At 69.6% G+C, this 115,343-nt stretch carries 97 protein-coding genes (2 of these 97 only partly in view); 57 read left to right on the top strand and 40 right to left on the bottom strand.

Annotated elements, in window-relative coordinates; all coding sequences use genetic code 11:
• Window positions 1-1,548 carry the 3' portion of a helix-turn-helix transcriptional regulator gene (locus AW272_RS30080; RefSeq protein ID WP_066372318.1) on the top strand. The gene continues 909 nt to the left of window position 1, outside the view, so 1,548 of the gene's 2,457 nt are visible here — the last part of the coding sequence; its start codon lies off the left edge, out of view; the stop codon is at window positions 1,546-1,548.
• Here the strand turns inward: AW272_RS30080 and AW272_RS30075 are convergent.
• Both AW272_RS30075 and AW272_RS30070 read right to left on the bottom strand, forming a co-directional pair.
• On the bottom strand, window positions 1,530-2,327 hold the full coding sequence (locus AW272_RS30075) for an ABC transporter ATP-binding protein (protein ID WP_066372313.1): 798 nt from the start codon (window positions 2,325-2,327) through the stop codon (window positions 1,530-1,532). The genes AW272_RS30080 and AW272_RS30075 overlap by 19 nt on opposite strands.
• 22 nt (window positions 2,328-2,349) lie before the next feature.
• Complete coding sequence (locus AW272_RS30070; protein ID WP_157518880.1) at window positions 2,350-4,359, bottom strand: beta-galactosidase; 2,010 nt, start codon at window positions 4,357-4,359, stop codon at window positions 2,350-2,352.
• 215 nt (window positions 4,360-4,574) lie between these two features.
• Between AW272_RS30070 and AW272_RS30065 the strand changes: the two genes are divergently transcribed.
• Complete coding sequence (locus tag AW272_RS30065) at window positions 4,575-5,711, top strand: ROK family protein (protein ID WP_245657789.1); 1,137 nt, start codon at window positions 4,575-4,577, stop codon at window positions 5,709-5,711.
• Window positions 5,712-5,801: 90 nt separating this feature from the next.
• A complete protein-coding gene (locus AW272_RS30060; RefSeq protein WP_066372305.1) occupies window positions 5,802-6,023 on the top strand; it encodes a hypothetical protein in 222 nt (73 codons plus the stop codon).
• Window positions 6,024-6,118: 95 nt separating this feature from the next.
• On the opposite strand, the gene AW272_RS45750 is transcribed toward AW272_RS30060, so the two are convergent.
• The 3 genes from AW272_RS45750 to AW272_RS30050 all read right to left on the bottom strand — a co-directional run bounded on the left by AW272_RS45750 (window position 6,119) and on the right by AW272_RS30050 (window position 9,281).
• Complete coding sequence (locus AW272_RS45750; protein ID WP_275527331.1) at window positions 6,119-6,253, bottom strand: hypothetical protein; 135 nt, start codon at window positions 6,251-6,253, stop codon at window positions 6,119-6,121.
• A gap of 192 nt (window positions 6,254-6,445) precedes the next feature.
• On the bottom strand, window positions 6,446-8,407 hold the full coding sequence (gene recQ, locus AW272_RS30055) for a DNA helicase RecQ (protein WP_275527330.1): 1,962 nt from the start codon (window positions 8,405-8,407) through the stop codon (window positions 6,446-6,448).
• A gap of 163 nt (window positions 8,408-8,570) precedes the next feature.
• Window positions 8,571-9,281 (bottom strand): MerR family transcriptional regulator, encoded by a 711-nt coding sequence (locus AW272_RS30050; RefSeq protein ID WP_066372304.1) that lies wholly within the window; start codon window positions 9,279-9,281, stop codon window positions 8,571-8,573.
• Between the two features lie 49 nt (window positions 9,282-9,330).
• On the opposite strand from AW272_RS30050, the gene AW272_RS30045 reads away from it, so the two are divergent.
• From AW272_RS30045 to AW272_RS30015, 7 genes are all read left to right on the top strand, one after another.
• Window positions 9,331-10,278 (top strand): zinc-dependent alcohol dehydrogenase, encoded by a 948-nt coding sequence (locus AW272_RS30045; protein ID WP_066372298.1) that lies wholly within the window; start codon window positions 9,331-9,333, stop codon window positions 10,276-10,278.
• A gap of 287 nt (window positions 10,279-10,565) precedes the next feature.
• Window positions 10,566-12,026 (top strand): sugar ABC transporter ATP-binding protein, encoded by a 1,461-nt coding sequence (locus AW272_RS30040; RefSeq protein WP_245657787.1) that lies wholly within the window; start codon window positions 10,566-10,568, stop codon window positions 12,024-12,026.
• Window positions 12,023-12,976 (top strand): ABC transporter permease, encoded by a 954-nt coding sequence (locus AW272_RS30035; protein WP_066372295.1) that lies wholly within the window; start codon window positions 12,023-12,025, stop codon window positions 12,974-12,976. Before AW272_RS30040 ends, AW272_RS30035 begins: the two co-directional genes overlap by 4 nt.
• Complete coding sequence (locus tag AW272_RS30030; protein ID WP_066372292.1) at window positions 12,973-13,896, top strand: ABC transporter permease; 924 nt, start codon at window positions 12,973-12,975, stop codon at window positions 13,894-13,896. The genes AW272_RS30035 and AW272_RS30030 overlap by 4 nt, the downstream gene beginning before the upstream one ends.
• Window positions 13,897-13,908: 12 nt before the next feature.
• Complete coding sequence (locus tag AW272_RS30025) at window positions 13,909-15,123, top strand: substrate-binding domain-containing protein (protein WP_066372290.1); 1,215 nt, start codon at window positions 13,909-13,911, stop codon at window positions 15,121-15,123.
• Complete coding sequence (locus AW272_RS30020; RefSeq protein ID WP_066372288.1) at window positions 15,124-15,957, top strand: sugar phosphate isomerase/epimerase family protein; 834 nt, start codon at window positions 15,124-15,126, stop codon at window positions 15,955-15,957.
• 70 nt (window positions 15,958-16,027) lie between these two features.
• Entirely contained in the window at window positions 16,028-19,489 is a 3,462-nt protein-coding gene (locus AW272_RS30015) for a ThuA domain-containing protein (protein WP_218011128.1), read from the top strand.
• A gap of 50 nt (window positions 19,490-19,539) precedes the next feature.
• Here AW272_RS30015 and rhaS read toward each other — a convergent pair whose 3' ends face one another.
• From rhaS to AW272_RS29995, 4 genes are all read right to left on the bottom strand, one after another.
• Entirely contained in the window at window positions 19,540-20,607 is a 1,068-nt protein-coding gene (rhaS, locus tag AW272_RS30010) for a rhamnose ABC transporter substrate-binding protein (RefSeq protein WP_066372283.1), read from the bottom strand.
• Window positions 20,604-21,545 (bottom strand): ABC transporter permease, encoded by a 942-nt coding sequence (locus tag AW272_RS30005; protein WP_066372281.1) that lies wholly within the window; start codon window positions 21,543-21,545, stop codon window positions 20,604-20,606. The genes rhaS and AW272_RS30005 overlap by 4 nt, the downstream gene beginning before the upstream one ends.
• Window positions 21,535-22,575 carry an ABC transporter permease gene (locus AW272_RS30000; protein WP_066372270.1) on the bottom strand — a complete coding sequence of 347 codons (1,041 nt, stop codon included), beginning with the start codon at window positions 22,573-22,575 and terminating at the stop codon, window positions 21,535-21,537. Before AW272_RS30000 ends, AW272_RS30005 begins: the two co-directional genes overlap by 11 nt.
• Window positions 22,576-22,657: 82 nt before the next feature.
• The gene (locus AW272_RS29995; RefSeq protein ID WP_066372268.1) at window positions 22,658-24,127 is read right to left on the bottom strand and encodes a sugar ABC transporter ATP-binding protein; all 1,470 of its coding nucleotides are present in this window, start codon (window positions 24,125-24,127) and stop codon (window positions 22,658-22,660) included.
• A gap of 148 nt (window positions 24,128-24,275) precedes the next feature.
• Here AW272_RS29995 and AW272_RS29990 point away from each other — a divergent pair, with 148 nt between their 5' ends.
• Window positions 24,276-25,262, top strand: coding sequence for a LacI family DNA-binding transcriptional regulator (locus AW272_RS29990; RefSeq protein ID WP_066372266.1), 987 nt, complete (start codon window positions 24,276-24,278; stop codon window positions 25,260-25,262).
• On the opposite strand, the gene AW272_RS29985 is transcribed toward AW272_RS29990, so the two are convergent.
• Window positions 25,243-25,542, bottom strand: a complete 300-nt coding sequence (locus AW272_RS29985; RefSeq protein ID WP_218011127.1) for a gamma-glutamylcyclotransferase family protein — start codon at window positions 25,540-25,542, stop codon at window positions 25,243-25,245. The genes AW272_RS29990 and AW272_RS29985 overlap by 20 nt on opposite strands.
• A complete protein-coding gene (locus AW272_RS29980; protein WP_245657786.1) occupies window positions 25,539-26,444 on the bottom strand; it encodes a zinc-binding dehydrogenase in 906 nt (301 codons plus the stop codon). The genes AW272_RS29985 and AW272_RS29980 overlap by 4 nt, the downstream gene beginning before the upstream one ends.
• A 53-nt stretch (window positions 26,445-26,497) precedes the next feature.
• Here AW272_RS29980 and AW272_RS29975 point away from each other — a divergent pair, with 53 nt between their 5' ends.
• The gene (locus AW272_RS29975) at window positions 26,498-26,878 is read left to right on the top strand and encodes a MerR family transcriptional regulator (RefSeq protein WP_066372258.1); all 381 of its coding nucleotides are present in this window, start codon (window positions 26,498-26,500) and stop codon (window positions 26,876-26,878) included.
• A gap of 2 nt (window positions 26,879-26,880) precedes the next feature.
• Here the strand turns inward: AW272_RS29975 and AW272_RS29970 are convergent, their stop codons facing one another.
• The gene (locus AW272_RS29970) at window positions 26,881-27,123 is read right to left on the bottom strand and encodes a type B 50S ribosomal protein L31 (RefSeq protein ID WP_066372255.1); all 243 of its coding nucleotides are present in this window, start codon (window positions 27,121-27,123) and stop codon (window positions 26,881-26,883) included.
• A 3-nt stretch (window positions 27,124-27,126) separates the two neighbouring features.
• The gene (rpmG, locus tag AW272_RS29965) at window positions 27,127-27,291 is read right to left on the bottom strand and encodes a 50S ribosomal protein L33 (RefSeq protein WP_066372595.1); all 165 of its coding nucleotides are present in this window, start codon (window positions 27,289-27,291) and stop codon (window positions 27,127-27,129) included.
• Window positions 27,292-27,774: 483 nt separating this feature from the next.
• On the opposite strand from rpmG, the gene AW272_RS29960 reads away from it, so the two are divergent.
• The 10 genes from AW272_RS29960 to AW272_RS29915 all read left to right on the top strand — a co-directional run bounded on the left by AW272_RS29960 (window position 27,775) and on the right by AW272_RS29915 (window position 46,697).
• Window positions 27,775-28,527 (top strand): hypothetical protein, encoded by a 753-nt coding sequence (locus AW272_RS29960; RefSeq protein ID WP_218011126.1) that lies wholly within the window; start codon window positions 27,775-27,777, stop codon window positions 28,525-28,527.
• Between the two features lie 110 nt (window positions 28,528-28,637).
• A complete protein-coding gene (locus tag AW272_RS29955) occupies window positions 28,638-31,346 on the top strand; it encodes a discoidin domain-containing protein (protein WP_157518877.1) in 2,709 nt (902 codons plus the stop codon).
• 207 nt (window positions 31,347-31,553) lie between these two features.
• Window positions 31,554-32,357, top strand: coding sequence for an IclR family transcriptional regulator (locus tag AW272_RS29950; RefSeq protein WP_066372247.1), 804 nt, complete (start codon window positions 31,554-31,556; stop codon window positions 32,355-32,357).
• A gap of 3 nt (window positions 32,358-32,360) precedes the next feature.
• The gene (locus AW272_RS29945) at window positions 32,361-33,749 is read left to right on the top strand and encodes an aldehyde dehydrogenase family protein (RefSeq protein ID WP_066372244.1); all 1,389 of its coding nucleotides are present in this window, start codon (window positions 32,361-32,363) and stop codon (window positions 33,747-33,749) included.
• Window positions 33,746-35,215, top strand: coding sequence for a sugar ABC transporter ATP-binding protein (locus tag AW272_RS29940; protein WP_066372242.1), 1,470 nt, complete (start codon window positions 33,746-33,748; stop codon window positions 35,213-35,215). The genes AW272_RS29945 and AW272_RS29940 overlap by 4 nt, the downstream gene beginning before the upstream one ends.
• On the top strand, window positions 35,212-36,159 hold the full coding sequence (locus AW272_RS29935; RefSeq protein WP_218011125.1) for an ABC transporter permease: 948 nt from the start codon (window positions 35,212-35,214) through the stop codon (window positions 36,157-36,159). The genes AW272_RS29940 and AW272_RS29935 overlap by 4 nt, the downstream gene beginning before the upstream one ends.
• 20 nt (window positions 36,160-36,179) lie before the next feature.
• Entirely contained in the window at window positions 36,180-37,154 is a 975-nt protein-coding gene (locus AW272_RS29930) for a substrate-binding domain-containing protein (RefSeq protein ID WP_083958810.1), read from the top strand.
• Between the two features lie 66 nt (window positions 37,155-37,220).
• Window positions 37,221-39,038, top strand: a complete 1,818-nt coding sequence (locus AW272_RS29925; protein WP_218011124.1) for a discoidin domain-containing protein — start codon at window positions 37,221-37,223, stop codon at window positions 39,036-39,038.
• Window positions 39,039-39,314: 276 nt separating this feature from the next.
• Complete coding sequence (locus AW272_RS29920) at window positions 39,315-46,049, top strand: DNRLRE domain-containing protein (protein WP_157518876.1); 6,735 nt, start codon at window positions 39,315-39,317, stop codon at window positions 46,047-46,049.
• Window positions 46,050-46,115: 66 nt separating this feature from the next.
• Window positions 46,116-46,697 (top strand): hypothetical protein, encoded by a 582-nt coding sequence (locus AW272_RS29915; protein ID WP_066372239.1) that lies wholly within the window; start codon window positions 46,116-46,118, stop codon window positions 46,695-46,697.
• A gap of 34 nt (window positions 46,698-46,731) precedes the next feature.
• Here AW272_RS29915 and AW272_RS29910 read toward each other — a convergent pair whose 3' ends face one another.
• Entirely contained in the window at window positions 46,732-47,886 is a 1,155-nt protein-coding gene (locus tag AW272_RS29910; protein ID WP_066372237.1) for a pectate lyase, read from the bottom strand.
• Window positions 47,887-48,003: 117 nt separating this feature from the next.
• Entirely contained in the window at window positions 48,004-48,192 is a 189-nt protein-coding gene (locus tag AW272_RS29905) for a hypothetical protein (RefSeq protein WP_066372233.1), read from the bottom strand.
• Window positions 48,193-48,246: 54 nt separating this feature from the next.
• Between AW272_RS29905 and AW272_RS29900 the strand changes: the two genes are divergently transcribed.
• Both AW272_RS29900 and AW272_RS29895 read left to right on the top strand, forming a co-directional pair.
• Window positions 48,247-48,633: a VOC family protein gene (locus tag AW272_RS29900; RefSeq protein ID WP_066372232.1), complete on the top strand. Its 387-nt coding sequence runs from the start codon at window positions 48,247-48,249 to the stop codon at window positions 48,631-48,633.
• Window positions 48,634-48,668: 35 nt separating this feature from the next.
• Window positions 48,669-49,097 carry an RNA polymerase sigma factor gene (locus AW272_RS29895; protein WP_066372230.1) on the top strand — a complete coding sequence of 143 codons (429 nt, stop codon included), beginning with the start codon at window positions 48,669-48,671 and terminating at the stop codon, window positions 49,095-49,097.
• Between the two features lie 234 nt (window positions 49,098-49,331).
• Here the strand turns inward: AW272_RS29895 and AW272_RS29890 are convergent, their stop codons facing one another.
• The gene (locus AW272_RS29890) at window positions 49,332-49,535 is read right to left on the bottom strand and encodes a cold-shock protein (protein ID WP_061295430.1); all 204 of its coding nucleotides are present in this window, start codon (window positions 49,533-49,535) and stop codon (window positions 49,332-49,334) included.
• A gap of 410 nt (window positions 49,536-49,945) precedes the next feature.
• Between AW272_RS29890 and AW272_RS29885 the strand changes: the two genes are divergently transcribed.
• Both AW272_RS29885 and AW272_RS29880 read left to right on the top strand, forming a co-directional pair.
• On the top strand, window positions 49,946-51,658 hold the full coding sequence (locus AW272_RS29885) for an NAD-dependent malic enzyme (protein WP_218011123.1): 1,713 nt from the start codon (window positions 49,946-49,948) through the stop codon (window positions 51,656-51,658).
• Window positions 51,655-53,085, top strand: coding sequence for a class II fumarate hydratase (locus AW272_RS29880; RefSeq protein ID WP_066372228.1), 1,431 nt, complete (start codon window positions 51,655-51,657; stop codon window positions 53,083-53,085). Before AW272_RS29885 ends, AW272_RS29880 begins: the two co-directional genes overlap by 4 nt.
• Here AW272_RS29880 and AW272_RS29875 read toward each other — a convergent pair.
• From AW272_RS29875 to AW272_RS29845, 7 genes are all read right to left on the bottom strand, one after another.
• Complete coding sequence (locus AW272_RS29875) at window positions 53,069-54,220, bottom strand: ROK family transcriptional regulator (protein WP_066372226.1); 1,152 nt, start codon at window positions 54,218-54,220, stop codon at window positions 53,069-53,071. The two genes, AW272_RS29880 and AW272_RS29875, sit on opposite strands and share 17 nt — an antisense overlap.
• A 1-nt stretch (window position 54,221) precedes the next feature.
• Window positions 54,222-55,283, bottom strand: a complete 1,062-nt coding sequence (locus AW272_RS29870) for an ABC transporter permease (protein WP_083958806.1) — start codon at window positions 55,281-55,283, stop codon at window positions 54,222-54,224.
• Window positions 55,280-56,779, bottom strand: coding sequence for a sugar ABC transporter ATP-binding protein (locus AW272_RS29865; protein WP_066372223.1), 1,500 nt, complete (start codon window positions 56,777-56,779; stop codon window positions 55,280-55,282). The genes AW272_RS29870 and AW272_RS29865 overlap by 4 nt, the downstream gene beginning before the upstream one ends.
• A complete protein-coding gene (locus AW272_RS29860; protein WP_066372222.1) occupies window positions 56,780-57,841 on the bottom strand; it encodes a sugar ABC transporter substrate-binding protein in 1,062 nt (353 codons plus the stop codon).
• Complete coding sequence (locus tag AW272_RS29855) at window positions 57,838-59,199, bottom strand: L-fuconate dehydratase (protein WP_174551869.1); 1,362 nt, start codon at window positions 59,197-59,199, stop codon at window positions 57,838-57,840. Before AW272_RS29855 ends, AW272_RS29860 begins: the two co-directional genes overlap by 4 nt.
• Window positions 59,200-59,540: 341 nt before the next feature.
• A complete protein-coding gene (locus tag AW272_RS29850) occupies window positions 59,541-62,786 on the bottom strand; it encodes a discoidin domain-containing protein (RefSeq protein WP_066372219.1) in 3,246 nt (1,081 codons plus the stop codon).
• Window positions 62,787-62,913: 127 nt separating this feature from the next.
• Entirely contained in the window at window positions 62,914-66,057 is a 3,144-nt protein-coding gene (locus AW272_RS29845) for a fascin domain-containing protein (RefSeq protein WP_066372216.1), read from the bottom strand.
• Between the two features lie 486 nt (window positions 66,058-66,543).
• Between AW272_RS29845 and AW272_RS29840 the strand changes: the two genes are divergently transcribed.
• Window positions 66,544-68,670 carry a ThuA domain-containing protein gene (locus tag AW272_RS29840; RefSeq protein ID WP_083958802.1) on the top strand — a complete coding sequence of 709 codons (2,127 nt, stop codon included), beginning with the start codon at window positions 66,544-66,546 and terminating at the stop codon, window positions 68,668-68,670.
• 162 nt (window positions 68,671-68,832) lie between these two features.
• Here the strand turns inward: AW272_RS29840 and AW272_RS29835 are convergent, their stop codons facing one another.
• The 3 genes from AW272_RS29835 to AW272_RS29825 all read right to left on the bottom strand — a co-directional run bounded on the left by AW272_RS29835 (window position 68,833) and on the right by AW272_RS29825 (window position 72,208).
• On the bottom strand, window positions 68,833-70,203 hold the full coding sequence (locus AW272_RS29835) for a chitinase (RefSeq protein WP_066372212.1): 1,371 nt from the start codon (window positions 70,201-70,203) through the stop codon (window positions 68,833-68,835).
• Window positions 70,204-70,386: 183 nt separating this feature from the next.
• Complete coding sequence (locus tag AW272_RS29830; RefSeq protein ID WP_157518875.1) at window positions 70,387-71,415, bottom strand: hypothetical protein; 1,029 nt, start codon at window positions 71,413-71,415, stop codon at window positions 70,387-70,389.
• Window positions 71,390-72,208: a hypothetical protein gene (locus tag AW272_RS29825; RefSeq protein WP_066372207.1), complete on the bottom strand. Its 819-nt coding sequence runs from the start codon at window positions 72,206-72,208 to the stop codon at window positions 71,390-71,392. Before AW272_RS29825 ends, AW272_RS29830 begins: the two co-directional genes overlap by 26 nt.
• A gap of 232 nt (window positions 72,209-72,440) precedes the next feature.
• Here AW272_RS29825 and AW272_RS29820 point away from each other — a divergent pair, with 232 nt between their 5' ends.
• The 3 genes from AW272_RS29820 to AW272_RS29810 all read left to right on the top strand — a co-directional run bounded on the left by AW272_RS29820 (window position 72,441) and on the right by AW272_RS29810 (window position 76,295).
• Window positions 72,441-73,895: an MFS transporter gene (locus tag AW272_RS29820; protein WP_066372206.1), complete on the top strand. Its 1,455-nt coding sequence runs from the start codon at window positions 72,441-72,443 to the stop codon at window positions 73,893-73,895.
• A gap of 73 nt (window positions 73,896-73,968) precedes the next feature.
• Complete coding sequence (locus tag AW272_RS29815) at window positions 73,969-74,286, top strand: nuclear transport factor 2 family protein (RefSeq protein ID WP_066372204.1); 318 nt, start codon at window positions 73,969-73,971, stop codon at window positions 74,284-74,286.
• A gap of 122 nt (window positions 74,287-74,408) precedes the next feature.
• Window positions 74,409-76,295, top strand: a complete 1,887-nt coding sequence (locus AW272_RS29810) for a hypothetical protein (protein ID WP_066372200.1) — start codon at window positions 74,409-74,411, stop codon at window positions 76,293-76,295.
• A 136-nt stretch (window positions 76,296-76,431) separates the two neighbouring features.
• On the opposite strand, the gene AW272_RS29805 is transcribed toward AW272_RS29810, so the two are convergent.
• Window positions 76,432-76,968, bottom strand: a complete 537-nt coding sequence (locus AW272_RS29805; RefSeq protein ID WP_066372198.1) for an NUDIX hydrolase family protein — start codon at window positions 76,966-76,968, stop codon at window positions 76,432-76,434.
• Window positions 76,965-77,168: a helix-hairpin-helix domain-containing protein gene (locus AW272_RS29800; RefSeq protein ID WP_066372196.1), complete on the bottom strand. Its 204-nt coding sequence runs from the start codon at window positions 77,166-77,168 to the stop codon at window positions 76,965-76,967. The genes AW272_RS29805 and AW272_RS29800 overlap by 4 nt, the downstream gene beginning before the upstream one ends.
• 8 nt (window positions 77,169-77,176) lie before the next feature.
• Here AW272_RS29800 and AW272_RS29795 point away from each other — a divergent pair, with 8 nt between their 5' ends.
• The gene (locus AW272_RS29795; protein WP_066372193.1) at window positions 77,177-77,614 is read left to right on the top strand and encodes a protein-tyrosine phosphatase family protein; all 438 of its coding nucleotides are present in this window, start codon (window positions 77,177-77,179) and stop codon (window positions 77,612-77,614) included.
• Here the strand turns inward: AW272_RS29795 and AW272_RS45745 are convergent, their stop codons facing one another.
• The 4 genes from AW272_RS45745 to AW272_RS29775 all read right to left on the bottom strand — a co-directional run bounded on the left by AW272_RS45745 (window position 77,615) and on the right by AW272_RS29775 (window position 80,473).
• Window positions 77,615-78,211 carry a GNAT family N-acetyltransferase gene (locus AW272_RS45745; protein WP_066372191.1) on the bottom strand — a complete coding sequence of 199 codons (597 nt, stop codon included), beginning with the start codon at window positions 78,209-78,211 and terminating at the stop codon, window positions 77,615-77,617.
• A gap of 28 nt (window positions 78,212-78,239) precedes the next feature.
• Window positions 78,240-78,962, bottom strand: coding sequence for a methyltransferase domain-containing protein (locus tag AW272_RS29785; protein ID WP_066372190.1), 723 nt, complete (start codon window positions 78,960-78,962; stop codon window positions 78,240-78,242).
• Between the two features lie 142 nt (window positions 78,963-79,104).
• On the bottom strand, window positions 79,105-79,443 hold the full coding sequence (locus AW272_RS29780) for a DUF5713 family protein (RefSeq protein WP_066372188.1): 339 nt from the start codon (window positions 79,441-79,443) through the stop codon (window positions 79,105-79,107).
• A 127-nt stretch (window positions 79,444-79,570) separates the two neighbouring features.
• Entirely contained in the window at window positions 79,571-80,473 is a 903-nt protein-coding gene (locus tag AW272_RS29775) for a DNA-3-methyladenine glycosylase family protein (protein ID WP_066372185.1), read from the bottom strand.
• Window positions 80,474-80,637: 164 nt separating this feature from the next.
• Here AW272_RS29775 and AW272_RS29770 point away from each other — a divergent pair, with 164 nt between their 5' ends.
• The 4 genes from AW272_RS29770 (at window position 80,638) to AW272_RS29755 (ending at window position 83,942) form a co-directional block, all read left to right on the top strand.
• Window positions 80,638-81,003 (top strand): PH domain-containing protein, encoded by a 366-nt coding sequence (locus tag AW272_RS29770; protein WP_066372182.1) that lies wholly within the window; start codon window positions 80,638-80,640, stop codon window positions 81,001-81,003.
• A gap of 35 nt (window positions 81,004-81,038) precedes the next feature.
• On the top strand, window positions 81,039-81,482 hold the full coding sequence (cynS, locus tag AW272_RS29765; RefSeq protein ID WP_066372180.1) for a cyanase: 444 nt from the start codon (window positions 81,039-81,041) through the stop codon (window positions 81,480-81,482).
• Between the two features lie 81 nt (window positions 81,483-81,563).
• Window positions 81,564-83,594, top strand: a complete 2,031-nt coding sequence (locus tag AW272_RS29760) for a hypothetical protein (protein WP_066372179.1) — start codon at window positions 81,564-81,566, stop codon at window positions 83,592-83,594.
• A gap of 18 nt (window positions 83,595-83,612) precedes the next feature.
• Window positions 83,613-83,942: a hypothetical protein gene (locus AW272_RS29755; RefSeq protein ID WP_066372175.1), complete on the top strand. Its 330-nt coding sequence runs from the start codon at window positions 83,613-83,615 to the stop codon at window positions 83,940-83,942.
• Here AW272_RS29755 and AW272_RS29750 read toward each other — a convergent pair.
• Window positions 83,929-84,423 (bottom strand): carboxymuconolactone decarboxylase family protein, encoded by a 495-nt coding sequence (locus tag AW272_RS29750; RefSeq protein WP_066372170.1) that lies wholly within the window; start codon window positions 84,421-84,423, stop codon window positions 83,929-83,931. The two genes, AW272_RS29755 and AW272_RS29750, sit on opposite strands and share 14 nt — an antisense overlap.
• Before the next feature lie 118 nt (window positions 84,424-84,541).
• Between AW272_RS29750 and sigJ the strand changes: the two genes are divergently transcribed.
• Genes sigJ through AW272_RS29735 form a run of 3 tightly spaced genes read left to right on the top strand, consistent with a single transcriptional unit; the run spans window position 84,542 to window position 86,379 of the window.
• Entirely contained in the window at window positions 84,542-85,402 is an 861-nt protein-coding gene (sigJ, locus tag AW272_RS29745; protein ID WP_245657784.1) for an RNA polymerase sigma factor SigJ, read from the top strand.
• Window positions 85,403-85,412: 10 nt separating this feature from the next.
• On the top strand, window positions 85,413-85,769 hold the full coding sequence (locus tag AW272_RS29740) for a hypothetical protein (protein WP_066372168.1): 357 nt from the start codon (window positions 85,413-85,415) through the stop codon (window positions 85,767-85,769).
• A 43-nt stretch (window positions 85,770-85,812) separates the two neighbouring features.
• Complete coding sequence (locus AW272_RS29735) at window positions 85,813-86,379, top strand: hypothetical protein (RefSeq protein ID WP_066372166.1); 567 nt, start codon at window positions 85,813-85,815, stop codon at window positions 86,377-86,379.
• 42 nt (window positions 86,380-86,421) lie between these two features.
• Here the strand turns inward: AW272_RS29735 and AW272_RS29730 are convergent, their stop codons facing one another.
• Window positions 86,422-87,459 (bottom strand): inosamine-phosphate amidinotransferase 1, encoded by a 1,038-nt coding sequence (locus AW272_RS29730; protein ID WP_066372163.1) that lies wholly within the window; start codon window positions 87,457-87,459, stop codon window positions 86,422-86,424.
• Between the two features lie 286 nt (window positions 87,460-87,745).
• Here AW272_RS29730 and AW272_RS29725 point away from each other — a divergent pair, with 286 nt between their 5' ends.
• Complete coding sequence (locus AW272_RS29725) at window positions 87,746-88,405, top strand: response regulator (RefSeq protein WP_066372162.1); 660 nt, start codon at window positions 87,746-87,748, stop codon at window positions 88,403-88,405.
• On the opposite strand, the gene AW272_RS44560 is transcribed toward AW272_RS29725, so the two are convergent.
• The 4 genes from AW272_RS44560 to AW272_RS29700 are packed head-to-tail and all read right to left on the bottom strand — an operon-like array spanning window position 88,367 to window position 96,090.
• Entirely contained in the window at window positions 88,367-90,490 is a 2,124-nt protein-coding gene (locus AW272_RS44560) for an acyl-CoA dehydrogenase family protein (protein WP_218011122.1), read from the bottom strand. The genes AW272_RS29725 and AW272_RS44560 overlap by 39 nt on opposite strands.
• A gap of 1 nt (window position 90,491) precedes the next feature.
• Complete coding sequence (locus AW272_RS29710) at window positions 90,492-94,184, bottom strand: non-ribosomal peptide synthetase (RefSeq protein ID WP_066372160.1); 3,693 nt, start codon at window positions 94,182-94,184, stop codon at window positions 90,492-90,494.
• Window positions 94,181-95,239 carry a M20/M25/M40 family metallo-hydrolase gene (locus tag AW272_RS29705; RefSeq protein ID WP_066372158.1) on the bottom strand — a complete coding sequence of 353 codons (1,059 nt, stop codon included), beginning with the start codon at window positions 95,237-95,239 and terminating at the stop codon, window positions 94,181-94,183. Before AW272_RS29705 ends, AW272_RS29710 begins: the two co-directional genes overlap by 4 nt.
• The gene (locus AW272_RS29700; protein ID WP_066372155.1) at window positions 95,236-96,090 is read right to left on the bottom strand and encodes a RimK family alpha-L-glutamate ligase; all 855 of its coding nucleotides are present in this window, start codon (window positions 96,088-96,090) and stop codon (window positions 95,236-95,238) included. The genes AW272_RS29705 and AW272_RS29700 overlap by 4 nt, the downstream gene beginning before the upstream one ends.
• A 157-nt stretch (window positions 96,091-96,247) precedes the next feature.
• On the opposite strand from AW272_RS29700, the gene AW272_RS29695 reads away from it, so the two are divergent.
• The 14 genes from AW272_RS29695 (at window position 96,248) to AW272_RS29630 (ending at window position 109,129) form a co-directional block, all read left to right on the top strand.
• Window positions 96,248-96,982, top strand: a complete 735-nt coding sequence (locus tag AW272_RS29695) for a sulfotransferase-like domain-containing protein (RefSeq protein WP_066372152.1) — start codon at window positions 96,248-96,250, stop codon at window positions 96,980-96,982.
• Between the two features lie 73 nt (window positions 96,983-97,055).
• On the top strand, window positions 97,056-97,622 hold the full coding sequence (locus AW272_RS29690) for a beta-sandwich domain-containing protein (protein WP_218011121.1): 567 nt from the start codon (window positions 97,056-97,058) through the stop codon (window positions 97,620-97,622).
• A complete protein-coding gene (locus AW272_RS29685; protein ID WP_083958800.1) occupies window positions 97,619-98,614 on the top strand; it encodes a BtrH N-terminal domain-containing protein in 996 nt (331 codons plus the stop codon). The genes AW272_RS29690 and AW272_RS29685 overlap by 4 nt, the downstream gene beginning before the upstream one ends.
• The gene (locus tag AW272_RS29680) at window positions 98,611-99,900 is read left to right on the top strand and encodes a DegT/DnrJ/EryC1/StrS family aminotransferase (RefSeq protein ID WP_066372146.1); all 1,290 of its coding nucleotides are present in this window, start codon (window positions 98,611-98,613) and stop codon (window positions 99,898-99,900) included. The genes AW272_RS29685 and AW272_RS29680 overlap by 4 nt, the downstream gene beginning before the upstream one ends.
• Window positions 99,897-100,718, top strand: coding sequence for a transketolase (locus AW272_RS29675; RefSeq protein ID WP_066372144.1), 822 nt, complete (start codon window positions 99,897-99,899; stop codon window positions 100,716-100,718). Before AW272_RS29680 ends, AW272_RS29675 begins: the two co-directional genes overlap by 4 nt.
• Window positions 100,715-101,659, top strand: a complete 945-nt coding sequence (locus AW272_RS29670) for a transketolase family protein (RefSeq protein WP_066372143.1) — start codon at window positions 100,715-100,717, stop codon at window positions 101,657-101,659. Before AW272_RS29675 ends, AW272_RS29670 begins: the two co-directional genes overlap by 4 nt.
• Window positions 101,656-101,841, top strand: a complete 186-nt coding sequence (lysW, locus tag AW272_RS29665) for a lysine biosynthesis protein LysW (RefSeq protein WP_083958798.1) — start codon at window positions 101,656-101,658, stop codon at window positions 101,839-101,841. The genes AW272_RS29670 and lysW overlap by 4 nt, the downstream gene beginning before the upstream one ends.
• 2 nt (window positions 101,842-101,843) lie before the next feature.
• Complete coding sequence (argC, locus tag AW272_RS29660) at window positions 101,844-102,869, top strand: N-acetyl-gamma-glutamyl-phosphate reductase (RefSeq protein WP_066372576.1); 1,026 nt, start codon at window positions 101,844-101,846, stop codon at window positions 102,867-102,869.
• A gap of 23 nt (window positions 102,870-102,892) precedes the next feature.
• On the top strand, window positions 102,893-103,711 hold the full coding sequence (locus tag AW272_RS29655; RefSeq protein ID WP_218011120.1) for a [LysW]-aminoadipate kinase: 819 nt from the start codon (window positions 102,893-102,895) through the stop codon (window positions 103,709-103,711).
• Window positions 103,708-104,964, top strand: a complete 1,257-nt coding sequence (locus AW272_RS29650; protein WP_157518874.1) for an MFS transporter — start codon at window positions 103,708-103,710, stop codon at window positions 104,962-104,964. Before AW272_RS29655 ends, AW272_RS29650 begins: the two co-directional genes overlap by 4 nt.
• Complete coding sequence (locus AW272_RS29645; RefSeq protein WP_066372142.1) at window positions 104,961-105,974, top strand: GNAT family N-acetyltransferase; 1,014 nt, start codon at window positions 104,961-104,963, stop codon at window positions 105,972-105,974. The genes AW272_RS29650 and AW272_RS29645 overlap by 4 nt, the downstream gene beginning before the upstream one ends.
• A complete protein-coding gene (gene rocD / locus AW272_RS29640) occupies window positions 105,965-107,167 on the top strand; it encodes an ornithine--oxo-acid transaminase (RefSeq protein ID WP_066372141.1) in 1,203 nt (400 codons plus the stop codon). Before AW272_RS29645 ends, rocD begins: the two co-directional genes overlap by 10 nt.
• The gene (locus AW272_RS29635; protein ID WP_066372138.1) at window positions 107,160-108,389 is read left to right on the top strand and encodes an ATP-grasp domain-containing protein; all 1,230 of its coding nucleotides are present in this window, start codon (window positions 107,160-107,162) and stop codon (window positions 108,387-108,389) included. Before rocD ends, AW272_RS29635 begins: the two co-directional genes overlap by 8 nt.
• The gene (locus tag AW272_RS29630) at window positions 108,386-109,129 is read left to right on the top strand and encodes an SDR family NAD(P)-dependent oxidoreductase (protein ID WP_066372135.1); all 744 of its coding nucleotides are present in this window, start codon (window positions 108,386-108,388) and stop codon (window positions 109,127-109,129) included. The genes AW272_RS29635 and AW272_RS29630 overlap by 4 nt, the downstream gene beginning before the upstream one ends.
• On the opposite strand, the gene AW272_RS29625 is transcribed toward AW272_RS29630, so the two are convergent.
• Together AW272_RS29625 and AW272_RS29620 are read right to left on the bottom strand one after the other, a co-directional pair.
• Window positions 109,119-110,039 carry a ribokinase gene (locus tag AW272_RS29625; protein ID WP_066372133.1) on the bottom strand — a complete coding sequence of 307 codons (921 nt, stop codon included), beginning with the start codon at window positions 110,037-110,039 and terminating at the stop codon, window positions 109,119-109,121. The two genes, AW272_RS29630 and AW272_RS29625, sit on opposite strands and share 11 nt — an antisense overlap.
• Entirely contained in the window at window positions 110,036-111,076 is a 1,041-nt protein-coding gene (locus tag AW272_RS29620; RefSeq protein WP_157518873.1) for a LacI family DNA-binding transcriptional regulator, read from the bottom strand. The genes AW272_RS29625 and AW272_RS29620 overlap by 4 nt, the downstream gene beginning before the upstream one ends.
• A gap of 491 nt (window positions 111,077-111,567) precedes the next feature.
• On the opposite strand from AW272_RS29620, the gene AW272_RS29615 reads away from it, so the two are divergent.
• The 4 genes in view from AW272_RS29615 to AW272_RS29600 are tightly spaced (at most 20 nt apart) and all read left to right on the top strand, a layout consistent with a single transcriptional unit that may run on beyond the window.
• Complete coding sequence (locus AW272_RS29615; protein WP_066372130.1) at window positions 111,568-112,626, top strand: ABC transporter substrate-binding protein; 1,059 nt, start codon at window positions 111,568-111,570, stop codon at window positions 112,624-112,626.
• Between the two features lie 20 nt (window positions 112,627-112,646).
• Window positions 112,647-113,219, top strand: a complete 573-nt coding sequence (locus AW272_RS29610; RefSeq protein WP_066372128.1) for an AAA family ATPase — start codon at window positions 112,647-112,649, stop codon at window positions 113,217-113,219.
• A complete protein-coding gene (locus AW272_RS29605; protein ID WP_066372124.1) occupies window positions 113,216-113,992 on the top strand; it encodes an ABC transporter ATP-binding protein in 777 nt (258 codons plus the stop codon). Before AW272_RS29610 ends, AW272_RS29605 begins: the two co-directional genes overlap by 4 nt.
• Window positions 113,989-115,343, top strand: the 5' portion of a protein-coding gene (locus tag AW272_RS29600; RefSeq protein WP_066372122.1) for an ABC transporter permease. The gene runs 229 nt beyond the window's last position; the window shows 1,355 of its 1,584 coding nt (coding positions 1-1,355); its start codon is at window positions 113,989-113,991; its stop codon lies beyond the right edge, outside the window. The genes AW272_RS29605 and AW272_RS29600 overlap by 4 nt, the downstream gene beginning before the upstream one ends.

Genomic DNA, 115,343 nt, shown 5'->3' with positions numbered 1-115,343 from the left:
CTGCGGCCGTTCGAGCGGGCGCGGTGGCACCTGGACGCGGCCGGGATCTGCCCGGATCCCGCCGCCCGGCTGCGGCACCGGGTCAGCGCGGTCTCCCGGGCCGACGACACCCTGGCCGGGGAGGTGGCCGCCTTCGCACGGGAGCAGGCGGCGGCCGGGAGCTGGGCGGTGGCGGCCGACCACTTCGAGCGGGCGGCCCGGCTGGCCGTCTCCCCACGTGACCGCGGGGTGTCGCAGGCGGAGGCGGTGCACGCGCTGCTCCTCGCCGGGCAGACCTGCCGGGCCGCCGAACTGGCCCAGGAGCCCAACGCCCACCAGGGCGCGCGGGCGTTCGCGGCCGGGATCGTCGAGGAGGCCTGCGGGGACGGGCCACGGGCGCGGGAACTGCTCGAACTCGCCTGGCGGCATCGCGACCCGTCTTTCGCAGGGCCCGTCGCGACCGCGCTGGCGCGACTCGCTTTGTCCAATGGACGTCTCACCGAAGGACATCTGTGGGCCTTCCGGGCATCGGGGGCCGGGGCCGGCTTTGTCCAAACGATGGCGGAGTTCGCGGTCGGACGTCTGGACAAAGTTCTGGACAATCGACTGCCGGATCCGGCGGTGGCCTCATCGGAGGAGCTCGACCTGCTGACCGGCCGGGCCGCCGTGCGGTTGTGGACGGGCGACGCCGCCGGGGCCCTCGCCGACCTGCGGGGCGTGTCCGGGGAGGTGGCCGAGGCGCTGCGGTGTCTGGCCGAGGTGCGCGCGGGAGCCTGGGACGACGCGCTCTCCCGGCCACGAGGGACCTGGACGGCACCGTTCACGGTCTCGGCCCAGGCGATGGTCCACGCCGCACGAGGTGATCTCGGCGTGGCACGGGCGCTGCTCACGGAATGGGGCCCGGTGAGCGGTCTGGCGCGGGCGTTCCTCGCGTCGGCGGCGGCTTTCGCCGATCTGGTCGAAGGAAAGCCGGAGAACCTGAGCGGAATCCGAAATCCCGAAATATCGCTCGCCGCCGGATTGGCCACCTGCGGTTATGCCGGGTCGATTCCCCTGGGGATCTTGCCGATCTCCGCTCTCGGGGCCGAGCCCGGCGACCAGGACCACAGACGACTCAACCCAGCTACGGGAGCGGATGCGCGAGGGAAAGTCGCGGCGGCTACCGCGCCGTTCGAGAAGGCTCTCCTTACCCCGGATCCGTTCGAGCGGGCGCGGGCGGAATTCGCCTTCGGAGCTTTTCTGCGCAGGTCGGGGCGGCGCACGGATGCGGCGGCTCATCTCAAGGCCGCCTGCGAGGGGTTCCGGGCGCTGGGGGCCGCGCCGTTCCTGGAACGGTCCATGCAGGAGCTGGCGGCGTGCGGGCGGTCGAGTGACGCGCTGACGGCCCAGGAGAGCACCGTCGCCGGGCTGGTGGTGGCGGGGCTGACCAACAAGGAGATCGCCCGGCGGCTGATGCTCAGCGTGAAGACGGTCGAATATCACCTGTCGAACGTGTTCGCCAAGCTCGGGGTGTCCTCCCGGACCGCTCTGGTCGCGCTGCTGGTCCGGGGTCAGCCTCTGCGGGCGTAGTAGCGGCCGTCGTGGCGGTCGATCCGCAGAGGGCGGCCGAAGCACTCCGACAGGTGCTCGCCCGTCAGCGTCTCGTCGACCGGGCCGCCGATCAGCACCCGCGCGTCGCGCATGAGCAGCGCGTGGGTGGTGGTCGCGGGGACCTCCTCCAGGTGGTGGGTGACCAGCACGGTCGTCAGGCCGGGGCGGGCGGCCAGGTCTTCCAGCGCCTCGATCAGGTCCTCGCGGGCGGGCAGGTCGAGGCCGGCGAACGGCTCGTCGAGGAGCAGGATCTCCGGGTCGGCCATGAGAGCGCGGGCCACCCGGACGCGGGCCCGCTCGCCCTGGGAGCAGACGGCGAACGGGCGGTCGGCCAGGTCCTTGCAGCCCAGGTCGGCCAGGAGCGATTCGGCCTTGGCGCGTTCGGCCGGGCCGTACTGCTCCCAGAGGGGGGCGCTGGTGCCCGAGTGGCCGGTGAGAACCACGGTCCGGGCGGTCGCGCCCTCCTCCTCCATCAGCGCCTCGTCGACGAGGCGCTGGCTGGCCGCCACCAGGCCGATGCGGCGGCGCAGCTCGCGCAGGTCGACCTTGCCCAGCTGCTCGCCGAGCACGTGGGCGGTGCCGGAGGTGGGATGGCGGACGGTCGCGGCGACCGAGAGCATCGTGGTCTTCCCGGCGCCGTTGGGGCCGAGCACCACCCAGTGCTCGCCCTTCCGGACCGTGAGGTCCACGTCGGAGACCAGCGCGCGGCCGACCGCACGGACGCTCATCCCGTGGAGTTCAAGCGCGGAATCGTTCATCCGCACAGCATGTCAGGGTGTTTTACGACACCCGGAACTGGCCTCCCACGCGGTCGAGGTCGGCGGGGTGGTCGGCGATGTGGATGCGGTCGCCGTGCTTCACCCCGGCGGGGACCATCGAGTCGAGGTAGGTGTTGATGCCCTTGACCAGGAAGTCGTCGAGGTCGCCGTCGACGAGCCGGAGCAGCGCCGCGCCGCCCTTGGCGGTGATCAGCTCGATCGGGCGGCCGTCGAGTTCGACGCAGACGGCGCCCTCGTGGTCGCTCTGCGTCAAGACGGTCAGGTAGGCGACGTCGCGGTCGGGGTGGACGCGCAGGTAGGCGTCGGCGTGGCCGTTGGTCACCCGGATCCGCGAGCTGACGGGGGCGGGCGTCGAGGGCAGGGCGTCGGCGAGGACCGTACAGGGACGGAGGTGTTCGTCCAGGGTCGGCGCCGGGCCGTCGACGACGACCGAGCCACCGGCGGCGAGGTGCGCGGCCAGCAGCGCCTGCACGTGGCGGTGCATGAACGGGCCGCCCGGCACGGTCACGGCGCCGTGGGCCGCGAGGCTCTCGACGGTGGCGCTCTGGAGTTCGACCAGCGCGTAGTCGAGCCCGTCGGCGCGGCAGCGCTCGTGGTAGGCCCGCAGGGATCGGCCGAGCTGCGGGGCGTCGGAGTCCGCGGGAGAGAAAGCAGCAATTCCGGCATACGGCAGATAGAGGCCGTAGGCGCCGGCGCGCTCGGGGCGGGACTCCAGGAACTCGGCGCCGTGCAGCGTCAGGAAGTCGGACATCGACTTCAGCGTGTGGGCCTTCGGGGTGGCCTCGCCGTTCTCGTCGATGGGGGCGCAGTCGGGGTAGGGCGACTCGTGCAGGTTGTCGAGTTCGTCGGTCCAGCCGGCGGTGTTGACGCCGGTGTAGACGTTGAACCCGGTCGCGCCCGCCGCCAGCGCCAGCAGCGTCTGGTGGTAGGAGGTCGCGCCGTCGGCGTAAGCGGGGTCGTAGAGCTTGGAGAAGCCCCAGTTCTCCTCCAGGTTCGGCCCCGGCGCGCGCTTGGCCGCCGTCACGTAGCGGGCGTGGGAGTCGCGGTTGGCCGAGACGACGCCCATCCAGTTGGTGAAGCCGTAGTTGATGCCGTCCCAGGTCTCCGGGCGCACCCGGGCCAGCCAGTCGTCGAAGGAGTGGTGGTGCTCGGCGGGCGGGTTGAGGTTGACCACGACCGGGACCTGCGCGTCGACGGCGGCGCTCCAGCGGTGGTAGACCTCGGTCAGGTATTCGCCGTGGAAGCGTCCCCAGTCGGCGTAGGTCTGCAGCTCCTCCGATCGCGCAGGCCCGGTCCACTCCCTCGGGGGCTCGATGTCGGACCAGTCATCGGTCGCGGTGCCGTGGACGCGGTCGTACTCCTCGAGGGTGCCGTACCACTCCTTCAGCCGCTCGCGGTAGAAGGCCAGCGCCGAGGCGCTGTAGTCGTAGGCGCTCAGCGGCAGCGCGCCGTTGGTGTAGATGCCCTCGTTGGCGATCTGCATCAGGATGATCGGCCCGTTCGGCCAGGTCGCCGGGTCGATGACCTGCTTGCCGGTGGCGTTGAGCCACTGGGTGACCCAGTTGTCGAACAGCGGCCCCAGCGGCGCGGGCAGCGGTTCGCCGAGCCAGTTCGAGGTCGCGCCGGTCGAGTCGAGCACCGCCTCGATCGCCGAGTTGTTCCTCGGGCACACCCAGTCGGGCAGACCGCCGTAGTTGGTCTCGGCGTGGATGAACGGCCCTGGTTTGGCGACCACGAGCAGATCGAGTTCGTGGCAGAGCGCCAGGAATCCCACGACGTCCCGGTTGCCCTGGCTCTCCCCCGCGAAATCGGGCGGCCCGTCCGGGGTCGGCTGGTGGTGCCGCCACGGGAGATAGCACGTGATCACGCGGATGCCCAGGTCGTCCCGGATCGCGATGAGCCGGTCGCGCCACACGGAGGGGTCGTCCCGGTAGTACGGATAGTCGGCCGTTACGAGCACCTGCGGCTCGCCGTCGATGACGGTCACCCCGTCGCGGACCTCGATGGCCACGCTCACTCCTTCGCTGGTACACCCTATTGCTCTAATACATAGTCTATATCTTGAAAAAAGTCACCCACGGATCGTTGGTAACGCTCCGACCACGGAGGATGACTTATTTTTGGCTCTGATCTAACATGGGCGCAGACGTGGGGGAAGGAAGATCATTGGTGAGGCCCGAGCGACGTACCGTCCGTGATCTCCGAAGGGGGAACCGGGCGGTTCTGTTGCGTGCTCTCTATTTCGCGGGCCCGACGAGCCGCCACGAGCTGACCGCCCTGACGGGGCTCAGCGCGGCGACCGTCAGCAACGTGACCGGCGACCTGCTCGCCGACGACATCATCGTCGAGGCCGGGCTGGTCGACAGCGACGGCGGACGGCCCCGGGTGCTCCTGCGGGTCAACCCGACCTACGGCTTCGCGATCGGCGTCGACGTCGGTGAGACGCACGTCCGGGTCGAGCTGTTCGACCTCGACATGAACGAACTGGCCAAGAGTGAGTTCGCGCTGCGCCCCGGCGCGCACGAGGTCGACGTCGTGGTCCGCCACATCCTGACCGGCATCGAGGCCGTCGTGGCCGACAGCGGCGTGCCGCCGTCGAAGGTGCTCGGCATCGGCGTGGGCGTGCCCGGCATCGTCGAGCGCGGCCCCGAGGCGATGATCCACGCGCAGACGTTCGGCTGGGACTCGGTCCCGCTCGGCACCCTCCTGCGCGCCGGAACCCCGTTCCCGCTGCACGTCGACAACGGCGCCAAGACGATGGGCCAGGCCGAGATGTGGTTCGGCGCCGGTCGCGGCTCGCGCCATGCCGTGATCGCGCTGATCGGGTCGGGCGTCGGGGCCAGCATCATCGCCGACGGCACCACCTACCGGGGCGCCAACAGCTCCGCTGGCGAGTGGGGCCACACGAAGATCGCCATCGGCGGCCGCGGCTGCCGGTGCGGTGGGCGCGGGTGCCTGGAGGCCTACATCGGCGCCGAGGCCGTGCTGGAACGTGCCGGAATCGACTTCAACACCTCGACCGAGCAGGCGGCCTTCGCCGACCTGGTGGCCTCCGGGTCTCCGGTGATCGACGAGACGGTCGAATACCTCGGGGCCGGCCTGGCGAACCTGATCAACCTGTTCAACCCCGAGCGGATCGTCGTCGGCGGCTGGGCCGGCCTGCTGCTCGGCCAGCACCTGCTGACCACGATCAAGCAGAAGGCCGCCGAGAACTGCCTCACCCAGCCGTTCTCGACCGCCTCGATCGTGCTCGGCAGGCTCGGTCCAGACGCCGTCGCCCTGGGCGCGGCCACCCTGGTAGTCGACGAATTCCTCCTCAGCACCACCTCGGCGTCAGTGTCGCGGGAGCCCGCCGTAAGCTAGTTCGGCGCGCTGACCTTACGGATTTCCGTCACGTGAGGGCACGCATACCGCAGAATGGCGTCAAACCCCCCACTGGCCGAGGAGATCACTTTGGGCACTTCACGCGACATCCTGGACCTCGCCCTCAGCGCCCGCGAACTGGCCGACAACCAGGCCGTAGGCACCCTGGAGCACGCAGCCGCCACCTCCGTGGCGATCACCTGCGCGACCACCCGAGACGAGGACCAGGCCCGATCGGTGCTGGAGGGGGTATCCCCGGAGGAAGTCCGGGCCGCGGCCCTGGAACTCTTCGAGAGGCTCGCCCAGCAGTAATCGGATCCAGGACCGGCCTGTGGGGGTGCCGGGTTCTGATCTTGTACGAGGTGGCACAGGCCAGGTCGTGACATGTCAGGCGATGTCGCGACCGGCTAGGGCCAGACCAGCAGCGACGTGCTCTGGTTGAGGCGTGACTGTGCCGCCTGAAGATCGGACATTCCGGCGCCGGCACCGACGTGGAAGCCCAGCCCGCGCAGGTTACCGGCCCGGAATGCGGCGTTCCGCATGCTGGGCTTCCGTGGTCTGCCGGTAGGAGAACCCGCTGACATCAGCCGGGTCTGACTACCCGCATGAGCAAGCATCGAGGTCAGCCCGCTGACCGCGCGAGTGGTCGAGGCCTGAGCTCAGCCGCCCAACCCGTTGGCTCGGGCGCAAGAGTTTGGCTGCCCGGGTAGGTGCCGGGCAGCGCTTCCCCTGGTCTATTCGGCGGGTTCTGCCTGTTGGTCTGCCAGGACCTCCAGGATCGACTCGCCGTATTTGGCCAGTTTGTTCTCGCCCACGCCGCTGATCGTGGCGAGGGCCGCGAGGTCGGCGGGCAGGCGGGTGGCGATCTCCTTCAACGTCGCGTCGTGGAAGACCACGTAGGCGGGGACGCCCTGTTCCTTCGCGGTGGCGCCGCGCCAGGCGCGGAGGCGTTCGAACAGGGGCTTGGCCTCGGAGGGCAGGTCGGCCGCGGCCTGGGGGGCCGATTTGGCCACGGACACCTTGGTCTTGCGCTCCGGGTCCTTGCGCATGCTGATCGTGCGCTGTCCCTTGAGGACGTCGGCGCTGGCGTCGGTGAGGATCAGGGTGGGGTAGTCGCCGGCCTCCACGTCGAGGATGCCCAGGGCCAGGAGCTGGCGGATGACCGCGCGCCATTCGGGCTCGCGCAGATCGGTGCCGACGCCGTAGACGCTCAGCGTGTGGTGGCCGTATTGGCGGATCTTGTCGTTGTCGCGGCCGAGCAGGATGTCGGTGATGTGGCCGGCGCCGAACTTCTGGCGGCGTTCGCGGTGCAGGCGCAGGATCGTCGACAGGACCTTCTGGGCGGCGACCGTGCCGTCCCAGGACTCGGGCGGGGTCAGGCAGGTGTCGCAGTTGCCGCAGGGCTCGGCCTTCTGGCCGAAGTAGTCGAGCAGGCCGACGCGGCGGCAGTTGACCGACTCGCACAGGGAGAGCATCGCGTCGAGGTGGCTGGAGAGCCTGCGGCGGTGGGCGTCGTCGCCTTCCGAGGTGTCGATCATGCGGCGCTGCTGGACGACGTCTTGCAGCCCGTAGGCCATCCACGCCGTCGACGGCGACCCGTCGCGGCCCGCGCGGCCGGTCTCCTGGTAGTAGCCCTCGATCGACTTCGGCAGGTCGAGGTGGGCGACGAACCGGACGTCGGGCTTGTCGATGCCCATGCCGAACGCGATCGTCGCCACCATCACCAGGCCCTCCTCCCGCAGGAACCGTGCCTGGTGGGCGGCCCGCATCCGGGAGTCGAGGCCGGCGTGGTAGGGCAGGGCGGGGATGCCGTTCTGGCTGAGGAAGGTCGCGACCTGCTCCACCGAGTTGCGCGACAGGCAGTAGACGATGCCGGCGTCACCCTTGTGCTCGTTGCGCAGCAGGTCGAGGAGCTGCTTCTTCGGCTCGTTCTTCGGGACGACCCGATATTGGATGTTGGGCCGGTCGAAGCTGGCGACGAAGTGGCGGGCGTCGTCGAGCTTGAGCCGGGTGGCGATCTCGGCGTGGGTGGCCGGCGTCGCCGTCGCGGTCAGCGCCACGCGCGGCACGTCGGGCCAGCGCTCGTGGAGGGCCGACAGCGCCAGGTAGTCGGGGCGGAAGTCGTGGCCCCACTGGGAGACGCAGTGGGCCTCGTCGATCGCGAACAGCGAGATCTTGGCCTTGTCGAGGAGCTTCATCGTCTGGTCTGACCGCAGCCGCTCGGGCGCGAGGTAGAGCAGGTCGAGCTCACCGGCGACGAACAGGGCCTCGATGGCCTGCCGCTCCCCCATGTCCTGGGTCGAGTTCAGGAACCCGGCCCGCACGCCCAGGGCGGTCAGGGCGTCGACCTGGTCCTGCATCAGCGCGATCAGCGGGGAGATCACCACGCCGACGCCGGGCCGCACGAGGGCGGGAATCTGGTAGCAGAGCGACTTCCCGCCGCCGGTCGGCATCAGGACGAGGGCGTCACCGCCCCCGACGACGTGATCGATGATCTCCTGCTGGCCGTCGCGGAAGGTGGCGTAGCCGAACACACGGTTCAGCACGTCATGAGGGTCGGTGAACCGGGTCTCATCGGCCCACGGGGCCATTTCGAGGCGCGGTTCTTCTTCGTCGTCCCAGTCGGGGGCCCCGGCGTCGGCCGGGGTGTCGGGCCAGGCGTCGGGCCAGGGGACGAGCTCGTCGGGGGAAGCCACCCGCACACCCTAACGACGCTGACCGACAGCCGACCCCCACCTCGCCTTGTCAGGGGAAACACGTCACCGTATCGCCACCTCCGCGAGCCCTGAGCAGGCCACGGCGCGGCATCTGGTGGGAACCGGATTGACGTGCGAGAACCAAGGTCGCCGGGGAGAACGGTCAGGCGTGTTGGGAGCGGACCTCGTTGACGTAGACCATCAGGGCTCGCATCTCGTCTGCGCCCCACGGGAGGCGGGCGCTGATCTCCTCGCTGTTCTCGGCCCACATCTGCCGGGCCGCCGTCTCGGTGCCGGCTCCCCCGGTGTGGAATCCGGCCGCCAGGGCGTCCCATCTCGCCACGAGGTCACGGGCTTCCCGGGAGTCGGGGGCTGCGCCAGTTCGTACACAACCCAGGAGGGACTCGACCAGGGTCAGCCACTCGCCCTTGGCCGTTTCGATGGCCTCAGGGCCGAGTTCCTCCCGGCGGGCGGCGAGGGAGTCCTGCTGTTCGGGGGTGAAGTAGGCGTCGAGCATGGCCATCATCTCCAGGGCTTTCAGGTAGTCGGCCGGGTCGTCGTGGTCGAGGAGCCGGGTCAGCTGGGTTCTCAGGGCGTCTATTTCGGTCGCGCGCCGGGACAGGGACGCCAGATGGGCGCGCAGGAGCGTGGGCATGGAGGCGGGGGCCTCCAGGGCCGTGGCGATTTCGTCCAGAGACAGGCCGAACGTCCGCAACGCCCGGATTCGATAGAGTCGCCGCAGATCGTCCGGACCGTAGCGGCGGTGGCCGTTTTGGGTTCTTTCGGATGGTCGAAGGAGACCTATTTGGTCGTAGTGACGGAGCGCGCGTACGGTCGTTCTGGTCGCCTGCGCGAGTTGGCCGATCGTCCACATGCGGCAACCGTACGACCTGCCGTTACGTCCGATTCAAGGGGAGATTCCCATGTTGGTGGCACGACTCCATGGGGCGGCGGATCTGCGGATCCACGAGGAGTCCGATCCGGTACCGCAGGCCGGGGAGACCCTCGTCAAGGTGACCTCTGTGGGCGTGTGCGGGTCGGATCTGCACTGGTTCGGCGAGGGCGGCATCGGTGACGCCCAGCTGACGCAGCCGCTCGTCGTCGGCCACGAGTTCGCCGGGGTGACGCCCGACGGGCGGCGGGTGGCGGTCGATCCGGCCGTGCCGTGCGAGGAGTGCCCGTCGTGTCTGCGTGGCTATCGGAACCTGTGTCCCCACGTGCGGTTCGCGGGGCACGGGGCGACCGACGGCGGGCTCAGGGAGTATCTGGCCTGGCCCAGTGCCTATCTCCACCCCTTGCCCGACTCGGTGTCCGATCTCGAAGGGGCGCTGCTGGAGCCGCTGGGGGTGGCCATTCACGCCTACGACCTGGGGCATCTCCCCCTCGGCGGGACCGCGGGCGTGGTCGGGTGCGGGCCCATCGGGCTGATGCTGATCCAGTTGCTGCAGATCGCGGGGGCGTCCATGGTCGCGGCGGTGGAGCCGCTGCCGCACCGGGCCGCCAAGGCGCGTGAGCTGGGGGCCTCCACCGATCCTCACGGTGATCTCGACGTGGTGTTCGAGGTGGCCGGGACCGACCAGGCCGTCGACACGGCCTTCGAGATGGCGCGGCCGGGTGGGCGGGTCGTGCTGGCGGGCATCCCCGACGAAGACCGCACCTCCTTCCGCGCCTCGACCGCGCGGCGCAAGGGCCTGACGATCGCGATGGCGCGGCGGATGAACGACGTCTACCCCCGGGCGATCAAGCTGGTGGCACAGGGGAAGGTCGATCTGGTCTCGCTGGTGTCGGGGCGGTTCGCGCTGCAGGACGCGGCCAAGGCGTTCACCGAGGCGCAGTCGCGGGCCGGTCTCAAAATCGTTATCGAGCCCTAAATGATGGTTTCGGACACACTAAAAGTCGGACATCTCAGAACTTGAATTAACGGGTAACACTCCTGGCGCGTTCCATGTCAGGCGATCGCGCACGTCGGTTCTGGAAGCTGACACGCAAAAGTTTGCCCATTCGGCGCATCGGATGTCGGCCAGCCTCCAAAGACCTGCCATTTAGGTTTCGATCTTGCGTTCTTTTGCTTGACCCTCGGCAAAAGTTACCGTTAACATCCGGCAACATGGAGGACACACCCCAGAAATCGCCCGCGCCCGAGCAGGTCATATTACGTATGACCAGTATCGGCAAAAGCTTCCTGGGAGTCCGCGTCCTGCGCGGCATCGACCTGTCGGCGACCGCCGGAGAGGTGCACGCCGTCGTCGGCGAGAACGGTGCCGGCAAGTCGACCCTGATGAAGATCCTGGCCGGGGTGCACCAGCCTGACGAGGGCACCGTCGAGATCGGCGGTGAGACGCGGTCGTTCGCGCATCCCGTCGAGGCGCAGCGGGCCGGGGTCGCGATCATCTATCAGGAGTTCAACCTCCTGCCCGAGCGCACCGTGGCCGACAACGTCTTCCTCGGCCGGGAGCCCACGCGGCGGGGGCTGCTCGATCGGGCCGCGATGGACGCGGCGACCTCGCGGCTGCTCGACGAACTCGACGAGCACTCGTTCGGGCCGCGCGACATGGTCAAGGACCTGTCGGTGGCCCAGCAGCAGGTCGTCGAGATCGTCAAGGCGCTCAGCGTGGACGCCCGGATCGTCGTCATGGACGAACCGACCGCCGCCCTGGCCGAGCACGAAGTCGAGCTGCTCTACCGGCTGATCCGGCGGCTCCAGGGGCGCGGGATCGCGGTCCTCTACATCTCCCACCGGCTCCGGGAAGTGTTCGACCTGGCCGACCGGGTGACCGTCCTGAAGGACGGCGCGCACGTCGCGACCGTGCGGACCAGTGACGTGACCACGGCGGCCCTGGTCAAAATGATGGTGGGACGGGAGCTGGACGCCTATTTCCCGCCCAGAGCCGATGAGGCGGTCATCGGGGAACCCCTGCTGACCCTCCGGGACGCCGGTAACGGCAAGCTCGACGGGATCGACCTCGACCTGCGCGCCGGCGAGATCGTCGGGATCGCCGGGCTCCAGGGGTCGGGACGGTCGTCGCTCGCCAAGGCCATCTTCGGGGCCGAGCCCTTCACCCGCGGCGAGATCACGCCGACCAGGCCCGCGAACGTCCGGGAGGGCGTGGCCGCCGGGATCGGCCTGGTCACCGAAGACCGGAAGGCCGAAGGACTGGTGCTCAACCAGTCGGTGCGCGACAACGCCCTCCTGGTGACCCGCGCGATCGGGCGCGGCGGGCGGAGCCATCGCTCCACCGCCGCGGTCGCCGCGTTGCTGGAGAAGGTCCGGCTGAGGCCGCCCCGTCAGGAGACCGAGGTGAAATACCTGTCCGGCGGCAACCAGCAGAAGGTCGTCCTGGCCAAGTGGCTGACCCTGGCCCCGAAGGTGCTGCTGTTCGACGAGCCCACGCGCGGGGTCGACGTGGGGGCCAAGGCCGCCATTCACGACCTGATGCGGGAGCTCGCCGACACGGGGACGGCCATCCTGATGATCTCCTCCGAGTTACCCGAGCTCATCGGCATGAGCGACCGCATCGTCGTGCTGCGCGACGGCCGGGTGGCCGGTCACCTGCCCGCCGGGGCCACCGAGGAGGCCGTCATGGCGCTGGCCGCCGGAGCCGCCGGGGCCGCCGCGTGATCGCCCTGGTCGCCAACCCCACCCGCGCGGTGTACGCCGCCCTCATCGCCACCCTCGCCATCGGCTGGGCCCTCGTCGCCTTCGACGGCGGCGCGTTCACCCTCAACGACATCGTCGGCATCCAGCAGCGTTCGGCCGCCCTCGGCATCGTCGCGGTCGGCCAGACCCTGGCGATCCTGGCCGGGTCGCTGGACCTGTCGGTGGCGTACCTGATCAGTCTGGTCTCGCTGGTCGCGGCCGAGACGATGGCCGGGCAGTCGTCCAACATCCTGACCGCCGTGGTCGTGGCGCTCGGGGTGAGCGCGCTGGTCGGGCTGGTCAACGGGGTCGTCATCACCAAACTGAAGGTGCACGCCTTCATCGCCACCCTCGGGGTCGCGCTGGTGATCCGGGGCGTGCTCGACCACCTCTACGACGGGCCCGCCGGGCGGGTGCCGGTGGACTTCCAGCAACTCGGGTACGCCCGCATCGGCCCGATCCCGGTCGCGGCGATCCTGTGGGCGGCGGTCGCGGTGGCCGTCTGGTTCCTGCTCCGGCGCACCCGGCTCGGCAACCGGATCTACGCCGTCGGCGGCGACGTCGAGGTGGCCCGGCTGTCCGGGGTGCGGACCGACCGGGTGGTGATCGCGGCCCACGTGCTGTGCTCGCTCTGCGCGGGGGTGGCCGGGCTGCTGCTCGCGAGCCGTCTCGGCGCCGGCGCCCCCACGGTCGGCACCGACGGCGGCTACGACCTGGAGTCGATCGCGGCCGTGGTCCTCGGCGGCACCGCGCTGGCCGGTGGCCGGGGCGGGGTGGCCGGGACGGTCGGCGGGGTGCTGCTGCTGGCGGTCCTCGACAGCATCTTCAACCAGCTCGAGGTCAACTCGTTCTTCAAGGACGTCGTGCGCGGCGTCGTCATCGTGGTCGCGGTCGCGGTCTACGCCCGCCGGACCGGCAGGAGGGCGTCGTGAAGCGGGCCATCCCGATCTTCCTCGTGCTGGCCGGGCTGCTGGTGGCCATCGCGGTCGCCAACCCGTACTTCCTCGAACCGGCCGGGTTCCTGGGGTTCCTGAAGCGGGTCGCGCCGCTGGCCATCCTGGCCGCCGGGCAGTACTTCGTGATCGTCTCCGGCGAGTTCGACCTGTCGGTGGGGTCGCTGGTGACCGTCGAGGTGGTGGTCGCGGCCCGGCTGATCGACGGCGACGAGGCGATGACCTGGCCGGTGCTCGCCCTGCTCATCGTGATCGGCCTGCTGGTGGGGCTGGTCAACGGGCTGGTCACCACGAAGCTGCGGGTACCGTCGTTCATCACCACGCTCGGCGCGATGCTCATCCTGTCGGGCGCGGTCTTCCTGTGGACGGGCGGCGCCCCGCGCGGCGCGCTCTCGCAGGGGTTCCGGGTCTTCGGCCGCGAGGGCGTGTGGGCGGTGCTGATCCTGCTCGTCGCCGTGACGGCGGCCGTGCTGCTGATGCGGGCCGACTTCGGCCGCACCCTCATCGCCGCCGGGGACAACGAGAGGGCCGCGCGGCTCAGCGGGGTCCGGGTCGACCGGGTGCGGGTGTTCGCGTTCATGCTCTCCGGGCTGTCCGCGGCGGTCGCCGGGATCCTGCTCGGCGGGTTCGCCGGGGTGTCGGCGCAGGTCGGCCAGAGTCTCGAGTTCCAGGCCATCACCGCCGTCGTCCTCGGCGGCGTCGTGCTCGGCGGCGGGCGCGGCCACGTCGTCGCCGCCATCGCGGGGGCGTTCACCCTCGAAGCCTTGTTCACCCTCCTCAACCTGCACGGCATCTCCGGTGCGCTGGAGTACGCCGTGCAGGGCGTGATCATCATCGCCGCCGTGGCGGCCGGGGGTCTGCGGCTCCCGGCACTGCGGTTATCTCCCTCGAAAGTGTAAGGAGTGACGTCCATGCGTCGATTACTGGTGGCGTTGGCCGCCTCGGCTCTGCTCGCCGCCGGGTGTGCCAGTGACCTGCCGCCCACCGGGGCGAGCGCCCCACCGGACTCGGGGACGAGCGCCGCGCCCGCCGAGACCTCGGCGCCGGCCTCGGCCGGGACGGGTGAGCAGTCGGAGTTCTTCGTCCAGGCCGACTACGACGCCCAGCTCGCGATGCGGACGCAGACGGCCGAAGGGCCCGCCGACAAGCCGTGGGAGCAGGCCATCGCGCCCCAGATGGTCGACACCGCGAAGTACAAGAAGGACGGCCCGTACCACCTCTGCTTCTCCAACGCCGCGGTCAACAACCCGTGGCGGCAGGTCGGCTGGACGACCATGCAGGAGGAGGTGGCGCTGCACAAGGAGATCAAGGAGTTCACCGCTCTCGACGCCGAGGGCAAGGACGACAAGCAGATCTCCGACATCGCCGAGCTCCAGGCCAAGGGCTGCGACGCGCTGATCATCTCCCCCAACACGACCGCGACGCTGACCCCGGCCGTCTCGGGCGCCTGCCCGGCGGTGCCGGTCATCGTCTTCGACCGCGGCGTCGAGACCGACTGCCCGGTCACCTTCATCAAGCCCATCGGCGGGTACGCCTTCGGCGCCGACGGCGCGGAGTTCCTCATCGAGAAGGTGCCGGCCGGCGGCAAGGTCCTGGCGCTGCGCATCCTGCCGGGCGTCGACGTGCTGGAGAACCGGTGGGCCGCGGCCAAGGTCGCCTTCGACAAGTCCCAGCTCGAGGTGGTCGGCGTGGAGTTCACCGACGGCGACGCCGCCAAGACCAAGAGCATCGTGTCCGACTACATCGCCAGGCACGGCAAGATCGACGGCGTCTGGATGGACGCGGGCGCGACCGCCGTCGCCGCGATCGAGGCGTTCGAGGACGCCGGGGCGCCCGTCCCCGCCTTCGTCGGCGAGGACCAGCAGGACTTCCTGCAGAAGTGGAAGGACGGCAATCTGACCGCCGTCGCGCCCACCTACCCCACCTACCAGTGGCGGACCCCGATCATCGCGGCCCTGAAGATCCTCAAGGGTGAGGAGGTTCCCAAGCAGTGGAACCTGCCCCAGCCGAAGATCACCCAGGAGTCCCTCGGCACCTACCTCCAGCCCGACATGCCGCTGCTGCACTACGCGCTGTGCGGCTGCGAGTCCATGCCCGGCTTCCCCGGGAAGTGGGGCGGGAAGTAGATGTTCCCCATCGGCGTCAACACCTGGGTCTGGGTGTCGCCGCTGACCGACGGCGACCTGGCGGCGCTCGCGCCCCGGGTCGCCGGCTGGGGGTTCGACGTGATCGAACTCCCCGTCGAGCACCCGGGCGACTGGGATCCGGGGCGGGCCGCCGACGTGCTGGACGAGCACGGCCTGAAGGCGTCGGTGGCGCTGGTGATGCCGCCGGGCCGCGAGCTCGTGGACGCCTCCGCCGACGTGGTCAGGTCGACCCAGGACTACCTGCGGCACGTCGTCGACGTCGCCGTCCGGGTCGGGGCCCCCGCCATCGGCGGGCCCGCCTACGCGTCGGTCGGCCGGACCTGGTTGCTCTCCGCCCGGGAGCGCCGGGCCGCCTATGCCGAGCTCAGGGAGAACCTCGCGCCCGTCGTCGACTACGCCGCAGAACGTGGCGTGCGGGTCGGGGTCGAGGCGCTCAATCGGTACGAGACGAGCCTGGTCAACACCATCGAGCAGGCTCTCGAGGCCATCCCGGAGAACTGCGGGATCATGCTCGACTCGTACCACATGAACATCGAAGAGAAGAGTCCCGCCGAGGCCGTGCGCCTCGCCGGTGAGAGGGTCGCGCACATCCAGGTGTGCGGGACGGACAGGGGGACGCCCGGAGACGACCACTTCGACTGGAAGGCCTTCATCGACGCGGTGACCGAGATCGGGTACACGGGACCACTCGTGATCGAGTCGTTCACCGCCGACAACCGCACCATCGCCACGGCCGCCTCCATCTGGCGGCCACTGGCCCGGAGCCAGGACGCCCTGGCAACCGACGGGCTCGCTTTCCTCCGGGCTCTCTGAACCATCCCGCACCCTCCCAGGGAGCGCCATGCGCAGGTACCTCATCGCACTCTTAACCCCGCTTCTACTGTTGTTAGCGCTACCAGCTCCGGCCGAGGCGGCGCCCAACTTCCGGGCGCTGCTGTTCACCGAGACGGCGGGCTACGTGCACGACTCGATCTCGGCCGGCGTCACGATGGTCAACAACATGGCGGCCGCCAACAACTTCGAGGTCGTCCAGAGCAACAACTCCAGCTCGTTCACCACCTCCAACCTGGCCACCTTCGACGTGATCATCATGCTGCAGAACTCCGGCATGGTCTGGGACAACGACTCCCAGCGCCAGGCCCTGCAGAGCTACGTCGAGGGCGGTGGCGGCGTCGTCGCCATCCACAACGCCACCGACATGGGGATCGAGTCGACGTTCCCCTACTGGGACAACCTGATCCAGGCCGGCGCCCACATGCCGGCCCACTCCAACATCGTCCAGGGCACCGCCAAGGTGGCCGACGACGTTCACCCCTCCACGTCCGGGTTACCTGACCGCTGGACGCGGACGGAAGAGTGGTACAACTTCGACCGCAGCATCCGGGGCGACGCCCACGTCCTGGTGACGGCCGACGAGACGACCTACTCCCCCGGCGGCAACGCCATGGGGCACGACCACCCGATCTCGTGGTGCCGTGAGGTCGGCACGGCCAAGGTCTGGGCGACGGCGATGGGCCACACCGCGTCGACGTACAGCGAGGCCTACTTCCAGCAGCACGTGCTGGGCGGCATCCGGTGGGCCGGCGGCGAACTGGCCGGCGGCTGCGGCGGCACCGTCTGGAACCGGTTCCAGAAGGTGACCCTCGACTCGGCTCCCAACCAGCCGATGCAGCTCGACATCGCACCCGACAAGACGGTGTTCTACGCCAGCCGGGCCGGTCAGCTCAAGACGATCAACCCGTCGAACGGCCAGATCGCGACCGCGCACACCCTCAGCGTCTACACCGGCGGTGAGGACGGCCTGGTCGGCCTGGCGCTCGACCCGGCGTTCGCCTCGAACAGATACATCTATCTCTACTACTCACCGACAGGCAGCAGTTCGATCGTGCGGGTGTCGCGGTTCACCTACACCGCGGCCAACGCACCGAACGCGCTGAGCAACGAGCAGATCCTGCTCACCATCCCCGCCGAGCGCATCGACGAGCCGGGTCACACCGGCGGTTACCTGACGTTCGGCCCGAACGGCAACCTGTACATCGGCGTCGGCGACGACGTGAACCCGAACGCCTCGTCCGGCTACGCGCCGATCGACGAGCGCTCGGGCCGCGCCCACTTCGACGCCCAGCGTACGGCGGCCAACACCAACGACCTGCGCGGCAAGATCCTGCGCATCCACCCCGAGTCCAACGGGACGTACACGATCCCGAGCGGCAACATGTTCACGCAGGGCACCGCGAACACCCGGCCCGAGATCTACGCCATGGGCTTCCGGAACCCGTTCCGGTTCGCGGTGAACAAGGAGAACGGCTGGATCTCGATGGCCGACTACGGCCCCGACGCAGGTTCGGCCAACTCCAGCCGCGGCCCGGCCGGAATCGTCGAGTACAACCTGATCAAGTCGCCGGGCTTCTACGGCTGGCCCTACTGCACCGGGAACAACACCCCGTACAACGACTTCAACTTCTCGACCAACACGTCGGGGTCGTTGTTCAACTGTTCCTCGCCGACCAACACCTCACCCAACAACACCGGCCTGCAGACGCTCCCGGCCGCACGTGCGGCGAACGTCTGGTACTCCTACAGCGGCAACACCGCGTGGCCCGAAATGGGCAACAGCGGCGGCGCGGCCCCGATGGGCGGCCCGTTCTACCACTTCGACCCGAACAACACCTCGGACACGAAGTTCCCGCAGTACTTCGACGACACCCCGTTCTTCTACGAGTGGAGCCGGAACTTCATCGCCGAGATGCGTCTCGACAACTCCGGCAACCTGCTGAAGGTCAACCGGTTCCTGTCGTCGATGCAGTTCCGGTCGCCGATGGACATGAAGTTCGGGCCCGACGGCTCGCTCTACATGATCGACTGGGGCAGCGGCTTCGGCGGCTCCAACACCGACGACGGCGTCTACCGCATCGACTACATCAACGGCTCCCGGGCACCGATCGCCAGGGCGTCGGGAACGCCGACCTCCGGCCAGGCGCCGCTGACGGTGCAGTTCTCCTCGTCGGGCTCGGCCGACCCCGACGGTGACGCGATCACCTACGCGTGGGACTTCACCGACAACGGCTCGGTCGACTCGACCTCCGCCAACCCGAGTTTCACCTACTCCTCCAACGGCAACTACACCGCGCGGCTCACCGTGCGGGACGCGGGCGGCAAGACCGGCTCTGCCACCGTGCCGGTCGTCGTGGGCAACACGGCGCCGACACTCCAGTTCTCCGCGCCACCCAACGGCGGCGCGTTCAGTTTCGGCGACACGATCTCGTACACGATCACCGGCAGCGACCCCGAGGACGGGGCGATCGACTGTTCGCGTGTGCAGGTCATCGTGGCCCTCGGGCATGACACGCACAGCCACGACACCGACCAGCGCACCGGCTGTTCGGCGACCATCACGACCGGGCAGTCGGGGCACGATCCGACCCAGAACGTGTTCTACGTGATCTCGGCGACGTACACCGACAGCGGCGGCCTCACCAAGGGCGCCGAGCTGATCCTCCAGCCCAAGCAGAAGCAGGCCGAGCACTTCGCGAACTCCTCCGGGGTACGGGTGGTCGCTCAGTCCGCGGCGGAGAACGGCAACCGGGTCGGCGACATCTCCAACAACGACTGGATCTCGTTCGCGCCGATGGCGACCCAGGGGGTGACCGGTATCTCCTACCGGGTCTCCTCGATCTCCTCGGGCGGCTCGATCGAACTGCGGGCGGGCTCGGCGACCGGGACCCTGCTCGCGACCACGTCGGTGCCGTCGACGGGAGGCTGGGACACCTACGTCTCGACGTCCGTCAGCAGCGTGACCGGGGTGAGCGGCAGCCAGACGTTCTACCTGGTCTTCAAGCACTCCACGACGAACCAGTTCGACCTCGACTCCTTCACCTTGCAAGGTCAGGGGGTCGGCGGAACGCCGTCGACCACCGGGCCCGTGGCGGGCGGGATCTACCAGATCGTCAACGTGGGGTCGAACAAGGCCTTGGACGTCGAAGGCGCCTCGACCGCCGACGGCGCGCGCATCGTCCAGTGGTCGGCCGGAAGCGGGACGAACCAGCGCTTCCGGTTCGTGGACGCGGGCAACGGGGCCTTCCGGCTCCAGGCGACCCACTCCAACAAGTGCGCCGATGTGTCGGGCCAGTCGACCTCGGCGGGCGGTGTCGTCGTGCAGTGGGCCTGCCACACGGGTACGAACCAGTCGTATCTGTTCACGGCGCAGGGATCGAACTGGCGGATCCAGGCGGGGCACAGCAGCCTGTGCCTGGAAATGCCCAACTCGGCTGACCTGACCCAGCTGCGGCAGCAGACCTGCTCGAGCGCGAGCAGTCAGCAGTGGCGGCTGACCCGGATCAGCTAACCGGATCGCCGGCCCTCCGGGGTGCCACCCGGGGGGCCGGTACCGCTTTCTCAGAAGTCGAAGTCGTCGATGTTGCCGGCGTTGAACACGGTCGGCTTGCCCAGCAGGACCTCGCCGCCCGCGCCCACCGTGTATTCGCCCAGTTTCCCCGCCTTGAACTTCTCCCCTGCCGCGCCGGTGATCTGGCCGGATGCCAGCGCGGCGGCGGCCCAACCGGCGAGGTAGCCCAGATCGCCGGGGTTCCAGAGTTCAAAGCCCTCGATGGTGCCGTCCTTGACGAAGGCGCGGAGCTGGTTGGGGGTGCCGAGACCGGTCAGTTTGACCTTGCCCTTGAAGTCGGAGTCGGACAGGTAGCGCGCGGCGGCGGCGATGCCGACGGTGGTGGGCGAGATGATGCCGGCCAGGTCGGGGTAGCTGCGCAGCAGGCCCTGAGTCTCGGTGAACGACTTCTGGTCGTCGTCGTTGCCGTAGGCGACCTTCACCAGTTCCATGTCCTTGTACTCGGGCTTGGTGAGCTCGTCTTTCATGAACTCGATCCAGGTGTTCTGGTTGGTCGCGTTCGGGGTGGCCGACAGGACCGCGATCTTGCCCTTGTGGCCGATCTGCTCGGCGAGGAGCTGGACCTGGGTGCGTCCGAGGTCTTCGGCGCTCGCCTGGTTGACGAACACGTTCCGTCCGTCGGGGGCGGTGTCGGAGTCGTACGAGACGACCTTGATGCCCGCCGCCATGGCCTGCTTGAGCGCCGGGACGACCGCGTTGGGGTCGTTGGCGGAGATGACGATGGCGTCCTGCCGTTGCTGGATCAGCGTGTTGATGTAGGAGACCTGCGACGACGCGCTCGCCTCCGACGGGCCGACCTCCTTGCCCTCCCCGCCGAACTCCTTGGCGGCCGCGACGCCGTCACGGTCGGCGATCGTGAAGTAGGGGTTGTTGACCTGCTTGGGCAGGAAGGCGATCTTCAGCCCCGGCTTGATCGGGGCGTTCGGATCGGCGGCTGCGGGGGCCGAGGACGCCGGCGGTGCGGCGCTCTGCTGCGCCGCCACATCGGACCTGGTCGTGCCGCCGCAGGCCGTGGCCAGCAGCGCGAGCCCCGCGAGAAGGACGATCGGACGCTTCATGGGACCGGTTTCCTTTCCAGACGGACTTTCAGGTTCGGTGCGAGCACCGAGGCGACGAGCAGCAGGCCCGTCACGAAGTTGAGGACCTCGTTGGCGACGTCGGCGAGGATGAGCGCGTTGCGGACGACGGCCAGGAGCAGCACGGCCGCGATGACGCCCGGGAGGGTGCCGCGACCGCCGAAGATCGACACCCCGCCCAGCAGGACGGCGGCCACCACGGCCAGCTCCAGCCCGATGCCGTTGTCGGCGCGGGCGCTGGCGTACCGGAAGGTGAAGACGAGCGAGGCCAGGCCGGCCATCGCGCCCGAGGCGACGAACAGCCAGAACTTGATCCGCTTGACCCGGATCCCGGCGAAGTAGGCGGCCTCCTCGTTGGAGCCGAGCGCGACGATCGCCCGCCCGAGCCCGGTCCGGTGCAGGACGATCCCCGCGCCGATCGCGAGCACCGCCACCAGCAGGGTCGCCAGTGGGATCGGCCCGATGGCCTGGGTCGCCAGGCTCGTGTACGCCGGAGGCAGGTCGGCCACCGCCTGGTCGCCGAGGATGACGTAGGCCAGGCCCCGGTAGAGCGCGAAGGTGCCGATGGTGACCGCCAGCGACGGCAGCCCGAGCCGGGTCACCAGCACCCCGTTGAGCGCGCCGGCCAGCGCTCCGGTGAGGAGACAGATCGGCATGATCGCCTCGATCGGGAGGCCGGCGTTCCAGAGCGAGCCCAGCACCGCGCAGCACAGGCCCAGCGTCGAGGCGACCGAGAGGTCGATCTCCGCCGCGACGATGACCAGGGTCATGGTCAGGGCCATGAGGGCGATCTCGGTGACGTCCAGGAAAAGGAAACCGACGTTGGAGCCGTTGGCGAACCCGTCGACCCCGAAGGTCGCGGCGAGCGTGACGGCGGCGAGGAGGGCGACGACGAGGGTCTCCCAGCGGTTAGCGCGCATCGCGGTACCTCCGCTTCCGCAGCGCCTTGGCGACCCGTATCGCGAGCAGGCGGTCCAGGATGATGGCGGCGAGGATCAGCGCGCCGTTGATGGCGGTCTGGGCGAGGGCGTCCACTCTCAGGACGGCCAGGGCGCTCGTGATGCCGGAGAGCAGCAGCGCCCCCAGGGCCGCGCCGTAGACGGTCCCGGAACCGCCGAAGATGGCGACGCCGCCGACGACGACCGCCGCGATGACGTCGAGTTCCTTGCCGGTCGCGACCGTGGCGTCGACGGTGCCGAACCTGGCCGCCCACATGACGCCCGCCAGCCCCGCGAGCGCGCCGCTGACCACGAAGGCCGTCAGGACCCGCTTTCTCACGCCGATGCCTGCCAGAACCGCCGCGTCGGGGCTGGAGCCGATGGCGTAGAGCTCGCGGCCCTGCGGGAGGTTGCGCATCACCCAGCCGACCGCGAGCAGGACCGTGAGCGCGACGAGCGCGGGCAACGGGACGCCGAGCACGTCGGCGGAGCCGAGACGGAGGAAGCCCTGCGGCATGTCGGCGGCGTTGACCTGGCGGCCACCGGCCCAGGCGTAGTCGACGCCTCTGAAGGCGTAGAGCGTCCCGAGGGTCGCGACCAGGGCGGGGACCCTGGCTACGCCGACCAGTAGGCCGTTGATCGCGCCGCATGCCGCGCCGAGGACGACGCATCCCGCGATGACGACGGGGATGGGGATCTGGGGATGGTCGGCCAGGATCAGCGCGCCCCCGAACGCGCTGATCCCGACGACGGAACTGACGGAGAGGTCGACGTTGCGGGTGACGACGACGAGCGTCTGACCGACGGCGAGTGTGGCGATGATCGCGGAGTTGAGCAGGATGTCGCGGATGCTGGCCGGGGAGAGGAACGCGGGATTGACGGCCCCGGTGATCCCGAACAGCGCCAGCAACGCCACGACGATCCCGAGCTCCCTGACCCGGGCGACGCGATCGACGAAGGCCCTGGCTCCGGCGTTGGGGCGCGCGTGGGTTCTTTCTGTGGACGTCGTCATCGCGGCCCCCGGAGGAGTCCGGAAATATCCGGCCGCAGGCCGGATCGCTGCGCCACGCGTTCCTGGGCTGCGATTCGTGGAGTCACGCGGCCCTCCCCGTCGCGGCGGCCAGCACGCGTTCCTCCGTCGCCTCCGCACGGGGAATGTCGGCCACCAACCGCCCCTCGTGCATGACGAGCACCCGGTCGGCCATGCCCAGCACTTCGGGAAGCTCCGAGGAGATCATCAGGACCGCGAGCCCCTGGCCCGCCAGTTCCGACAGCAGCCGGTGGACCTCCGCCTTGGTCCCGACGTCGATCCCTCGCGTGGGTTCGTCCACGATCAGCACGCGGGGTTCGCGGGCCAGCCACTTGGCCAGCACGACCTTCTGCTGGTTCCCGCCCGACAGCACCGTCACGGCGTCGGTGAGATGCGCGTACTTGACCTGGAGGCGGATCGCCCAGTCGGTCGCGCGGGCGCGTTCGGCCCCCCGCGACACCAGCCCCCACCGCAACCCCGTCAACCCGATGTTCCGCTCGATCGACAGGTCCATGACCAGCCCCTGCTGCCGCCGGTCCTCCGGTACGAGGGCGACCCCGGCCGCCATGGCCGCGGTCGGGCTGCCCGCGCGTAAGGGACGCCCGGCGACGTGGACACGGCCCGCGTCCCAGCGGTCGATGCCGAACACCGCCCGCGCGACCTCGCTGCGCCCCGCGCCGACCAGCCCGGCCAGGGCGACGATCTCGCCGGATCTCACCTCGAAGGAGACGTCGGTGAAAACCCCTTCCCGCGTCAGCCTTTCCACGCGAAGGGCGACCTCGCCGGGCGAGGTGTCGGTTTTGGGGAACAGCGTCGCGAGGTCTCGCCCGACCATGCGCCGGACCAGGTCATCGGGGGTGATGTCGGCGATGACGTCCGTCGCGACCCACGCCCCGTCCCGCAGGGTCGTCACCCGCTGGCACAGCGAGAACATCTCGTCGAGGCGGTGCGACACGAACAGGACCGCGCATCCCTGTTCGCGGAGGGAGCCGGCCACCCCGAACAGCCGCTCGACCTCGTTGCCCGACAGCGCGGCGGTCGGTTCGTCCATGACGAGGACCCGGGCGTCCCGCGACAGGGCCTTGGCGATCTCGACGAGTTGCTGGTCGGCGATCGACAGGCCGCGCGTGGGCTGGTCGGGGTCGAGCGGCACGCCCAGCCGGGAGAAGAGTTCCACGGCGCGGGTCCGCATCGCCCGGCGGTCGAGGCGTCCGAACGAACGGCGGGGCTGGCGGCCCATGAAGATGTTCTCAGTGACCGACAGATCGGGGAAGAGGGTCGGTTCCTGGTAGATGACCGCCACTCCGGCCGCCTGGGCGTCGGCGGGGCCGTGGAACTCGATCGGGCGGTCGTCGAGCAGCAGCGTCCCCCGGTCCGGGCGGTGCACCCCGGAGAGGATCTTGACCAGGGTCGACTTGCCCGCCCCGTTCTCCCCCGCCAGGGCGTGCGCCTCGCCGGGGACCAGGTCCAGGGACACCTCGCGCAGGGCGCGGACGGCGCCGAAGGACTTGCTCACCTCCCGCAACGCGAGCATTCGACCTCCAGTCAGAAAAACGTTTCAATTTTTGACCGGACAGTAGATGAGGGTTACCAACCCGTCAATAGCCGATTTCCATGGCATTTCATGCTCTACAGCACCTCACCGTTGCCGCTTTCTCTCTATTACGTTTTAATCAACGTCCATGAGCGACGTGGGCATCGTGGATGTCGCCGCGCGAGCCGGAGTGTCACCGGGCACTGTGTCCAACGTGCTCAACCGGCCCGAGAAGGTGTCACCGGCGACCCGCGAGAGGGTCGAGGCGGCGATCCGTGAGCTGGGGTTCGTGCGCCACGGTTCGGCGTCCACGCTCCGGGCGGGCCACAGCAGGACCATCGGCCTGTCGGTGATCGACATCGGCAACCCGTTCTTCACCGACGTCACAGCCGGCGTCGAGGAGGTCGCCAGCGATCTCGGCTACGCCGTCATCCTCAGCAACTCCGCCGGATCCCGGGCCAAGGAGGAGCGCAATCTGCTGGTCCTGGCCGAACAGCGGGTGCGCGGGGTGCTGATCACTCCGTCCGACGAAGACCCGGCGCGGCTCGACCGGCTCCGCGACCGCGGCATCAGCGTCGTCCTGGTCGACCACCCGCCGCATCGATCCGACCAGTGCTCGGTCGCGGTCAACGACATCGGCGGCGGCACCGCGGCGGTGCGTCACCTGATGGAGTCGGGGGCGACATCGATCGTGTACGTCACCGGCCCCCTCACCATCCGCCAGTGCCTCGACCGCCGGGCGGGCGCCGAACGCGCCTTCGGCGGACCGCTGCGGGTGATCGAGATGCCCGCGATGACCCCCCGCGCCGGCCAGCAGGCCGCCGAGAAACTGATCGCAGAAGGCGGCCTGCCCGACGCCGTGTTCTGCGCCAACGACCTACTGGCCCTCGGCCTGATGCGCGGCCTCGCCCACGCGGGCATCCGGGTGCCGCAGGACGTCGCCCTGATCGGCTACGACGACATCGACTTCGCGGCGGCCTCGGCGGTGGCGCTGACCTCGGTCCGCCAGCCCACCCACCAGCTCGGCCGGGTGGCGACCGAACTCCTGCTCGACGAGTGCGACAACCCCGCCACCCACGCCCACCAGCAGGTCATGTTCCAGCCCGAGCTGGTGATCAGGGAGTCGACTCGTTAGACAGGTGGACCCAGGCGTCGATGCCCGACTTGAGGGCGAGCATGCGGCGGCTGTACTCCACGCCCTCGTAGGCGTCGGCCTGGGCGAGCTCGTCGGCGGTGACCTGGTAGACCGTGCCGAGCACTTCCATCCCTGGCGACCGCTGGACGTAGGGGAACGTCTCGACCGTGGTGAGGCGATGGTTGGGCAGCGCGTCGGGGCGACCTCGCAGACGGCGGCCGAACTGGGCGAGCTGGACCCGTTCGAGCTGGAGAGTGCCGTACGCGAAGAGAAAGATCACCCGCCAAGTGTGCCAGCGAGCAGTGTCTTGCCCCAGACCACCCGCGCCTCCATGGCGGCGTGCGCGGCGGCGGCCTCTCCGAGCGGGAACGTCTGCCCGATGAGCGGACGGAGCGTGCCCTCTTCGGCCAGCCGGAGGGCGTGGGTGAGGTGGCGCAGGCGGTCGGCGTCCGAGAGCTGGGCGGCCTCGATGCCGGTGACCGTGACATCCGGCCGGTCGACCGTGGTGAACCCCCCACCGGCCGCGCCGTGCGCGGAGAACCTGCCGCCCGCTTTCACCGCCCCGACGGCCGACGCTCCGAGCGCACCGCCGATGTTGTCGAGCACGACGTCCACCTGAGGCCAGTCGGCCTGGTCGGAATCGATCAGCAGGTCGGCCCCGAGCTCCCCCAGCCGGGCGAGCTTGACCGCACGGGCGACCGCGATCACCGTGGCCCCACGGGCCCGCGCGAGCTGGACCTCCAGCACCCCGAGCCCGCCACTGGCCCCGACGACGAGCACCGTGTCCGACGCCCCGATCTTCGTCGCCTCGAACAGGGCCAAGGCGGTCGTCGCGTCGTGGAGCAGCGCGGCCGCCGTCCGCAGCGGAACCCCGTCGGGCACCTCGACCGCGGAGACGAGCACCGCTTTGTCGGCATAACCGCCGTAGCCGTTCGTGTACCCGGCCACCCTCCGGCCGTTCTGATCCCTGCCCGCCACTCCCCCACCGGGGATGTACGGCGGCCGGATCGGCCAGTAGTCCTGCCCCAGACCCGACCGCACCACCGTCTCCAGCAGCAGGGTGTCGACGGCCTCGACGTCGACCAGGATCTCGCCCTCCCCCGGGACCGGGTCGGGGATCTCCACCAGTTCCAGCACGTCAGGGCCGCCGAAGCGGGTGACCATCGCCGCGTTTGTCGTCATGGCTGGCAGACTAGAAGTTCAACATTTGTTGAAGTCAACACCGGGAGGCCGGCATGCCGCTGACGGTCGGAGACCTGGCCCGCGCGAGCGGGGTCGCTCCTTCAGCCGTACGTTTCTACGAGGCCCACGGCCTCCTGTCCGCCGAACGGACCTCGGGAAACCAGCGACGGTTCCACGACGCCGACGTCTGCCGGACCAAAGTCATCCGCGTCGCCCAGCGGGTCGGCCTGTCGGTCGCGGAGATCAAACAGGTCCTCGACGAACTACCGCCCGACCCGGCACCCGAAGACTGGCAGCGCCTGGCCGAGAGCCTCGTGGCGGAGGCACACCGGCGGATCCAGCATCTTCAGCAGGTCCTGGGCGAGATCACCGGCGGCGGCAAACTCTGCGAACTGAAAGAGCCGGCCACATCCGTGGCCGGCTCTCGTTCGTGAGGTCACTTACCGTAACGCTGGCGGAAACGCTCCACGCGTCCGGCGGTGTCCATCACGCGGCTCTTGCCCGTGTAGAACGGGTGGCTGGCGGAGCTGACGTCGACGTCGACGACCGGGTAGGTGCGGCCGTCCTCCCACTCGACGGTCTTGTTCGACCGCACCGTCGACCTGGTCAGGATCGCGAACCCGGCGCTCGGGTCGCGGAAGACCACCGGACGGTACTCAGGGTGAATGCCCTTCTTCATGCGCTATCGCTCCTCTCGGAAGGTCACGTGCCTTCGGACGACGTGGTCGTACTTGCGCAATTCCATCCGGTCGGGGTCGTTGCGCCGGTTCTTCCTGGTCACGTACGTCACACCGGTGCCGGCGCTCGACCGGAGCCGGACCAGCGGACGGAGGTCACTTCGCTTCACGGGGTCGAAAACCGTTTTCAAAGCCAAGGTATTCCCGTCACAGCTCCGCCAGTCGTTCGCGAGGCCCTCACCGTCGAGATCAGCCTGTCGAACCCCCGGTGACCCTCCGCCGCGAAGCAGGATGATGTCCGGTTTCCAGAGGGCCGCGACTCTCAGCCGATGCTCATCGCGCGGGCCCCGACGGCGATCCGTTCCCTCTTTCCGTACGGCTTCCGCCGCCGGTGCACACGATTCCGAGATAAGCCGCCTCCGGGTGAGCCGGGGAGAGGAGGATCGCAATCCCGCCGATAAAGACGCCCGGCCCACCTGCGAGAACGCAAGTCCAGAAGAACAGCCGCCGACGCAGGAGCAACGCCTGACGGTCCATTCTTCCGGCGAGCTCGGAACTCATTCGGGGCCCCTTTTTCGGCCGCTTGACCGCCATTTTGACCATCGCGTCACGGGGAAGGCTCCCGGCCGATACGCTCCCCTGCCATGACGAACATGGCCAGATCGGCCCTTATCGTACTGATCGCCATGCTGGCCACCGCCTGCAGTTCCGAAGCGCCCGCGACGGAGGCGGGCGGGCAGGGAAACTCCTCCCCCGACCCCGTTCGGGCCCTGGCCTCCTTACTGAGCGAAGGCCGTGGGGTCACCGTCGCCGAACATCAGGAGACCCAGGTCGAGGGTGACGAGCTCAACCAGGGCGAGCGCAAGGGCACGATCCTGCTCAGCCCCTCGGGCGTCGAAGGCTTCGACGTCACGATGAAGACCGACCTCATGGACTCCGCGTCCCGGTCCGTCGCGCTCGGCCCGCACACCTACCAGTCGGGCGGCCCGGTCGGCGAGATGCTGCCGAAGGGCAAGAAGTGGATGCAGTGGCCCAGTGAGCCGGGGAAGCGCAGCCCTTTCTTCTCTCCCGTCCTCATCCTCGAACCGTCCACGCTGAAGGCGCTGCTCGCCACCCAGGAGGACCAGAAGGCCGACATGCGGACGGGGAAGATCACCCTCGCGGCGCTGGCGGCGGCCTCTCCCGCGTTCGCGGCGGATGAGTCGGCCCGGCCGGGGACGCTGGTCGTGGCGTGGCAGATGTGGGTCGACCCGAAGGGGCTGCCCATCAGGCTGGTCACCGAGTACGCCGATCCCAAGGCGCCGCTGGGGGCGACGACCTGGCGGAGCGACATCGCGTTCAGCGCCTGGGGCGAGCCGGTCACCCTTGAGGCGCCTCCGGCCAAGCTGGTCACCACCGATTCCTGACGTGATCAATTTGTGACTTTCGCCGCTCTGTGAAACCTCCCGGCAACAATCTACGGTTCCGGATAACGTTATCCGACGCCTCGCCGGGCCACCACGGAAAGGCAATCCCCATGATCAGAACGCGTGGCTTAGCCATAGTCACCGCGCTCGCAGTGCTCGCCGCCCTGTCCACGGCGACATCAGCGCAGGCCGCCACCCCCACCGCCGACCAGCAGTGGACCGCCGTTCAGTCCCTGGTCGGAGCGGTGAAGGGCCGCTGGACCAACCAGGCCTACACCGGGTCGGTCACCGACACCATGCCGGACACCGCGATCATCGGAAACGGTGACATCGGCGTCACCTCGGGCGGGGGTGAGGGGTTCAAGACGTTCCGGATCGCCAAGGGTGACTTCTGGACCGCCAGCCCCAACCGGTCGCTCGTCGCCCTCGGGTCGGTCTCGATCAACCCCGTCAGCAACAGCGGTTCGCCGAACCTGGCGATCGGGTCGACCGCGACCGCGTCCAGCTCGCATTCGTCCTTCCCGCCCAGCCGGGCCGTCAACGGCGGCTGGGGCTCCGGCTATGAGGGCTGGGTCTCCAACGTGGGCAAGCCGCAGACCATCACGGTCGATCTGGGGTCGTCCAAGACCTTCAGCCGGTATCTCCTCCGCCACGACGCCGCCGCGCGTCCCGCCGAGACGGCCAACACCACCAAGAACTGGACCCTGGAGACCAGCGACAACAACTCCACCTGGACGACCCGCGACACCGTCACCAACAACACCGCCGCTACGACCGACCGGACGATCACCGGTGTCACCGCGCGCTACGTGCGGCTGAGCATCAGCGAACCGACCCAGGGCACCACCTCGGACAGCGTCAACAACCCGAGGGCGCGCATCGGGCAGTTCGAGCTCTACAACGGCACGACCGGCAACCCCACCGGCCAGTTCACCGAGGAGCAGAACATCCTCAAGGGGGACATCGACACCACAATGAGCCTCGGCGGCGCCCCCGTCAGCATGCGGACCTGGACCGGCGCGAACGACAACCTCGTCGTCACCCGCATCCAGGCGAACGCGGCCACCCGCATCCGGGTCTCCAACACGACCCAGATCCAGAACGGCCGGTCCGGGTTCACCAGCACGTCGGGGACCTCGGGCAACACCGTCTGGGCCGCACGCCAGACCGCCTCCGGTCAGTGGACCTCGCGGGCCGCCCTCGCCACCCGCGTGATCGGCGGGACCCAGAGCGTCGCGAACAACCAGATCACCGTCGACATCCCCTCAGGCGGCGTGATCAACGTCGTCACGGCCGTCGCCGGCGGCGGGACCAGCGGGAACGACCCGGCCCCGGCCGCGCGGAGCCTGGCCGACGCGCAGACGAGCGGCTCGATCGACTCGCAGTACAACGCGCACGTCGAATGGTGGAAGCAGTACTGGCTCAAGTCCTACGTCGACCTCGACGACGACGTTCTCGAGCGCTACTACTACGCCGCCCAGTACTTCATCGGCTCGGCCAGCCGCGCGGGCAAGACCGCGCCAGGTCTGTTCGGGATCTGGGCCACGACGGACTATCCGTTGTGGGGCGGCGACATGCACCTCAACTACAACTGGATCGCCAACTTCTACGGCGTCTACTCCTCCAACCGCGCCGAACTGGCTCTTCCCGTGTTCGACCTGGTCAGCGCCTACCTGCCGGAGGCCCGCCGCAGAGCGACACAGGACCTCAGAAGGGTGAACACCGGTTACGTCAACGGCCGGTTCCCCAGCGGCGGGGTGCCGTCGGGCGTGCTGTTCCCCGTCGGCATCGCGCCCAACGGGAGCACCGCCGACGACAACTACCACCAGCAGGTCGGCAACAGTCTGTTCACCGCGACCCAGTACGTCGCCTACTGGCAGTACACCCGCGACCAGACCTGGCTGTCCCAGCGCGGCTACCCCTTCATGAAGGAGGTCGCCACCTTCTTCCAGCACTGGCTGCAGCTGGAGAACAACCGATTCAACCTCTACTCCGGCCCCCACGAGGGCACCTGGGCCCGCAACTCCGGCGCCGATCTCGGCATGCTGAAGACGCTGCTGACCACGGCCATCGACGCGAGCACCCGGCTGAACGTGGATGCCACCAACCGCGCCACCTGGCAGGACATGCTGAACCGGCTGGCGCCGATCCCGCGGACGACGTACAACAACCAGCAGGTGTTCGCCCTCGGTGACCCGGGCACCGTCTCCGATGGGCGGGCCATCCGGCCGGGCGACAACACGGTGAACCTGGAGTTCATCCATCCGGGTGAGGCGCTGGGGATCAACGGGCCGGCCGCCGACCGCCAGGTCGCGATCCAGACGCTCGACGCGATGAACTCCTGGGGTCAGGAGAACAGTTTCCCGAAGGTGTTCACCCAGGCGGCGCGGGTGGGCTACCCGGCGCAGTCGCTCATCGACCGGTTGAAGAACCAGATCACCACCCGTTCGGCCCCCAACGGAAGGGTCGTCGACCCGAACCACGGGCTGGAGAAGTCGGGGACGGTCGAGGCGATCAACAGCATGCTGCTCCAGAGTGACCTGGGGATCATGCGGGTGTTCCCGGTCTGGCCCTCCGGCAAGAACGGCTCGTTCGTGAAGCTGCGGGCGCCGGGCGGGTTCGTCGTCTCGTCGGCGCGCGCCAACGGCCAGGCGAGCTACGTCGACGTGACGAGCACGGTCGGCGGGCAACTGCGGCTGCAGAACCCGTGGCCCGGGCGCGGCGTGACCGTCACCGGTGGCGTGACGCCGGTGCTGAGCAACGATGTCATCACTTTCTCAACCGCTGCCAGTGCGACGTACTCGATCACGCCCAACTAGATCACCAGAAAGGCCGGTCACGACGAGTGGCCGGCCTTTCTTGTTTGCAAAAACGACAAACTAATACGCAAAACTCGGACAGTCGAACCAGAAAATACCCCCAGACACGACAAAAGCCCCAAATGTCAGGGGCTTGACAGGATCTGAGGGCGATGCAACTCTCGCAAGCATGTTACAAGAATATGAAAATAGATTCGAGTAACTCGAATGCAGAGTGGTCGTAAATCAGCAAGCGTCGACAAAGCCTTCGAGTTGGTGCACGCCGTCTCCGACGCCGGGCGCGGCGGCATCACCCTGGGCGCGCTCGCGAGCCGCGCCGGAATCGCCGTCAGCACCGCCCACCGGTACGTCACCTCACTGCTCGAACTCGGAGTGCTCGACCGTGATCCGGCCGGGTCCTACCGGCTCGGGGTGACCCTGATCATGCTGGCCGGGCAGTACCTCGACGAGGACGGCCTGCGCGCCGCCGCCCGGCCCTATCTGGCCGAACTGGTGGAGGTGAGCGGGGAGACCGTGCACCTCGGGGTGCTGGTCGGCGAACAGATCGTGTACGTCGACAAGGTCGAGAGCGCCAAGTCGATCCGTCTGGTGTCGCACATCGGCAAGCGGGCGCCGCTCCACTGCACCGCGATGGGCAAGGCGATGCTCGCCCTGCTCAAGCCGTCGCGGCGGGACGAGATCCTCGCCGGTCCTCTTGAGGTGCGTACACCCAGGACCCTCACCGGGAACGCGCTGCTCGCCGAGCTGGGCGTGGTGCGGGACCAGGGGTTCGCCATCGACGACGAGGAGAACGAGGAGGGGGTCAGGTGCGTCGGTCTGGCGATCATGAACGCCTCCGGTGAGCCGGTCGGCGCGTTCAGCGTCTCGGCCCCGGCCGCGCGGTTCAGCCGCGACGACTGCCACCGCCTCGCTCCCAAGGCCCGTGCGATGGCCGACGACATCAGCAAACGCATCGGTTATGGCCCGCCCAAGGGTTCCCGCCTGCGCGGCAACCACCTACCGAAGGAGTGACAGATGACCATTGTGGTGCGGAATCCGGGGACCGGTGAACCTCTCGGCGAGGTGCCCGACCTGAGCACCGACGCAGTCGTGGCCGCCATCGGCAGTGCGCAGAAGGGGCAGCGGGCGATGGCGGCCATGCCCAGTCACGAACGGGCGGCCCTGTTACGGCGGGTGGCCGACCTGATCGAGGCCGAACTCGAGTCGTTGGCACGGCTTTTGGCGTCGGAGAACGGCAAGCCGTTGCCCCAGACGCGGGGTGAGGTCGAGGCCGCGATCCGGATCTGGCGCGGTTACGCCGCCGAGGCGACCCGGTTGTTCGGCCGGCAGACCCCGATGGACGCGGTGCCCGGCATGGAGCGCCACCTCGCGGTGACGATCCGCGAGCCGCTCGGTGTGGTGGCCGCGCTGGTGCCGTTCAACTACCCGGTCGAGCTGTACTCCCACAAGGCCGCCGCCGCGCTGGCCGCCGGGAACGCGGTGATCGTCCAACCGCCGGCGAAGTGCCCGTTGGCCCTGATCAGGGTCGCGGAACTGGTCGAACAGGCCGGCGCTCCCGAGTTCGCGCACCAGGTCGTGACCGGTGGCGTCGAGGTCTCGACCACGCTGGCCGAGGCCCCGGGCATCGCCGCGATCACGCTCACCGGCAGCACCAACGCCGGCCGCGCCATCGCCAAGCTCGCCTCGGGCACCCTGAAGAAGGTCTTCCTGGAGCTCGGCGGCAACGACGCGATGATCGTCTGCGACGACGCCGACATCGAGGCCGCCGCCACCGCCGTCACCCTCGGGCGCCTGGCCCGCGGCAACGGCCAGATCTGCTGCGCGGTCAAGCGGGTGTACGTCCAGGACGGCGTCCACGACGCCTTCGTCGCCGAGCTTTCCGCGCAGGCGGCCAAGCTGGTCGTGGGCGACCAGATGGACGAGGGCACCGACGTCGGGCCGCTGATCACCGAGCAGGCCGCGGAAGAGGTCGAGAAGGCCGTCGGCAAGCTGGTCGGCGAGGGCGCGCGGCTGGTCGTCGGCGGAGGCCGCCGGGGGTCGTTCGTCGACCCGGTCGTGCTGGTGGACGTCCCGGTCGAGAGCCCCACGTTCGCGGAGGAGATCTTCGGCCCGGTCGCGCCGATCGCCCGGTTCTCCGACCCGGTCGAGGCGGCGGCGCTGGTGTCCGACTCCCCCTACGGGCTGCACGCCTCGGTCTTCACCCGGGACGTCTCGCGCGCGTTCACGCTGGCCAAGCTGCTCGACGTCGGCGGCGTGATCGTCAACGGGTCGACCGCGATCCGGGCCGAGAACCTGCCGTTCGGCGGGACCAAGGACACCGGCGGCTACCGCGAGGGCCTGCACGAGACCGTGCTCGACTTCACCCGGCAGAAGACCGTGCTGGTCATGGAGGCCTTCGGATGAGCCTTGAGCTCCGGAGCGTCCGGAAGAGCTACGGCGAGGTGGAAGTCCTCCACGGCGTCGACCTCACCGGGCGCGACGGCGAAGTCCTCGCCGTCGTCGGGGCCAACGGCGCGGGCAAGTCGACGCTGATCCGGATCTTCGCCGGAGCACACGAGATGTCCTCCGGCGAGATGCTCATCGACGGCGAACCGGTGAGACTGCGGTCGCCGCACGACGCCCACGAGCGCGGCATCCGCACGGTCTACCAGGAGCTGTCGATCGTGCCGGGCCTGTCGGTGACCGAGAACCTGCTGATGGGCCAGTTCCCTAAGCGGAAGACCGGCCTCATCGACTGGCCCGCCGCGCACCGCAGGGCGAAGGAGCTGCTCGACGCCGCCGGGTTCGGCGCCATCGAGCCGCGCACGATCGCCGGGCGGCTCACGATCGCGCGCCAGCAGATGGTGGAGATCGCCAAGGCCCTCGCCGGTGAGGTGCGGGTGCTGGTCCTGGACGAGCCCTCGGCCGTCCTGGCCGGCAGCGACCTCGACGCGCTGTTCGAGCTGATCCGGCGCCTGAAGGCGCGCGGGGTCCTGGTCGTGTACGTCTCCCACCGCCTCGCCGAGGTGATGGAGCTGGCCGACTCGATCGTGGTCATCAAGGACGGCGCGATCATCGAGACGACGGAGCCGTCCCGTACCTCGGAAGACGAGCTGATCCGGCTGATGGCCGGACGCAAGCTCGAACAGATCTATCCGGAACGACGCGCGTCTCCTGGTGAGGCCCGGCTGACGGTGACCGATCTGTCGCGGCGGGGCGAGTTCTCCGACATCTCCTTCGAGCTGCGCGCCGGCGAGATCGTCGGCCTGTTCGGCCTGGTCGGGTCGGGGCGCAGTGAGATGGCCCGGTGCGTCTTCGGTGCCGAGCCCGCCTCTTCCGGAAGTGGGGCGTTCCGCTCCCCCGCCGAAGCGATCTCGCACGGTCTGGCCTTCGTGACCGAGGACCGGAAACGGACCGGCCTCATCGGCGGGATGTCCGTGCTCGACAACATCGCCCTGGCGACCATGCGGGCCTCCACACGGGGGCCGCTGATCGACATGTCAGGGCGTAAGGAAAGGGTCGCCGGGATGATCGACCTGCTCAGCATCCAGCCCGCCCGGTGCGCCACCATGCCGGTGGCCTCACTCAGCGGCGGCAACCAGCAGAAGGCCGTGCTCGCCAAATGGCTGCTGGCCGAGCCGCGCGTGCTCATCCTCGACGAACCCACCCGGGGCGTCGACATGGCCACCCGGGTCGACATCTACCGGATGATCGACGCGCTGGCCCGCGAGGGCCTGGCCGTGCTGCTCATCTCCTCCGACCTGACCGAGGTGCTGGGCGCGACCGACCGGGTGCTGGTCATGCGCGAAGGACGCCTGGCCGGGGAGCTGCCGTCGGAGGGCACCACCGAGGACGAGGTGCTCGCGCACGCGATCGGGGTGGCCGCGTGAGCGTGAACGCGCTGCCCAAGATCTCCCGCGAGCTGCTGACCACGGTCGCCTTCACCGCTCTGATCGTGCTGCTGATCGCGGTCGCCGCGATCACCACCGAGAACTTCCTCACCCAGACCAACCTGACGAACCTGCTCAAGCAGATGGTCACCACCGGCCTGCTCGCGTACGGGATGCTGGTGGTCATCCTCACCGGCGGCATCGACCTGTCGGTCGGGTCGGTGGTGGCGTTCTCCGGGATCCTCACCGCCGGCATGGTGTCGAGCCTGCCGATCCCCGCCGCGATGGCGATCGGTGTCGCCTCCGGCATCGGGTTCGGCCTGGTCAACGGCATGCTGGTGGCCCGGTTCGGGCTCGCGCCCTTCGTCGTGACGCTGGCGTCCCTCACCACGATCCGGGGGCTCGCGTTCGTCTACTCCGAGGTGCCGATCGCGCCCGAGGACCCCGCGTTCTTCACCCTCGGGTCGGCCATGGCCGGGCCGATCCCGGTCAGCACGATCATCATGTTCGCCGTCTTCCTCGTCGGCGGCGTCTTCCTCACCCGCACCCCGGCGGGCCGGTCGATCATCGCGATCGGCGGCAACGCCGAGACCGTCCGCCTGGCCGGCATCAACGTGCGGCGGCACATCGTGCTGGCGTACACCATCGCCGGTCTGTGCGCCGGTCTGGCCGGCGTGATCCTGGCCAGCCGGGTCGGCATCGCCCAGCCCAGCGTGGGCGTCGCGTTCGAACTCGACGCCATCGCCGCCTGCGTCATCGGCGGCGCCAGCCTCGCCGGTGGCAAGGGCTCCGTGCGCGCCACCTTCGGCGGCGTGCTCGTCCTGGTCCTGATCAACAACCTGCTCAACCTGTACGGCGTGCAGAGCTTCTGGCAGCAGGTACTCAAGGGCTTGATCATCATCGCCGTCATCCTCGCCCAGCGCACCAACCGGGTGCGCGCGTAAAACCCCCCAGGAGAAACACCATGATTTCCACGAGGATTCTGGCCGCTGCCGGCCTGTCCCTGGCCCTCTTGACCGCCTGTTCCCCCGCCGCGGAGGAGCCGACGACCGGCGCCCCCGCGTCGGCGGACGGATACACCATCGGCGTGGCGAACTTCATGCTGAGCGGCCCCTACTTCAGCGGCATGGACAAGGCGATCGCCGCCCAGGCCCAGAAGAAGGGCAACGTCGAGATCATCAGCACCGACGCCAACGGCGACGCCGCCAAGCTCGCCAGCAACGTCGAAGACCTGCTGACCAAGAACGTGGACGCCGTCATCATCTCCGGCGGCCCGCTGGAGTCGGCCCCGGCCGTGCTGAACAGCCTCAAGGCGGCCGGCAAGCCGGTCGTCCTGGTCGACCGCAAGTTCCCGGGTGAGTACACCAGCTGGATCGGCCCCGACAACGAGGCCATCGGCCGCCAGAACGGCGAGTTCCTGTCCAACGCGCTGCCCGACGGCGGCAAGGTCGCCATCATCAAGGGCGGCCCCGCCGACAACACCATCGGCTCGGCCCGCACCAACGGCGTCAAGTCGGTCCTGTCCGCCAACGCCAAGTTCACCCTGGTCGAGGCGCCCGACTTCGGCGGCTGGGGTTCCGACGGCGGCCTGACCGTCATGGAGAGCCTGCTCGCGAGCAACAAGGACATCAAGGCGGTGTTCTGTGAGAACGACGCGATGTGCCTGGGCGCCCAGCGCGCCATCGCCGACGCCGGTCTCGCCGACGGCATCATCATCGCCGGCGTCGACGGCCAGGCCGAAGCCCTGAAGGCCATCCTCGACGACACCAACTACAAGGTCACCGGCCTGAACGACGCCGACATCATCGGCGCCAAGGGCCTGGACCGCGCCGTGGAGATCCTCGGCGGCGCCACGGTCGAGAAGGACACGGTCGTGGACTCCCCGATGGTCACCAAGGACAACGCCAAGACCTTCCAGAACCCGGACGGCAGCTTCTAACCCCGTCTCACCGCCGGGGTGGCGGGCGGCGACGCCACCCCGGTTACCCAACAGAGAGGTTTGTGGATGCGTACACGAAGAAGCAGAGCCGCACGCCGAGCGGCGCTTGCGCTGCTCCTGGCCAGCTCGGCACTGACGCTGACGAGCACCCCCGCCCAGGCCGACGACCCGACCCGGCCTGGTTGGACGCTGCTCTACAACGAGAACTTCGTCAACCCGATCAACACCGGCAACGCCCCCTGGGTCCGCGACGACTACACCCAGCCGTTCGACAACATCATGGACGACCCGGGCCAGTGGTACAAAAACGACTACGGCCCCGCCTGGACGACCGCCCTGAACTCCTTCTACACGTACCGGAAGGAATTCCCGGTCGGGCAGAACGGCTGGCTGACCGCCTCGCTGTCGGCCCGCGACTGGAACAAGGACAGCGTCATCGAGCAGCCCCCGACGCTGGTCACCCAGACGCTCGGGAGCGAGAAGGTGGCGGTGATGAACGTCCCCGACCACACGGGCGGCGTCATCCTGCGGCCGACCCAGAAACTCCCCGACTACTACCGCATCGAGTACAAGCTCAAGACCCTCGACTTCGGCGGTAAGCGGAACGGCTCTATCGAGTACAACAACCGCACCAACGGCTACAGCAACACGGGCTGCAAGACCCAGCACCCGTGGGGCGAGGGCGAGAACTCCCCCGGCTGGACCGGCAACCCGTCGGTGCCCTACTGCGAGTGGCAGGACGTCCGCCGCGGCAACTACGGCTACAACGGGTTCCACTTCCTGTCGATCGTCGACTTCGCCAACCCGGCCCCGCGCAACAACCACTTCTGGCACTACCGCCGCAAAGTCCTGATGGACGCCTTCTCCCAGCACCCTGACCGTGTGGGGAGCGGCACCGGCGGGCGGGTCTGCAACGCCGCCAACAACACCTATTACAACTACCGCGACGGCAACTTCAACACCGTCAACATGTGGATCAGCGGCATGCCCAACTGGAACCCGGGCCCCGGCGGCCTGGCGGGCAACTCTCAGTGGTTCATGACGCCGTGCAGCGGCGGCGTGGCCGAGCAGCAGCTCTCGTCGGCGGCCGAGCTCCAGCCGGAGCTGATGCCGAACGAGTTCTACACCTTCGCGATCGAGCGCGACCAGACGGGCTACGTCCTCGAAGTGACCGGCAACTTCGCCCGGTCCGGCCAGCGGACGATCCGCATGCACCGCCCCTTCGTCGTCAACAACAACCCGATCTGGCACTACAACGTGAAGGCCAGCGAGTACAACGGCCAGTTCAACGGCAACCTGGTCCAGAACGACAACAACGGCTCGACGACGTGGTCGAACCAGTGGCCCGCCGGTTCGGCCTACCCCGACTACTTCGTGATCGGTGACCTGTACACCAACGTCTACGAAGGCAGCGCCTCTCTCACGGATGTCCGGCTGTATGTGCCACAGACCGCCGCCAATCCGAACCTGGCGCTGAACAAGACCGCCACCGCCGACTCGTCGTGCGCCGCCAACGAGGGCCCCGCCAAGGCCGTCAACGGCACCGTGAACGGCGGGAACGCCGACAAGTGGTGTTCGGTCGGTTCGAGCAAGTGGATCCGCGTCGACATGGGGTCGAACCAGCGGGTGGCGAAGATCGTGCTGAAGCACTCCGGGGCGGGTGGGGAGCAGGCGATCTGGAACACGCGCGACTTCGACGTCCAGGTGAGCACCAACGGAACGACGTGGACCAACGTGGCCCAGCCGCGTGGGAACACGGCCAACATCACGACGCACACCTTTACGCAACGGGATGTTCGGTATATCCGGGTGAATGTGATCGCGCCGACCAGTAACACCGACCAGGCCGCGCGCATTTACGAACTGGAGGCCTACGCCTCGTAGTCCTATTGCACGAAGGGCCGGTCCGTCGAATTCGGACCGGCCCTTCATCGCGTCCACATGCTCGCTGATCAGCCGATACTCCCTCCGACGTAACGGAACACCTCTTTCCCGTTACTGAAATGATCTTTACTGATCACTCAACCAGTGTCATGATCACCCAGTTTTGTCGAATTCATCCGAAAGGCTGGAGTGAAAAAGTCATCACTGGCAATGCCGGGGTCGTTCGCCCGGCGTAGTGCCGCCGCGATCGTGACGCTGGCAATGCCTCTCTCGCTCATGAGCACACCGGCTTCCGCTCAGAACCCCAGTCCCCCGCCCACTCCGCCACCCGCCCTCGCCGAACCGCCACCGGAGACCCCGACGGAGAAGGCGCTGGCGCAGGCCGAGAAGGACAACCGCCGCGTCGAGATCGAGTCGATGCGCTCGGAGAGCGCCACCTACTACGCCAACCCGGACGGCAAGACGGTCCGGATGGAGCTCAGCACCAAGCCGATCCGCGTGAGGACAGCCGACGGTAAGGGTTTGACGCCGATCGACACCACCCTGGTGGCGACCGGCGGGGTCATCAGACCCAAGGCGGTGGCGGGCGGCCTCGCGCTGTCCGACGGTCAGGACAGGACTCTGCTCAAGGCCGACGCCGAGGCGAAGATCACCACGGCGTCGGTGTTGCCCGCGCCCAAGCTGAAGGGCAACACCGCGACCTACCCGGATGCTTACGGGCAGGGCCGTGACCTGCTGGTGGCCGCGACACCGACCGGTTTCCAGCAGAAGGTCGTCATCCGGCAGCGGCCCGCGGGCCCGGTCTCCTTCCGGGTCCCGGTGGACCTGCCCGAGGGGTTGTCGTTCAAGAAGGGCGGCGCGGGCCGGCCGGTGATCGTGGGCGCGGACGGCAAGACGGTCACCGAGGTGCGGCCCACCCTGGTACAGGACGCCAGGGCCGCCGACTCCACCGGCCCGCTCGATGCGGGTAAGGCCGGCACGGCGGCCGTGACGCTCGCCGAGGACGGCACGACCCTGGTCTTCACCCCGGAGGCCGCGTTCCTGGCCGACCCCGCGGTCGTCTACCCGGTGACGCTGATGGCGGCGGCGGGCGACTGGTGGGAGGGACACACCGGCCAGTACGAGGGGATGGACACCTGGATCAACGACTACGACTACCAGGACAGCTGGAACACCTTCAACCAGGACCAGATCGTGGTCGGCAAGTCGTATGCCAGCAACATCGCCAAGCGGTGGCGCGGTTATCTCCAGTTCCCCGACATCCCCGACACCTTCGCCGGCGCGACGGTGGAGAACGCCGACCTTCACCTGTGGAACTACCTGTCCAACGCCTGCGGCAATCCGGTCGGGACCGGCATCACCGCGCGGCGGATCACCACCTACTGGGACGAGCTGTCGCTGGAGTGGGGCAGCCAGCCGTACACCACCAACGTGGGTGCGAACAACGAAGGGGGCGCCTACAGCGAGGACTGCACCGGCGCGATGGGCTATCCCTGGACGCTGACGCACTCGCTGAACACGGTCGTGCAGGAGTGGGTCAACGGCGCCGACAACTACGGCATCCAGCTGACCGCGGGCAACGAGTCGGAGTTGCGTAACTGGCGGCGCTACCGCCCCGAGGAGGCGGGCGGTTGCCGCACGACGCCGCTGGAGGACTGCAAGGGGCAGCTCCACCCGCCCATCCTGACCGTCGACTTCCTGATGCCGGAGCCGGAGCCGGAGCCCGTGCTCGAGGACGTCGTCATGATGACCAACACGGAGCTGACGAACCTCCCCACGTACGAGGAGGCCATCGCCATGTCGGCCTACCGGCCCCCGGGGACGGAGTCGGTCATGATCACCGAGACGCTGGCGAACCAGATCGCGGCCAACCGCGACGGCCAGGTGGAGGAGATCGGGCCGGAGAACCTCGACTCGGGCGACGACAGCCAGGGCGGCGACGGGGAAGGTGGCGACACGAGCCCGCCTCGGGTGATCTCCGTCGAACCCGCGGCCGGCGCCGTGGAGGTCCCGCTCGACGCGCTGGTGAAGGTGACCTTCTCCGAGCCTGTCAGCAGTGCCCACGCGAGCGTGATCGTCAAGGACGCGGGCGGCACCCAGGCCGAGGGAGTGGTGACTCTCGACGCAACGGAGAAGGTGCTCACCTTCACCTCCGCTCAGGCGCTCGAACCGGGCGACGTCCACACCGTCGAGGTCTCGGGGGCGATCGACGAGGGGGAGAACGAGATGGCCCCCCACACCTGGTCGTTCACCACTCTGCGGCAGGCCGCGGCTCACTGGAGATTCGACGAGGAAGAAGGGGCGACCACCGCCGACTCCTCCGGCAACGACCGTGACGCGACGCTGAACCAGACCGCGTCGTGGATCGCCGGCAAGAACGGGAGCGCGCTCTCGAACCAGCCGACCGAGGCTCGTGCCGCCGCGTCCCACGAGGCGGCGCGACTGGGGAGTCGCGTCGAGGTGGCGGAGGCGACCACCCCCACCAGCATCACGTACGCCCAGCCGGACGGCACGTTCCGCACCGAGTTCACCGCGGGCCCGGTCCGGGTCGAACGGGGTGACGGGTGGGCGCCGATCGACACCGGACTGGTCGAACAGGACGGTGTCCTGCGGCCCAAGGCGCAGGCCGCGGGCGTCTCGGTGCAGGTGTCCACGGGTGGCACGGGCGCGTTCGCGTCCATGACGGCGGCCGGGGGGCGGTCGTACTCCCTCAGCTGGCCGACCCCGCTGCCCAAGCCGATCGTCGAGAAGAACGTCGCCACCTTCGCCGACGCGGCGGGCAAGGGCGCCGACCTGGTGGTGACCGCGCTGGCGACCGGTTTCCGGCACGACGTGGTCCTGCGGGAGCGCCCGGCCGAGCCGCTGGAGGTCCGCATCGGGGTGGAGACCGAGGGGCTGGCCCTGTCCGAGGGCAAGGGCGGCCGTCTGCTCCTGTCCGACGGGAAGAAGACCGTCGCCTCGGCGCCGCGGCCGGTGATGTGGGACTCCACGCCGGGCAGCCGGGAGGCGGTCGCCACCGATGTCGTCACCGGGAACGGGCGCACCGAACTGGTGCTCAAGCCCGACCACGCGTTCCTGACCGACCCGGACACGAAGTATCCCGTCCGGGTGGACCCCACCGTCACCCTGCCGCTGAACAACGACGTCGACGTCTGGGCCTCGAACACCTCGGGATCCCCGGCCGATCCCACCGTGCCCAACATGATGGCGGGCCGGTTCTTCGGCGAGCTCACCCGGACCCACCTGCGGTTCACCACGTCGAGCCTGGCCGGCGCGACCGTGACCTCGGCCAAGCTGGCGCTGACCACCATCGACTCCCACGTCTGCGGAACCGTGGCGGGCGCGGGCATCCAGGTACGCCGCCTGACCGGGACCTGGAACGAGACCAACCTGACCTGGGGCAACAAGCCCGCCGCCACCACCGAGGACGCCGTCACCACCCTCACCGGTCCCGGCGAGTCCTGCGCCGGCGGAATCGCCCCCATGGAGTGGACGATCACCGGCATCGCCCAGGACTGGGCCGCCGGAGCCGCCAACCAGGGCCTCGTGCTGATGCTCCCCAACGAGTCCAACACGGCCGGCAACTACCGCGTCTTCGCCTCCAGCGAGGACTACTTCGGCTACGGCCCGCCCCCGACGCTCACCGTCACCACCGCCGGAGCGGCCTCCGCCCCGGCGATCAACGCACTGTCCGTCACCCCCGCCCAGGTGGTGAACGGCGCCACGACCGTCACCTCGCTCACCCCGCAGCTGGCCGGCACCGTCACCGACACGGCCGGGGGCAATCTCACCGGCCAGTTCGAGATCGAGCACGACCCCGCCGCCACCGGACAGGGCACCGGCCAGATCTGGACCGGCGCCTCGGCAGCGATCGCCTCCGGCGGCCAGGCCACCGCGACCGTCCCGGCCGCGAAACTGACCGACGGCTGGCAGATCAGGTGGCGCGCCCGCGCGACCTCGACCACCACCTCGTCGGCCTGGTCGGACTGGCAGCGGGCCGTCGTGGACGTGCCGAACCCGACGGTGGCGCAGTTCCAGGTCACGCCGTCGCAGCAGGTCGGCGGGACCACCGTCACGACCAGCCTGACCCCGGCCCTGCACACGCTGGTCACCGACCCGGCCGCACAGCCGGTGCGCGCCGACTTCGAGGTCGAGCGCAACGGCCAGACCTGGACCGGCGCCGCCAACGGCGTCGCCTCCGGGACCCAGGCCACGGTCACCGTCCCGGGCGGGACGCTGACCGACGGCTGGCAGGGACGCTGGCGGGTCCGCGCGGTCAACACCGCCACCACCGTCGCCTCACCCTGGTCGCCGTGGCAGGCACTGACCGTCGACCTGCCCGACCCCGTCTCCGAACCGGCCGTGGGGGCGCTGCAGGTCAGCCCGTCCACGCAGGTGGACGGCGCCACCGTCACCCCGACCCGCACCCCGGCACTGCTCGTCCAGGTCGCCGACCCGGCCGGCAAGCCGCTGCGGGCCGAAGCCGAGATCGAACACGACGGCGTCCAGATCTGGACCGGCGCCGCCGACAACGTCCCGGCCGGAACCCAGGCGAGCATCGCCGTCCCGGCGAACACCCTGACGGACGGCCGGCAGGTCCGCTGGCGGGCCCGCGCGGTCTCCGCCACCGCCACCTCCGAGTGGTCCGGCTGGCACACGTTCACGGTCACGGTGCCCAAACCGACGGCCACCGGCCTGACCATCACCCCGTCCAAGGTCGTGGACGGCATCGCCACGGCCACCACACTCACCCCCAAGCTGGCCGCCACCCTGGTCCATCCGACCGGTCAGCCGCTCAGCGCCGAAGCCGAGATCGAACACGACGGCACCCAGGTATGGACCGGCACCTCGGCTTCCGTCGGCTCGGGCGGACAGGCCGTCCTCACCGTCCCGGCGGGCGAACTCACCGACGGATGGCAGATCCGCTGGCGGCTGCGCGCCGTCGCCGGTGACCTCGCCTCACCTTGGTCGGACTGGCAGCAGGTGACCGTCGACGTCACCCAGCCCGGCGAAGAACCCCTCGCTCAGACCGCCGAAGCGGTGATACGGACCGACGAGAGCTTCACCGCCGCCGCCTGGCTGCGCTGGGACGACAAGGAGGGCGACTATTCCGTCGTCGAGCAGAGGGGCGTCCACCAGGCGCCGTTCCGGCTCGGCAACACCCCCGGCGACGGCCTGGTGTTCACCCTGACCGGCAGCGACACCGCCGCCGCGACCACCCAGGGTGTGCTCTCCGGCGTCGAACCACCGGTCGGCGAATGGTTCCACCTGGCCGGCGTCTACGACGCCGCCGCCGGGACCACCGCGCTCTACCTCAACGGAACCCTTCTCCAGACCACACCGGTCACCTCTCCCGCCTGGCACGCCGACACCGCGATGACCCTGGGCAGCAGGATCAAGGGCGATCTGGACGACCTCCAGATCTTCCAGCGGCCGCTCGACGCCGCCGGGATCACGGCACTGTTCGCGAGCCCGGATGCCCGGAGTGCGAGGCTCGAAAGTCTCGCGGCGCCACAGGCCACGGCAGCCACTCCCGGCTTCAACCACAACCACCTCTCATTGGAACAGTGCGAGGACACGCCTCCGATGTACGGCCACCCCGAATACGCGCGTATTCAGGAGCGCGTGTACACCTCCTGCTGGTCTTCCTGGGTCACCATCGGAACTTATGAGATCGAGGAGGACGAGGACGGCAAGAAGAAGGGAAAGCCGGCCAGCAACAAGGTCACTCCTAAAACCGGCACTCCCAAGTCCGGCATTCTCGGCCTGCTGGGACTGTCATGGGAACTGGCGCAGCAATGGCACGCCAAAACGTACCTCCGCTTCCGGACGACCTGGGTGGCCACCAGTTACCTGGGCGACGCCGAAGGCGACGGGGTCGTCGGAGGTGAAGGCAGCGGCCTGAATCCGCAGAACATGAAGGTGTTCGTGCGGATGCAGGACTTCGCCATCATCGAGAACGGCGTACGGCGCACCGACCACGACGAGATGCTGAAGAACTTCCAGGTCAGGCTCGACGTCCAATTGGAGTCGGAGAACGGCAGCCCCTGCCGGATGACGAGCGGCCAGGCCCAGCAGAAGCGCGTCGAACAGTGGGAGACGACCAACAATGTCTCCTATTTGATCGATGCGAATCCCCAGCGTCAGGGACGCAACACGGTGTGCACCATCAAACCCATGATCACCCGGCTTGGCCCCCAGGACTTCGAAGTCAGGCTGTGGTCTCAGGAGATCATGGGTAAGAGAGGTGAGCGTTTCGGCGTGATCCGACACGGAGACGGGCGTGCGGACAACACCTTGTACGCCCCTCACTTCCAGTGCGACTGGGACGTCCTCGGCAGATCCGAGAATGTCAAAGACGGCGTCCCCGATCACATCGGAGGATGCATCAACTCCCGGGCGCATCGGGTCTTCATCATGTCCAAGAGCGGAAACCCCGGTTTCCGCGAGGTGATCGACCACATCGAAGACGCTCTCGACGTGGACACCAACAAATTCACCTATCCGCCCAACCGGCCGGGGCACGACTGGTCGAAACCCTCGTTCCCTCCCTACAGAGTGCAAACCGCCGCCGACCTGCCCAAGGCGATCCCCGGAAACTGGGGCGTCCCGTCGAGTCCGCCCCTGACGAAGCGGCCGAGCAACGAAGATCACATCAACCGCGGGTTCTTCTCGAACATCGAGCTGAACGTCGACTTCGGGGCGGACGGAAAGGCCACGTGGAAGAAGGACAGAGGCACCAACTTCTGCAAATACTATTTCCGCGATAAATACCCCCATGCGAAGGAGCCCACCTGGTATCCCCCGTCCCCCGGTGTGCAGTGTGACGAATTCCCGGTCGCCGCGAGCTACGAAGGGGCCGCCGGACGCGACCAGAAGGGCCACGGAAACTACTCCGTGCGCGCGGTCAGCACGACCCACAACGGCCTGCACGGCAGCATGATGGGTAATTTCTACGCCGACTACCGAATCAACACGGGAGACTCTTTCTGGGTGCTCGTCAGACCATAGTTCGATAGTTTCCAGCGGAGGGAGGGGCGTGCCGCCCCTCCCTCCGCCCGTCCGAAGGAATGCGTTGTGCTGGACGAATATCCCCTGGAACGTCAATGGGATCTACTGCGCGAACACGGACTGCACGAGCAGTTCAGCGGCCAGTGGATCCAGACGGACGACCTCGGTGACGCGGTGAGACGCATGGGGCTCGACCCGGAGTCGGGAATCTCCTGCGATTTCGCCACGGCCATGGAATCGCACGACCCCTACCCCGGGGACGTGGTCATATGGCTCGGCGAACACGCGCCCGGCTGGGCGCACATGCTCACGTTGAGCGGTCCCATGCCGCCCAGGGAGGTGATCGACGCGTTGAGCGCGGAAAACCGGCGCGTTTTCGATGTCTTCTTCGTCTGGGGGACCGGACATCTTCACAACCTGTACAACTATGACGGCGTCTGCGTCGGCGACGTGTCGCCGCCCTATCCCGGCGGAACAGGCGAGGTGGAGGAATTCACGCGCTATTCGCGAGGGCTGGAACTCGATGACGGAATGCCCACCCGCGACGTCTTCGAGCGGATCCTGTGCATGGTGGGACGGATCACCGGCCGATTCATCGACCGGGACTGGTTCTCCTCGACAGGAACGTTGTACCGGTTGACCGGGTAGAAGGGCGGTCGCGGATCAGGCGACCGCCCTTCCTTCATCGGTACGTCAGATCCGACGCCGAATAGAAGCAGTTCGTCGAGTCGGCCCCGGTGCCGACCTGGGTCGGTTCGTTGCCGCTGCTGTTGCCGTTGTACTTGCGGCAGATCACCATCGACCGACCCGAGTCGTTGACGATCGTGATCCCGGAGAACCGGGCCGTGTCGCCGTAGTTGACGTTGACCCCGGCGACGGTGTTGCCCGGACGGGTCAGGGTGACGTTCCTCAGGACGACGTCACGCTGGTACTGCGAGGAGCAGTTGCCGCACGAGCGGTAGAACGTCCCGAAGTTGACGGCCTGGAAGTTCTGGACCGTGAGCGTCCCCGGCCCGTTGTGCTGGAAGACCTTGTCGCTCGCGTATCTCGCGCCGCCGCCGTCGACGAGGAAACTGGGGTCACCGCTGCCCCGGAAGGTGGCGGCGTCCTCGCCGACGTCCTCCCACCAGACGTTCCGGAGCGTGCACGACCCGGCACAGTGCACGCCGTCACCGGCGGGGGCGCCGATGATGACGTTCTGCAGCGTCGCCCCGTTGGCGAGCTGGAACACCGGATCCTGGCTCTCCTCCTGTCCGCCGTCGCCCATGCAGCAGTACCGCCGCATGCCACCGTCGAAGGTGCCGGAGACGGAGATGGTGCCGTTGACGGCGACCTGCCCCGTCGGTGTGGGCCACGAGGAGGGCTGCGGCGTCGGTGTGGGCGTAGGCGTTCTGGTGGGAGTGGGAGTAGGAGTGGGGGACGTGGTCGGCCCGCTCCCTCCGCAGGTCACGCCGTTGACGGCGAAGTTCGTCGGTACGGGGTTGCTGGAGCTCCACGACCCGTTGAACCCGAACGACACCGACGCGCCGGACGCGAGGGTGCCGTTGTAGCCCAGGTTCGACGCGGTCACCGCACTCCCGCTCTGCGTCACACCGGCGTTCCACGCCTGCGAGACGGTCTGACCCGCACCGAACGACCAGGTCACCCGCCACGACGAGAGCGGATCACCGATGTTGGCCAGGCCGACGTCGGCGGTGAACCCACCGGCCCACTGAGACTGGACGGTGTAGGTCACCCGGCACGCCACCGCCGCCTGGGCCGCGACCACCGTGAGCGGTACGACGGCCGCCGTGGCCGTCAGGACGAGTAGCGCCCTCAGACGCCATGTACGCAGCATGCTGCCTCCTGCTGCTGGGGAACGTAGGCGCCAGCATCCGCGCCCGGGTTCCCCCGGCACCAACGGCGACCGTGATCCGCGCAGGTGAGCGCTGAACCTTTCTGAAATCCAGTGGTTCTACCAGGTTCGCCGGTAGTCCCCCGCCATGACCTCGGCCGCGGTGTCCTCGATCTCGGCGTTGTACACCCTGGCCTTCTCCAGCCCCGCCTCGTCAGCGGCGATCACCCGGTTCTGGTGGTCGGCGTAGATCTCCCGGCGGCGGTCGTACCACCCCGACTCCCCGCGGCACTCGTGGTCGTCGGCCACGGTGGAGATCCGACGGGGCCGCCGCCGGTCCCCTCAGCTGAATAGGTTGATCCCATGGCACATCGATCGCGGCTGTACACCATCTCCATCGACGTCCCGCCGGACGTCCACGACCGGGAACTGGCCTTCTGGGAGCGGGCCGTCGGCCGGGAGATGCCGCCCATCGCCGCCTTCCCCGACTTCCACCGCACCACCCTTCCCGGCCAGGACGTCATGTTCATCACCCAGCGCCTCCAGGAGGGCGCCCCGGCCGTCCATGTGGACATCCACACCGACGACCTCGAAGCGGAGGTCGCCCGCCTGGAGGCGGCCGGCGCGGTCAGGGACCGGTTCACCGAGAGCGGATGGTGGATCATGCGCGATCCGGCGGGGCTGCGGTTCTGCGTACTGGAAGACCCTCCCGGCACCCTGAACGCCGAGAACTCGACCCTCTGGGAGTGACCTTTCGCCCCCGGTGCCGGACATAGACAGCTGTGATGCCGGAGGAGACGTTCACCCGGGTGTTCGACACCTGCTACGAGAGCGTGCTGCGCTACGCCGCGCGCCGGGTGGGCAAGGACACCGCCGGTGACATCGCGGGCGAGACCTTCGCCGTGGCCTGGCGCAGGTTCGGGGATCGGCCACCCGACGACGACGTTCTTCCCTGGTTGTACGGAATCGCGCGCCTCCTCATCGCCAACGAGGAGCGCCGGGAACGGCGGAGCGGCCGGCTGATCGGCTGGGAGGACCCGTCCGTCTCCCAAACCGTGGTCGTCCTGGGCTGCTCGCCGACGAACCGGGGCTGCGTCTTCTCGGCGAGACGACCGACAGGGCGGGCCGGAAAGGGCAGGCGATCGGTCTGGATGTGCGGCTACGGCTGCCCAGGAGGCTGGTTCTCATCATCGACCCGGACACCGGGCATCTGAACTCCAGCGAGGAGATCCTCACCGAGGACGCGGGAAAGCTGAACCTCGCGATCCCTGCCGTCATCGGCTACACGCTGTTCCTGCGGCAAAGCCGAGTGTCGCCAGCATACTGAACGTGGACAAATGGCAAAGAGATTGCAAATTCGCCCTAAGCGAAATTCGTCCAGATCATGCCTGGAACGGCAAACCGGGCCCGCACCAAGAGGTGCGGACCCGGTTCGACCTGCTTATGGATTAGGCAGGAACGATGTTCTCGGCCTGCGGGCCCTTCTGGCCCTGCGTGACGTCGAAGCTCACGCGCTGACCTTCCTGGAGCTCACGGAAGCCCTGGGCAGCGATGTTCGAGTAGTGGGCGAAGACGTCAGCGCCGCCGCCGTCCTGCTGGATGAAGCCGAAGCCCTTTTCAGCGTTGAACCACTTCACGGTACCGGTAGCCATTTTGCAATCTCCTTCGGGGCTTAGCCCGTAAGGCACGCACTGTGCGTACCTCGCGTCGCCGCGATGATTACCCCAACCGGAATTGCTCCGGAAATACAAAAGTGCCGCCACCATTCGGATCGGTGAGGCACTTGAAGTCTTTGGGAACCACAACTGCAACTGGCAACGACACTATCACGGTGGGCGCAACATATATAACGGCGGTTCGGAAAAAGCTGGCCTCCGATGCCGGGATCGCCTGTGCAGCAGGGGGTTGCGCGTCCGTTCGCAGGTCTGTGACCAGCCGATCGTGCCCAGACCTGGGGGGACTCGTGGGGAGACCTTGACTTTGCCCTGCGTGTCGCCGGGCAGTGCCCGGGTGGAGGGGACCTTCATGTCCCAAACCTGGGCGAGACGGGGGGATGGTGACGATGTCACCAGGGAACAGGAAGCCGGGTGCGACCCGGCCGGCGTTCGCCGAACAGGGCGACGGCGGCTACGTGACGTCCCTGCGGGGCCTTGAGGTGCTGCGGGAGCCGCTGCTGAACAAGGGCACGGCGTTCTCGCCGCAGGAGAGGGCTGAACTGGGGCTGGACGGCCTGCTCCCGCCGGTGGTCGAGACGCTCGACGAGCAGGTGCGGCGGTCGTACGCGCAGTATCAGGCCCAGCCGACCGACCTGCTGAAGAACGTCTACCTGGAAGCGCTGCGCGACCGGGACGAGACGCTCTACTATCGGCTGCTGGGCGATCATCTCCGTGAGATGCTGCCCATCGTCTACGACCCGACCGTGGCGCAGGCGATCAAGACGTACAGTCATGAATATCGGCGTCCCCGAGGGGTGTATCTTTCGGTCGATCACCCCGAGGACATCGAGCAGGCCTTCGAAAATCTGGGTTTGGGCCCAGACGACGTCGACCTGATCGTGGCCTCGGACGCCGAGGAGATCCTCGGCATCGGCGACTGGGGTGTGGGCGGCGGCGCCGGCATCGCAGCAGGCAAGCTGGCCGTCTACACGGCCGCGGCGGGGATCGACCCCGACCGTGTCATCCCCGTCGCGCTCGACGTCGGCACCGACAACGAGGCGCTCCTCAACGACCCCACCTACGTGGGCAACCGGCATGCCCGTGTGCGCGGCGGGCGCTACGACGACTTCGTCGACGCCTACGTCGGCGCGGCCACCCGGATGTTCCCGGGCGCGATGCTGCACTGGGAGGACTTCGGGCCCTCCAACGCGCGCCGGATCCTGGAGAAGTACACCGGGCGGATCTGCACGTTCAACGACGACATGCAGGGCACCGGGGCGATCGTGCTGGCCGCCATGCTCGGGGCCGTCAAGGTGTCCGGGGTGCCGATGCGGGATCAGCGGATCGTCGTCTTCGGGTCTGGCACGGCCGGGATCGGGATCGCCGACCAGCTCAGGGACGCGATGATGCGCGACGGGCTGGACCAGGAGACCGCGACGCGGCGCATCTGGCCGGTCGACCGGCAGGGGCTGCTCACCGAGGACATGAAGGATCTGCGGGACTTCCAGGTGCCCTACGCGCGTCCGGCGGGCGAGGGCGGCGACCTGGAGGAGGTCGTCAGGCGGGTCAAGCCGACCATGCTGCTGGGCACCTCGACCGCGCACGGCGCCTTCACCGAGAAGGTCGTGCGGGCGATGGCCGCCGGGGTGGAGCGGCCGATCATCTTCCCGATCTCCAACCCGACCGAGCGGATCGAGGCGATGCCCGCCGACCTGATCGCCTGGACCGACGGCCGCGCTCTGATCGCGACCGGCGTGCCGATCGACCCGATCACGTACAAGGGGATCACCTATGTCATCGGCCAGGCCAACAACGCCATGCTCTACCCCGGGCTGGGACTGGGCGTGGTCGTGTCGCGGGCCCGGCGGGTCAGCCCCGGCATGCTCCAGGCCGCCGCCGAGGCGGTCGGCGGGCTTGTCGACGTCACGCTGCCGGGCGCCTCGCTGCTGCCGCAGGTCGACAACCTGAGGGAGGTCTCGGCCACCGTCGCCGTCGCCGTGGTGAAGCAGGCGGCCGAGGAGCACCTGGCACGGACGGAACTGCGCGACCCGGTCCAGCAGGTCCAGGAGGCCATGTGGCAGCCGTGCTACCGGCCGGTCCGAGCCGGGGAGACGCGATGACGACGCACAAGCCGCGCAACATGCCGATCGGGCTCAGGGCGCGGGGAACCCGTACCGAGAGCGACTCGCTGGGCGAGATCCACGTGCCCGCCGACCACTACTGGGGCGCGCAGACCCAGCGGTCGCTGATCCACTTCGACATCGGCGACGACCACATGCCCAAGGCCGTCTACCACGCGTACGGCTACATCAAGAAGGCCGCCGCGATCGTGAACGCCCGTGCCGGGCGACTGCCGCGGTGGAAGGCCGACGTCATCGTCCAGGTGGCCGACGAGGTGATCGGCGGGAGGCTCGACGACGAGTTCCCCCTGTACGTCTGGCAGACCGGCTCCGGCACCCAGTCGAACATGAACGTCAACGAGGTCATCTCCAACCGGGCGATCCAGCTCCTCGGGGGCGAGCTGGGCAGCAAGGACCCGATCCATCCGAACGACGACGTCAACATGGGGCAGTCGTCCAACGACACCTTCGTCACCGCGATGCATCTGGCCGCCGTACAGGCGATCGAAGGGACCCTGATCCCGGCGGCGCGCCGGCTCAGGGACGACGCCGCCGCCAAGAGCCGGCTGTGGGACGACGTGGTCAAGATCGGCCGCACCCACCTGGAGGACGCCACCCCGCTGACGGTCGGCCAGGAGTGGTCCGGGTACGTCGCCCAGCTGGACGACGCCGTCGACCATCTCGCGACCACCTGCAAGGGGCTCTACCGGCTGGCGGTCGGGGGCACTGCGGTCGGCACCGGCCTGAACGCGCCGCCCGGCTTCGCCGACGAGGTCGCGGCCGAGCTCGCCGGGCTGACCGGCTATCCGTTCGTCGGCGCGCCCAACAAGTTCGCCGCCCAGGCCTCCTGCGACGCGCTGGTGCGGGTCTCGGCGGCGATGCGGGCGCTGGCGGTCCCGCTGTTCAAGTTCGCCAATGACATGCGCTGGCTCGGTTCGGGCCCGCGCACCGGGCTGCACGAGCTGATCCTGCCGGCCAACGAGCCGGGCTCCTCGATCATGCCGGGCAAGGTCAACCCGACCCAGGCCGAGGCGATGCTGATGGTCTGCATCCAGGTGATGGCGTTCGACACGGCGGTCTCGACGGCAGGCGCCGAGGGCAACTTCGAGCTCAACGCCTTCCGCCCGCTGATCATCGACAACGTGCTGCACGCCGCCCGCATCCTGGCCGACATGATCGACCACTTCCGGACGTTCCTCGTTCAGGACGCCCGGCTCGACACCGGGAGGCTGAAGGAGAACATCGAACGCTCGATCATGATGGTGACCGCCCTGAGCCCGGAGATCGGCTACGACCGGGCGGCCAGGATCGCCCACCGCGCGCTCGATGAGGACCTGACGCTCAAGGAGGCCGCGCTGAAGTCGGGCGTCAGCGAGTCGCTGTTCGACCGGGTGGTCGTCCCGGAACAGCTCACCCGGCCGGGATGAGGATCAGCGGGTCGTCGAGGATCTGGTCCACGACCATCCCGGCGGCCCCACGGGACGCCGCCTCGAAGCCCAGTTCCGAGGCCACGATCGTGCACCTGCCCCCGGCCACGGCCCGTCGTTCGAGTTCGGCCTGGGCCGGGGGGATCAGCCGGGAGGCCAGCTGGGCGAAGTAGCCGCCGACCACGATCGCGCGGGGGTTGAACAGGTTCACCAGGATCGAACCGCCGAGGCCCAGCCAGCGGCCCACTTCGGCCAGGGCGTCGAGGGTGCGGGTGTCGCCGGCGGCGGCTGCGGAGGCGATCTGGTTCACCCGGGCCTCGGGGCCCATCGCGGTCGCTCCGGCGGGGTCGAGTGCCGCCAGTCCGACCTTCGTCTCCCAGCATCCGGTCCGGCCGCAGCCGCACCGGGCTCCGCCGGGGTCCACGGGTAAGTGGCCGGTCTCGCCGGAGAAGCCGTCGGCGCCGCGGAGCAGTCGGCCGTCGACGATGATCCCGCCCCCGGCCTCCCCCGTCAGGTAGACCATGTCGGAGGTGCCGGCGGCCACGCCGGAGGTGTATTCGGCCAGGGCCGCCAGGTTGGCGTCGTTGCCCACCCCGACCGTCACGCCCAGTTCGGCGCGCAGCAGGTCGGCCAGGCGCACGTCACGCCATCCGAGGTTGGGCGCGAAGGTCACGGCCCCCTCGGAGACCAGGCCGGGTACGGCCACCACGACCCCCGCCAGGGGACCCATCTCGGCGGAGGCGAGGCGCGCCATGCGCACCAGCTCGGAGAGGCACCCGGAGAAACCGGCGCCCGCCGCGTCGAAGCCCGAGCGGGCCGAGAAGAGGACGCGGCCGCCCAGGTCGCAACCGTGGGCGGCCACATAGTCGACGTTGATCTCCAGGCCCAGCGCCCCCACGTGGGAGCCGTCGAGCGCGACGTCCCGCCTCGGGCGGCCGATGGCGCCGGCCGTCGAGGTGCCCTCCTCCCGGACCAGGCCGAGCGACATGAGCTCGGTCATCAGGGAGGAGACGGTGGCACGGTGAAGACCGGTCGCCTCCACCACATCCGCACGGGAGCAGGTCCCGTGGTCACGCAGGTGCCGGAGCACGCGGGACAGGTTGTCCCTGCGCAGGGTGGCGCGGCCGGTCGTCACGCTAGTCCTGGGCCCTCCCGCCGGCCAACCGGCTGATCATCAGGGCGATCAGGATGATGCCGCCGTACACGAGCTGCTTCCACTCGCCCGGCACGCCCTGGAGGGTCAGGATGTTCTCGACCAGGCCGATCACCAGGACACCGGTGAGGGCGCCGAGGATGGTGCCCTTGCCGCCGTCCATGCTGACGCCGCCGATGACGGCCGCGGCGAAGACCATGAAGATCCAGCCGACGCCCTGGTTGGCGCTGATGCCGCCGAGGCGGCCGGTCTCCAGGATTCCGGCCAGCGCCGCGAGGGCGCCGCCGATGATGAAGACCATCAGGACGACCCGGTCGACCCGGATGCCCGCCGCCTTGGCCGCGTCGGCGTTGCCGCCGATGGCGTAGAGGGCGCGGCCGCCGCGGAAGTAGCCGAGGGCGAACATGCCGATGGCGAACAGGACGCCGGTGATCCAGATCGCGGCGGGCAGGCCGAGCCAGACCGCGCTGCCGAGGTAGAGGAACGACTCGGGCAGGGCGAACAGGCTCTTGCCGCCGGTCAGGCCGAGGTGCAGGCCGTGGACGACGATCAGCATCGCGAGCGTGACGACGAACGCCGACAGCTGGAAGCGCAGGATGAGGAAGCCGTTGAAGGCGCCGATCAGGGCGCCGATCAGCAGGCACAGCGGCACGGCCAGCGCGGCCGGGAGGCCGAGGCCGAAACCGCCGTCGCCGGTGGCGATGACGAGCATCACCGCGACGGCGGGGGCCATGCCGACGATGGACTCCAGCGACAGGTCGAACTTGCCGGCGATCAGGATGAGAGCCTCGGCCAGCACGACCAGGGCCAGCGCCGACTGCTGCTGGAGCACGTTCGTCAGGTTCCCCATGGTGAGGAACACCGGGTCGATGATCGAACCGACGATCAGCAGCACCACGATGACCGGAACCAGCGTCAGGTCGCGGAACCTGCTCAGCCGGAAGGCCGGCCGCGCGGCGGCGGCCGGCGCGGGGCCGGAGCCGTTCGCCGACGCCGCCGCCGTCTTCGGCAGTGTCGGGGCGGGGCGCCCCTGCCGATCAGTCATGACGAAACACCCTCCATAGCGGCCACGAGGTCGTTGTCCGACCATCCGCGTGGCACGTCCTTGATGACCCGGCCGTGGAACATCACCAAAACCCGGTCACAGATTCGCAGGTCGTCGAGTTCGTCGCTGACCAGTACGGCTCCGGCACCCCGCGTCGCCGCGTCCTCGACCGAGCCGAGCAGCGACTGCTTGGCCTTGACGTCGACGCCGGCGGTGGGGTTGATGACGACCAGCGCGGCCGGGTCGTCGACGAGGGCTCGGGCCATCACGACCTTCTGGGCGTTGCCGCCCGACAGGTCGCCGACCGGCTGGTCGGGACCCTCGGTCTTGATGTCGAGCTCCTGGATCATGGTCCGGGCGCGGGCCCGGCGCTTGTCGGGCGAGACGAACCCGAAGCGGCCGAGCTTCCCGGCGATCGGCATGGTCGCGTTCTCGCCGACCGACAGCAGGGCGACGAAGCCCTCGTGGTGCCGGTCCTGCGGGACGAAACCGACGCCGGCGGCCAGCGCCGACGGGACGTCGCCCGGCTTGGGCTCGGTGCCGTTGACGATGACGGTCCCGCTGTCGGCGCGGCGCAGCCCGACCAGGGTCTCGGCCAGGCCGATCTTGCCGCTGCTGCCCGATCCGGCCAGGCCCACGATCTCGCCGGCCTTCACGGTCAGGTCGACGTCGTGGAAACGGCCCGCGGAGTTGAGGCCGCGCGCCTCCAGGACGACCTTGGCCCCGGCGTCGATCTTCCGGGCCCTGGCCTCGTAGGTCACGGCGTGCTCGCCGGTCATCGCGGCCACCAGCGCGTCGTGCGGGAGTTCGCTGACGGAGCTGGTGACGATGTGGCGGGCGTCGCGGAAGACGGTGACGCTCTGGCAGACCTCGTACACCTCTTCGAGGTGGTGCGAGATGAACATCATGGTGACGCCCTGCTCGCGCAGGTCGCGCATGCGGTCGAAGAGGCGTCCGATGGCCGGGCCGTCGAGCTGGGCGGTCGGCTCGTCGAGGATGATGAACCGCGCGCCGAAGGAGAGCGCACGGGCGATCTCGACCAGCTGCCGCTGCTCGACGCCCAGGTCGCCGGCGAGCCCGAACGGGTCGACGTCGACGTGGTACTGCTCGAGCAGGGCGACGGCGCGGGCGCGCATCGCGCGCCAGTTGATGACCTTGCCGTCGGTCTGGCGGTTGACGAAGAGGTTCTCGGCCACGGTCAGCGCGGGGATGATCGTGGACTTCTGGTAGACGCAGGCCACTCGGGCCTTCCACGCGTCGCGGTCGGCGATCGGCGGAGCCGCTTCGCCCGCGAACCGGACCTCACCCGCGTCGGGCCGCTGCAGGCCGGTCAGGATCGACACGAGGGTCGACTTCCCGGCGCCGTTGCGGCCGATCAGGGCGTGCGTCTCGCCCTGCTGGATGGTGAGGCCCGCGTCGTTGAGTGCGACGGTGGGGCCGAAGCGCTTGGTGATGCCGAGCGCCTCGACCGCCGCCGCTTTCGATGAGGTCGTCATCTACGAGACCTGGTTGCCCCAGAGGTTGGGGTCATCCACGTTCTCCTTGGTGATCAGCGGCGCGGGCAGCTGGTCCTCAAGGCCGTTCGGGAGCTGGATGATGTTGCTCTCGTGGTCGGTCGGGCCGGGCTGGAAGGTCTTGCCCTCCAGAGCGGCCTTCGCGTAGAAGACGGCGTACTTGGCGTAGAGGTCGGCCGGCTGCGAGACGGTCGCGTCGATCTCGCCGGCGCGGATGGCCTCGAACTCGGCCGGGATGCCGTCGTTGGAGACGACGAAGATGTGCTTGGGGTCCTCGGGCTTGACCAGCAGGCCCTTGGCCTTCAGGACCTGGAGGGTCGGGGCCAGGTGCACACCGCCGGCGTGCATGTAGATGCCCTTGATGTCCGGGTTCTGCTCGAGGCGGGTCTGCAGCATGGACGCGGCCTTGCTGCCCTCCCACTCGGTCGGCTCCTCGAAGACGGTGATCTCCGGGAACTTCTCCTTCATGCAGTCGCGGAACGCCTCGGCGCGGTCACGGCCGTTGATGGAGGCCAGCGCGCCCATGAGCTGGACGACCTTGCCCTTGCCACCGAGCTGCTCACCGAGGAACTCACACGCCTTGGTGCCGTAGGCGCGGTTGTCGGCGCGCACGACCATGTAGACGTTGCCCTTGTCGGGGCGGGTGTCGACGGTCACGACCGGGATCTTCTTGGTCGCGAGCTGGTCGAGGGTCGAGGCGATGGCCCCGGTGTCCTGGGGTGCCATGATGATCGCCTTGGCGCCCTGGCTGACCAGCGCCTGGGTGTTGGCGACCAGCTTCGCGACGTCGTTCTGCGAGTTGGTCGGCGGCATCAGCTCGACGCCGTCCTTCGTGGCGAGCTCCGGCACGTACTTGTTGTAAGAGTTCCAGAAGTCGGAGTCGGCGCGCGGGAAGTCCACGCCGACCTTGCCACCGGCGGCGGCCGCGGGGGCGGTCTCACCGGGAGCGGCGCTGGCCGCGGGCTCAGCGGTGTCGGACGTGCCACACGCGGCCAGGCCCAATGCGAGCACGGCGGCGCTGGCGGCGACGGACAGAAGTTTCATGCCGATCGGCCTTTCAGGACAGGGGGGTGATTGACGGAGGAGGTTCTGCGCGCCTCCGCCGCCGGGGCGTTCTGGGCCACTGCGCTGGTCCAGTACTGACCCCAGGGATAGGTGAACGCGGCGAGCGACTCAGGTCGCATCGCCGAGCTGAATCCAGCTGCTTCGGGCGCCACGTAGCTGCCGTCCCGGATGACCACCGGGTCGGTGAAGTGCTCGTGCAGGTGGTCGATGTACTCGATCACCCGGCCCTCCTTCGACCCGCTGACGGCGACGAAGTCGAACATGGCCAGGTGCTGGACCAGCTCGCACAGCCCCACTCCGCCCGCGTGCGGGCAGACGGGGATGCCGAACTTGGCGGCCAGCAGCAGGATGGCGATGTTCTCGTTGACGCCTCCGACGCGGGCCGCGTCGAGCTGCAGGTAGGAGATGGCCTCCGACTGGAGGAGCTGCTTGAACACGATGCGGTTCTGCACGTGCTCCCCGGTGGCGACCGGAACGGGTGCGACCGCGCGGGCGATCGCGGCGTGGCCGAGCATGTCGTCCGGGCTGGTGGGTTCCTCGACCCACCAGGGGTCGAACTCGGTCAGCGCCTTCACCCAGTGGATCGCGTCGGAGACATCCCATCTCTGGTTGGCGTCGATCGCGATCGGGAAACCGTCGCCGCAGACCTCACGGGCGATCCGCATGCGGCGGATGTCGTCGTCGAGGTCGGCGCCGACCTTCAGCTTGATCTGCGTGAAGCCCTCGTCGAGGGCCTCCTTGCAGAGGCGCCGAAGCTTTTCGTCGTCGTAGCCGAGCCAGCCCGGCGACGTCGTGTATGCGGGGTAACCCTGCTCCCGCAGGAGGGCGACGCGGTCGGCCCGGCCCGGCTGCGCGGCGCGGAGGATCTCCAGCGCCTCGTCGGGGGTGAGCGCGTCGGTGATGTAGCGGAAGTCGACCAGGGAGACGATCTCTTCCGGGCTCAGCTCGGCGAGCAGCAGCCAGAGCGGCTTGCCCTCGCGGCGGGCCTTGAGGTCCCACAGGGCGTTCATGACGGCGGAGATCGCCATGTGCATGACGCCCTTCTCCGGCCCCAGCCAGCGCAACTGCGAGTCGCCGATCAGGTCACGGTAGACGGCGCCCAGGTCGGAGCAGTCGCGGCCGACGATGTGACCGTCCAGCGCCTTGATCGCGGCGGTCTGCACGTCGTTGCCGCGGCCGATCGTGAACGCGAATCCGTGTCCCTTCTCGTCCTCGTCGGTCCGCAGCACCACGTAGGCCGCCGAGTAGTCGGGGTCGGGGTTCATCGCGTCGGAACCGTCGAGCTCGGTCGAGGTCGGGAACCGGATGTCGTGCGTCTCCAGGGAGATGACCCTCATGCGAGCTCCAGACACATCCGATTAATGTAAGAGACCGGCGCTACCGCCGGGTGGTCGTATTCGAAAGCCTTTCGAGATAAAGATCCGATTAATTTGCGGACACGGTCCCTTCCGGGGCCATGGACCGATCCCTGGCGGGACCAGAATTCCGCAGGTCGCCGCCGGGGGGAAGACCCCAGGGCCACCTTCACGGTTACTCTCCAGACATCCGATGTTTGGTTCTCAAGAAGAATGCCCCGCATGTTACAGACATGTCAATAGCCGCAACGAGAAAGAGATCCGATGATTTCGAAGGGCCGCGACCGACCTCGCGGTCGATCGCGGCCCCCCGTCTGACCTGCTTAGACGCCGTAGACGTCAAACTCCCAGAGGGAGTAGCCGTACTGCGTCAGGGCCCGTTGCGTCCCGTAAATACGGACGTAACGTCCGGTGCCGGACACGGTGAGGTCGTCGACCCCGCCATCCGACGCGGTTTGGGTGTTCAGGACCGTCCAGGAGCTGTTGTCATTGGAGGTCTCCACCCGGTACTGCCGCCCGTAGGCCGCCTCCCACTGGAGCCGGACCCGGGAGATGGACCGGCTCTGGCCGAGGTCGACGGTGATCCACTGCGGGTCGGCGTAGAGGCTGGACCACCGCGTGGCGGTGTTCCCGTCGACCGCGTTGGCCGCGACGTTCGCCCCGGCCTCCGTGCTCGACACCGTCACCGGGCGGCTCCTCGACAGCAGCGTGGGCGTTCCGGTGGCCGGCGTGCCGTAGACGTTGAGGTCCCACAGCGAGTAGCCGTATTGGGTCAGCGCGCGCTGCGTCCCATATATACGGACATATCGCCCCGTCCCTGACACGCTGAGGTCGTCGACCCCGCCATCCGACGCCGTCTGGTTCGACAGCACCGTCCAGGTCGAATTGTTCGGCGAGACCTCCACCCGATAAGCACGGCCGTAGGCGGCCTCCCAGTTCAGCCTGACCCGGTTGACGTTGTAGGACGCCCCCAGGTCCACCGTGATCCACTGCGGGTCGGCGCCGTAGAGGCTGGACCAGCGGGTCGCGCCGTTGCCGTCGACCGCGTTGGCCGCGACGTTCGCCCCGGCCTCCGTGCTCGACACCGTCACCGGCTTGCCCTGCGCCAGATCGGAACCGCCGCCGCCCACGGGCGTCGAGACGCCCGGCCCGGTGAAGGTGTAGCTGTCGACGTCGAACACGGCCGTGCCGGCGGTGCCGGAGAAGGTCAGGTAGAGGTCGTGCGTGCCGGTCGGGGCCGACACGGGCGCGGTGAGCTCCACGTAGTTGTCCCAGCCGCCGGTGCTCGTCACGTTGATGCTCGCGACGACGGGGCCGGTCGGGGAGTCGTACCGGAAGGAGAGCACTCCCCCGGCGTTGGCGGTGGAGACGCGGGCCTTCACGCCGGTGATGCCCTGGAGGTTGACCCCGTGGTGGCGGACCCACTCACCGGGCTGGATGTCGCCGAGCCGCTTGCCGCCCTCGGCCTGGGCCTGGTCGACGACGCGCGGGCCGTTGAGCGTGACGTAGTGCTCGGCCTGCCACTGCTTGGGCCACAGGGTGATCTCCCGCTCACCGGTGAGCGGGACGCTCCCCTGGTCGGTGTAGGAGGCCCTGATGACCCAGAAGAGCACCGAGTCGGGACCGGCGTGCACCGGGCCGACGTCGAAGGAGGCGCCGCAGCCGGTGCCCTGTCCCTCCTCGTGGGCGTGTTCCTGGTGCCCCAGCGCGGCCCGGACGACCACGTTGGCGCACGGGATCGTGCCGTCCTGCGCGTCGGTGGCCGAGGCGGAGGCGGTCAGGCGCTCGTCCCACGAGAACAGGCCGCCGTTGGGCAGCCCGCCGACGTTCACGACGGGCCGGTTGTTGCCCACCACGACCGGGATCAGGACGGTGCCGGTCATGGTCCCGTCGCTGACGGTCAGCCGGGCTCTCTTGTCGCCGTTGGTCGTGTACGTATAGGTCGGGTTCGCCGTCGTGGAGTCGGTGGTGCCGTTGTTGTCGAAGTCCCACGCGTAGGTGAGCGGGTTGCCGTCGGGGTCGTTGCTGCCCGCGCTGGAGAACTGCACGGTCAGCGGCGCGAGCCCGTTGTCGACGTTCGACGTGGCCACCGCGACCGGCGACCGGCCGCCCTGCACGTAGTTGATCTTCACCAGGGCGGCGTCGGCCGCGCCGGAGAAGTAGCCGCTGCCGTACTCCAGGAGATAGAGCGACCCGTCGGGCCCGAACTCCATGTCGATGGGGTGGACGAAGGGCATCCCGGCGAGGACAGGTTCGATGATCGTCGGGGTGCCCGTCACCGGGTTGCCGTTGCTGAACTGGACTTCCTTGATCCAGTTACGGCAGTACTCGGTGATGATCAGCTTGTTGTCGTAGTACTGCGGCCACTTCACCGCGCTGTTGAGGTTCGGGTTGTAGTGGTAGACCTCGGCGTGGTTCGGCGAGCCGCAGCCGCCGGGGTTGTCGAGGGCCGGCCACTCCTTGCTGCCGCCGTGCTGCTCCCACACCAGCGCCGGCTTGGTCGGCGGAAGCTGCTGGAGACCGGTGTTGCGCGGCGAGTTGTTGACCGGTCCGGTGGTGCCGCCGCAGGGGAACCAGCCGCGCGGCGCGTTGGCCGCGAAGTCCCAGTCGTTGTAGGCGACGTTCGGGCCGCCGCAGTAGGGCCAGCCGTAGTTGCCCGCGCCGGTGGCGCGGTTGTACTCGTCGTAGGCGGCCGGTCCCCGGTTGGCGACGGTCGCGCCGGCGTCCGGCCCGACCTCGCCCCAATAAAGGGTGTTGCCGGCCTGCTTGTCGACCCAGATCCGGTACGGGTTGCGCGTCCCCATGATGTAGATCTCGGGCCGCGTCTGCGCCGTGCCGGCCGCGAAGAGGTTGCCCGAGGGGATCGTGTAGGTGCCGTTGGCCTCCGGGTGGATGCGGTTGATCTTGCCCCGGAGGTCGTTGGTGTTGCCCGACGTGCGCTGCGCGTCGTACTGGGGGTTGCGGCTGGTCCGCTCGTCGATCGGCGCCATGCCGGCCGAGTCGCCGCCGGAGTTGGTGTTGTCGCCGACCGCGAAGTAGAGGTTGCCGTTGCTGTCCCAGGTCATCGACCCGGCCGAGTGACAGCAGAGGTCACGCTCGGTCGGCCACTCGATGATCATGTCTTCGGTGCCGGCCGGGAGCGTGTTGTTCGCGGTGTTGAAGGTGAACCGGGAGATCCGGTTCACCAGCGGGGTCACCTTGGGTGAGTAGAAGAGGTAGACCCAGCGGTTGGTCGCGAAGTTCGGGTCGAGGGTGATGCCGATGAGGCCGTCCTCGAACCGGGCGTCGAGCTGGACGGTCAGCGCGACCGTCGTCGACTGCGTGGCCGGGTTGTAGAGGCGGACCTGGCCGCCCCCGGCGGTGGTGCCCCGGTTGATGTACAGCACCTTGCCGTCGGGCAGGACCGACAGTTCGATGGGCTCGCCCATCGACAGTCCGCTGTCGAGCCGGACCTTCTCGAATCCGCTCGTGGGTGGTGGCGCCGCGTGGGCGGCCTGGACGGGCACCAGCGCGACGACGACCATGGCCAGCGTGACCAGGATCGCGCGCAGGCGCGATGAACCTGACATGGATGCTCCAATGCAGGAACGGATGGGGACGAAACGGCGGGACGCTGGTCACCGAACCCCGCCGATAGATGAACGCACCGATGACCACTCGCCACAAGCGGTCACCGGCGCGCTTACTGCCCCTGTGCTAGAGAGCGACTAGATCGAATTGCTCCCAGGGTCCGATAGACGCACGGTTGGTGACAAGGTTCTGCGCCCCGCCGCCTTCCGCGCACACGTACTGGCTGTTGACCGTGGCCCTCAGGGAGACCGATCCGTTGGAGTTGTTCACCACGGTGAAGGTCTCCCACGACCCGGCCGAAGGCCGGTCGGCCAGCAGCGGCACGGTGCCGCCGCCACCCTGGTTGGTCACGTAGAGGTTGTTGGCCACCGACCGCAGGGCGATGTTGCCGCCGCCCAGGTCGACCCGGACGAACTGCTCGGTCGCCCCCGCCGTCGTCTTGTTGGCGATCAGCGGCGTGGTCGCGTTGGCGGCCGAGACGAACAGGTTGTTGGCCCGCGAGCGCAGCGTGACCGTGCCGGCCGGCGGATTGCCGCCGCCCGTGGTCACCCGGACCGCGTCGATCATGCCCACCGACGTGGTCTTGTTGACCACCCGGAGCGTGTGCTGGCCGCTGGTCAGGCCGGTCTTGGCGTAGACCACCTGCTGCGCCTGCCTGTTGCCGCTCGCGTTGAGGTTCACGTTCTGCTGGAACACGTTGTCGATGTAGACGTCGATGTTCCCCATGTCGGAGAACCGTTCCGAGAGGATCTCGATGCCGGTGCCGGTGAACGTGTAGGTGGCGGCGGCGTTGACGGTGGTGCTGTGGTGCGTGTCGTCGTTGTAGTCGCCGTACCCGCGAGCCGTGGTCAGGTGCCAGTTCGCGTCGTAGGTCAGCTCGGTGTTGTTGATCAGGCCGCCGCCACCGCCGCCACCGGGGGTCCCGATGCCGAGAGTGGACGCGGTGCCGCTCAGCGACTTCACCGCCTGGTTGGCGGTGCCGGTGAGCTGGGTGTAGCCGTAGGCGGAGAGCAGCTTGGCGGTGCGCTCCACGACGTAGTTCGTGTTGGCGGCGGTCGCGAAGCTGACCTCGGCGGCCGAGCTGGTGGTGATGATCGCGTTGTCGGACGTACGGCGGACGCGGACCTGCTGGGTGCCCCAGGGGTTCACCACGGTGGCCTGCTTGCCGTGCAGGGACCTGATGCCGACGTACTTGGTCTCGTTGCCCTCGCGCTCGGAGCTGACGATGAAGCCGTCCTTGGCCAGCAGCGAGAACTTGCCGATGAAGGAGGAGCTGCTCGGCGCGGCAGGGAAGACGCGGATCTTGTCGTTGTACGACTGCATCAGCGACTCGTTCATGGCCGCCATGTGCACACCGTGGTACTCGAACACACCGTTGGTGTTGTTGGTGAAGCTGTTCGGGTAGTTCTGGTAGCGCTGCGCCATCGTCTTCATGCCCTGGAAGGTCTGGTCGCCCAGTCCCAGGCGGGCGGCCTGGACCGCGTCGTTGGCCCACACGTTGCCGTAGGGGTGCGGACGCACGTTCCAGGTGTTCAGCGCCGTCGAGTAGTCGGAGGCGCCGATGCCGGTCAGGTTGTACGGCCAGATCATCTCCGCGGAGACGTTCTCGTTGTTGCGGGTCTGCGAGATCGGCGGCTGGTGCGGCTGGTAGGCGTTGTTGACCACCGAGTAGGGCACCAGGTTGTTCAGGATGTTCTGCAGCTCGGTGCGGAGCGTCGCGTCGACGCCGAGCTGGTTGGCCACCTGGATCGTCACCGGGAACAGGCTGCGGATCGCCGTCAGGTCCGTGAGCGCGTTCTGGACGTTCCAGTACGTCTCGTGGGCGTTGGAGTTGGCGATGTAGTACTGGCCGGTGGACGCGTTACGCGACACGAAGCTCCGGTAGAACTTCGCGGCCTCGCGCATGAACGGGTAGGCCGTGTTCGCCAGGTAGGTCGCGTCGTTGGTGTACCGGTAGCGCAGGTACATGTTGTACGCGGCCTCGGCGGCGGTCGACATCGTGTTCTTGGTGTAGTCGGAGTTGATGGTGCCGCGCGCGTTGCCGTCCCAGCCGTAGGTCTCCGGGAGCCAGATGCCGTCGATGCCGTATCTAGTCTGCGTGTACGACTTCAGCGCGTTGTAATTCCTCGAATGGAGGTTGTTGAACACGTCCATCAGATCGATGTGGTTGGACGCGTAGAACGAGTAGTACACGTGGCGCATGTTCCAGTACCAATACGCGTTCGACCACTTCGACTGGTCTCCGGTGGCACGGAAGACCCCGTTGATGAAGTGGAACGGGTAGTTGCCATACCCGCCGGCCGCGACGATGTACGTGCTCAGGTAGTAGAAGTTCTCCAGGTAGTCGTTGTCGGCGGAGCCGCCGTACTGGACGAACGACTTGGCCCAGAAGTTGTGCCAGAAGTTCTTGTAGTTGGTCAGCGTCGTGGCCGTCCCGGCCGACTTCACATTGGCCAGCTGGTTGCGCGCCTGCTGGACCGAGTTGGCCGAGGGAGCGTTCTTCCGCGACGCGGCGGTGTACCAGATCGTGTAGTCGCTGTCGGCGGTGATGCTCAGCCGGACCGTGCGCCCGTTGACCGTCGAGGTCGTGTAGTTGGCGCCTTCGACGGTGGCGGCGAAGGTGTAGCCGAAACCGTTCGCGTCGGTCTGGCCGCGGCTGAAGCCGGCGACCGAGGAGTCGTTGAACGTCGAGACCGTCCGCCAGGTGTTCAGGTCCGGCGTGTCGGCGATGTTCTGGACCGTGCTGGGGTCCCATAAGCCGAGGTCGACCGTGGTGGCGCCGACGCCGGCCCGGGAGTCCTCGACGCGGATGCCCATGACCTCGGAGCCGGGCTGGCCCAGGATCGTCACGGTGCGGTTGTTGTCGTACTTGGTGGTCAGCGTGCCGTCGTACAGGTTCAGCCGCTGCTGGTAGGTCGTGTAGTTGCTCTCCAGCCCGGGGCTCGTGTTCAGGGTCAGCGTGCCGGCCGCGTAGGTCGACTGCTGCGCCAGGTCGGCGCCCGACACCTGCATGGTGATGCCGTTCTGGCTCCAGACCATGGCACCGGTCTTGCCGTTGCCGACCGTCAGCCCGTAGTTCGGGTTGGTGTTCGGCCGGTTGTACACGACGTCGTGCTTGGACAGGTAACCGCCGTAGTTGACGTTCAGCGCGCCGGCCGACTGGTCGAAGGCGTGGTCGGTCGTGGACGCCAGCGCGGGCGCCGTCACCACTCCCGAAGCCGCCAGTCCGCCGACGAGCGCCAGGGCGGGGAGCGCTCTCAGAAATCTCATGTCATCGATCTCCTGGTCACCACAGCAGATTTGGGGGGTGCGTCCCTCTGACAGGGGAGCCGCCGGGCTCCCTTACCGGCGATCGGCGACCGGTAGGAGACAGCCCGACGGCCCCTCTGCGCAGACACAGGCCCGACTCGCACTGTTACCAAGTCGGGACTGTCAGGCGCAGTTAACATTGGATGTCTTCGGGCGTCAATAGGTTGTCCCAAAGTCCACTGAATCCCCAAAACCGATCAAGAATCCCCGTACAGACCGGCTATCAGCCAGTTTTTATGTCGGGTACGACAAGAAACTCCGCCGGACCGGTCCCAAATACCTCCGATGTCTTGAGATCGTTATCCTCCGTTGACGGTGTCAGGTCCCGTGTGCGAGCCTTCGAACAGTCGGCATGCGAGTGGCTCCGTATGCCTGCGAACACTTTTCCTCATCCATTCGAGTAGCGGTCGGCGCGCGCTCTGCGAAGCACAGTTTGGAGTCACAGGCATGCGCCGACTACTCATGGCCCTTCTCGGGGCCGTCCTCTCCGCGAGCGCGCTCTCCGCCGTCCCGACCGCGGCGGACGCGGCCCCGCTCACCAAGGTCCTGGTGTTCAGCAAGACCGCCGGGTTCCGGCACGACTCGATCCCGGCCGGCATCACCGCGATCCAGCAACTGGGCGCGGCCAACGGGTTCACCGTGACGGCCACCGAGGACGCCGCCCAGTTCACCACGGCCAACCTGGCCCAGTTCCAGGCGGTCATCTGGCTCTCCACCACCGGTGACGTGCTGAACGCGGCCCAGCAGACGGCCTTCCAGTCCTACATCGCCGGTGGCGGCGGCTACGTCGGCGTGCACGCGGCGGCCGACACCGAATACGACTGGTCCTGGTACGGCGGCCTCGTCGGCGCCTACTTCGCCAGCCACCCGGCCAACCAGAACGCGGTCGTCAAGGTCGAGGACCGGTCGAACGTGTCGACCTCGCACCTGCCCTCGTCGTGGACCCGGCTGGACGAGTGGTACAACTACCGGACCAATCCCCGGTCGGTGGCCCGCGTCCTGGCCTCGCTCGACGAGTCCACGTACAGCGGCGGTTCGATGGGCGGCGACCACCCGATCACCTGGTGCCAGAACTACGGCGGCGGGCGGAGCTGGTACACCGGCATGGGGCACACCCAGGAGACCTTCGCCGACACCAACTTCCGGCAGATGCTCCTCGGCGGGATCCAGATCGCGGCCGGGTTCCGGACGGCCGACTGCCGTCCCGAGACCGGCTACACCCCGCTGTTCGACGGGACCCAGACCAGCCTCAACCAGTGGCGCCAGGCGGGACCGGGCGGCTTCACCCTCGCGAACGGCACCCTGACCTCGTTCGGCGGCATGGGCCTGCTCTGGTATCCGGTCTCCACCTTCGCGAACTACTCGCTGAAGGCCGACTGGATGATGCCGGGCGACGACAACGGCGGCGTCTTCATCGGCTTCCCCGACCCGCTGGGCGACCCGTGGAAGCCGGTCGACCAGGGCCACGAGATCCAGATCGACGCCACCGACGCCGACCCGTCGCGCACCACCGGCTCGGTCTACAGCCTGTCGGCCCCCAACGCGGCGCTCCGTGACGCCGCGCTGAACCCGCCGGGGTCGTGGAACGCCTACGAGATCAAGGTGACCGGCACCCGCGTCGAGATCTGGCTCAACGGCGTCAAGATCAACGACTACACCAGCGCCCGCGCGATCCAGAACGGCTACGTCGGCCTGCAGAACGACGGCGCCGGCCTCGACATCAACTACCGCAACATCCGCGTCAAGGGCGACGGCGGCACCACCCCGCAGCCCACCGACCTGGCCCGGGGCAAGACCGTGACCGCCTCCAGCGTGGAGGCAGGCAGCGCCCACGCCGCGGCCAACGCCGTCGACGGCAACACCGCGACCCGCTGGGGCTCGGCCTACGCCGACCCGCAGTGGATCACGGTCGACCTGGGCGCCTCCTACAACGTCAACCGGGTCAGGCTGAACTGGGAGGCCGCCTACGGCCGTCAGTACCGGGTCGAGGTCTCCCCCGACAACGCCACCTGGACCACCGTCAGCACCCAGACCGCCGGTGACGGCGGCATCGACGACCTGACCGTGTCGGGGACCGGCCGTTATGTGCGGGTGTACGGCACCCAGCGCGCCCTCACCGCCTACGGTTACTCGTTGTGGGACCTGAACGTCTTCGGCACCCCCGCGACGGGCAACCCCCAGCCGGCGCTGCTGTCCCGCGGCCGCCCGGTCACCGCCTCCAGCGTGGAACCGAACAGCGCCCACGCGGCGGCCAACGCCGTCGACGGCAACACCGCGACCCGCTGGGGCTCGGCCTACGCCGACCCGCAGTGGATCACGGTCGACCTCGGCCAGAGCCGCACCGTCACCCGGGTCCGCCTCCAGTGGGAGGCCGCCTACGGTCGGCAGTACCGCGTGGAGACCTCCCCCGACAACGCCACCTGGACGACCGTCAGCACCCAGACCGCCAGTGACGGCGGCGTCGACGACCTCACGGTCAACGGCACCGGCCGCTACGTCCGGGTGTACGGCACCCAGCGCGCCCTGCCCGCCTACGGTTACTCGCTGTGGGAGTTCGACGTCTACGGCTCCTGACCCCTGAAGCGGCCCCCTCGTCTTGCGGGCGAGGGGGCTGACCCATCACACGGCCGCCCCCGTCCTACGCGAGGGCGGCCGTGGTCGTCCTGCGGAGAGTCCGGGCATGAGAACGGCCCCCCTCGGACGTAGGCCGAGGGGGGCTGTCTCGTTCAGGGGGGACTAGAACCCGGCGGTGATCCGGGTGAACTCCCAGTTGGACTGGGCCACGCCGGAGCAGGTGTCGGTGAGGCCGCCCGAGCAGGGGCGGTCACGGTTGACCGACCAGAAGGCGAGCCGGCCGAGGCCGCGGGCGTTGGCCCAGTCGCGGATCTGCGTCCAGGTGCCGACCGTGGTGACCTCGCTGTTGTCGGAGTAGCCGTTCATGCCCGAGATGCCCATGCGGGCGTAGGCCTGGGCGTCGGTGTAGCCCCACAGGGACTTGAGCTGGTTCTTCAGCCCCTCCGACGCGCTGACGGTGGAGTTGTAGATGCTGGAGGCGCCGAAGTTGAACGGCATGAGGGTGTAGTTGTCGATCGGCACGTTCAGCGCGCGGGCCTGCTGGATGAAGCGGGCCTCGGCGCCGGCGGGGCCGTTCTGGCCGGTGCCGATGGTGACGACGATCCGGATGTTCGGGTTGTTCTGCTTGACGATCTTGAGGCCGTTCAGGATGCGGTCCTGGACGGTGTAGTTGCCCATCTCGTCGGTGTTCTCGACGTCGAAGTCGACCACGTTGGGCCCGTGGGCGTTGATGACCTGCTGCACAGCGCCGGCGAAGGCCGCCGGGGTGGAGCAGTTCGGGCCGAGCTTGTTGCCGGACCAGCCGCCGAAGGAGATCTGGACCTGGCCGCCCGCGGCCTTGATGGCGTTGATGGTCGACTGGTCGGTGCCGCCGGTCAGCGGACGGGAACCGTCCCAGCGCGGCACGCAGCCGCCGCCGGACAGCATGAACGCCATGGTGAAGGAGCGCACACCGGTCTGGCTCATGATCGAGGTGGCGCTGGGCGGGCTGCCCCAGCCGAGGTAGAGGTAGGGCGTGCCGGGGAACCTGGCGGGGTTCGGGTTGCCGGGGTCGGGGTTGCCGCCGCCGGTCGGGAGGGTCCAGCGCTGGTTGGCGCCGGCGAAGCAGTCCCAGATCTGCAGCGGGGTGCCGTCGGCGGAGGTGTTGCCGGTGGCGTCCAGGCACTTGCCGAGGGCGCGCAGGGTGCCGTCGGACTGGGCGGTCCAGTTCTGGGCCGCGCTGCCGTTGCAGTCGTAGAGCTGGACACGGGTGCCGTTGGCCGAGCTGGCCGCGGCGACGTCGAGACACTTGCCGAGGGCGCGGATGGTCTGGCCCGTACCGGTCGTCCACTGCTGGGCGGTGGTGCCGTTGCAGGTGTAGAGCTGGATGGCGGTGCCGTTGGCGGAGCTCGCGGCGGCGACGTCGACACACTTGCCGCCGAATCCGGTGATCTGACCGACCGCCGCCTGGGCGGGGGCCGCGACGACACCGGTGAGCACGAGCGCGGCGGCGCTCAGCACGGCTCCGGCGCGCAGCAGTAATCGAAGGCGCATGGGTATCTCTTTCTCACACGTAAGCGAGGCAAGGGGAGAGCCCGGCCGGATACTTCTTCCCCTTAAATTAACTCGGATGGAACACCCTCCCACTGACCCTTGTCAATAGGAAAGTTTCCGAATTAATTCATCGCGTGAGGGTCTGTCAGCGCCTCTTACCTGCGGGAATGCGCTCTCCTGTCATCACCGGCCATCGAACAGGTGGAGAAGTCTGGTGACTTCCACGCACCTGAGGCTGTCGGAGGGGAACCATCTGGACCGTTCCGTCAGGGCGCGGGCGGCGTGCCCGGCGGCGTCCGCCCGGGCCCCTGACCGGGCGATCACCACCCACGGCCGCCCGGGATCCGCCCCGCCCCACCACGGCCGGGGCCGGACCGAGAACAGCCCGGCGGCCAGCCGCGCCGCCCGCTCCGCGTCGCCCGGCCGGTCGGCCGCGAGATGCGCGTCGGCCGTCAGCAGCGCGGCCCTGATCTGCCGCCCCGCGTCCAGCGGCCCGCCGAGCGACATGCACGCCTCGGCCACGGCCAGCGCGTGCTCGGCCGCCTCCGCCACCGTCCCCGAGCCGGTCGACGACTGGACCACCGCGAGGCGGGCCGAGGCCTCCAGTGCCCTGGCCTCCCAGGTCAGCATGTGGTCGTCGCCGAGGACGCCGGCGCGCCTCCCGGCCTCCTCCGCCGCGTGGTCGGCCGCTTCGGCGAGGACACGCCGGTTCTCGGGCTCGATCAGCGGCAGCGTCAGCAGGGTCGTCGCCAGGTCGGCGCGGGCCACTCCCGTCCAGTGGTCGTGGGGGCCGAGGGTCTCGCGCCTGCGGGCGAGTTCGGCCCGCTGCGAGGTCAGCGCGCGGCGCAGGTCGTCGGGCCGGGCCCGGCGGGCCAGCCAGCGCAGATGGCCGCTGGCGATCTCCATGGTGACCGGGTCGTCGGGGCCGAGGGAGACCCCGGCCTCGGCGTGGACGGCCGCCCAGGCCGTCACGCTGTCGTCGACCCGGCGGGTGCGGCTCAGCTCCCCCTCGGTCGCGGCGGCGATCCGCAGCGCGATCGAGTGGGAGGCGCCCAGGCGGGCGCGGGCGCTGGTCAGCAGGTCGCCGAGCTCGGCCGCGGCGGACGGCCCGCCCGCGCGCACGATGGCGCGCAGACGGGCGATCCAGGCACGGTCGCCGCCCCGATCGGGCATCGGGGCGGCCCCCTCAGGCAGCACGGGGGCCGTTGTCACGTTCCCGCTCCTCCGTCCTGATGGTCCGGCGCAGGGCCTCGGCCGCAGCTTCGAGCAGGTCGGCGGCGGCCAGCTTCTGCGGGACGGCGAGCCGCGCCGACAGCACCCCGACGACGGCGTCGGCGAGCGTGGACAGCGGCTCGCTGGTACGTTCCACGACCGCGATCCGGGCCTCCAGCGCGGGCCGGACCCCGTCGAGCACCACTTCGGCCGGCACGTGCAGGCCGCGCGACGCGTCGATGATCACGTTCTGCAGCAGGCAGAAGACGTCGCGCGCGGTGGCCCGGTGACCGAAGACCGCCATCAGGTCTTCGACCGCGCAGACCGGCGGCTCCAGCCCGGTGGCCCGCAGCAGGCCCGGATGGTCGGCCGCGAAGTCGGCCACCGCCAGCACCAGCCCCTCGGCGGCGGCCATCCGGCCGGCCGGCCCCGACTCCATCATCTGTAGCCAGCTATCGCGATAGGACCAGAAAGTCCATACGACGGTCTCGCGCGCCAGTTCGGTCAGCGCGTCGACCCGCCCGAAGCACTCGGGCAGCTCCTTGTCGTACGCCGCCGCGAGCGAGTGACGCGCCCTCGGCCCGACGACCGTGTACAACGTGCTGGTCGAGCCCCCCGACACGTCCAGCACCCTCTTCCCCACCCGGCCCTCGGCCTCGGCCACCTCGCGGCAGGCCGCGTAGTAGACCGTCCTGGTCGCCCAGTGGCGTTGCCCGTGGCGGCTCCCCTGTAACAGGCGTTCCCGCCAACGGGCGGCCACGCTCCGGCGAGATTCCGTGAGTACGTCGGCCACGACCCCTCCCACCCGTACGGAAGTATTCGAATTGTTGACTGAACAGTACAGCTGACTTAAGTAGTTTTCACGACCTGATTGCTTTTGGTGACATTGGTGAGGATGTTCACCAGGTGTTCTGTGCGGAAAGACGGCCGATCGGCCAACACGGCGGGGACCCGGACCGAACCGCGCGTAAGGAGCGTGCATAGGATGCAAGCCGAACTTCTCAAACAGGCACGGAAGGCACCACGTGAACCCCCCAGCACGCAGCGGCGGCGCGATCATCACAGCTCTTGCGTCGGCGGGGATCGTGGTCTCGGTGATGCAGACCATCGTGATCCCGATCGTGCCCGAGCTGCCGAGGTACCTGAGTACCGACGCCTCGTCGGTCACGTGGGTGCTGACCGCGACCCTGCTGGCCGGCGCCGTCGCGACGCCCGTCACCGGGCGGCTGGGCGACATGTTCGGCAAGCGGCGGATGCTGCTGATCTGCCTCGGGCTGCTGGTGGCCGGTTCCGTGGTGGGCGCGCTGAGCTCCTCGCTCGTCCCGATGATCGTCGGCCGGGCGCTCCAGGGCTGCGCGGCCGGGGTGATCCCGCTCGGGATCAGCCTGATGCGCGACGAACTGCCGCCCGCGCGGCTCGGCTCGGCGATGGGGCTGATGAGCTCCTCGCTCGGCGTCGGCGGCGCCCTCGGGCTCCCGGCCGCCGCCGCGATCGCCCAGAACGCGAGCTGGCACCTGCTGTTCTGGGGTGCCGCCGGGCTGGGCCTGATCGCGATGATCCTGGTCTGGATCCTCGTGCCGGAATCGAGCGCGCGCACCGGCGGCCGCATCGACGTGCCGGGCACGATCGGCCTGACGGCCGGCCTGCTCTCCCTGCTGCTGGCCATCACCAAGGGCGGCGACTGGGGCTGGAGCTCCCCGCTGACGCTGGGACTGCTCGCCGCCGCGCTGGTGATCCTGGTCGTCTGGGGCGTGTACGAACTGCGCCGCCCCGGCCCCCTGGTCGACCTGCGCACCTCCGCGCGGCGGCCGGTCCTGCTCACCAACATCGCCTCGATCGCCATCGGCTTCGCCATGTACGCCCAGGCGCTGGCCATCCCGCAACTCCTGCAGCTGCCCGCCGCCACCGGCCACGGGCTCGGCCAGTCGATGCTCGTGGCGGGCCTGTGCATGGCCCCCGGCGGCCTGGTCATGATCTTCGTCTCGCCCTTCTCGGCCAAGCTGTCGGCCTGGAAGGGCGCCAAGGTCTCCCTCATGACCGGCGCCCTGCTGTTCGCGATCGGCGACCTCGCCGCGCTGTGGCTGCTGAGCGCCCCCTGGCAGCTCATCGTGGTCAGCCTCATCACCTCGACCGGCATGGCGCTGGCCTTCGCCGCCATTCCGGCCCTGATCATGGCGAACGTCCCGCAGACCGAGACCGCCGCCGCCAACGGCCTCAACGCCCTGATGCGCTCGGTCGGCACGTCCACCGCCAGCGCGGTCGTCGGCGTGGCGCTGGCCCACATGACCCAGCCGTTCGCCGGAACCCTGGTGCCGACCCTTGACGGATTCAAGCTGACGTTCATTCTTGGAGCGGTGGCCGCCATGCTGGCGGCACTGATCATGGCGTTCGTGCCCGGCAGGCGTGCGAGTGTGGCGTACGCCGCCACCACAAAAGACGAGCCGGGTATGGCTGCCGCCCACGTTCACGGGTCTTCATAACCCGCATATCGTCCTCGTGAGCGGGGATGTGGCCCACAAGGACACATCACCCGATCACATAGCGAGGACCGCGATGGATCCGCTTCTACCCGCCATCCAGCAGATGCTCGACGCCACCAACCGGGGCGATGGCGGCGCACTCCTGGGTGCGTTCGCCGAAGACGCGGTCGTGGTGAACTTCGGCCGCACTTTCGAGGGGCGCGACCGCATCGCCGATTGGGACGCCCAGGACAACATCGGCAGCCGCACCAAGCTCGTGGTCACGGGGGCGCGCACCACGGGCGACACGACCACGGTCTCGGTCCACGTGTCCGGCGACGGCTACAACGGGCCGGGCACCCTGACCTTCCGCACGCACGACACCCTTATCGACCGTCTTGACATCACCTGACTCTCGGCATCACTTCCATACTTCCGGGTCGGATAGGTCCGTCAAGCGCTAGGAAAGGCTGGTGCAAGCGGAAGCTTCATAACTTGTTCACGTACGCGCAAAACGTACGAGAAGGAGCGCGGATGGTCCACGAGGGGGACCGCCAGGGACAGGGCACGGCTCTGGCGGCCGGGGAACACGCACTGCACGTCGACGGGGATCTTCGTGCGGCCCGCCAGTGGTTCGAACTGGCCTGGCAGCAGGCCGAGCAGGAAGGCGACCGCGACGGCATGTCCCGGTCGGCGCTCGGCCTGAGCGGCATCTGGGTGCACGAACACCGCACCGGCGAGGGCGAGGCGACCATCCGCGCCCGCCAGTGGGCGGCCCTGCGGGCCGGTGACCCCCACTCCGGCCTGGCCAGGCGGCTGCGCATCAGGCTCACCGGCGAGGAGGACTACCGCTGCGGCACCCATGAGGCGATCCTGCGGAAGGTCGACGAGGCCCGCCTCGCGGGCGACACCGTCGCCCTGGTCGAGGCGCTCAGCCTGGCCCACCACTGCCTCCTCGGCCCCGAACACGCCAACCTGCGGCTGGGCCTGGCCCAGGAGATGATCGGCCAGGCGGCCCGGACCGGCCGGCGCGGCGACATCGTGATGGGCGTGATGTGGCGCGCCGTCGACCTGTTCCTGCTGGGCGATCCGCACGCCGAGCGCGGCCTGCGGGAACTGGTCACGCTGGTCGACCGGGGCCCCCACCTGGCGGCGGGCTTCATCGCGGGGACGATCCAGGTGATGCTGGCGATCCGCCAGGGCCGCTTCGGCCACGCCGAGAACCTCGCCGACGCCAACGCCGAACGCGGCGCCATCGCGGGAGACCGCGACGCGGCCGGTTGGTACGGCGGCCAGCTCGGCGCCATCCGCTGGTACCAGGGCCGCATCGCCGAACTGCTCGACGTCTTCCACGAGCAGGCCGACAACCCCGTTCTGAGCGCGGTCGACAACAGCTACTTCTCCGCCGTGGCCCTGGCCGCCGCGACCGCCGGCGAGGACCGCGTCGCGACCGGCATGCTGGCCCGGATCCGGGGCCGCGACCTCGCGGCGCTCCCCCGCTCGAGCACCTGGCTCTTCACCCTGTACGGGGTCACCGAGGCCGCCCACCTCCTCGGCGACGAGACGATCTCGGCGGAGGTCTACGACCTCGTGCTCCCCCACGCGACCGCTCCCGTGATCGCCAGCCTGGGCGTGGCCTGCCTCGGTTCGGCCCACCACACGCTGGGCGTGGCCAGCCTGACGATGGGCCAGATCGACCGCGCGATCGGCCACTTCCAGTCGGCCGTCCGCGACAACCTGGCCCTGGGCCACTGGCCCGCGACCGTCCTGTCCCGCTGGCGTCTGGGCCACGCCCTGGCGGCCCGCCACGGCGCCCGCGACGAGTTCGCGCTGCGGGAACTCGAAACGGCCACCAAAGAGGCCGCCGAACTGGGCATGGACCTGCCGCTTCCGGTGTCCCGCCGCACCCTGGGCCCCGCCCCCGCCACGGCCCGCCGCCACGGCCGCCACTGGCGGATCGACCTCGGCGGCCGCTCGGTCCTGGTCGAACACAGCGTCGGCCTGGGGCACCTGGCGGCGCTGATCTCCAACCCCGGGCGAGAGATCCCGGCCGCCGACCTGGCCGGGGTGCCCGACCAGCTGCCCGCGCAGCCGGTGATCGACTCGACGGCGCGCAGGGCCTACGAAGACCGGCTGACCCGTCTCCAGGAGGCGATCGAGGAGCGGGAGGCCCTGACCGACGCGGCCGGGGCGAGCGCACTGCGCGCCGAGCACACGTGGCTGGCCGAGGAACTGGCGGCGGCGACGGGCCTGGCGGGCCGCTCCCGGGCGTTCGCCGGCGACGGCGAACGGGCCAGAGTGGCGGTCGGCAAGGCGATCCGCCGGGCCCTGGCCCGGATAGAGGAACTCGACACGGCGGTGGGAGCGGAGTTACGCGCGACCGTGAAAACGGGAGCCCGCTGCAGCTACCAGCCCCGTTGAACGATCTCGCCCCGCGGGGCGCACCGGCCCGTGGGCGGACGATGCGGGAGCGGCCGGTTGGCGCCGGCTACGGAGCGGACCGATGACGGCGGTCGGTGCCGGCCAAGCGAAGCCGTAACGGAAGAAAGAGCTCGAATCAGACGATTCGCCCCACGTGGGCGAGTGCCTGCTTCAGCAGGGTGCCCTGGCCGCCGGTCATCTCCTGCTGGACCATCGGGGAGGCGGCCTCCTCGGGGGTGAACCACTCCAGGTCGAGGGCGTCCTGCCTCGGGGCGCAGTCGCCGGAGACCGTGACGATGTAGGCCAGTGAGACCGCGTGCTGGCGGGGGTCGTGGTAGGCGGTGACGCCGGGCGTGGGGAAGTATTCGGCGATGGTGAAGGGCTGCGGCGAGAGCGGCACGCGGGGCAGCGCGACCGGGCCGAGGTCTTTCTCCAGGTGGCGGAGCAGGGCGTCGCGGACCCGCTCGCCGTAGAGCACCCGGCCGGAGACCAGCGCGCGGCTGACGTTCCCGTCGCCGTCGATGCGGAGCAGCAGGCCGACGTGGGTGACCACGCCGTTCTCGTCGGCGCGGACCGGCACGGCGTCGACATAGAGAATCGGCAGGCGCTCGCGCATTTGTGAGAGCTCGTCAGGTGAGAGCCAGCCCGCCGCGGTTTCGGTCATTTCGGTCATCGCTCGATCTTATCGGGATCGCGGAACGACAGCCCTGCGGCGGTCAGCGCCTCGGTGAGAATGCGGATGCCCTTGGGTCCCATCCCGTGGAGAGCCAGCAGCTCCTTAGCGGTGTGGCGGGTGACGTCTTCCAAGGTGCGGCAGTTCACCTCGGCCAGCGCCTGGGTCGCCGGGCGGCTTATCGTCGGGAGTTCGGTCATAACAGCAGATGGTAGGAGAGCATGGGGGTGTGGCGCTGACCGGTTCCCTTCAATTGCCCGACGGCACCTTCGTGCGTGGCCGTGGCGTGAGCAGACCCCTGCCGCCGGGGCCTCTTCCCGATTTCGGCCTCTATGTCCTGGAACGGGCGCCCGAGGTGGCGTGGCCGTCCGAGTGGGTCCGCTGGCGCGACTTCTGGCTGCCCGCCGACTCCGCCGCCGCCGCCAGGGCCATCCGCGGCCTGTACGACCGGGCGGCCGCCGGTGAGGACGTCGAGGTGGCCTGCCGGGGCGGCATCGGACGCACCGGCACGGTCATCGCCTGCATGGCGACCCTGACCGGCCTCTCCCCGGCCGAGGCGATCGCCTGGACCCGCGCGAACCACCATCGGCGGGCGGTGGAGACACCCTGGCAGCGGTTCTGGGTCCGGCGGTTCGCCTCGGGGTGACTACCCGTCGCCCTCCGCTCCGTGACCACGGATCAGCCGGTCGGGGCGGGCGGTCAGCAGGCGGACGGGGTAGCCCAGGCCGGGCATCCGGTGGATCTCGTCCGAGGCGGCGCGGAAGCCCATGCGGGTGAGGAGGACGTCCTGGCCGTGGGCCGTACCTGCCAGGACCCAGACCATCTTGCGCCCCAGCCGCAGCGTCATCGCGGCCCCGGCCAGGACGAGCGAACGCCCGACACCGCTTTGGCGGTGCGCCTCCCCGACCATCCACCTGCCGCCCTCCACGACGTCGGACGGGGTCAGTCCTTCCCGGTGAATGAGGTCACCGGCCCGGGGTTCCACGTCGAGGACCCAGCTCGGATCCAGGTCTTCCAGCGGGGCGAACCGGGCGACTCCGGCGATCTCCCCGGTCGGGAGGCGGGCGATCAGGTGATAGGCCACCGCGTCGTGGCCGTCGTGGTCCTGGTCTGATGGGAAGCCGAACGAGTGGAGCACCTCGGCGCGGAACTCCACCAGCTCTTTGTGCCAGGGCGCGGCGCCGAACTCACCTGCGGGTGGATGGACGTCGACGGTCGTCGAACCGACCTGGGCGGGGGTCATACGGCCACTGCGGGGACCTTGGTGATCTTCATGCCGACCCCGTGACGAGATAGATGGGCAGCGCCGTGAGGAACTCCCCCGCCTCGTCGGCGTCTCGCACCGCCGCGAACCAGGACGGCGGGGCCGGGATCAGTCGCTCGTCGAAGACGGGGATGACCGACATGGCGTCGGCCAGGTCGGTCGACACCCCGAGGAAGGCCCTGACCTCGGTCTTCGTGATGCCCTGGCGGACCAGGCGGCGGCGCAGGGTGCGTCCCATCGACGGGTGGGGCACGACGGTGCGGAACACTCCGAGCACCTGGGCGGCGAGGTCCTCCTCGATCCCGTCGACCACGAGGCCGGTCCAGTCGACGTCGATCAGGCAGATCCGGCCGCCGGGGGCGAGCGCCCGGACGAGGTTGCCGACCACCCGGTCGGCGTCCGGGACATGCTGGAGCAGCCGTTCGGCCCAGACGACGTCGTAGTGTCCCGGCCGATCGAGGGTGGCGAGGTCGGCGGTCTCGGCGGTGACACCGGGGATCTCGGCGGCGGCGCCCGACATGACCGGGTCGGCGTCGATCGCGGTGACCCGGGCGCCCAGGTTCGCGAACCGGGCGGCCATGTCACCTGGCCCGGACCCGGCGTCGAGCACCCGCTCCCCCGGCTGGACGTCCAGCCGGATCAGGCCCTCGTGCCGGATCCCCTGGACCATGGGATGGCGGGAGACCCTTTCGAGGTAGCCGCGCATGTCGTGACCGTGAAACACCGCCATGTGGCGCCCCCGAGGCTGGGTTCGGCTGACGTGTCGAGCGTGGCAACCGGTGCACCAGGCGGCAAGGAGCGGTCCAGTCAGGCATTCCTATCTCAAAGGGGCAAATCGGTAACTGTGCGTCGGTTGACTCCCGATACGTATGTCACCAGTCGCGGGTCGCGACGAGCTCCTCGATATCGGCGTCTTCGAACCCATAGGCGGACGCGATGAACCAGAAGTCGGAGGCGATGGTGTCCCTCGCGGCCGTCTCGATCTCACTGCCGGCCTCGTGGAACTCCTCGTCGAGGGCGTTGAACTCGTCGGTCGCGGCGTGGGTGAGGACGTAGAGGGCGGCCAGGCCGGCGGGCTTCTCGGCCTCGATGCGGTCGCACAGCCGCAGCAGGATCGTTTTGCCCTTGTCGACGAGGTGGTCGGGGAAATAGCCGTCGGCGTACATGTCCTTCAGGAAGGCGTACTCAGCGATCTTCGAGGTGACGGGCATGCGGGGAGCTCCTGGTCGGGCGGCGTGATCGGGCGTCAGCGATCCTGCCGCACGCCACCGACAATTCGCGGTCCCTCGCAGCGGTCCGGCTGGGGATGTACCTGGCCCCCTGGCTCTGCTCCACCCGTCAGCGCTGTTCCTGGCCGGTGTCCGTCTCACGATCGTGGTAGGTGGCCGCGCGGAACAGGAACGATGCCCAGGATCGGAACGGGCGCCACGACTCGGCCAGCTTCTTGAACTCCCTCGGCGGCGCGTCCTCCGGGAGCCCGTAGGCCTCTCTGAGCAGACCGAACAGTCTCGGCTCGTCGCCGGGGAAGGCGTCGGGGGCGCCTGCCCCGCGGATCAGGATCAGCCCCGCCGAGAACGGCCCCACGCCCGGCAGCGCCTTCAGTTCGGCCAGCGCCTCCTCCGGCGGGACGCTGCGGAGGTATTCGCTGGTCAGGATGCCGTCGAGGGCTGCTCTGGCCAGGCCGCGGATCCACTCTTCCTTCTGTGCGGGGAGACCGAGGCCGTCGGCGTCGAGGAGGGTCACCGGGGGTGGGAAGACGGCGTGCTCGGTGTCGTCCACGACGATTCTCGCGCCGAACTTCTCCGCGATGCGCTGCTTCAGCTTCGCCGCGATGACCATCGACGACCGTTGCACGATCACGGCCCAGACGGCCGCCTCCCATGGCGTCCAGAAGCAGACCGGCCGCAGCCCCGGGTGCGCCGCCTGCAGTGAGCCCAGCACGGGATCGGCGCGCCCCACCTTCGCGAAGCCGGTGCCGTCGACGTCGAGGGAGAAGATCCTGGCCACCTCGGCGCGGAGGGCCGGTCCGGCGGGGCGGGTGGTCTCGACCCACACACCGCCGGGGGCGGCGGTGAGGGCGACCCCCACGGGGAGCCAGTCGTGTTCGGCGCAGTAGGCGAACCGGAGCGTCCGGCCGTCGGAGGGAAGGGTGCTGGCCGCCGGCCACTCTTCGACGAACCGCAGGGTGGCGGCGAAGTCGAAGGTGCCCCGGGCGGTGAGCGCGAAGCCGTGCGTGGTCATCTGCGCATCGTAGGGGCCGGGCCGGAGGAAGGTGCGGAGCCTAATACCTCTGGACTGCGTAAATACCAAATATCACCATTTCTCCATTCCGTGATTCCGGCCGAATTCATGGAATCGTCCACGCCATAGCATCGACGGACAGCCCCCCGATTCCAGGAGCAGTCATGAACGCGATTCCCCACGACCGACTTGAGCAGTTGCAGCAGATCCAGAGCGGGCTCATGCAGGGCGAGCAGATCATCGCCGTCTACGACGCCGTCGGCGTGGGCACCGGGTTCCTCGGGCTGACCGACCGGCGGGTGATCGTGCAGGACAAGTCGTTCGTCGGGAAGAAGGTGGCGATCACGAGCATCCCCTACTCGAAGATCACCAGTGTCAGCGTGGTCAGCAACAAGTCGTTCGCGGGTTCGTTCTTCTCGTCGGGCGCGATCGCCATCAATGTCGGCACGCATGTGTACGAGATGGACTTCCGGGGCGAACAGAAGGCGCACCACGTTCACAGCGTCATCCTCCATTACATCAGCAGGTAGACTGTATGCAGAATACAACGCTCTTGGAGGTGGCCATGCTCACCAAGCAGGAAGCAGCCGAAGCCGTCCGGCAGGCCAAGATCGTCACGGGGGTGACCTGGGCGCAGCTCGCCGAAGCGGTCGGCCGTCCGTTGGCCTGGACGACGGCGGCGCTCCTCGGCCAGCATCCGATGCCCAAAGACGAGGCGGCCACCGCCGCGGCGCTGCTGGAGCTGGGCGAAGACGTGGTGCTGGCCCTCCAGCTCCAGCCGACGCGGGGCGCGCTCGACGCGGCGGTGCCGGTCGACCCCACGATCTACCGTCTCTATGAGGTGATCCAGGTCTACGGGCCCACCATCAAGGAGCTCATCCACGAGCAGTGCGGCGACGGCATCATGAGCGCCATCAACTTCCGGCTCGACGTGCGGCGGGTTCCCGACCCGGAGGGCGACCGCGTGGTGATCACCATGGATGGGAAATACCTGCCCTACCAGTGGTGAATATGGATTTGTACGTAGTGAACCCGCCCCGTCATTGCGATGATGCCGGGGGTCGGGAGTCAGACGTACGAAGGAGCGGCCATGGCCGTGGCGTGGGGACCTGTCCGGGGCCGGGTCGTGTTCGACAGCAGCGTCCACCATCTGGCCCGGGAGCAGCAGTCCAGCGGGTTCTCCTGGACGGGCACCCGGTCCCTGCTCCTGACCGACTGGCCCGCCGCCTACGTCCACGACACCGGTGGGTTCGGGAACGCGGCCGTCACCGCCCTCGATCCGGCGGCCGACCCCGACGTCTCGATCGCGCTGGCCGACCAGAGCACCCGGCTCGTCGGCGACATCCGGCTGCCCGGCGGGCGGGCGCTCCAGCTGTCCTCCGGCCCGCTCGAACCGTCGGCGCTGCACGCGCTGACGGTTCTGGGCGGGCGGCTCATGCCCGACGCCGCGACGCTCGACTTCATCAGCCCGTGTGCCGTCTCGATCACGCCGCACTACGAGGAAGGCGGGGAGCCCGCTGAACTGACCGCCTACACCGTGCTGTCCGGAGGGCGGCTGCGGTTGCGCGACCGGGGCGCGGTTCCGGTGGAGTGGCCCGTCAACCGGGTCGCGGTCACGCCCCATGGGCCGAGCGCCGTCGAGGTTCGCGGCGGCGCGCTGCTCGACGGGCGGTTTCTGAGCGGCGCGACCCTGCATCTGGTGACGCCGCAGGTCCGCGACGCCTTCCTCAAGGTCTTCCGGACGGTCGCCGCCTCCGTTCCCGGGACGGTGGGCACGTCGGCCCCGGTGACGGTCCGGGGTCTGGCCAAGGGGACGGCCGACTGCGTCCTCGGCGCGGACACACTGGAGTTCCAGGCCACCGACTCCCAGAAGGTGCTGGCCGCCTTCGACCTGGGCGATCCCGAGCTGCGCGTCGCCGGGTCGGCCGAACGCTTCGTCATCTTCAGCCCGGCGCACGGGCCGGTCTCCGTGACCTGCGCGTCGGCGGCGTTCGGCCGTCGCCTGCAGGAGCACGCCAAGCTCCGGGCCGCCGCCGAGCGCACCCTGACGTCGGGGATCTTCCCGGCCGAACTGTCCGACGGGCGTCCGGTGGCGCTGGCGTGCACCCCCGACGGCCTGCGGATACGTGGGCCGGAGCTGGGGCTGCGGATCGCGTACACCTCGATCAAGAGTGTCGAGGGCACCCCCGAGCGGCTGCGGCTGACCACCGAGCGCAGCGACCTGACCGTGGTCGCGCCGCCGGAGCTGATCCAGGCGCTGCACACCGAACTTCGGGCCCGCAGTTACCTCGACGCGACCGCCGGTCAGGTCCCCGGCATGCTCCGCGCGGCGGTCGGACTGGAGGAGGACTACCTCCTCTACACGATCTTCGGCCCGTTCTACGAACTGCACGCCGCGCTGCTCGGCGAGGGCGCCGACCTGGGCGGTCCGGTGACGGAGCCGAACGCGGCCGTGTTCCAGGTGGGGCTGTTCGAACTGCAGCGCCACCTCGACCAGGTCTCGTACATCCTGCCCGCGTTCATCCGCCGGCGTGACGCCCTCCTGCTGGGCGACCCGGAGCCCGACTGGCTCAAGGCGGAGGAGGCCGCTCTCCGCGCCGCGCTGGCCCCGGTGCAGCGTGCCGCCGCGGAGGTCGGCCAGCTGGCCGCGCAGGTGTCCCGGCTGATCGACCTCGACCCGGCCGAACTCCCGAAGGTCAGCTACGGCGGGGCTGCGGTGTCGCTGGGGGCCGCCGCGCTGGTGAACCCGGTCTTCGCGGTGTCGGGTCTGTCGCAGGCCTACGCGGCCCGCAACCAGGGTGACCAGCGCAGGAACCAGGCCACCGCGCTGTCGGCGCGCGGCTGGACGACGGTCCTCGACCGCTGGAACGCGCTGGTGGGCAGCTCGCTGCCGGTGCTGTCCTACGTCATCACCGAGAACGTCTTCCCGCTGCGCTGGACGGCCGCCCGCCGCCTGGCCGAAACCGCCACCCTGCCCGCGGTGGCCCGCCGCCTCGCCACTCTCGACGTGCTGCGCCGCTATCCGGCGAGCCCCGGAGTCCGGCTCCGCCGGGGAGACGTCGCCGACCACCTGCGCGCCACCCGCGACGGCCTGCCCACTCCCCGCTTCGCCGACTTCTGACCAGCCAAGGAACCCGCGATGACCCTGTTCACCAGCCAGTTCGACCGGGCCCGCCGCTTCTCCGCCGCCTACGCGGGCGAGCCGGGCGACACGCGCTTCTGGACCCCGGCGACCATCGGAGTCGCCGCCGGTTTAGGCGCCGCCGCACTGATCGCCGCCGACGCCGGCGGCTGGGGTGACGTCCCGGCCGACCCCGACCAGACCGCGACCTTCGGCGGTGGCGGTGGTGACGACGGGCAGGACGGCGGGCCGTGGTCGGTTCATTCGGACTGGTCGGACGCGTCCGTCGGCGGCGACGGCGACTTCATGTACTTCTCCGACGGCGACGTCAGCTTCACCGTCGGCTGAGCGGGCTGTAGTTCTGCCCGAGGGGCCGGCCCGGGATGGGGCGGGCGATGAGCGCGACGGGGATGAAGAAGCAGATCTGGCCGATCGCGACGGTGAGCGTCCAGAGGGCCTTGTCGTCGTAGTGCGCGGCCGCTCGGGCGAACAGCTCGTCGGATACGCGCTCTCCCGACGGATTCGGGGTGAGCACGGCCTCGACGAGCTCCAGCGCGACCCGCTCGGCGTCGGTGAAGAAGGGCGCGTCGCGCCAGGACGCCACGGCGGCGACGCGGTCGTCCGGCTCCCCGGCCTTGCGGAGATTCTCGGTCTGCCGGACCACGTGGTAGGTGCTCCCGACGAGCTGACCGGCGCGGAGATGGACCAGGTGGACGGTTGTGTCCGGGACCGTGCCGTTGTGGGCGGCCTTCGTCATGCCGACGGCGATCGTGCCCATGTCGGGGAAATATTGCATGGGGTCGGGCAGGCGTGACTGGAGCTCGGTCATGGTCGTTCCTCCGGAGTCTCGGCGTTGGTGTCCGGTAGTCCGACGACGCGGCGGCGTGGATTGTGAGGCCTCACATTCCGGGAGGCTGTCTCGTCGAAGATGGGACGAAGGGGGCATCGTGACGGCCGAACTGAGTGAACGGCGACATCTGATCAATCTGTCCTACCGGCTCCTCGGCTCCCTGGCGGACGCTGAGGATGTCGTACAGGAGACCTATGCGCGCTGGTATGGCCTGACCCGCGAACAGCGGCAGGTCATCGCGTCGCCGGGGGCGTGGCTGACGACCGTGGCCAGCCGCATCTGCCTCGACCTGCTGGGCTCGGCCCGGGTCAGGCGCGAGCGATACGTCGGGGAGTGGATCCCGGAGCCGGTGCCGGAGCAGACCGACGACCCGGCCGACCGCGTCACCCTGGACGAATCGGTCAGCATGGCCTTTCTCGTCGTCCTCGAATCGATGACCCCCGCCGAACGGGTCGCGTTCATCCTGCACGACGTGTTCTGCCACTCCTTCGCCGAAGTGGCCGACATCGTCGGCCGCAGCCCGGCGGCCTGCCGCCAGCTCGCCTCCTCGGCCCGGCGGCGCGTCCTGGCCGTCCCCACGGTTTCGACGGCGCAGCGTGCGGACGTCGTCAGGGCCTTCAAGCAGGCGTGGGAGGCCAAAGACATCGAGGCCCTCGTCGGCCTGCTCGACCCCGGCGTGACGGTGATCGCCGACGGCGGCGGCCTGGCCAATGCCGTGCTGCGGCCGGTCGAGGGCGTCGACCAGGTGCTGCGGTACGCGGTCGAACTCGCCGGGAAGCTGACTGATCTGACGATCCTGGAACAGACCGTCAACGGGCAGCCCGGCCTGGTGATGCGGCAGGACGGCGTGACGGTGACGGTGATGGCGTTCGACGTGGCCGACGGGCGGATCACCAACATCTGGGCGGTACGCAACCCGGAGAAGCTCCGGTCATGGACCGTCGAGCCTCGGAACTAGGAGATATGCCATGGTGTCACGCGTCATGATCGCCCTGCAGACAGCGGTGCTGTTCGCCGCGCCGGTGACGGCAGGGATATTGCTGACCGCGCCCGTCGGGCGGACGTTGCACAGCGCTTCGGCGTACACGATGTTCACGGTGGCGGTGCTGAACGTGGTCGTCACGGTCGTGTTGTGGCGGCGGGGTGACGGCTCGTCGAAGCCGATTCTGTACGCCGCCCTGTTCCTCGCCCTGACGCTCGCGCAGATCGCGTTGGGGATCGCGGGCTGGAAAACAGTGCACGTTCCGCTGGGTGTGCTGATGTTCGGCCTGAGCCTGCTCCAACTCAGTCAGATCCGGACCTCGGAGCCTGTCGGCCAGTCGTAGGCCTCTGCCAATAATGGCCTCTACGCGGAAGGAGGCCCGACAGGTGCAGGTCGATTCTTCCCGGACGAACGCGACGCGGCCAATTGCGGTCTTCTTCCTGGTCGCGCTCTCGTTTCTCGCGCTGGCCACGCTGCGGGCCGCCAGCGTCCCCTACTGGAACGGGATGTTCCTGCTCGGCCTCGTCGTCTTCGGCTGGATCCCGATGATGTTCGGGTTCCTCCTCTCGTTGCCGTTCACCGCGCACCGGATCGGGTCGCCCTTCCTGGTGGCGGCTCCGTTCGTCCTGATGCTGGTCGTCATGGTCGCCCTCGCTCTCGACGCCCCCTTCCAGGCCCGCTTCGCCCTCTCCCACGAGGCCATGAACCGCATCGTGAGCACTGCCGGTCCGGACTGCCAGGACGCCGGCCTCTACCGGCTCTGCCCGGAACCTCTCTACATCGACGAAGACGACACTCCCGACGGCGTCCGGTTCGCCGTCGACGAAGGATCCCTCGAGGACAACCGCGGCTTCGCCTACGCCCCGAACGGCGTCCCCGAGTCATTCGGCGACGACGACTACGAACACCTCACGGGCAAGTGGTATCGCTGGAAGGGCTGGGACGGCTGGTGAGCGGCCCGGCGACGGCCGGGCCCGCTCTCCATCCACGACGGCTCACCGGTAGGTGGCGAGTTCACCCGTCCGCCGCACGTCGAGTGTCACGCAGTGGATGCCGCCGCCGAGGCTTCTGGCGTGGGTCAGCTGCGTCGGGATGACCTCCACCCCGTGGCGCTCCAGCTCCTTGATCAGTCCCGTCTGCCGCCGGTCCACGACAGCCTTCCCGGGTGCGATGACCAGGAAGTTCATCCCGATCCACACCGACGACTTCGGGTGGTCGCCGATGAAGCCGGTGTCGACCAGGTCAGGGCAGATCACCGTGTCCCAGCCGCGTAGGAAGTCGGGCATGTTGGCGTCGTTGACGCGGGCCGGGTTCACCAACATGAGGCCGGGCCGCAGCGGCACGATCGTCGAGTCGATGTGGGTGGACGGGTAGAGGCCCTCGCAGGGGTGCACGGTGTAGGTGTCGCCGAGCGCCGCCTGGAGCCACTGCGCGCCGAGCAGGTTGCCGCTGTCGGAGACCTGGTAGAGCAGGTCGGTGCCGAACCGCAGGATGTTGGCCGCGTCGAAGGCCGGTTCCAGGTTGCGCAGCCGCTGGCCCTCCGGCGCCTTCGGTTCGTACATGTCGTCGGTCAGGCGGGGCTTGGGCGCCGACAGCCAGCGGGCGCCGCTCTCGAGGTACTCCAGGAACAGTTCCTTGTACGCGAACCCTTCGAGGAACCGGGATCGCAGCACCATCGGCGACTCGATCAGCGTGTTGCCGACCGTGAGGAAGCCGTCCCGGGGGCAGTAGTCGTAGAACCCGTCGGTGCTCCAGTCGGGGGTGGTCACGACCGACTTGTGGTCGCGGCCGCCGGGGCGCCGCACGGTCACGCCGAGGCTCTTGAGCAGGTTGGCCAGCTCTTCGAGTTCGGCTTCGGTCTCCTCTGCCACGTGGTCGGGATAGGGGCCGGACGGGATGTGCTCCGGGTCCATGTCCGCGTACTCGATGGCGTGCAGGCTCCTGTCGGCCACCGGCACCCGTGCGCCGTCCATGGTGCCGACGACGATCTCCTCCAGTGGGTCCCATTCGTTGTGCACGTCGACCAGGCTCATCGGGTCGTTCCTCTCATGCCGGGCGCCGTCGGCGCCGTGTCGGTTGGAAAACAATTGCTAATAGGGTCTGCCTTTTATTCGAGTTCCAGTACAGCGGCCGTGGACACGTGATGTTTACCTACGAAACAAAGGGGCAACTCAGAGCCGGACCCACAAGGTCCTTACGGGTGAGTAAGGGGGCAAAATCACATGGTGATCAGGGGATCCACAAAAAATCCTTTTTTGGTGCGCAATTAAACAGAGCGGTCGGGCGAGGCACCCAGCTACCTCATCGAGGCGTCACACAATGACCATTCGCACACTCATCTGCGACGAACTGCCAGTGATCAGGGACGGCATGCGCACGCTGCTCGATGCCGTTCCGGACATCGACGTGATCGACACGACCGACAACGGCATGGAGGCCATCGTCCTGGTCCGCACCGAGCGGCCCGACGTCGTCGTCACCGATCTGAACTTACGGACCATCTCCGGATTGGAGCTGATCCGCCGGCTCGGCAAGGAAGTCTCCCCGCCTCACATCGTGGTGTTCACCGGGTCGGACGCCGACAAGACGGTCAGCGACGTGCTGCACGCGGGGGCGAGCTGCCTGCTCTGCAAGGACGCGAGTCCGCAGGAGCTGATCTCCGCGATCAGGGCGGCGGCCGAGGGCCGGACCGTGCTCGCGCCGGACATCGCGCAACGCCTGGTCACCTGGTTTCGCGAACAGCCCGACATCATGGAGCCCGAGCCGTGTCCGGAGGTGACCGACCTGACCCCCCGGGAGCGCGAGGTGACCCAGATGGTGGCCCGGGGCATGTCCACTGAGGAAGTGGCCCGCGCGCTGACCATAGGGGTGGCCACCGTCCGCACCCACCTCTATCGGGTGCGGACCAAGCTCGGGGTGCGCGATCGCGCCGAACTCGTCTCATTGGCTTACCGATGCGGGCTCATCCAACCGGCCTAGTCGCAGCCGGGCGGCGCCGGCCAGCCGCCACAGGGCGGCGGGCTCGCCGTACCGGCCGGACTCGGCGGCGGCCAGCCGGAAGTGGCGGTGCAGGCCGAGTTCGGCCGTCATCGCGCGCACTCCACAGCTCTGCATGCACGTCCGCACCACGTCGCGCGCGGTCTCGGCGGCCATCGCCAGCGCCACGATCGGGGCGGGGCCCGCTTTGGCCTGGCCCGAGTCGGCCAGCCAGGCGCCCCGGTACACCGCCGCGCGGGTCGCGCGCAGCGCCACCATGGCCCGCGCCAGCGGGAACGCCACGGCGGGCAGGTCGCGCAGCCGGGTGTCGAACTGCCGCCGGACACCGGTGTAGCGCACCGCGATCTCGTACGCGCCCTCGGCGATGCCCAGCAGGTAGCCGGCCTGGCGGAGCCTCGCCCGGGCCAGGGGGCCGGTGAGCGAGTCGTCCAGCCGGGCGACGACGGTGACCGGCGTGTTCTCGAACCGGACGACCGGCGGCCGGCCCCCGGTCTCCGCTTCGGGGCCGGACGCCGCGACGAGCATCGGCTCGCCGTCCACACAGGTGGCGACCAGGAACGGCCCCGGGCCATCGGTCGTCGTGACACCCGTCAGCTCCCAGGCGGGCGGGGTCGCGGTGACGCCGTCGCCGACGGGCAGCGCCTCGAACCCGGCCAGTGCCATTCCTGCGGGACAGCCCACGTCCGCGGCCATGGCGTCGGCCCGGTACGGGTTTCCGACGCCCGCGCGGCCGAGTTCCTCGCTGACGAGCACCCCGGCGGTCAGGCCGAGGTCGAGGCCACCGGCCGCGTCGGGCCGTTCGAGGTCGGCGACGCCCAGGTCGCCGAGCACGGCCCGGACGCGTTCGTCGGAAACCGGTGCGCCGTGCACCTCGGACCGGACGGGCACGTGGGCCAGGGCCGCACGCAACGCCCCGCGCAGGGGATCAGAGGTATGAGGCCCGATGGAGTCGAACTCGGCGGCCATGATCTGGAGCATCACCTCGGAGGTGCCCGCCGAGAGCGTGAGCCCCGGCGCCTCCCGGTAGGCGGAGTCGAGGGTCACCGCCGCCCTGGTGCGGTCGGCCCGCTGCCGCGGGCCGGGGAGGTCATCAGCCCAGGAGGCGATGCTCTGGGCGAGTTCGCTGCTGTGATACTTCGCGACCGCGGCGGCGACCGGATCGACCCGGCCGGCTTCGAGTCCGGCGAGGACCTCCCAGGCCAGGACGTGGTCGGCGGTCAGCGCGCCGTCCCAGCGGCCGATCTGTTCGAGGTAGGGGCCGGGATCGCGGTCGGCGAGCGCCTCCAGCGCGGCCTCCAGCCAGTGTTCGGCCTTGAGGTAGTAGTCGAGGCCGGTGCGTTCGATGGCCAGTGCCTCGTTGAGCAGCGGCCAGCCCTGGTCGCGCGGCCCGACCAGGTCGGCGCCGGACACCGGCACCGCGTCAAGGTCGACCTGGTGGAAGTGTTCATCGCCGATCCCCGGGATCACCGTCACGGTCACGCCGGGGGCCTTCAGGTCGACCAGAAACAGGCTGATGCCCTGGTATTTGCCGGTTCCCGGCGACGTGCGGGCCGCGCACAGGCCGAGGTCGACGAAGCGCGTCTTGAGGCTGAACACCTTCGTGCCGGTGATGCGGTAGCCGTCGCCGTCGGGTTCCGCCACGGTGCGCAGCGCGCCGAGGTCGGAGCCGGCGTCGGGTTCGGTGTAGAGGACCGACGCGAACCGCTCGCCCCGGGCCAGCGCGGGCAGGTGCCGTCGTCTCTGCTCGGCGCTGCCCGCCATCAGCAGGAACTGGCCGACGATCTGGATGGTGTTGACGTGCAGCGTGTCCGGCACGCCCGCGCGCACGAGTTCCTCCGCGACGATCGCGGCGTCGGTGAGCGGGCGGCCCGCGCCGCCGAACTCGGCCGGCCAGTGCACAGCGAGCAGTCCGAGCTCGCCGAGCAGGCGGTAGAGGGGCCGCTGGTCCTTCTCGACGCCGTCGGCGGAGGTGGCCTCCCCCACGGCCGCCCGCATCTCGGCGGAGCGCAGCGCCTTCCGGACGTCCCCTCGGAAGAGAGCTTGTTCCTCGGTGAATCCGTATCGCATGTCAGAGGGTCCGTTCGATCTCGGCGACGATCCGGCTCAGCGCCGGTTCCGTGAACAGGGTGTAGTGATCGCCGGGCAGGTCATGACTCTCGAAGGGGCCGGTGCAGACGTCCCGCCAGGGCTTGTCGAAGCCGGCCCGGGGTGAGGCGGCCAGCAGGGTGACCGGCCCGCCGTAGGGGGCGGGCGGGCGATACGACTGCAACGCCCGCGCGCAGGCCCGGAAGACGGCGTAGCGGTCGGCCAGGTCGTCGCTTCCCGCCAGGTCGCCACGCCCGGTGAGTCTGGCGACGTCGTGCTCGAAGCGCCGTCGGATCGTCGGCTCGTCGAGCGTCAGGTCGTCCTCGTCGTAGAAGGCGTCCAGCAGCACCACCGGGGGCCGTGCGCCGGTCTCCTGCTCCAGCTGCCTGGCGACCTCGAAGGCGAGAACGCCTCCGTAGGACCAGCCGGCCAGGCAGAAGGGCTCCCGCGCGCCGGCCAGCGCCTTCGCGATCCCGGCGGCGGTCGCGGGAATGGAGTCGGGCGGGGACAGGGCCGGGAACCCGGCCACGCCGACGCCCTCGGGCAGCGCCCGGACCAGCGGCATGTAGCAGAACAGCTCGCCGCCCGACGGGTGCACCAGGATCACCCGCGCCGGATCGGGTGCCCGCATCACGATCGGGCCCCCCTTCTCCGAGATCGGCTGCCGCGCGGTGTCGATGGTGGTGGCCAGGTGCGCGACGGTGGGTGAGGTGAAGAAGTCCGCGAGCGCCACCTCGACCTCGAACCTGCGCTTGATCGCGGACATCAGCTGCACCGCCTGGAGGCTGTTGCCGCCGGCCTGGAAGAAGTCGTCGTGCACGCCGAGCCGGTCATCGCGCAGCAACGGCGTGAGCACGTCGCGCAGCAATACCCGTTCGGTCGCGGTCCGCGGCTCGTCCCCTGCGGAGTCCGCCTGGCGAGGGTCGGGTGCGGGCAGCCGCCGCCAGTCGACCTTGCCGCTGCTGGTGAGCGGAATCTCGTCCAGGACGACGAAGAACGACGGGATCATGTACGTCGGCAGCACCGTCCCGAGATGCTCGCGCACCGCCGGCACCTGCTCTTCTGTGACACCCGTCAGGTAACCGACCAGGTGTTTGTCACCGGCGTCGTCGGTCCACGGCCGCGCGGTCACCGGCCCCATCCCGGCGAAGGCGGCCAGCGCCGACTCCACCTCGCCCAGTTCGATCCGCAACCCGCGGATCTTGACCTGCTGGTCGAGCCGCCCGAGGAAGACCAGCCGTCCGTCCGGCAGCCGTTTCACCAGGTCACCGGTCCGGTACAGCCGTCCGCCCGGCGCGGTGCCGAAGGGGTCGGCGACGAACTTCTCGGCGGTGAGCTCGTCCCGGTCGAGATAGCCGCGCGCCAGCCCGGCCCCGCCGATCACCAGCTCGCCCGGCACCCCGATCGGCACCGGCCGCAGGTCGCCGTCGAGCACGTGCGCGACGTGGTTGGCCATGGGCAGGCCGATCGGCGGCGAGGCGTCCCAGGTGCCCGCGCACTCCTCGACGATCATCGTCACCGTGCACTCGGTCGGCCCGTAGCCGTTGAACAGCCGCCGCCCCGGATTCCACCGATTGACGAGTTCGCCGCTGAACGCCTCGCCGCCGACGAATGCGATCCGCAGGTCGGTGAACCTCTCCGGGGTCAGCAGCGGCATCACGGTCGGCGGCAGGTCGATGACGGTGATGCCGGCCCGCTCCATCAGCGACTGGAGCCGGTCGACGGACAGCCGTTCGTCGTCGGTGGCCACACAGAGGCGGGCCCCGGTGAGCAGCGCGGAGAACGTCTCGAACACCGAGACGTCGAAGGTCGCCGACGCGAACCCGAGCACCCTGTCGGCCGGGGTCAGGTCGAACAGGTCCCGGGTGGAGTCGGTGAAATTGACCACGCCGCGGTGTTCGAGCAGCACGCCCTTCGGCCTGCCGGTGCTGCCGGAGGTGTAGATGATGTAGGCCACGTCGCCGGGCCCGGCGGCGAGCGGCGGGTTGCCGGCGGGGAGATCCCTGCGGATGTCGTCCACCACCAGAAGGGGCGCGGTGACCGCGCTCAAAGTCGCGGCGACCTCGGCGTGCGCGATCACCGCGCGCAGGCCCGCGTCGGCGGCGATCTCCGCTACCCGTGCGGGCGGATGGGCCGGGTCGAGGGGCACGTAGGCCGCGCCGGTCTTCAGCACCGCGAGCATCGCCGTCGGCAGGTCCAGGTTCCGGCGCAGGCAGAGGCCGATCCGGGTGCCGGGCGCGGCGCCGCGCTCGCGCAGCAGCGCCGCGAGCCGGTTCGCGCGGGCGTTGAGCTCCGCGTACGTGGTCTCCACATCATGGACGACCACCGCCACGCGGTCCGGCGCCTCCGCGACACGCGCCTCGAACTGCGCCACGATCGTGGTCTCCCGGATCGGCCGCATCGGACCGCGGCTGACCTGGGCGAGGAACGCGTTCTCCGCCGGGCTCAGCATGCCGGCGGCCGACAGCGGGGCGTCCGGGTCGGCGGTCAGGGCGCGCAGCAGTTCGTCATAGTGCCGGGCGAACCTGGCGATGCTCGCACCCTCGAAAAGGCCGGTGTCGTACGAGATGCGCAGCCGCCGCCCCCGCAGTCTCCAGCTCATGTCGAATCGAGAGTCACCGGCGAGGCCGTCCTCTTCCGACGTCACGAGCCCGGGGAGCCCGGTCGCACCACCCTCGGCCAGACCGAAGGTGAGCCGGCAGATCGAGGCGTCGAGCGGCAGGTCGCCGTGGGCGTGCGCGTCGGTCGTCACCCGCCTGACCCGCCGGACCAGCTCGCGGAAGGACGGGTCGCCGGAGACGTCCCCGCGCAGGATCAGCAGGTTCTCGAAGGGCCCGATCACCGACGCCACGGCGTCGTGGCGCCGGGTCGCGTCCGGGGAGCCGATCACCAGATCGTCCAGGCCCGAATAGCGGTGCAGGAACGTGAGGAACGCGGCGGCGAGCACGTCGAACGGGGTCACGCCCTCGTCGTCGGCCAGTTTCCCGGCCCGCTCCAGCCCTTCGGTCCCGACGTCGAATCCGCCGACGTCAAACGCCTCTCCGCGTGGCCCGTCGGCCGGGAACTCCAGGACCTCGGCGCCCGCCAGCTTGTCGCGCCAGTGAGCGGCCAGTTCGTCGGGATGGCTTTCGCGCTGCCACGCCGCGTAGTCCGGATACTGCACCGGCAGCTCGGGCAGCTTCGGGTCGCCGCCGTAGATCTCGGCCAGTTCGGCGGTCAGCAGCCCGATCGAGCAGTCGTCGACGATCATGGGGTGGGCGTCGAACAGGAACAGGTGCTCGTCCGCCGCCTCCCTGACCAGCGCCGCGCGCCACAGCGGGGCCCGGCTCAGGTCGAACGGCGCGCCGGTCCCTTCGCGGCCCTCGATCACGGGCAGCTCGACCGGCACCTCGGGGGCGACCACCTGCATCAGGCGGCCCTCGCGCTCGACGATCGCGGTCCGCAGCGCCTCGTGCCTGGCCACGACGGCGGCCAGCGCCGACCGCAGCGCGGGCACGTCCAGCTCACCCCGGAGCCGGAGGCACACCTGAACAGGCGAGGCGGACCGCAGGTTCTCCTGTGCGTACGACAGCGGCGCCGGGCCGGTGTTCCCGCGTGGCGCCGGGCCCCGCCAGGCCTCGGTCCGCTCCCTCAGCCGTTCCAGGAAGAGCGCCCGGCGCTCGGTCAGACCGGTCATCGCAGGCTCCTCTCCGGCAGCCGGGCCAGTTCCGCGATGGCGATGGACAGCACGTCGATGCCGCGCAGGTAGTCCGACAGCACGATGTGCTCGTTGTCGGCGTGGTCGAGGCGGCTGTCGCCGGGACCGTAGGTCGCCATCGGGAGGTCCCAGACCTCGGCGAGGGTGTTCATGTCGGAGGTGGCCGTCTTCACCACCAGCCTGGGCTGGGCGTGCAGCCGCCGGATGCCGGAGACCAGCGCGCGGGCGACGGGGTTGCTCCGGTCCGCCCGGCAGGCGGCCACCGAGTTCAGCACTTCCAGGTGGCCGGAAGGGAGGCGGGCGCGCAGGCTGCGCACCAGCCCTTCGGAGTCGAACCCCGGCGGGGTGCGGACGCTGAGGTCGGCGGTCGCCGTGGTCAGGTCGGCGTTGAGCTGGCAGAGCGTCGCGCCGGGCCGGCCGAACACGTCGTGGCCCACGTCGGGCCCGAGCAGGTCGACCAGGGCGTCCCAGCAGGCGACCGCCAGCTCCGACGCCTTCGGCACCGGGTTGCTCGGGTGCGTGGCCGGGCACCTGACGGTGTAGCGGAGGTCGAGCTTGCCCTTGTAGCCGAGCACGACGCTCGACCACCCGCTCGGTTCGCCGACGATCAGCGCGTCGGGCATGTCGTGGGTGGCCCTGATCGCCATCGCACCACGCGAGCTCGGGGTCTCCTCCTCCACGACGCCGATCACCACGATCCGGCCGGGGAAGTCCGTCGCGCCGGCGGCGGCGCAGATCATCGCCGCGAGCGGCCCCTTCGCGTCGACCGCGCCGCGGCCGTAGAGCTTGCCGTCCTCCGAGTGGACAGGAAGAAGGCCGGGGACGGTGTCGAGGTGCCCCAGCAGCATCAGGGTCGGGCCCTCACCGTGTTCGATCACGCCGATGACGTTGCCCACGACGTCGATGTGCGACTGGAAGCCCAGGTCGCCCATGGCCTCGGCGAGGAAGTCGGCCAGCGCGCGCTCCTGGTAGGACGAGGAGGGGATCTCCAGCATTCCGCGCAGCAGCCCGGCGGCGTGTGTTTCGGTGATCATCGCTCCGCCCGTTCCAGTAGATGTCCGACGATGTGGTCCGCGACGTCGACCCGGTCGCCGAGCGCGGCCTGGAAGCCGGCGAACTCGACCCGGTGGTTGACCTCCAGCACCAGCAGCCGTCCGTCGTGGTCTTCGATCAGGTCGACCCCGGCGATGTCGGCGCCGACGGCGGCGGCCGCGTCGATCGACAGCTTGGTGATCTCGGGGGTCGTCTCGCAGGGGTGGGTCCGCCCGCCGAGCGCCACGTTGGTGCGCAGCGAGTCGCCGGTCCGGTAGACGGCGCCCAGCAGGTCGCCGCCGACCACGATCGCCCTGATGTCCCGGCCGGGCTTGTCGATCAGTTCCTGGACGTATCCCAGGTGCGACTGCGGGCCCGGCAGCGCGGCGACGTACTCGAACACGCCCTCGGCGGTGGCGCGGTCGGGCAGCCGGACCACCAGACGGCCCCACGAACCGACCAGCGGTTTGATGAGCGCCGGATAGCCGATGGAGTCGAGCGCGGCCAGCGCGGCGTCCGGCGTGAGGCCGATCGCGGTGCGCGGGGTCGGCACCCCGGCCGCCTCGAACGCCAGCGTGGTGCGCCACTTGTCGCCGCACACCTCGGTCGCGTCCGCGCTGTTGACCACCTCGGCTCCCGCCGAGGCGAGGCAGCGGGCCGCGTAGGCCGCGCGGACCTGGCCGATCTCGCGGTTCAGCACGAGGTCCCAGGCCAGGTCACGCCGCCCGGCCACGAACCACTGCCCGCGTGTGTCGACGTGGTCGAATTTCACACCGCGCCGGTCGAACGCGTCGAAGAGTCTTTTCTCGTCGGCGCCGACCCTGCTGGCGAGTACCGCGATCCTGGTTGGCACGTGACCTCCCGAAATAGGCGTCGCAACGGACGCTACGGGGCGCCGGCAAAATACGCGTCCACGAGAAGCTTATTCAGACTGCGCATTTCGCTTACCCGTCGCGGGGTGCTGGCGTGCCATTCTGAAATGGAATCCCCATGGGCTGAAAGGAGAAATCGTGGAGCACATTCCCGGGCGATTACCGGTGCTCGCGCTGTGGAGCGCGCCGCGCTGCCGCTCGACCGCGTTCGCGCGGATGATGGCCGAGCGGGGCGACCACGTCGTCGTCCACGAGCCGTTCTCCCTCGTGGTCGACTTCGGCGAGGCGAAGGTCGGCGAACGGGTCGCGCACACCGAGACGGAGGTGCTCGCGGCGCTGCGGGCCCTCGCGGCGGAGCGGCCGGTGTACTTCAAGGACACCACCGACTTCCACTACCCGGCGCTGCTCGCCGACGAGGCCTTCCTGGCGGCCGCCACCCACACCTTCATCGTCCGCCACCCGGCCGAGGCCATCGCCTCGCACTTCAGGCTCAATCCGGACCTCGGCCGCGACGAGATCGGCTTCGCCCGCCTGTACGAGATCTTCGCCGCCGTCCGGGCCGCCACCGGCGCCACGCCGGTCGTGATCGACTCCGACGACCTGCTCGACCGGCCGGCCGAGACCGTGCGGGCCTACTGCGCGGCGGTGGGCATCCCCTTCATCCCGGACGCGCTGAATTGGCAGCCGGGCATGCGCTCGGAGTGGGAGACGACCAGCCGCTGGCACGAGTCGACCAGCAGGACCACCGGCTTCGCGCGCGGGTCGGGGGGCGGCGCGGAAACGGTCGCCGCGAACCCGGCGCTGCGGGCCCACCTCGATTACCACCTGCCCTACTACGAGCAGCTGAAAGCCGTCGCGTTGAGGCCGGAATAATCAGTGTGATTACCCGTGACTAAACACCGCGCGGATGGACGCAGAAAATCAGCGACCTACATTGGAAAATGCCATGAGCGTTCTACTCGAGCCGGTCGACATCGCCGGCCATCGAAACAACACGGGCATCTCCGCGGCGACGGAGACCAAAGCGGGAGCTTTCAACGTGTGGGGCAACTCGTTCGCCGCCGAGTACCTGCCCGAGGGCGACAGCCTCGTCCACGTGGCGGGAGTCCCCTTCCGGTTCCCTCCGGTCTGCGAGGGACCTGACAACATCCGGTGCGCCGGGCAGTTCGTCCGGGTGCCCGAGGGGCGTTACGACTGGGTCCACGTGCTGGCGGCGGCCGAACGGCGCTGCGAGGACCTCGTCGAGATGAACTACGGCGACGGCTCGGTCGACCAGGAACCGCTGCGTGTCTCCGACTTCTGGGCGGCGCCCGCCTGGTTCGGCGAGGTCAAGGCGTTCGAGACGCCGGTCATGCACTACCCGCACCACGTGCAGCAGCGGGTTCCGGCGGTCATGTGGGCGCAGCGGGTGCCGGTCACCCGGCGGGCCGACCTGGCCGGATTACGACTGCCGCGCAACGTCGCGGTGCACGTCTTCGCGATGACCCTGCAGCGGACGGAGGCCGGCGCATGACGTACATGACCAAAGGACCGGAACCCGAGCTGTGGTACCGCGACCTGATCAGCTGCCTGCAGGCCACGTTCGGCTCGCTGGTGGCGCGGGAGGGCGCCGACCCGCTGGCCGTGCTCGGCGCGGGCTGGCGGTTCCTGCACCTGCCGGGCGACGTCCGGTCGGAGGAGTTCTACTACCCGTGCGAGGACGACGATCTCGGGGCGGCGCTGGCGCCGCACCACGGCCTGCACGCGCAGTGGTGGCAGCCCGAGGACGAGGACGACCCGTGGCGGGAGATGCGCGCGAAGCTGGCCGAAGACCGGCTGGTCATCGCCGCGGTGGACAACTTCCACCTGCCCTTCCGGCCCGCCTACGGCGACGTGCACGCCGCGCATCTCGTGGTGGTCTACGGCCTTGACGAGGTCCGCGGCCTGGTCTACGTGTCGGACGCGATGCCGCCCGCGTTCCGGGGGGCCGTGCCGATCGAGGCGTTCCTGCGCAGCTGGGGGTCGGCGAACCCGACCGACGTACAGGACGCGTTCTTCAGTGACTCGCGGATCGGGCGGCGCTGTCTGGACGTCAGGCTCGACGCCCCGGTCCCTGACCTGACTCCCGAGGTGCTCGCGGGCTACCTGAGCACCGACGTCGAGATCTTCAACCGCACCGGTCTGGCCGGGTTCGACGCGTTCGCGGGGGAACTCGTCGACCGCTGCGAGGCCGGTGACGCCGGGGCGCTGCGCGAGCTCTACCCGTTCGGCTGGGGCATGCAGGCGCAGGCCTCGCTGCACGGAGAACTGCTGCGTCGCTGCGGCCGTGAATGGGGCGACCCGGCGCTCGCCGGGGCCGGCCGGGCGGTCGAGTCCGTCGCGCACGCGTGGACGGGACTGCGGATCACCGGCGCCCACGGGCTCGGAGACGCCCAAGCCGCCGCCGCGGACATCGCGCGCCACGCCACCGTGCTGCGCGGAAAGTACGCGGAAGCGGTCGACACCCTGTCGAGAGGACTGAGATGAGCAAGCTGGCAGCGTTCGGGGGTACCGCGGCCGTGCCGAAGGACCGGCGCCGCGTCGACTGGCCGTTGATCGAGGACGAGGACCGCAAGGCCGTCCTCGACGCGCTCGACGGTTCAAGGCTGGTGTCCAATTCCGACGGCGCGAACCCGGTGTCCACCCTGGAGGAGAACTGGGCCGGGCACTTCGGCTTCGACCACTGCGTCGCGGTGTCCAACGGCACCGCCGCCCTGTCGCTGGCGCTGGCCGCGCTCGGCGTCGGCCCGGGTGACGAGGTGATCGTGCCCGCGCTCAGCTTCATCGCGACCGGGCTCGCGCCGGTGCACCAGATGGCCGTCCCCGTGTTCGCCGACGTCGACCCGGTCACCTTCAACCTCGATCCGGACGACGTGGAGCGCCGCATCACGTCCAGGACCAAGGCGATCATCCCGGTGCACCTGCACGGCGCGCCCGCCGACATGGACCGGCTGACCGAGATCGCGCGCAGGCACGGCCTGGCCGTGATCGAGGACGCCGCGCAGGCCCCCGGCGCCACCCACAGAGGGCGGCCGGTCGGCGGGATCGGCGACGCGGGCGCGTTCAGCCTCCAGGTCACCAAGAACATCCCCACCTGCGGCGAAGGCGGCCTGCTGGTGACCCGCGACGCCCAGCTGGCCGAGTCGGTGCGCCGGGGCCGGCAGTTCGGCGAGGTGATCGAAGCCGGCCGCGACCGCGACTACGTGTCCTACGGCCTCGGCTGGAACCACAAGATGAACGCCCTCCAGGCCGCGTTCGCCGACACCCAGCTCGCCCGGTTCGACGACTACGAACGCGCCCGCCAGCGCAACATCACCGAGTTCCTCGGGCGGCTCTCGGTGCTGCCCGGCCTGCGGGTGCCGACCGCGCTCCCGGGCACCACTCACGTCTGGCACATCCTGCGGTTCCGGTTCGACCCCGCCGCGTTCGGCCTCGACGGCGTGCGGCCGGAGGCGCTGCGCTCGACGCTGCGGCGGCTGCTGCGCGCCGAGGGCGTGCCGATGTCCCAGTACCAGCTCATGCCGCTGCCCGACCAGAAGGTCTTCGTCGACCGCTTCGGCTTCGGCGGCGGCTACCCCTGGTCGGTGACCGGCGCGGCCGAGAAGGACGTGGCCTATCCGGTGACCCGGGCGATCATCGCCGACTCGCTGACCCTGCAGAAGCGCCACCTCCACCCCGGCTCGGGCGACCTGCTCCGCCTCTACGCGGACGCCTTCGAGAAGGTGTGGGCGAGCCCCGACATGGTGGCCACCCTCACGAAGGCGGCGTCATGACCCAGCTCGCGACCGAAACACTGCAGTCGATCGCCGCCCGCATCCGCTCGCACGTCGTCGACATGTGCGCGGGGCCTGAGGGCGGCCATCTCGGCGGCGCGTTCTCCAGCGCCGACATCCTCACGGCGCTCTACTTCTCCGTGCTGAACGTGGACCCGGAACGGCCGGACGACCCCGACCGCGACCGCTTCCTGCTCAGCAAGGGCCACGCCGCCGTGGGTCTCTACGCGACGCTGGCCGAACGGGGCTACTTCCCGGTCGAGGAACTGGCCGGATACGGGCGGCCCGGCAGCAGGCTGATGGGCCATCCGGTCCGCGCCGTGCCCGGGGTGGAACTGCCGACCGGATCGCTCGGCCACGGTCTCTCGCTGGCCTGCGGGTTCGCGCTGGCGACCAGGTACGCCGGCCGTGACTCGCGCAGCTTCGTCCTGCTCGGCGACGGCGAACTCCAGGAGGGTTCGGTCTGGGAGGCGGCCATCGGGGCCGTGTCACTGGGGCTCGACCGGCTGGTCGCCGTGGTCGACCGCAACGGGCTGCAGCTCACCGGCGCCACCGAGCGCATCGCGCCGATGGAGCCTCTCGCCGACCGCTGGCGCGGTTTCGGCTGGTCGGTCCGCGAGGTGGACGGCCACGACGCCGACCAGGTCGCCGCCCACCTCGCCGCCGCGCCGTGGGAACCGGGCCGGCCGAGCGTGCTGATCGCCCGCACGGTCAAGGGCCACGGGCTCCCGTTCCTCGAAGGCCGGGCGGCCAGCCACTACGTGACGCTGTCGGAGCGCAACCACGCGCGGGCGCTCGGCGCGTTGGAGGTCTCATGAGCCGCGCCACCCGGGAGGCGTACCGGGACCGCCTGCTGCCGTTGATGAACCAGCGTCCCGACCTCATGTGCCTCGACACCGACACCGGCCTGTTCAACGCGGAGTACATCACCGCGGCCGGTGACCAGTACCTCAACCTCGGCATCGCCGAGCACAACCTGATGGGCATGGCCGCCGGGATGGCGGCGTGCGGGCGGATGCCGTTCGTCAACACGATGGCCGCCTTCGCCACCTCCCGCGCGCTGGAGCCGATCAAGATCGACATCGCCTACAACCAGTTGCCGGTCCGCATCATGGCCACCCACGGCGGCCTCGCGGCCGGCCACCTCGGCCCGACCCACCAGGCCCTGGAAGATCTCGCCGTCCTGCGGGTGCTGCCGGGCATGACCGTCGTGGTCCCCGCCGACGCCGCCGCCACCGAGGCGTTCGTCGAACAGAGCCTCAGCCTGGACGGCCCCCTCTACGTCCGCCTCGGCCGCAAGCCGACTCCGCCGCTGCCCGGGTCGACGGCTCCCCCGGTCATCGGGCGGGCGCAGACGCTGCGGCAGGGCGGCGACGTGGTGCTCGCGGCCTGCGGCCCCTATCCGGTGCTCGCCTGTCTCGCCGCGGCCGACGTCCTCGCCGAGAACGGTATCGAGGCGACCGTGCTGAACCTGCACACGCTCAGCCCGTTCGACACCGAGACGCTGGTGGCGGCGGCGCGACCAGCCTCACTCGTCGTGACCGTCGAGGAGCACTGGCGCAGCGGCGGACTCGGCGGCGCGGTGGCCGAGACCCTGGCCGAGGAAGCGCCCACGCGAGTGCTGCGGCTGGGCATGCCCGACCAGTTCGTCGACGAGGTCGGCAACCAGGAGCACCTAGTCACCCACTACGACCTCACCGCGGAGCGGGTGGTGCGGACCGTCCGCGCCGCCCTCGACCAGAAGGAGACGATCAGATGACCCAGCAGATGACCATCGTGCGGACCTGTCCGGAGTGTGAAGACGAGGTACAGGTCAGGGAATCGGCCCGGCTCAACGAGATCGTCGAGTGCGCGGGCTGCCGGAGCGAGCTGGAGATCGTGGCATTGAGTCCGCTGGTACTCGTCCTCGCACCGGAGGTCGAAGAAGATTGGGGTGAGTGATCATGATTCGCGTGGCAGTGGTCGGCGCGGCCGGCTACATCGGCGGTGAGCTGCTCAGGCTGCTCATCACCCATCCCAAGATCGAGGTGGCGGCCGCGGTCTCCACCCGGTTCCCCGGCAAGCGGGTCGACGGCGTGCACCCGAACCTGCGCTCCCAGACCGACCTGCTCTTCTGCGCGCCCGAGGAGGTGGAGGGGTGCGACATCATCTTCCTCGCCACACCTCATCGCGCCGCCATGACCCAGATCGGCCGCTGGACCGAACAGGCCAAGCTGGTCATCGACCTCACCGGTGACTTCCGGCTGGACGACACCGAGGTCTACGAGCGCTACTACGGCGACGAGCACGCCGCGCCGCACCTGCTCGACGACTTCGTCCCGGGGATCCCCGAGCTCTACCGGGACGAACTGCGCGGCGCCGACCTGATCAGCGTGCCCGGCTGCATGGCGCTGGCGGGGGTGCTCGCGCTCTACCCGCTCGTGTCACGGGACCTGGTGGAGGAGACGGCCCAGTTCGACGCGCGCACCGGATCCAGTGGTTCCGGCGCCACGGCGGGTGAGGGCAACCTGCACGCCGAACGCAGCGGCGCGATGCGGGTGTTCGCGCCGACCGGGCACCGGCACGAGGCGGAGATCACCCGGCACCTCGGCATCCCGACCACCATGACCGCGACCGGCGTCGAGGCGGTGCGCGGCGTGCAGACCATCTGCCACGCCGAACTGCGTCCCGGGGTGGACAAGTCGACCGTGCGCAGGGCGTTCCGCGAGCAGTACAAGGACGAGCCGTTCGTCCGGCTGGTCGCCCAGCAGCACGGCACCTTCCGCTACCCGGAGCCGAAGATCCTGCAGGGCTCGAACTTCTGCGACGTCGGCTACGCCGTCGACGAGGACGACGGCCGGCTGGTGACCATCGCGGCGCTGGACAACCTCATGAAGGGCGGCGCGGGCAACGCGATCCAGTGCCTGAACATCCGCATGGGCTGGCCGGAGTCGCTCGGCCTGTCCTTCCCGGGCCTGCATCCGGTCTGATCCTTCGGCGAACTGGAGACATCGTGATCGTCGTCAAGTGCGGGGGCAACTCGGCCGTGGACGCCGCCGGCATCTGCGCCGACGTCGCCGGGCTCGTCCATTCGGGAGAGCCCGTCGTCCTGGTGCACGGAGGTTCCGGGGAGATCGCCCGGCTGGCCGGGAGACTCGGGGTGCCGCAACGCACCCTCGTCGCCCCGGACAACGTGTCCACCAGGTACACCGACCCGGCGACTCTGGAGGTCGTCGTCCTCGCGCTTGCCGGTTCGGTGAAACCGAAGCTCGTCGCGGAGCTGGCCCGGCTCGGCGTGCCCGCCGTGGGGCTCACCGGCCTCGACGGCGGGATGCTGCGGGCCCGCCGCAAGGGCGCCGTCCGGTCCGTCGTCGACGGCCGGACGACGCTGGTCAGGGACAACCTCAGCGGCCGGCTCGGCGAGGTGCGCACCGCGCTGCCGAACGCCCTGCTGGAGGCGGGTTTCGTCCCGGTGATCTCACCCCCCGCGATCGACGAGCACGACCAGCCGGTGAACGTCGACGCCGACCGCGTCGCGGCGGCACTCGCCGCGGCGCTCGGCGCCGACCGGCTGGTGCTGCTGACCGGCGCGCCCGGGGTCCTCGCCGATCGCGACGACGCCACCAGCGTCCTCCCGGTGTACGACGTGCCGGCGGCCGGCGCGCCCGGCCGGTTCGCCGGGGGCGGCATGGCGCTCAAGCTCGTCGCGGCCCGTGAGGCGCTGGCGGGTGGCGTGAAGTCGGTCCTGATAGCCGACGGGCGGGTGTCCAACCCCGTCAGCCGGGCAGTGGACGGCCACGGCACCGACGTCCGGCTCGGGGAGGCCTCGTGAGTCAGGCCGTACAACAGGGCAGCTTGTGGCGGCACCGCGACTTCATGCTGCTCTGGTCCGGGGAGACGATCTCCCAGACCGGGGCGCAGATCTCGCTGGTCGCGGTGCCGCTGACCGCGATCACCGTGTTGCACGCCGGGCCGACCGAGGTCGCCCTGCTGACCGCGCTGCAGTACGCGCCGGTCATCCTGATCACGCTGTTCGCCGGCGCCTGGCTCGACCGGCACCGGCGCAGGCCCGTGCTGGTCGTGACGAACCTGCTCCGGTTCCTGCTGATCGTGCTGATCCCGCTGAGCTACCTGGCCGGCATGCTCTCGCTGGGTCTCCTCTACGCGGTGACGTTCGGGATCGGGCTGCTGATGGCGGTCTTCGACGTCGCCTACGTGGTCTACCTGTCGTCCCTGGTGTCCCGCGACCAGCTGATCGAGGCGAACGCCAAGCTGGAGGGGACGTATTCGATCGCGCAGATCGGCGGCCCCGGCATCGGCGGCGTGCTCGTGCAGGTCGCGACCGCCCCCGTCGCCCTCATCGCCAACGCGGCGACGTGCCTGTTCGCCGCGCTGGCCTTCGTCGGCATCCGCAAGCCCGAGGTCGTCGAGCCGCCCGAGGGCGAACGCCGGTCGATGCGGGCCGAGATCGCCGAAGGGTTACAGGCGATCCTGCGGCATCGGGTGCTGCGGATGCTGGCCGTCCAGGCCGCGCTGTTCAACCTGTTCGAGCAGATCGTGCTCACGCTGTATCTGCTCTTCGGCGTCCGCGAGCTGAAGCTCGGGGCGGGCGAACTCGGCCTCATCCTCACCACGGCCAGTGTCGGCGGCCTGGTCGGCGTGCTGGTGGCCGCCCGCGCGGCGGCCGCGATCGGCACCGGCCGGTGCATCGTCATCTCGATGGTGGTCAGCGCCGCCGGGCTCGTGGTCGTCCCGTTCGCACCGGCGACGCCGGTGCTCGCGATCGTCGTGCTGATCGGCGGTTTCGTCGTGTACGGCTTCGGCCTGGGCATCTTCAGCGTGCACTCCCTGAGCGTCCGCATGGCGCAGGCCCCGCCCGAGCTGCTCGGCCGGATCACCGCGACCTTCCGCCTGCTCATCTACGGCACGATCCCGATCGGCGCGCTGCTCGCGGGCGTGCTCGGGAACCTGGTCGGCATCCGCGCCGCGATCATGTTCGGCGCGGTGCCGCTGCTCGCGCTGTCGACCCTGTTCTGGTTCAGCGCGGTGCGCCATGCCGACATCTCGAACGGAGGAAGCCCATGACTTTCTACTCCAGCGCGAACTGGCTCGACTTCTGCGCCACCGAACACGGGGCCGAGGTCGAGGTCGTGTCCGCCGGCGAGGTCTCGGTCCCGGTGACCGGCGGAGCCGATCTGACAGGTTCGTCGTACGACTGGAACGCCAAACTGGCCGACCGGTCTCTGCCGACACTCGGGGCCGAAGGGCTGCTCGTCGGCCCGTGCGAGGGCTACCAGACCCACGTCCTCGGGTCCGGCGAGGTCACCGGACTGCTCGCCGAGCTCCGCGCCAGGAACCAGACCTGCGTGGCGATGTATCTGGACACCGAGGGCGTCCGCCGGTTCCGCGCCGCGGGCGTGCAGGCGCCGCCCGTCCTGCTGGACTGCGACGCCTGGATGCCGGTCCCCGAAGGCGGGTACGACGCCTGGCTCGCCACCCTGAGCGGGAAACGGCGCACCGCCGTCCGCAAGGAGGTGAGCGCCTTCACCGAGGCGGGCTTCCGGATCGAGCACCTGCCGCTGCGCGAGTGCAGCGCCGCCATCGCCCCGCTCGCGGTGACCACGGAGGCCAAATACGGCTTCCAGGCCGGCGCGGACGACGACCTGGCCACCTTCCGCAACCACGAGAAGTGTCTCGGCGACGCCGCGAGGGTCGCCCTGTGCACGCTGGACGACACCCCTGTCGGCTTCTGCCTGTACTACGTCTGGCAGGACACGATCTTCCTGCGCTGGGCCGGTTTCGACTACTCCCTGCTGCGCGACGCCTACGAATACTTCAACCTGCTCTATTACGAGCAGTTCCGCTGGGCGTCCGAGCAGGGGATCCAGTGGATCCACGCCGGGATCAAGGCCACGAAGGCCAAGGCGGCGCGCGGCGCCGCGATCCATCCGCTCTGGCTGCTCGATCTCTCCGAGAACAGCCCCCTCATCGGCGCGGAGCAGGCCGTACACGACCACAATTCGGCGTTCCTCGACGCGCTATTGGAGGACAGCACGCTCGCCCGAAGCATCGCCGACCTGGAGGAATGGAAATGAACGACCACATCGCGCTGGCGGAACGCTGGAGCGCGCACAACTACCACCCGTTACCCGTGGTGCTGTCCTACGGCGAAGGCGCCTGGCTCACCGACGTGAACGGGCGTCGCTACCTCGACTTCCTCGCCGGATACTCAGCGCTCAACTTCGGCCACCGGCACCCCGCCCTCATCGCCGCCGCCAAGGAGCAGCTCGACCTGCTGACGCTGACCGGCCGGGCCTTCCACAACGACCAGTTCGGCCCGTTCTGCCAGGAGCTGGCCGAGCTGACCGGCACCGAGATGGTGCTGCCCGCCAACTCCGGCGCCGAGGCCGTCGAGTCGGCCGTGAAGGTCGCAAGGAAGTGGGCCTACCAGGTCAAGGGCGTGCCCGACGGCGCCGCCGAGATCGTGGTCGCGGGCGCCAACTTCCACGGCCGCACCACGACGATCATCTCCTTCTCCACCGACGAGGCCGCCCGCAACGAGTTCGGCCCCTTCACCCCCGGCTTCAAGGTGGTCCCGTACGGCGACATCGACGCGCTGCGCGCGGCGGTCACCGACAACACGGCGGCGGTCCTGCTGGAGCCGATCCAGGGCGAGGCCGGGGTGATCGTCCCGCCGAAGGGCTACCTCACCGAGGTCCGCCAGCTGTGCGACGACACCCACACCCTGTTCGTCGCCGACGAGGTCCAGTCGGGCTTGGCCCGCACCGGCGCGACGCTGGCGCTCGACCACGAAGGCGTCCGCGCCGACCTCTACACCGTCGGCAAGGCGCTGGGCGGCGGCATCCTGCCCGTCTCGGCGGTGATCGGCCGCGCCGACGTCCTCGGCGTGCTCAAGCCCGGCGAGCACGGCTCGACCTTCGCCGGCAACCCGCTCGCCTGCGCGGTCGGTCGCGCGGTCATCAAGCTGCTGGCCACCGGGGAGTTCCAGGAACGCTCCCGCGAACTCGGCGCCTATCTGCACTCCCGGCTCGGCGAACTCGAAGGCGTCGCCGAGGTGACCGGCCGAGGCCTGTGGGCCAGCGTGCGGATCGCCGAGGGCCGCCCGACCGGACGCCCGGTGTCCGAGGCGCTGGCCGAACGCGGCGTGCTGTGCAAGGAGTTCCAGGACACCCTCCGGGTGGCGCCGCCACTGGTGATCACCCGTTCCGAGATCGACTTCGGCGTCGACGCGATCGCCGACGTTCTAGGAGGTGGACGCCATGTCTGACCGGATCCTGGTGATCGGCGGCAAGCTCCAGCACGTGCGCAAGGTCCGCGACCTCGGCCTCGACGTCGTGCACATCCAGTTCCCCGACGAATACGACCGCGTCCACTCGCTCTACGTCGACCAGGCGATCCTGCTCGACTACGGCGACCTCGACAAGGTCGTGCCCCTGGCCAAGGCGCTGCACGAGGTCTTCCCGTTCCGGACGGCCGTGTCGCAGTTCGAGCTCGGGCTGCTGCCGGCGGCCCGGATCAACGCGGCGCTCGGCCTCACCGGCGAGTCCGTCGACACCGTGGAGCTGCTGCTGGACAAGTGGCGGATGCGCCGCCACCTGGCCGCGCAGGGCGTCAGCCCGGTGGCCTCGGCGGTGGGCAGGTCGGCCCAGGACGTCCAGGACTTCGTCAAGGCGCACGGCCTGCCGATCATCGTCAAACCGATCCGCGAATCGGGCAGCCTGGCGGTGTTCCGCATCGACGACCAGGCCGGCGTCGACGCCGTCGCCGACCGGTTCCTGGCCCTCGACGGGCAGTTCGACGCCAGAGACCTGACCGCCGCCGACTCCTTCGAGGAGTTCCTCCTGGAGGAGTTCCTGGACGGCCCGGAGATCAGCGTCGAGACCCTGAGCTTCGACGGCCACCACGTGATCATCGCGGTGACCGAGAAGGAGTGCGGCGGCCCCGGCGGCTTCGTCGAGATCGGGCACTCCCAGCCCGGCGACTGCCCGCCCGAGGTGTCGCAGCTCGTCATCGACTTCCTCGACGCGGTCGGCCTGCGCAACGGCCCCGGCCACACCGAGGTCATGCTGACCTCACGCGGCCCGAAGATCGTCGAGTCGCACAACCGCGTCGGCGGCGACCGGATCAACGAACTGGCCGAGATCGCCTACGGCGTCGACATGGAGCGCTACGCGCTGACCGCCGGACTGGGCGTGCTGGAGCCGCTGATCGTCTCCCCCGAACCCAAGGGCGGCGCGGCCATCCGCTTCCTCACCCCTTCGCCGGGACGCGTCCTGGAGGTGACCGGCCTCGACGAGGTCCGCGCCGACCCGGCGTTCGCCGACGTCCACCTGGACGTGGGGCCGGGCGACGAAGTGCCCCCGCTGAACTGGAACGAGGACAAGGTCGGCTACGTCATCGCCCGTGGCGCCACCGCCGCCGAAGCGATCGCCAACGGTAAGCGGCTGGCCTCGCTCATCCACGTGCGGACTCTGCAGGAGGACAAGTGACTGACTTCGAAGGACTGGTCGCGATCGTCACCGGCGGCGCGTCCGGCATCGGCCTGGCCACGGCGAGACTCCTGGAGAGCAGAGGAGCCGACGTGGTCGTCCTGGATCTCAAACCGGACGGCCTCCCCCACGCCATCGCGACCGACGTCACCGACGACGCCCAGGTCAAATCGGCCGTCGACGCCGTGGCCGAACGGTTCGGCCGGCTCGACGTGGTGGTCAACAACGCCGGGATCAGCGCCGTCGGCGACATCGCCGGGAACAGCGACGACGAGTGGATGCACGTCCTGAACGTCAACGTGCTCGGCATGGTCCGGGTCGCCCGGCACGCGCTGCCGCACCTGCGCCGCTCCCCCGCCGCCGCGATCGTCAACACCTGCTCGATCGTCGCCTGGGCCGGCATGCAGCAGCGGGTCCTCTACTCGGCCAGCAAGGGCGCGGTGTACGCGCTCACCCTGGCGATGGCCGCCGACCACGCCCGCGAGGGCATCCGGGTCAACTGCGTCGCCCCCGGCACGGCCGACACGCCCTGGGTCGACCGGCAGATGGACCAGGCCCCCGATCCGGCGGCGGCACGGGAAGCGCTCACCTCGTTCCAGCCGACCGGCCGCCTGGTGTCGGCCGACGAGGTCGCCGGGGCGATCGCCTACCTGGCGAGCCCGCTGTCGGGCGCCTCGGTGGGCACCGTGCTCGCCGTGGACAACGGCATGCACGGCCTGCGGCTGCGGCCTACCGGCTGATCAGCGCCTCGACGGCGGCCAGATCGGGCAGCGACGGGCTGGCCCCCGGGGCGGTGGTGGCGAGCGCGCCGGCCGCCATGCCGCGCAGGATCGCGGTGGCGTCGTCGAGCCCCGCCGCGAGGGCGGCGCCGAAGAACCCGGTGAAGGCGTCGCCCGCCGCCGTCGTGTCGACGGGCGTCACCGGATAGGCCGGGTAGTGGCGGGTGCGTTCGGCGGTGACCGACAGGGCGCCGCCCGACCCGAGGGTGATGAGGGCGTGGCCGACCCCCCGGTCGAGGAACCAGGACGCCGCCCGCGCGGCCGACTCCAGATCGGTGACCCGCACCCCGGTCAGCACGCCCGCCTCGCTCTCGTTCGGCGTCACGACGTCGACGTGCCGCCACACGTCGTCGGGCAGCGCCTGCGCGGGAGCCGGGTCGAGCACCACCGTCAGCCCGGCGGCCCTGCCCGCCTTGGCCGCGTGGCAGGTGGTCGCCATGGGGACCTCCAACTGGAGCAGCAGCACACCGACCTGGTCGCGAACGGCCCTGATGCTCTCCTCGGCGAGGTCGGCGCCGAAGGCGGCGTTGGCGAGCGGGACGATGACGATGTCGTTCTCGCCCGAGGCGTCGACCCGGATGTGGGCGACGCCCGTCCGGTCGCCGACCGTGCGGACCTGCCCCAACTCGACCCCGTGCGACCGCAGCCCCGCCAGGACGAGGTCGCCGAACGGATCGCGCCCGACACACCCGGCCAGCCACGTGGGCGCGCCGGCCCTCGCGGCGGCGACGGCCTGGTTGGCGCCCTTGCCGCCGAGGACGAGGGTGAAGTCGTCGCCGAGCACGGTCTCGCCGGGACCGGGAAATCTCCGGCTGAACGCCGTGACATCGGCGGTGATGCTCCCGACGACGAGGACGCCCTTCGGTTTCATGCTGGTCGTGCCTTCCGTGCTCGAGGCGGGGGAACGTGCTGCCCCTTCGGCGGAGCCGTCGACGCGCGATCGATCAGCTTGACGCCCAGCACGATGCGCCGGGGGATGTCGTCGACATACTGCGGGTCGAGACGGCGCAGGAGGAGCCGCATCGCCAATACCCCCTGCTCGACCATGGGCCGGTCGATCACGGTGAGCGGCGGGCGGAGCAGCGGGCCGGTGTCGAGGTCGTCGAACCCGATCAGGCTGATCCGTCCCGGCACGTCGACCCGCATGTCGTGGAGCGCTTTGAGCGCGCCGAGGGTCATGAGGTTGTTCGCGGTGAAGATCGCGGTGGGCGGCTCGGGCAGCGAGAGCAGCGACAGGGTGAGCTGGTAGCCGCTCGACTCGCGGAAGTCGCCGATGAGGTCGTGTTCCGGCGCGATGCCGACGCCCCTGGCCGTGAGCGCCGCCAGGAAGCCCTCGCGCCGCCGCCTGCCGGGCGTCGTGTCGGGCGGCCCGTTGATCGCGGCGATCCGGGTGTGGCCGAGGCCGAGCAGGTGCTCGACGGCCTGCCGCGCGCCGTCGACGTTGTCGACCAGGACCGCGTCGAATTCGTCGCCCTCCATCAGGTCGCGGTCGATGAAGACCAGCGGGACCTTGCTGTCTCTGAGCTTCAGCGGGGTCTGGTCGCGTTCGGTGGCGGGGGCGAGGATGACGCCGTCCACCCTGCGCGCCATGTCGGCGAGCACGTGGTCTTCGCGCTCGCTGCTCTCGTCGCTGTTGGCCAGCAGGATGCGGTAGTTCTCCGTCCGGGTGACGGACTCCATGCCCTTGACCACCGCGGCGAAGTAGGGGTTGGTGATGTCCGGGACGACGACGCCGATGGTGTGGGTGCGTCCGGATTTCAGCGACTGCGCCGCGGCGCTCGGCCAGTAGCCCAGCTCGTCGACCGCCGCCCGGATGGCCTCCGGCGAGCGCACCGACTGGCCACGCAGGAAGCGTGAAACGGTCGCCGGGGACACCCCGGCGCGTGCCGCGACCTCATGGATCGTCACCAAATGCGCTCCCAATGAAACCGTTGTCAGTGGACCTTGCACCCTCACCTGCGAAAACGTCAATCCTGACCGTTCCGTCGTCACCGACTCGTGACTTCCGCCGCTTTCGAGGGCCCCCGCCCGGTCGGCCTGGAGCTGCGAAATGCAATCGTTGTCACCGCTCTGACCAGGGCTTCAGTGTCACGAACAGATGTCTTTGCGTTAACTCCGCGCACTCCCTCTTGACAGGGGATCGGCGTCAGGGCGATCGTCCTACCAGCAACTATGCGGAGTTCGCCCCGTTTCCTGGGGGTTTGTCTGCCAGAGGAGTGCCGGTGATTGGTCCTGAAGGACGGCGCGGGAGTTGGCGCCTGTCCAACGCCCGAGGGACACCGTTTTCAGTCTGACCCTCATCACCCGCCGATCCGGTCCCATCGAAGGTTCCGCGACAGGCGCGAATTCGCCGTGCCATCCATCCGGCGCGCATTCAACCCCCCAGAAAGGCTTCTGCCATGCCCTCGTCCTTCTCCCGTCGTTCCTTCCTGTCCGGGGTCGGCGGCGTGTCGCTGCTCGCCGCCGGAACCGCCGTGCTGAGCGCGTGCTCGTCGTCCACCTCCTCGTCCCCCTCGGCCGCCGCCGGTGCCGGTTCCGGCCCGGTGAACTTCCAGCTCGGCTGGATCGCCAACGTGGAGAACATGGGCCTGTTCATGGCCGACAACGCCGGCTACTTCAAGGACGAGGGGCTCGACGTGACGCTCACGCCGGGCGGCCCCTCGGTCGTCGTCGAACCCCTGATCGTCAGCGGGAAGGCGCTGGTCGGCCTCGACTCCGTCGACACCATCGCCAAGGCCCGCAACGAGGGCGCGGCCCTGAAGATCATCGCCGCGACCATGCAGACCAACCCGACGGCGATCATGTCGCTCGCCTCGAAGCCGGTGAACACGCTGCAGGACCTCGTCGGCAAGCGGCTCGGGATGCAGCAGAGCGGCGCGGAGATCGTCAACACGGTCCTGAAGGCGAACGGCATCGACCCGGCCGACGTGACCATGGTGCCGGTGCAGTTCGACCCGTCCCCCCTGGTCGCCGGAGAGTGCGACGCGTTCGTGTCACTGCTGGTCAACCAGCCGATCCAGCTGGATCTCCAGGGCGTGAAGACCACCACGTTCACGCTCAGCGAGTACGGCTACAACGTCTGGGCCGACTGCCTCCTGGCCAACGACCAGGCGCTGGCCGACAAGGACAAACGGGAGCAGATCGTCAAGGTCGTCCGCGCCTCCGTGCGCGGCTGGCAGGACGCCCTCGCCGACACCGACGCCGCCGCCAAGCTCGTCGTCGAGAAGTACGGCAAGAGCCTCAACCTCGACCTCGCCGCGCAGCAGAAGACCGCCGCGGCCTTCCGCTCGGTCATCGAGGCGGGCGAGGCGAAGACGAACGGCCTGCTCACCATGAGCGCCGAGGGCATCGCCGCCAACATCACCACGATCAACTCGCTCGGCGTCAAGGGCACCGCCGAGGAGCTGTTCGACACGACCGTCCTCAAGGACGCCTACGCCGGCAAGACCCACATCTAAGGCTTCAGGAGCGAAGTACCGTGCACAACGAAGATCCCTGGACCCGCGTCACCAGCCTGCGCGGCTTCGCCGCCGACGAGCTGATCTCCACCCTCCAGAAGTCCATCCGCCGGGGCATGCTGGAGAACGCGCTGCTCGTGGCCCGCGAGATGTACGAGAGCAGCCCGGAGCTGGAAGAGCAGATGTGGTCGCGCCTGCTCGTCATCTCGTGCGAGGACACCGGCACCGGCACCTTCTCCGAACCCGTCGTCCTGGACGCCCTCTACCGCATGCACCAGCGCATCTCCCGGGAGTTCGGCGACCGCTGGCTGTTCGCGGCCCACGCCGTCCGCTTCCTCGTCAGCCGGACCAAGGACCGCACGACCGACGAGCTGGGCCTGTGGGCCGCCCAAGCGCTCGCCAGTGGCGAACGGCTGCCGGAGATCCCCGACTGGGCCCTCGACATGCACACCCGCCGGGGCCAGGAGATGGGCCGCGACCTCTCCCACTTCCTGCACGAGGGCTCCAAGGTGGAGAACGAGCTCCCCGGCCGAGACACCTCCTACCGCGAACAGCTCCTCGACGTCGTGGCGGCGGGAAAGTGGCACGGATGACGCTGGAAGGCCTGGCCGCGGCAGGGGTGAGCCGGACCTTCGACGTCGGGAAGTCCGAGGTCGCCGCGCTGCGCGACATCGACATGCGCACGCGGCAGGGCGAGTTCGTCGCGCTGCTCGGCCCGTCGGGCTGCGGCAAGTCGACGCTGCTGCGCATCTTCGCCGGTCTGGAGACCCCGACGTCGGGCACTGCGCTCGTCCACGGCCGCTCCCCCGACGACCTGCGCAGGGAACACCGCATCGGCGTCGCCTTCCAGGACGCCGCCCTGCTGCCCTGGCGCACCGTCGAGGCCAACATCGCGCTGCCCTTCGAGGTCGCCGGCCGCCCGGTGAGCAAGGCGGCGATCGCCGACCTGGTCCGTCTGGTCGGGCTGACGGGCTTCGAGAACGCCCGTCCGGCCCAGCTGTCGGGCGGTATGCGCCAGCGGGTCGCGCTCGCGCGCACCCTCGCCGGCGAGCCGGAGGTCATGCTCCTGGACGAGCCCTTCGGCGCCCTCGACGAGATGACCCGCCAGCGGCTCAACCTGGAGACGCAGCGGATCTGGCTGGAGCGCATGACGACGACCCTGCTGGTCACCCACTCGATCAGTGAGGCGGTCTTCCTGGCCGACACGGTGCTGGTGATGGGCGCCCGTCCCGGCCGGATCATCGACGTGGTGAACGTCGGCCTGCCCCGGCCGAGGGGCGTCGAGGTGACCCGCTCGCCGGAGTTCCACGCCCTGTGCGACCACCTGAGCGAACGCCTCTTCGGCGCCCACGAGGACGTGGCGTGAACGCAGCGACCCGGCGGACGGCGTGGGCGCGGACGGCGCTCGTCGTGGTGGCGCTGGTCGCGGTCTGGTGGATCCTCGCGGGGATCTTCGCCGACCTGCGGGTCGTCCCCACGCCGTGGGCGGTCGTCGAGGCGATCTGGACCGACCGCGACGTCTACTCGGGCAACATCGCCACCACGCTGGGCGAGACGGCCGTCGGCTTCCTCTGGGGCAACCTGCTGGCCATCGTGCTCGCCATGGTCTTCGTCCAGGTCCCGGCGATGGAACGGCTCCTGCTGCGCATCGCCGTGGCCAGCTACTGCGTGCCTCTGGTGGCCATCGCCCCCATCCTGGTCATCGTGCTGCCCGGCAACGCCCCGAAGGAGGTCCTGGCCGGACTGTCGGTCTTCTTCACCACGTTGACGGCCGCCGTCCTGGGCCTGCGCTCGGCCGACCGGAGCGCGATCGAACTGATCCGCTCCCTGGGCGGGGGCTCCTTCCTCGTCCTGCGGAAGCTCCGCCTGATCGCCGCGCTCCCGAGCCTGTTCGCCGGACTCAAGATCGCCGCCCCCGCCGCCCTCCTCGGCGCGATCATCGGCGAGTACCTGGGTTCCAGCAGCGGCCTCGGCGTGATGCTCGTCCAGGCCCAGTCGTCCTTCCAGGTGCCCCGTACCTGGGGCGTGGCGCTGGTCATCTCGGCCCTGGCCGGCCTCGGCTACGCGATCGTCGCGGTCATCGCCCGCCGCCTCACCCCGTGGGCGGCCAAGGACGTGAGCGTGTCCGTAGGCTCGGTGGCTCCCCGGGTCTCCGACGGCCGCCTGCGCGCCCTCGGCGTCGGGGCGGCCGGCGTCGCCGGCTCGATCCTCCTGGTCGTGGCCGCCTGGTACGCGGTCATCCGCGGCTTCGCCCTGGACCCCTACTTCGCCAAGACCCCCGCGGACGTCGCCGCCTACCTCTTCGCCGGCGACGAGGCCGCCGACCACCGGCACCGCCTCCTGACCTCCCTGGCGACGACGCTCCTCGACGCCGGCGTGGGCTACGTCGTCGGCATGGTCGCCGCCTCGCTGGTCGCCTGCGTCCTGGTGGCGGTCCGCACCGTCGAGCAGGTCGTCATGCCCCTGGCCATCGTGCTCCGCTCGATCCCGCTGGTGGCCCTGACCCCCCTGCTCGCCCTGATCTTCGGCCGCGGCCTGCTGGGCGTGACGGTCATCGTCGCCGTGGTGACCTTCTTCGCCACCCTGGTGACGGTGAGCGAAGGCCTGCGCGCGGCCCCCGCACTCGCCTGCGAGGTCATCACCTCCCTGGGCGGCGGCCAGCTGACCGTCACCAGGAAGGTCCGCCTGCTGTACGCGCTCCCGTCGCTGTTCGCCTC

Origin of the sequence: Herbidospora mongoliensis, from assembly GCF_001570545.1 — a bacterium.
GTDB lineage: Bacteria > Actinomycetota > Actinomycetes > Streptosporangiales > Streptosporangiaceae > Herbidospora > Herbidospora mongoliensis.
Note: the sequence above shows the minus strand (reverse complement) of the source record. Positions and strands in the feature narration are given on the sequence as shown.

Excerpts from the sequence above, each read along its gene's own strand:
- AW272_RS30075 (WP_066372313.1), bottom strand. The coding sequence starts at position 2,327 with ATGAACGATTCCGCGCTTGAACTCCACGGGATGAGCGTCCGTGCGGTC.
- AW272_RS45750 (WP_275527331.1), bottom strand. The coding sequence starts at position 6,253 with ATGCGGAACGCCGCATTCCGGGCCGGTAACCTGCGCGGGCTGGGCTTC.
- AW272_RS30050 (WP_066372304.1), bottom strand. The coding sequence starts at position 9,281 with ATGTGGACGATCGGCCAACTCGCGCAGGCGACCAGAACGACCGTACGC.
- AW272_RS30045 (WP_066372298.1), top strand. The coding sequence starts at position 9,331 with ATGTTGGTGGCACGACTCCATGGGGCGGCGGATCTGCGGATCCACGAG.
- AW272_RS30040 (WP_245657787.1), top strand. The coding sequence starts at position 10,566 with ATGACCAGTATCGGCAAAAGCTTCCTGGGAGTCCGCGTCCTGCGCGGC.
- AW272_RS30025 (WP_066372290.1), top strand. The coding sequence starts at position 13,909 with ATGCGTCGATTACTGGTGGCGTTGGCCGCCTCGGCTCTGCTCGCCGCC.
- AW272_RS30020 (WP_066372288.1), top strand. The coding sequence starts at position 15,124 with ATGTTCCCCATCGGCGTCAACACCTGGGTCTGGGTGTCGCCGCTGACC.
- rhaS (WP_066372283.1), bottom strand. The coding sequence starts at position 20,607 with ATGAAGCGTCCGATCGTCCTTCTCGCGGGGCTCGCGCTGCTGGCCACG.
- AW272_RS30005 (WP_066372281.1), bottom strand. The coding sequence starts at position 21,545 with ATGCGCGCTAACCGCTGGGAGACCCTCGTCGTCGCCCTCCTCGCCGCC.
- AW272_RS30000 (WP_066372270.1), bottom strand. The coding sequence starts at position 22,575 with ATGACGACGTCCACAGAAAGAACCCACGCGCGCCCCAACGCCGGAGCC.
- AW272_RS29995 (WP_066372268.1), bottom strand. The coding sequence starts at position 24,127 with ATGCTCGCGTTGCGGGAGGTGAGCAAGTCCTTCGGCGCCGTCCGCGCC.
- AW272_RS29990 (WP_066372266.1), top strand. The coding sequence starts at position 24,276 with ATGAGCGACGTGGGCATCGTGGATGTCGCCGCGCGAGCCGGAGTGTCA.
- AW272_RS29980 (WP_245657786.1), bottom strand. The coding sequence starts at position 26,444 with ATGACGACAAACGCGGCGATGGTCACCCGCTTCGGCGGCCCTGACGTG.
- AW272_RS29975 (WP_066372258.1), top strand. The coding sequence starts at position 26,498 with ATGCCGCTGACGGTCGGAGACCTGGCCCGCGCGAGCGGGGTCGCTCCT.
- AW272_RS29970 (WP_066372255.1), bottom strand. The coding sequence starts at position 27,123 with ATGAAGAAGGGCATTCACCCTGAGTACCGTCCGGTGGTCTTCCGCGAC.
- AW272_RS29960 (WP_218011126.1), top strand. The coding sequence starts at position 27,775 with ATGGCCAGATCGGCCCTTATCGTACTGATCGCCATGCTGGCCACCGCC.
- AW272_RS29955 (WP_157518877.1), top strand. The coding sequence starts at position 28,638 with ATGATCAGAACGCGTGGCTTAGCCATAGTCACCGCGCTCGCAGTGCTC.
- AW272_RS29950 (WP_066372247.1), top strand. The coding sequence starts at position 31,554 with ATGCAGAGTGGTCGTAAATCAGCAAGCGTCGACAAAGCCTTCGAGTTG.
- AW272_RS29945 (WP_066372244.1), top strand. The coding sequence starts at position 32,361 with ATGACCATTGTGGTGCGGAATCCGGGGACCGGTGAACCTCTCGGCGAG.
- AW272_RS29940 (WP_066372242.1), top strand. The coding sequence starts at position 33,746 with ATGAGCCTTGAGCTCCGGAGCGTCCGGAAGAGCTACGGCGAGGTGGAA.
- AW272_RS29930 (WP_083958810.1), top strand. The coding sequence starts at position 36,180 with ATGATTTCCACGAGGATTCTGGCCGCTGCCGGCCTGTCCCTGGCCCTC.
- AW272_RS29925 (WP_218011124.1), top strand. The coding sequence starts at position 37,221 with ATGCGTACACGAAGAAGCAGAGCCGCACGCCGAGCGGCGCTTGCGCTG.
- AW272_RS29920 (WP_157518876.1), top strand. The coding sequence starts at position 39,315 with ATGAGCACACCGGCTTCCGCTCAGAACCCCAGTCCCCCGCCCACTCCG.
- AW272_RS29910 (WP_066372237.1), bottom strand. The coding sequence starts at position 47,886 with ATGCTGCGTACATGGCGTCTGAGGGCGCTACTCGTCCTGACGGCCACG.
- AW272_RS29900 (WP_066372232.1), top strand. The coding sequence starts at position 48,247 with ATGGCACATCGATCGCGGCTGTACACCATCTCCATCGACGTCCCGCCG.
- AW272_RS29895 (WP_066372230.1), top strand. The coding sequence starts at position 48,669 with ATGCCGGAGGAGACGTTCACCCGGGTGTTCGACACCTGCTACGAGAGC.
- AW272_RS29890 (WP_061295430.1), bottom strand. The coding sequence starts at position 49,535 with ATGGCTACCGGTACCGTGAAGTGGTTCAACGCTGAAAAGGGCTTCGGC.
- AW272_RS29885 (WP_218011123.1), top strand. The coding sequence starts at position 49,946 with ATGTCACCAGGGAACAGGAAGCCGGGTGCGACCCGGCCGGCGTTCGCC.
- AW272_RS29880 (WP_066372228.1), top strand. The coding sequence starts at position 51,655 with ATGACGACGCACAAGCCGCGCAACATGCCGATCGGGCTCAGGGCGCGG.
- AW272_RS29870 (WP_083958806.1), bottom strand. The coding sequence starts at position 55,283 with ATGACTGATCGGCAGGGGCGCCCCGCCCCGACACTGCCGAAGACGGCG.
- AW272_RS29865 (WP_066372223.1), bottom strand. The coding sequence starts at position 56,779 with ATGACGACCTCATCGAAAGCGGCGGCGGTCGAGGCGCTCGGCATCACC.
- AW272_RS29860 (WP_066372222.1), bottom strand. The coding sequence starts at position 57,841 with ATGAAACTTCTGTCCGTCGCCGCCAGCGCCGCCGTGCTCGCATTGGGC.
- AW272_RS29855 (WP_174551869.1), bottom strand. The coding sequence starts at position 59,199 with ATGAGGGTCATCTCCCTGGAGACGCACGACATCCGGTTCCCGACCTCG.
- AW272_RS29850 (WP_066372219.1), bottom strand. The coding sequence starts at position 62,786 with ATGTCAGGTTCATCGCGCCTGCGCGCGATCCTGGTCACGCTGGCCATG.
- AW272_RS29845 (WP_066372216.1), bottom strand. The coding sequence starts at position 66,057 with ATGAGATTTCTGAGAGCGCTCCCCGCCCTGGCGCTCGTCGGCGGACTG.
- AW272_RS29840 (WP_083958802.1), top strand. The coding sequence starts at position 66,544 with ATGCGCCGACTACTCATGGCCCTTCTCGGGGCCGTCCTCTCCGCGAGC.
- AW272_RS29835 (WP_066372212.1), bottom strand. The coding sequence starts at position 70,203 with ATGCGCCTTCGATTACTGCTGCGCGCCGGAGCCGTGCTGAGCGCCGCC.
- AW272_RS29815 (WP_066372204.1), top strand. The coding sequence starts at position 73,969 with ATGGATCCGCTTCTACCCGCCATCCAGCAGATGCTCGACGCCACCAAC.
- AW272_RS29810 (WP_066372200.1), top strand. The coding sequence starts at position 74,409 with ATGGTCCACGAGGGGGACCGCCAGGGACAGGGCACGGCTCTGGCGGCC.
- AW272_RS29805 (WP_066372198.1), bottom strand. The coding sequence starts at position 76,968 with ATGACCGAAATGACCGAAACCGCGGCGGGCTGGCTCTCACCTGACGAG.
- AW272_RS29800 (WP_066372196.1), bottom strand. The coding sequence starts at position 77,168 with ATGACCGAACTCCCGACGATAAGCCGCCCGGCGACCCAGGCGCTGGCC.
- AW272_RS29795 (WP_066372193.1), top strand. The coding sequence starts at position 77,177 with ATGGTAGGAGAGCATGGGGGTGTGGCGCTGACCGGTTCCCTTCAATTG.
- AW272_RS45745 (WP_066372191.1), bottom strand. The coding sequence starts at position 78,211 with ATGACCCCCGCCCAGGTCGGTTCGACGACCGTCGACGTCCATCCACCC.
- AW272_RS29785 (WP_066372190.1), bottom strand. The coding sequence starts at position 78,962 with ATGGCGGTGTTTCACGGTCACGACATGCGCGGCTACCTCGAAAGGGTC.
- AW272_RS29780 (WP_066372188.1), bottom strand. The coding sequence starts at position 79,443 with ATGCCCGTCACCTCGAAGATCGCTGAGTACGCCTTCCTGAAGGACATG.
- AW272_RS29775 (WP_066372185.1), bottom strand. The coding sequence starts at position 80,473 with ATGACCACGCACGGCTTCGCGCTCACCGCCCGGGGCACCTTCGACTTC.
- AW272_RS29770 (WP_066372182.1), top strand. The coding sequence starts at position 80,638 with ATGAACGCGATTCCCCACGACCGACTTGAGCAGTTGCAGCAGATCCAG.
- cynS (WP_066372180.1), top strand. The coding sequence starts at position 81,039 with ATGCTCACCAAGCAGGAAGCAGCCGAAGCCGTCCGGCAGGCCAAGATC.
- AW272_RS29760 (WP_066372179.1), top strand. The coding sequence starts at position 81,564 with ATGGCCGTGGCGTGGGGACCTGTCCGGGGCCGGGTCGTGTTCGACAGC.
- AW272_RS29755 (WP_066372175.1), top strand. The coding sequence starts at position 83,613 with ATGACCCTGTTCACCAGCCAGTTCGACCGGGCCCGCCGCTTCTCCGCC.
- AW272_RS29750 (WP_066372170.1), bottom strand. The coding sequence starts at position 84,423 with ATGACCGAGCTCCAGTCACGCCTGCCCGACCCCATGCAATATTTCCCC.
- AW272_RS29740 (WP_066372168.1), top strand. The coding sequence starts at position 85,413 with ATGGTGTCACGCGTCATGATCGCCCTGCAGACAGCGGTGCTGTTCGCC.
- AW272_RS29730 (WP_066372163.1), bottom strand. The coding sequence starts at position 87,459 with ATGAGCCTGGTCGACGTGCACAACGAATGGGACCCACTGGAGGAGATC.
- AW272_RS29725 (WP_066372162.1), top strand. The coding sequence starts at position 87,746 with ATGACCATTCGCACACTCATCTGCGACGAACTGCCAGTGATCAGGGAC.
- AW272_RS44560 (WP_218011122.1), bottom strand. The coding sequence starts at position 90,490 with ATGCGATACGGATTCACCGAGGAACAAGCTCTCTTCCGAGGGGACGTC.
- AW272_RS29710 (WP_066372160.1), bottom strand. The coding sequence starts at position 94,184 with ATGACCGGTCTGACCGAGCGCCGGGCGCTCTTCCTGGAACGGCTGAGG.
- AW272_RS29705 (WP_066372158.1), bottom strand. The coding sequence starts at position 95,239 with ATGATCACCGAAACACACGCCGCCGGGCTGCTGCGCGGAATGCTGGAG.
- AW272_RS29690 (WP_218011121.1), top strand. The coding sequence starts at position 97,056 with ATGAGCGTTCTACTCGAGCCGGTCGACATCGCCGGCCATCGAAACAAC.
- AW272_RS29685 (WP_083958800.1), top strand. The coding sequence starts at position 97,619 with ATGACGTACATGACCAAAGGACCGGAACCCGAGCTGTGGTACCGCGAC.
- AW272_RS29680 (WP_066372146.1), top strand. The coding sequence starts at position 98,611 with ATGAGCAAGCTGGCAGCGTTCGGGGGTACCGCGGCCGTGCCGAAGGAC.
- AW272_RS29675 (WP_066372144.1), top strand. The coding sequence starts at position 99,897 with ATGACCCAGCTCGCGACCGAAACACTGCAGTCGATCGCCGCCCGCATC.
- AW272_RS29670 (WP_066372143.1), top strand. The coding sequence starts at position 100,715 with ATGAGCCGCGCCACCCGGGAGGCGTACCGGGACCGCCTGCTGCCGTTG.
- lysW (WP_083958798.1), top strand. The coding sequence starts at position 101,656 with ATGACCCAGCAGATGACCATCGTGCGGACCTGTCCGGAGTGTGAAGAC.
- argC (WP_066372576.1), top strand. The coding sequence starts at position 101,844 with ATGATTCGCGTGGCAGTGGTCGGCGCGGCCGGCTACATCGGCGGTGAG.
- AW272_RS29645 (WP_066372142.1), top strand. The coding sequence starts at position 104,961 with ATGACTTTCTACTCCAGCGCGAACTGGCTCGACTTCTGCGCCACCGAA.
- rocD (WP_066372141.1), top strand. The coding sequence starts at position 105,965 with ATGGAAATGAACGACCACATCGCGCTGGCGGAACGCTGGAGCGCGCAC.
- AW272_RS29635 (WP_066372138.1), top strand. The coding sequence starts at position 107,160 with ATGTCTGACCGGATCCTGGTGATCGGCGGCAAGCTCCAGCACGTGCGC.
- AW272_RS29625 (WP_066372133.1), bottom strand. The coding sequence starts at position 110,039 with ATGAAACCGAAGGGCGTCCTCGTCGTCGGGAGCATCACCGCCGATGTC.
- AW272_RS29615 (WP_066372130.1), top strand. The coding sequence starts at position 111,568 with ATGCCCTCGTCCTTCTCCCGTCGTTCCTTCCTGTCCGGGGTCGGCGGC.
- AW272_RS29605 (WP_066372124.1), top strand. The coding sequence starts at position 113,216 with ATGACGCTGGAAGGCCTGGCCGCGGCAGGGGTGAGCCGGACCTTCGAC.